Annotated in this window: 99 protein-coding genes and 3 pseudogenes (1 of these 102 running past the window's edge); 40 read left to right on the plus strand and 62 right to left on the minus strand. The window is 67.3% G+C overall.

Going from position 1 to position 115343, the window contains the following annotated elements; genetic code table 11:
* The 7 genes from DIE03_RS01555 to DIE03_RS01585 all read left to right on the plus strand — a co-directional run.
* Window positions 1-1500, plus strand: partial view of a thiamine pyrophosphate-binding protein gene (locus tag DIE03_RS01555; RefSeq protein ID WP_124446795.1) — the 3' portion only. The gene continues 168 nt to the left of window position 1, outside the view; 1500 of the gene's 1668 nt are visible here — the last part of the coding sequence; the start codon falls outside the window, past its left edge; its stop codon occupies window positions 1498-1500.
* On the plus strand, window positions 1493-2320 hold the full coding sequence (locus DIE03_RS01560) for an aspartate dehydrogenase (protein ID WP_124446797.1): 828 nt from the start codon (window positions 1493-1495) through the stop codon (window positions 2318-2320). Before DIE03_RS01555 ends, DIE03_RS01560 begins: the two co-directional genes overlap by 8 nt.
* Window positions 2321-2392: 72 nt before the next feature.
* On the plus strand, window positions 2393-3883 hold the full coding sequence (locus tag DIE03_RS01565) for an aldehyde dehydrogenase (RefSeq protein WP_124446799.1): 1491 nt from the start codon (window positions 2393-2395) through the stop codon (window positions 3881-3883).
* A gap of 18 nt (window positions 3884-3901) precedes the next feature.
* Window positions 3902-4864, plus strand: a complete 963-nt coding sequence (locus DIE03_RS01570) for a VOC family protein (RefSeq protein ID WP_124446801.1) — start codon at window positions 3902-3904, stop codon at window positions 4862-4864.
* The gene (locus DIE03_RS01575) at window positions 4861-6105 is read left to right on the plus strand and encodes an NAD(P)/FAD-dependent oxidoreductase (RefSeq protein ID WP_124446803.1); all 1245 of its coding nucleotides are present in this window, start codon (window positions 4861-4863) and stop codon (window positions 6103-6105) included. Before DIE03_RS01570 ends, DIE03_RS01575 begins: the two co-directional genes overlap by 4 nt.
* Before the next feature lie 27 nt (window positions 6106-6132).
* On the plus strand, window positions 6133-7533 hold the full coding sequence (locus DIE03_RS01580; protein ID WP_124446805.1) for an MFS transporter: 1401 nt from the start codon (window positions 6133-6135) through the stop codon (window positions 7531-7533).
* Between the two features lie 161 nt (window positions 7534-7694).
* Window positions 7695-8243 (plus strand): GNAT family N-acetyltransferase, encoded by a 549-nt coding sequence (locus DIE03_RS01585; protein ID WP_124447269.1) that lies wholly within the window; start codon window positions 7695-7697, stop codon window positions 8241-8243.
* A 126-nt stretch (window positions 8244-8369) separates the two neighbouring features.
* Here DIE03_RS01585 and DIE03_RS01590 read toward each other — a convergent pair whose 3' ends face one another.
* Together DIE03_RS01590 and DIE03_RS01595 are read right to left on the minus strand one after the other, a co-directional pair.
* Complete coding sequence (locus DIE03_RS01590) at window positions 8370-9296, minus strand: ADP-ribosylglycohydrolase family protein (protein WP_124446806.1); 927 nt, start codon at window positions 9294-9296, stop codon at window positions 8370-8372.
* Between the two features lie 168 nt (window positions 9297-9464).
* Window positions 9465-10292 (minus strand): hypothetical protein, encoded by an 828-nt coding sequence (locus tag DIE03_RS01595; RefSeq protein WP_260434771.1) that lies wholly within the window; start codon window positions 10290-10292, stop codon window positions 9465-9467.
* A 389-nt stretch (window positions 10293-10681) separates the two neighbouring features.
* On the opposite strand from DIE03_RS01595, the gene DIE03_RS01600 reads away from it, so the two are divergent.
* Both DIE03_RS01600 and DIE03_RS01605 read left to right on the plus strand, forming a co-directional pair.
* Window positions 10682-11095, plus strand: coding sequence for a PPC domain-containing DNA-binding protein (locus DIE03_RS01600; RefSeq protein WP_124446810.1), 414 nt, complete (start codon window positions 10682-10684; stop codon window positions 11093-11095).
* 75 nt (window positions 11096-11170) lie between these two features.
* Window positions 11171-11680, plus strand: coding sequence for a DUF4274 domain-containing protein (locus DIE03_RS01605; RefSeq protein ID WP_124446812.1), 510 nt, complete (start codon window positions 11171-11173; stop codon window positions 11678-11680).
* A 116-nt stretch (window positions 11681-11796) separates the two neighbouring features.
* On the opposite strand, the gene acnB is transcribed toward DIE03_RS01605, so the two are convergent.
* Complete coding sequence (gene acnB, locus DIE03_RS01610) at window positions 11797-14382, minus strand: bifunctional aconitate hydratase 2/2-methylisocitrate dehydratase (RefSeq protein WP_124446814.1); 2586 nt, start codon at window positions 14380-14382, stop codon at window positions 11797-11799.
* Window positions 14383-14790: 408 nt separating this feature from the next.
* On the opposite strand from acnB, the gene DIE03_RS01615 reads away from it, so the two are divergent.
* Window positions 14791-15555, plus strand: coding sequence for a BPL-N domain-containing protein (locus DIE03_RS01615; RefSeq protein WP_124446816.1), 765 nt, complete (start codon window positions 14791-14793; stop codon window positions 15553-15555).
* A 22-nt stretch (window positions 15556-15577) separates the two neighbouring features.
* On the opposite strand, the gene DIE03_RS01620 is transcribed toward DIE03_RS01615, so the two are convergent.
* Window positions 15578-16051, minus strand: a complete 474-nt coding sequence (locus DIE03_RS01620; RefSeq protein ID WP_124446818.1) for a nuclear transport factor 2 family protein — start codon at window positions 16049-16051, stop codon at window positions 15578-15580.
* A gap of 230 nt (window positions 16052-16281) precedes the next feature.
* Here DIE03_RS01620 and DIE03_RS01625 point away from each other — a divergent pair, with 230 nt between their 5' ends.
* Entirely contained in the window at window positions 16282-17664 is a 1383-nt protein-coding gene (locus tag DIE03_RS01625; RefSeq protein WP_124446820.1) for a lysozyme inhibitor LprI family protein, read from the plus strand.
* 65 nt (window positions 17665-17729) lie between these two features.
* On the opposite strand, the gene DIE03_RS01630 is transcribed toward DIE03_RS01625, so the two are convergent.
* Both DIE03_RS01630 and DIE03_RS01635 read right to left on the minus strand, forming a co-directional pair.
* The gene (locus DIE03_RS01630) at window positions 17730-17978 is read right to left on the minus strand and encodes an adhesin (RefSeq protein ID WP_124446822.1); all 249 of its coding nucleotides are present in this window, start codon (window positions 17976-17978) and stop codon (window positions 17730-17732) included.
* Between the two features lie 476 nt (window positions 17979-18454).
* Window positions 18455-18889: a universal stress protein gene (locus DIE03_RS01635; RefSeq protein WP_124446824.1), complete on the minus strand. Its 435-nt coding sequence runs from the start codon at window positions 18887-18889 to the stop codon at window positions 18455-18457.
* Between the two features lie 370 nt (window positions 18890-19259).
* On the opposite strand from DIE03_RS01635, the gene DIE03_RS01640 reads away from it, so the two are divergent.
* From DIE03_RS01640 to DIE03_RS01665, 6 genes are all read left to right on the plus strand, one after another.
* Window positions 19260-20744, plus strand: coding sequence for an amidase (locus tag DIE03_RS01640; protein WP_124446826.1), 1485 nt, complete (start codon window positions 19260-19262; stop codon window positions 20742-20744).
* Window positions 20745-21093: 349 nt separating this feature from the next.
* Entirely contained in the window at window positions 21094-21786 is a 693-nt protein-coding gene (locus DIE03_RS01645) for a hypothetical protein (RefSeq protein WP_124446828.1), read from the plus strand.
* Between the two features lie 123 nt (window positions 21787-21909).
* Window positions 21910-22746: an arylamine N-acetyltransferase gene (locus tag DIE03_RS01650; RefSeq protein ID WP_124446829.1), complete on the plus strand. Its 837-nt coding sequence runs from the start codon at window positions 21910-21912 to the stop codon at window positions 22744-22746.
* Between the two features lie 107 nt (window positions 22747-22853).
* Complete coding sequence (locus DIE03_RS01655; RefSeq protein WP_124446831.1) at window positions 22854-23030, plus strand: ribbon-helix-helix protein, CopG family; 177 nt, start codon at window positions 22854-22856, stop codon at window positions 23028-23030.
* A gap of 1 nt (window position 23031) precedes the next feature.
* Window positions 23032-23382, plus strand: a complete 351-nt coding sequence (locus DIE03_RS01660) for a glyoxalase/bleomycin resistance/extradiol dioxygenase family protein (protein ID WP_124446833.1) — start codon at window positions 23032-23034, stop codon at window positions 23380-23382.
* Window positions 23383-23389: 7 nt separating this feature from the next.
* Window positions 23390-24250 carry a class I SAM-dependent methyltransferase gene (locus tag DIE03_RS01665; RefSeq protein ID WP_124446835.1) on the plus strand — a complete coding sequence of 287 codons (861 nt, stop codon included), beginning with the start codon at window positions 23390-23392 and terminating at the stop codon, window positions 24248-24250.
* Window positions 24251-24272: 22 nt separating this feature from the next.
* Here DIE03_RS01665 and DIE03_RS01670 read toward each other — a convergent pair whose 3' ends face one another.
* The 4 genes from DIE03_RS01670 to DIE03_RS01685 all read right to left on the minus strand — a co-directional run bounded on the left by DIE03_RS01670 (window position 24273) and on the right by DIE03_RS01685 (window position 31196).
* A complete protein-coding gene (locus tag DIE03_RS01670) occupies window positions 24273-29114 on the minus strand; it encodes an NAD-glutamate dehydrogenase (RefSeq protein WP_124446837.1) in 4842 nt (1613 codons plus the stop codon).
* A gap of 191 nt (window positions 29115-29305) precedes the next feature.
* On the minus strand, window positions 29306-29494 hold the full coding sequence (locus DIE03_RS01675) for a 4-oxalocrotonate tautomerase (RefSeq protein WP_039344138.1): 189 nt from the start codon (window positions 29492-29494) through the stop codon (window positions 29306-29308).
* 57 nt (window positions 29495-29551) lie between these two features.
* Entirely contained in the window at window positions 29552-30328 is a 777-nt protein-coding gene (locus DIE03_RS01680) for a class II aldolase/adducin family protein (RefSeq protein WP_124446839.1), read from the minus strand.
* On the minus strand, window positions 30303-31196 hold the full coding sequence (locus tag DIE03_RS01685) for an urea transporter (protein ID WP_124446841.1): 894 nt from the start codon (window positions 31194-31196) through the stop codon (window positions 30303-30305). The genes DIE03_RS01680 and DIE03_RS01685 overlap by 26 nt, the downstream gene beginning before the upstream one ends.
* 123 nt (window positions 31197-31319) lie before the next feature.
* Here DIE03_RS01685 and DIE03_RS01690 point away from each other — a divergent pair, with 123 nt between their 5' ends.
* Entirely contained in the window at window positions 31320-31880 is a 561-nt protein-coding gene (locus DIE03_RS01690; protein ID WP_124446843.1) for a putative glycolipid-binding domain-containing protein, read from the plus strand.
* Here the strand turns inward: DIE03_RS01690 and DIE03_RS01695 are convergent.
* The 5 genes from DIE03_RS01695 to DIE03_RS01715 all read right to left on the minus strand — a co-directional run bounded on the left by DIE03_RS01695 (window position 31835) and on the right by DIE03_RS01715 (window position 37120).
* Window positions 31835-32746, minus strand: coding sequence for an alpha/beta fold hydrolase (locus DIE03_RS01695; RefSeq protein ID WP_124446845.1), 912 nt, complete (start codon window positions 32744-32746; stop codon window positions 31835-31837). The genes DIE03_RS01690 and DIE03_RS01695 overlap by 46 nt on opposite strands.
* Window positions 32747-32750: 4 nt before the next feature.
* Entirely contained in the window at window positions 32751-33656 is a 906-nt protein-coding gene (locus DIE03_RS01700; RefSeq protein ID WP_124446847.1) for a metal-dependent hydrolase, read from the minus strand.
* Complete coding sequence (locus DIE03_RS01705; RefSeq protein ID WP_124446849.1) at window positions 33653-34585, minus strand: SDR family oxidoreductase; 933 nt, start codon at window positions 34583-34585, stop codon at window positions 33653-33655. The genes DIE03_RS01700 and DIE03_RS01705 overlap by 4 nt, the downstream gene beginning before the upstream one ends.
* A gap of 21 nt (window positions 34586-34606) precedes the next feature.
* Window positions 34607-36202: an NAD(P)/FAD-dependent oxidoreductase gene (locus DIE03_RS01710; RefSeq protein ID WP_124446851.1), complete on the minus strand. Its 1596-nt coding sequence runs from the start codon at window positions 36200-36202 to the stop codon at window positions 34607-34609.
* A 246-nt stretch (window positions 36203-36448) separates the two neighbouring features.
* Complete coding sequence (locus tag DIE03_RS01715; RefSeq protein ID WP_124446853.1) at window positions 36449-37120, minus strand: lysoplasmalogenase; 672 nt, start codon at window positions 37118-37120, stop codon at window positions 36449-36451.
* 384 nt (window positions 37121-37504) lie between these two features.
* Here DIE03_RS01715 and speB point away from each other — a divergent pair, with 384 nt between their 5' ends.
* Entirely contained in the window at window positions 37505-38473 is a 969-nt protein-coding gene (gene speB, locus DIE03_RS01725) for an agmatinase (protein ID WP_124446855.1), read from the plus strand.
* A gap of 151 nt (window positions 38474-38624) precedes the next feature.
* Here the strand turns inward: speB and DIE03_RS01730 are convergent, their stop codons facing one another.
* The 5 genes from DIE03_RS01730 to DIE03_RS01750 all read right to left on the minus strand — a co-directional run bounded on the left by DIE03_RS01730 (window position 38625) and on the right by DIE03_RS01750 (window position 43509).
* Window positions 38625-39800 (minus strand): hypothetical protein, encoded by a 1176-nt coding sequence (locus DIE03_RS01730; protein WP_124446857.1) that lies wholly within the window; start codon window positions 39798-39800, stop codon window positions 38625-38627.
* 225 nt (window positions 39801-40025) lie between these two features.
* The gene (locus DIE03_RS01735; protein WP_124446859.1) at window positions 40026-41006 is read right to left on the minus strand and encodes a sulfonate ABC transporter substrate-binding protein; all 981 of its coding nucleotides are present in this window, start codon (window positions 41004-41006) and stop codon (window positions 40026-40028) included.
* A 123-nt stretch (window positions 41007-41129) separates the two neighbouring features.
* Window positions 41130-41978 (minus strand): MerR family transcriptional regulator, encoded by an 849-nt coding sequence (locus tag DIE03_RS01740; protein WP_124446861.1) that lies wholly within the window; start codon window positions 41976-41978, stop codon window positions 41130-41132.
* Between the two features lie 9 nt (window positions 41979-41987).
* Complete coding sequence (locus DIE03_RS01745) at window positions 41988-42548, minus strand: GNAT family N-acetyltransferase (RefSeq protein ID WP_124446863.1); 561 nt, start codon at window positions 42546-42548, stop codon at window positions 41988-41990.
* Window positions 42549-42636: 88 nt separating this feature from the next.
* On the minus strand, window positions 42637-43509 hold the full coding sequence (locus DIE03_RS01750; RefSeq protein ID WP_124447270.1) for a LysR family transcriptional regulator: 873 nt from the start codon (window positions 43507-43509) through the stop codon (window positions 42637-42639).
* Between the two features lie 131 nt (window positions 43510-43640).
* On the opposite strand from DIE03_RS01750, the gene DIE03_RS01755 reads away from it, so the two are divergent.
* Window positions 43641-44639, plus strand: a complete 999-nt coding sequence (locus DIE03_RS01755) for a quinone oxidoreductase (RefSeq protein WP_124446865.1) — start codon at window positions 43641-43643, stop codon at window positions 44637-44639.
* Window positions 44640-44681: 42 nt separating this feature from the next.
* Here the strand turns inward: DIE03_RS01755 and DIE03_RS01760 are convergent, their stop codons facing one another.
* Window positions 44682-46196 (minus strand): MDR family MFS transporter, encoded by a 1515-nt coding sequence (locus tag DIE03_RS01760; protein ID WP_124446867.1) that lies wholly within the window; start codon window positions 46194-46196, stop codon window positions 44682-44684.
* Window positions 46197-46427: 231 nt separating this feature from the next.
* Between DIE03_RS01760 and DIE03_RS01765 the strand changes: the two genes are divergently transcribed.
* The gene (locus DIE03_RS01765; protein WP_124446869.1) at window positions 46428-47987 is read left to right on the plus strand and encodes a methyl-accepting chemotaxis protein; all 1560 of its coding nucleotides are present in this window, start codon (window positions 46428-46430) and stop codon (window positions 47985-47987) included.
* Between the two features lie 125 nt (window positions 47988-48112).
* On the opposite strand, the gene DIE03_RS01770 is transcribed toward DIE03_RS01765, so the two are convergent.
* From DIE03_RS01770 to DIE03_RS01785, 4 genes are all read right to left on the minus strand, one after another.
* Window positions 48113-48571 carry a hypothetical protein gene (locus DIE03_RS01770; RefSeq protein ID WP_260434772.1) on the minus strand — a complete coding sequence of 153 codons (459 nt, stop codon included), beginning with the start codon at window positions 48569-48571 and terminating at the stop codon, window positions 48113-48115.
* Window positions 48572-49043: 472 nt separating this feature from the next.
* The gene (locus tag DIE03_RS01775) at window positions 49044-50300 is read right to left on the minus strand and encodes a DUF6402 family protein (RefSeq protein WP_260434773.1); all 1257 of its coding nucleotides are present in this window, start codon (window positions 50298-50300) and stop codon (window positions 49044-49046) included.
* 157 nt (window positions 50301-50457) lie between these two features.
* A complete protein-coding gene (locus tag DIE03_RS01780) occupies window positions 50458-52125 on the minus strand; it encodes an ATP-dependent helicase (protein WP_124446871.1) in 1668 nt (555 codons plus the stop codon).
* A gap of 123 nt (window positions 52126-52248) precedes the next feature.
* Window positions 52249-53103, minus strand: a complete 855-nt coding sequence (locus DIE03_RS01785; protein WP_124446873.1) for a helix-turn-helix domain-containing protein — start codon at window positions 53101-53103, stop codon at window positions 52249-52251.
* 224 nt (window positions 53104-53327) lie between these two features.
* Between DIE03_RS01785 and DIE03_RS01790 the strand changes: the two genes are divergently transcribed.
* Window positions 53328-54662 carry an FAD-binding oxidoreductase gene (locus DIE03_RS01790; RefSeq protein WP_124446875.1) on the plus strand — a complete coding sequence of 445 codons (1335 nt, stop codon included), beginning with the start codon at window positions 53328-53330 and terminating at the stop codon, window positions 54660-54662.
* Between the two features lie 60 nt (window positions 54663-54722).
* The gene (locus DIE03_RS01795; protein WP_124446877.1) at window positions 54723-55817 is read left to right on the plus strand and encodes a TrkA family potassium uptake protein; all 1095 of its coding nucleotides are present in this window, start codon (window positions 54723-54725) and stop codon (window positions 55815-55817) included.
* A 105-nt stretch (window positions 55818-55922) separates the two neighbouring features.
* On the opposite strand, the gene DIE03_RS01800 is transcribed toward DIE03_RS01795, so the two are convergent.
* Window positions 55923-56549, minus strand: a complete 627-nt coding sequence (locus tag DIE03_RS01800; RefSeq protein WP_124446879.1) for a TetR/AcrR family transcriptional regulator — start codon at window positions 56547-56549, stop codon at window positions 55923-55925.
* 446 nt (window positions 56550-56995) lie between these two features.
* On the opposite strand from DIE03_RS01800, the gene DIE03_RS01805 reads away from it, so the two are divergent.
* Complete coding sequence (locus DIE03_RS01805) at window positions 56996-57331, plus strand: H-NS histone family protein (RefSeq protein ID WP_260434775.1); 336 nt, start codon at window positions 56996-56998, stop codon at window positions 57329-57331.
* 143 nt (window positions 57332-57474) lie between these two features.
* Here the strand turns inward: DIE03_RS01805 and DIE03_RS01810 are convergent, their stop codons facing one another.
* The 4 genes and pseudogenes from DIE03_RS01810 to DIE03_RS01825 all read right to left on the minus strand — a co-directional run bounded on the left by DIE03_RS01810 (window position 57475) and on the right by DIE03_RS01825 (window position 60629).
* A complete protein-coding gene (locus tag DIE03_RS01810; RefSeq protein WP_124446883.1) occupies window positions 57475-58233 on the minus strand; it encodes an SDR family oxidoreductase in 759 nt (252 codons plus the stop codon).
* Between the two features lie 140 nt (window positions 58234-58373).
* Window positions 58374-58490: pseudogene (locus DIE03_RS38960) on the minus strand (LysR family transcriptional regulator); the annotation flags it as partial.
* 44 nt (window positions 58491-58534) lie between these two features.
* A complete protein-coding gene (locus DIE03_RS01820) occupies window positions 58535-59470 on the minus strand; it encodes an esterase family protein (protein WP_124446885.1) in 936 nt (311 codons plus the stop codon).
* Between the two features lie 61 nt (window positions 59471-59531).
* Window positions 59532-60629: an OpgC domain-containing protein gene (locus DIE03_RS01825; protein WP_124446887.1), complete on the minus strand. Its 1098-nt coding sequence runs from the start codon at window positions 60627-60629 to the stop codon at window positions 59532-59534.
* Window positions 60630-61011: 382 nt separating this feature from the next.
* Between DIE03_RS01825 and DIE03_RS01830 the strand changes: the two genes are divergently transcribed.
* A complete protein-coding gene (locus DIE03_RS01830; RefSeq protein ID WP_124446889.1) occupies window positions 61012-62166 on the plus strand; it encodes a porin in 1155 nt (384 codons plus the stop codon).
* 52 nt (window positions 62167-62218) lie between these two features.
* On the opposite strand, the gene DIE03_RS01835 is transcribed toward DIE03_RS01830, so the two are convergent.
* Window positions 62219-63130 carry a LysR family transcriptional regulator gene (locus tag DIE03_RS01835; protein ID WP_124446891.1) on the minus strand — a complete coding sequence of 304 codons (912 nt, stop codon included), beginning with the start codon at window positions 63128-63130 and terminating at the stop codon, window positions 62219-62221.
* A gap of 142 nt (window positions 63131-63272) precedes the next feature.
* On the opposite strand from DIE03_RS01835, the gene DIE03_RS01840 reads away from it, so the two are divergent.
* Window positions 63273-64274, plus strand: coding sequence for an aldo/keto reductase (locus DIE03_RS01840; protein ID WP_124446893.1), 1002 nt, complete (start codon window positions 63273-63275; stop codon window positions 64272-64274).
* 133 nt (window positions 64275-64407) lie between these two features.
* Window positions 64408-65148, plus strand: a complete 741-nt coding sequence (locus DIE03_RS01845; RefSeq protein WP_124446895.1) for a sulfite exporter TauE/SafE family protein — start codon at window positions 64408-64410, stop codon at window positions 65146-65148.
* 102 nt (window positions 65149-65250) lie between these two features.
* Here the strand turns inward: DIE03_RS01845 and DIE03_RS01850 are convergent, their stop codons facing one another.
* From DIE03_RS01850 to DIE03_RS01860, 3 genes are all read right to left on the minus strand, one after another.
* Window positions 65251-67416 carry a hypothetical protein gene (locus DIE03_RS01850; protein WP_124446897.1) on the minus strand — a complete coding sequence of 722 codons (2166 nt, stop codon included), beginning with the start codon at window positions 67414-67416 and terminating at the stop codon, window positions 65251-65253.
* A gap of 474 nt (window positions 67417-67890) precedes the next feature.
* Window positions 67891-68277, minus strand: a complete 387-nt coding sequence (locus DIE03_RS01855; protein WP_124446899.1) for an ester cyclase — start codon at window positions 68275-68277, stop codon at window positions 67891-67893.
* A gap of 35 nt (window positions 68278-68312) precedes the next feature.
* Entirely contained in the window at window positions 68313-69209 is an 897-nt protein-coding gene (locus DIE03_RS01860) for a LysR substrate-binding domain-containing protein (protein ID WP_124446901.1), read from the minus strand.
* A gap of 500 nt (window positions 69210-69709) precedes the next feature.
* On the opposite strand from DIE03_RS01860, the gene DIE03_RS01865 reads away from it, so the two are divergent.
* From DIE03_RS01865 to DIE03_RS01875, 3 genes are all read left to right on the plus strand, one after another.
* Entirely contained in the window at window positions 69710-70561 is an 852-nt protein-coding gene (locus DIE03_RS01865; protein WP_124446903.1) for a peptidoglycan DD-metalloendopeptidase family protein, read from the plus strand.
* A gap of 210 nt (window positions 70562-70771) precedes the next feature.
* Entirely contained in the window at window positions 70772-71671 is a 900-nt protein-coding gene (gene bla / locus DIE03_RS01870) for a class A beta-lactamase (protein WP_124446905.1), read from the plus strand.
* 107 nt (window positions 71672-71778) lie between these two features.
* Window positions 71779-72651: a LysR substrate-binding domain-containing protein gene (locus DIE03_RS01875; RefSeq protein ID WP_124446907.1), complete on the plus strand. Its 873-nt coding sequence runs from the start codon at window positions 71779-71781 to the stop codon at window positions 72649-72651.
* Window positions 72652-72677: 26 nt separating this feature from the next.
* Here DIE03_RS01875 and DIE03_RS01880 read toward each other — a convergent pair whose 3' ends face one another.
* The 9 genes from DIE03_RS01880 to sapR form a co-directional block, all read right to left on the minus strand.
* A complete protein-coding gene (locus DIE03_RS01880) occupies window positions 72678-73013 on the minus strand; it encodes a type 1 fimbrial protein (RefSeq protein ID WP_124446909.1) in 336 nt (111 codons plus the stop codon).
* Between the two features lie 363 nt (window positions 73014-73376).
* The gene (locus DIE03_RS01885; RefSeq protein WP_124446911.1) at window positions 73377-73631 is read right to left on the minus strand and encodes a GlsB/YeaQ/YmgE family stress response membrane protein; all 255 of its coding nucleotides are present in this window, start codon (window positions 73629-73631) and stop codon (window positions 73377-73379) included.
* A gap of 130 nt (window positions 73632-73761) precedes the next feature.
* The gene (locus DIE03_RS01890; protein ID WP_124446913.1) at window positions 73762-74538 is read right to left on the minus strand and encodes an ABC transporter ATP-binding protein; all 777 of its coding nucleotides are present in this window, start codon (window positions 74536-74538) and stop codon (window positions 73762-73764) included.
* Window positions 74535-75428, minus strand: coding sequence for an ABC transporter ATP-binding protein (locus DIE03_RS01895; protein ID WP_124446915.1), 894 nt, complete (start codon window positions 75426-75428; stop codon window positions 74535-74537). Before DIE03_RS01895 ends, DIE03_RS01890 begins: the two co-directional genes overlap by 4 nt.
* A 1-nt stretch (window position 75429) precedes the next feature.
* Window positions 75430-76344 carry a nickel transporter permease gene (nikC, locus tag DIE03_RS01900; protein ID WP_124446917.1) on the minus strand — a complete coding sequence of 305 codons (915 nt, stop codon included), beginning with the start codon at window positions 76342-76344 and terminating at the stop codon, window positions 75430-75432.
* A gap of 66 nt (window positions 76345-76410) precedes the next feature.
* A complete protein-coding gene (locus DIE03_RS01905; RefSeq protein WP_124446919.1) occupies window positions 76411-77481 on the minus strand; it encodes an ABC transporter permease in 1071 nt (356 codons plus the stop codon).
* 10 nt (window positions 77482-77491) lie between these two features.
* Window positions 77492-79093: an ABC transporter substrate-binding protein gene (locus DIE03_RS01910; protein WP_124446921.1), complete on the minus strand. Its 1602-nt coding sequence runs from the start codon at window positions 79091-79093 to the stop codon at window positions 77492-77494.
* Window positions 79094-79163: 70 nt separating this feature from the next.
* Window positions 79164-79727: a D-alanyl-D-alanine dipeptidase gene (ddpX, locus tag DIE03_RS01915; RefSeq protein WP_185658076.1), complete on the minus strand. Its 564-nt coding sequence runs from the start codon at window positions 79725-79727 to the stop codon at window positions 79164-79166.
* 17 nt (window positions 79728-79744) lie between these two features.
* Window positions 79745-80620, minus strand: a complete 876-nt coding sequence (gene sapR / locus DIE03_RS01920) for a sap1 transcriptional regulator SapR (RefSeq protein WP_124446923.1) — start codon at window positions 80618-80620, stop codon at window positions 79745-79747.
* Between the two features lie 482 nt (window positions 80621-81102).
* Between sapR and DIE03_RS01925 the strand changes: the two genes are divergently transcribed.
* Window positions 81103-82359, plus strand: a complete 1257-nt coding sequence (locus DIE03_RS01925) for an oxalate decarboxylase family bicupin (RefSeq protein WP_185658077.1) — start codon at window positions 81103-81105, stop codon at window positions 82357-82359.
* 95 nt (window positions 82360-82454) lie between these two features.
* The gene (locus DIE03_RS01930) at window positions 82455-83762 is read left to right on the plus strand and encodes an Nramp family divalent metal transporter (protein WP_124446926.1); all 1308 of its coding nucleotides are present in this window, start codon (window positions 82455-82457) and stop codon (window positions 83760-83762) included.
* 19 nt (window positions 83763-83781) lie between these two features.
* Here DIE03_RS01930 and DIE03_RS01935 read toward each other — a convergent pair whose 3' ends face one another.
* The 5 genes from DIE03_RS01935 to DIE03_RS01960 all read right to left on the minus strand — a co-directional run bounded on the left by DIE03_RS01935 (window position 83782) and on the right by DIE03_RS01960 (window position 89549).
* Complete coding sequence (locus DIE03_RS01935) at window positions 83782-85035, minus strand: hypothetical protein (RefSeq protein ID WP_124446928.1); 1254 nt, start codon at window positions 85033-85035, stop codon at window positions 83782-83784.
* 146 nt (window positions 85036-85181) lie between these two features.
* Window positions 85182-86771 carry an ABC transporter substrate-binding protein gene (locus DIE03_RS01940; RefSeq protein WP_124446930.1) on the minus strand — a complete coding sequence of 530 codons (1590 nt, stop codon included), beginning with the start codon at window positions 86769-86771 and terminating at the stop codon, window positions 85182-85184.
* Window positions 86772-86907: 136 nt separating this feature from the next.
* The gene (locus DIE03_RS01945) at window positions 86908-87240 is read right to left on the minus strand and encodes a sugar ABC transporter ATPase (RefSeq protein ID WP_124446932.1); all 333 of its coding nucleotides are present in this window, start codon (window positions 87238-87240) and stop codon (window positions 86908-86910) included.
* A 268-nt stretch (window positions 87241-87508) separates the two neighbouring features.
* Window positions 87509-87838 (minus strand): hypothetical protein, encoded by a 330-nt coding sequence (locus tag DIE03_RS01955; protein WP_124446934.1) that lies wholly within the window; start codon window positions 87836-87838, stop codon window positions 87509-87511.
* Between the two features lie 151 nt (window positions 87839-87989).
* Window positions 87990-89549, minus strand: a complete 1560-nt coding sequence (locus DIE03_RS01960) for a DHA2 family efflux MFS transporter permease subunit (protein WP_124446936.1) — start codon at window positions 89547-89549, stop codon at window positions 87990-87992.
* Here DIE03_RS01960 and DIE03_RS01965 point away from each other — a divergent pair.
* Entirely contained in the window at window positions 89548-89913 is a 366-nt protein-coding gene (locus DIE03_RS01965; protein WP_124446938.1) for a hypothetical protein, read from the plus strand. The genes DIE03_RS01960 and DIE03_RS01965 overlap by 2 nt on opposite strands.
* A 40-nt stretch (window positions 89914-89953) precedes the next feature.
* On the opposite strand, the gene DIE03_RS01970 is transcribed toward DIE03_RS01965, so the two are convergent.
* Complete coding sequence (locus tag DIE03_RS01970; RefSeq protein ID WP_124446940.1) at window positions 89954-90856, minus strand: LysR family transcriptional regulator; 903 nt, start codon at window positions 90854-90856, stop codon at window positions 89954-89956.
* Window positions 90857-91002: 146 nt separating this feature from the next.
* Here DIE03_RS01970 and DIE03_RS01975 point away from each other — a divergent pair, with 146 nt between their 5' ends.
* Window positions 91003-93033, plus strand: coding sequence for an FUSC family protein (locus DIE03_RS01975; protein ID WP_124446942.1), 2031 nt, complete (start codon window positions 91003-91005; stop codon window positions 93031-93033).
* 13 nt (window positions 93034-93046) lie between these two features.
* Here the strand turns inward: DIE03_RS01975 and DIE03_RS01980 are convergent.
* Both DIE03_RS01980 and DIE03_RS01985 read right to left on the minus strand, forming a co-directional pair.
* Window positions 93047-93966, minus strand: a pseudogene (locus tag DIE03_RS01980) (bestrophin family protein).
* 12 nt (window positions 93967-93978) lie between these two features.
* A complete protein-coding gene (locus tag DIE03_RS01985) occupies window positions 93979-96303 on the minus strand; it encodes an FdhF/YdeP family oxidoreductase (protein ID WP_124446944.1) in 2325 nt (774 codons plus the stop codon).
* A gap of 152 nt (window positions 96304-96455) precedes the next feature.
* On the opposite strand from DIE03_RS01985, the gene DIE03_RS01995 reads away from it, so the two are divergent.
* The gene (locus DIE03_RS01995) at window positions 96456-97877 is read left to right on the plus strand and encodes a PLP-dependent aminotransferase family protein (RefSeq protein WP_124446948.1); all 1422 of its coding nucleotides are present in this window, start codon (window positions 96456-96458) and stop codon (window positions 97875-97877) included.
* Window positions 97878-97895: 18 nt separating this feature from the next.
* Here DIE03_RS01995 and DIE03_RS02000 read toward each other — a convergent pair whose 3' ends face one another.
* On the minus strand, window positions 97896-99137 hold the full coding sequence (locus DIE03_RS02000) for a mechanosensitive ion channel family protein (protein ID WP_124446950.1): 1242 nt from the start codon (window positions 99135-99137) through the stop codon (window positions 97896-97898).
* A gap of 279 nt (window positions 99138-99416) precedes the next feature.
* On the opposite strand from DIE03_RS02000, the gene DIE03_RS02005 reads away from it, so the two are divergent.
* Window positions 99417-101135 carry a SulP family inorganic anion transporter gene (locus tag DIE03_RS02005; RefSeq protein WP_124446952.1) on the plus strand — a complete coding sequence of 573 codons (1719 nt, stop codon included), beginning with the start codon at window positions 99417-99419 and terminating at the stop codon, window positions 101133-101135.
* Window positions 101136-101147: 12 nt separating this feature from the next.
* Here DIE03_RS02005 and DIE03_RS02010 read toward each other — a convergent pair whose 3' ends face one another.
* Complete coding sequence (locus tag DIE03_RS02010) at window positions 101148-102023, minus strand: LysR substrate-binding domain-containing protein (protein ID WP_124446954.1); 876 nt, start codon at window positions 102021-102023, stop codon at window positions 101148-101150.
* A gap of 95 nt (window positions 102024-102118) precedes the next feature.
* Here DIE03_RS02010 and DIE03_RS02015 point away from each other — a divergent pair, with 95 nt between their 5' ends.
* On the plus strand, window positions 102119-102718 hold the full coding sequence (locus tag DIE03_RS02015) for a LysE family translocator (RefSeq protein WP_124446956.1): 600 nt from the start codon (window positions 102119-102121) through the stop codon (window positions 102716-102718).
* Between the two features lie 75 nt (window positions 102719-102793).
* On the opposite strand, the pseudogene DIE03_RS02020 reads toward DIE03_RS02015, so the two are convergent.
* The 6 genes and pseudogenes from DIE03_RS02020 to DIE03_RS02045 all read right to left on the minus strand — a co-directional run bounded on the left by DIE03_RS02020 (window position 102794) and on the right by DIE03_RS02045 (window position 107242).
* Window positions 102794-104248: pseudogene (locus tag DIE03_RS02020) on the minus strand (DHA2 family efflux MFS transporter permease subunit).
* Entirely contained in the window at window positions 104245-104808 is a 564-nt protein-coding gene (locus DIE03_RS02025) for a cysteine hydrolase family protein (protein WP_124446958.1), read from the minus strand. The pseudogene DIE03_RS02020 and the gene DIE03_RS02025 overlap by 4 nt, the downstream one beginning before the upstream one ends.
* 68 nt (window positions 104809-104876) lie before the next feature.
* Window positions 104877-105332, minus strand: a complete 456-nt coding sequence (locus tag DIE03_RS02030; RefSeq protein ID WP_124446960.1) for a MarR family winged helix-turn-helix transcriptional regulator — start codon at window positions 105330-105332, stop codon at window positions 104877-104879.
* A 73-nt stretch (window positions 105333-105405) separates the two neighbouring features.
* Window positions 105406-105639 (minus strand): hypothetical protein, encoded by a 234-nt coding sequence (locus DIE03_RS02035; RefSeq protein WP_124446962.1) that lies wholly within the window; start codon window positions 105637-105639, stop codon window positions 105406-105408.
* A 44-nt stretch (window positions 105640-105683) separates the two neighbouring features.
* Window positions 105684-106766, minus strand: coding sequence for a serine hydrolase (locus DIE03_RS02040; RefSeq protein WP_124446964.1), 1083 nt, complete (start codon window positions 106764-106766; stop codon window positions 105684-105686).
* A 197-nt stretch (window positions 106767-106963) separates the two neighbouring features.
* On the minus strand, window positions 106964-107242 hold the full coding sequence (locus DIE03_RS02045) for a hypothetical protein (protein ID WP_409364406.1): 279 nt from the start codon (window positions 107240-107242) through the stop codon (window positions 106964-106966).
* 51 nt (window positions 107243-107293) lie between these two features.
* Here DIE03_RS02045 and DIE03_RS02050 point away from each other — a divergent pair, with 51 nt between their 5' ends.
* Together DIE03_RS02050 and DIE03_RS02055 are read left to right on the plus strand one after the other, a co-directional pair.
* On the plus strand, window positions 107294-108169 hold the full coding sequence (locus DIE03_RS02050) for a LysR family transcriptional regulator (RefSeq protein WP_124446968.1): 876 nt from the start codon (window positions 107294-107296) through the stop codon (window positions 108167-108169).
* A gap of 73 nt (window positions 108170-108242) precedes the next feature.
* Complete coding sequence (locus DIE03_RS02055) at window positions 108243-108527, plus strand: transcriptional regulator (RefSeq protein WP_124446970.1); 285 nt, start codon at window positions 108243-108245, stop codon at window positions 108525-108527.
* Between the two features lie 82 nt (window positions 108528-108609).
* Here DIE03_RS02055 and mgtA read toward each other — a convergent pair whose 3' ends face one another.
* The 3 genes from mgtA to DIE03_RS02070 all read right to left on the minus strand — a co-directional run bounded on the left by mgtA (window position 108610) and on the right by DIE03_RS02070 (window position 113750).
* A complete protein-coding gene (gene mgtA / locus DIE03_RS02060; RefSeq protein WP_124446972.1) occupies window positions 108610-111375 on the minus strand; it encodes a magnesium-translocating P-type ATPase in 2766 nt (921 codons plus the stop codon).
* A 47-nt stretch (window positions 111376-111422) separates the two neighbouring features.
* A complete protein-coding gene (locus tag DIE03_RS38105; protein ID WP_185658078.1) occupies window positions 111423-111581 on the minus strand; it encodes a hypothetical protein in 159 nt (52 codons plus the stop codon).
* A gap of 510 nt (window positions 111582-112091) precedes the next feature.
* Window positions 112092-113750 (minus strand): S8 family peptidase, encoded by a 1659-nt coding sequence (locus DIE03_RS02070; protein WP_124446976.1) that lies wholly within the window; start codon window positions 113748-113750, stop codon window positions 112092-112094.
* Between the two features lie 423 nt (window positions 113751-114173).
* Here DIE03_RS02070 and DIE03_RS02075 point away from each other — a divergent pair, with 423 nt between their 5' ends.
* On the plus strand, window positions 114174-115070 hold the full coding sequence (locus tag DIE03_RS02075; RefSeq protein ID WP_124446978.1) for a glutamate/aspartate ABC transporter substrate-binding protein: 897 nt from the start codon (window positions 114174-114176) through the stop codon (window positions 115068-115070).
* Window positions 115071-115343 lie beyond the last annotated feature (273 nt).

The following is a 115343-nucleotide window of genomic DNA, read 5'->3' on the forward strand; positions in this document are numbered from 1 at the left end:
AACATGGCCGACGGCCTGGCCCGCGTGTCGGGCGGCCTCGGCGTCGCGTTCACGAGCACGGGCACGGCGGCCGGCAACGCGGCCGGCGCGATGGTCGAGGCACTGACGGCCGGCACCGCGCTGCTGCACGTGACGGGGCAGATCGAGACGCCTTACCTCGATCAGGATCTGGCGTACATCCACGAAGCCCCCGACCAGCTGTCGATGCTCGACTCGATCTCGAAGGCCGCGTTCCGCGTGCGGACGGTCGAAACCGTGCTGCCGACGATCCGCGAAGCCGTGCGCATCGCGCAAACCGCGCCGACGGGCCCCGTATCGGTCGAGATTCCGATCGACATCCAGGCGGCCGAAATCGAGTGGCCGGAGGACCTCGCGCCGGCACATGTCGCGGTGCACGAGCACGATTCCGCACGCGTCGCGAAGCTCGCCGACGCACTCGCGGCGAAGCGCCGCCCGCTGCTGTGGCTCGGCGGCGGCGCGCGCCATGCACGCGCGGAAGTCGAGCGTCTCGTGAAGCTCGGTTTCGGCGTCGTGACGAGCGTGCAGGGCCGCGGCGTGCTGCCCGAGGATCACCCGGCGACGCTCGGCGCGTTCAACGTGCATGCGGCCGTCGAAGCGTTCTACAAGACCTGCGACGCGCTCGTGGTCGTCGGTTCGCGCCTGCGCGGCAACGAGACGCTGAAATACAAGCTCGCGCTGCCGCAGCCGCTGTTCCGCGTCGATGCCGACGCGCTCGCCGACAACCGCGGCTATCGCAACGAACTGTTCGTGCATGGCGATTCGAAGCGCGTGCTGGCCGAGCTGGCCGATCGCCTCGAAGGCCGCCTGTCGGTCGATCCGCAATTCGCGGCCGATCTCGCGGCGGCGCGCGAGCAGGCCGTCGCCAGCGTGGCGGAGGGCCTCGGGCCCTACAAGAAGCTCGTCGACACGCTGCAGGGTGCGATCGGCCGCGACTACAACTGGGTGCGTGACGTGACGATCTCGAACAGCACGTGGGGCAATCGCCTGCTGAAGATCTTCGAGCCGCGCTCGGGCGTGCATGCGCTCGGCGGCGGCATCGGCCAGGGCATCCAGATGGGCATCGGCGCGGCGCTCGCGGGCGCGGCCGCGAAGACGGTCTGCCTGGTCGGCGACGGCGGCCTGATGGTCAACGTCGGCGAGCTCGTCACGGCCGTGCAGGAAAACGCGAACGTGATGATCGTGCTGATGAACGACCAGTGCTACGGCGTGATCCGCAACATCCAGGACGCGCACTACGGCGGCCGCCGCTGCTTCGTGCAGCTGCACCAGCCCGATTTCGCGCAGTTCTGCGCGAGCTTCGGCCTCGCGCACTACCGGATCACGTCGCTCGACGACGCAGAAGCGATCGTGCGCGAAGGAATGGCGCAGGAAGGGCCGGTGATGGTCGAAGTCGACATGCTGTCGGTCGGCTCGTTCGCATCGAACTTCGCGGGCCCGCCGGTGAAGAAGGAAGAACCGACGGAGCGCCAGTATGCGTAACGGGCAAAAGCGGGACCACGCACCCGTCGACGTCGCGATGATCGGTTTCGGTGCGATCGGCGCGGCCGTGTACCGCGCGGTCGAGCACGATGCGTCGCTGCGCGTCGCGCACGTGATCGTGCCGGAACACCAGCGCGCGGCGGTGCAGGGCGTGCTCGGCAGCGCGGTGGAGGTCGTGTCGTCGGTCGACGCATTGGCCCGCCGCCCCGAGTTCGCGCTCGAATGCGCCGGTCACGGCGCGCTCGTCGATCACGTCGTGCCGCTCCTGAAGGCCGGCACCGACTGCGCGGTCGCCTCGATCGGCGCGCTGTCCGATCTCGCGCTGCTCGACCTGCTGTCGCAGGCGGCCGAGGAAGGCGGCACGACGGTGACGCTGCTGTCGGGCGCGATCGGCGGCATCGACGCGCTGGCGTCCGCGAAGCAGGGCGGGCTCGACGAAGTGCTGTACGTCGGCCGCAAGCCGCCGCTCGGCTGGCTCGGTACGCCGGCCGAGGCATTGTGCGACCTGCATGCGATGACCGGGGAACAGGTGATCTTCGAAGGCACCGCGCGCGACGCCGCGCGGCTGTATCCGAAGAACGCGAACGTCGCGGCAACCGTCGCGCTGGCGGGCCTCGGCCTCGACGCGACGCGCGTGCGCCTGATTGCCGATCCGGCGGTCGAGCGCAACGTGCACCGCTTCACCGCGCGCGGCGCGTTCGGCGAGATGTCGCTGGAGATGAGCGGCAAGCCGCTGCCCGACAACCCGAAGACGTCCGCGCTGACGGCGTTCAGCGCGATCCGCGCGCTGCGCAACCGCGCGGCCCGCTGCGTGATCTGACCGGGCCTTGGACCGTCCGCCCGCGCCACGGCGAGGGCGGACGCGCAGAGACAGATTTGTGGGACTTGTGACATGACTCCTTTCGATACGAGCCTCGTACCCGACGGCAACATCCTGATCGGCGGCGAGTGGCGGCGCGGCCGTGGCGCGCCCTACGCGAGCATCTATCCGGCCGACCAGTCGCTGAACATGGAAGTGTCGACGGCGAACGCGGAAGACGCGGCCGAAGCCGTCGAGGCCGCCGACGCCGCGTGGCGCCGCGCCGACTGGGCCGGGCTGAAGCCGCACCAGCGCGCGCAGGTGCTGTACCGCATCGCCGACCTGATCATGCAGCGCCACGAGGCGCTCGCGAACCTGCAGCGTCGCGACAACGGCAAGCCGATCGGCGAGACGCGCGTGCTGGTGGCCAGCGCCGCGAACACGTTCCGCTATTTCGCGGCGTGCCTCGAAACGCTCGACGAGGAGCTGACGCCGTCGCGCGGCGACTACCTGACGATGAGCGTGTACGAGCCGATCGGCGTGATCGCGGCGATCACGCCGTGGAATTCGCCGATCGCATCCGATGCGCAGAAGCTCGCACCGGCGCTCGCCGGCGGCAATGCAGTCGTGCTCAAGCCGGCCGAGGTCACGCCGCTCGTGTCGCTCGCGCTGGCGCGCATCTGCGAGGAAGCCGGCGTACCGAAGGGCGTGCTGAGCGTGCTGCCGGGCAAGGGCTCCGTGATCGGCGACGTGCTCGTGCGTCATCCGCTCGTGAAGAAGGTGTCGTTCACTGGCGGTACCGAAGTGGGCCGCGGCATCGCGCGCATCGCGGCCGAGAAGCTGATGCCCGTGTCGCTCGAGCTCGGCGGCAAGTCGCCGACGATCGTGTGCGACGACGCCGATCTCGATCACGCGGTCAACGGCGTGCTGTACGGCATCTTCAGTTCGTCGGGCGAGGCGTGCATCGCAGGTTCGCGGCTGTTCGTGCAGCGCGCGGTATACGACGAATTCATGAAACGCCTGGTGGCCGGCGCCCGCAAGCTGCGCGTGGGCGACCCGACGCGGCCCGACACGCAGATGGGGCCGCTGATCACCGCGAAGCATCGCGAATCGGTCGAGCGCTACGTCGCGCTCGGCCTCGAGGAAGGCGGCCGCCTGCTGTGCGGCGGCGAGCGGCCGTCGGGCGACGGGCGCGAGCACGGTTTCTTCTATCAGCCGACCATTCTCGAAGGCTTGCCGAACAGCGCGCGCATCTGCCAGGAGGAAATCTTCGGGCCCGTGCTCGTCGCGATGCCGTTCGACGACGAAGCGTCGCTGATCGCGCAGGCGAACGACAGTGTGTTCGGCCTGGCGGCCGGCATCTGGACGCGCGACTACAAGCGGGCATGGCGCATCGCGCGCGCGCTGGAAACGGGCACCGTGTGGATCAACACGTACAAGCTGTTCTCGATCTCCACGCCGTTCTCGGGCTGGAAGGAGAGCGGGATGGGGCGCGAGAAAGGGCGCCTCGGCATCCGCGAGTACATGCAGCAGAAGAGCCTCTACTGGGGCTTGAACGACGCGCCGCTGCCGTGGGCGAACTGAGCGAAGGGGAATGACGCAATGAGCATTTTGGGAATCGAGCAGATCACGTACGGCGTCGACGACCTCGCGACCTGCCGGCGCTTTTTCGCCGACTGGGGGATGAAGGAAGTCGCGCACGACGATACGCGCGCGCGTTTCGAGACGCTGAACGGCTGCACCGTGCTCGCGGTCAAGGCCGACGATCCGGCGCTGCCGCCTGCTTTCGAGGCAGGCCCGACGCTGCGGGAAGTCACGTGGGGCGTCGCGACGCAGGGCGAACTCGACGCGCTGCGCACGAAGCTTGCCGGCCAGCCCGGCTACTACGCGCAGGACGATGCGGTCGGCTGCATCGACCCGAACGGGATGGCGATCCGCGTCGAGGTCACGCGCAAGCGCGAACTCGACATCACGGGCTCGCCGTCGAACGTGTGGGGCCGGACGCTGCGCGTCGACCAGCCGAGCCCGATCTATGCGCGCGCCGAGCCGGTCGAGGTCGGCCATGTCGTGTTCTTCACGAACTGCCTCGACGCGCAGGAGAAGTTCTATCACGAGCTGCTCGGCTTCGAGACGTCGGACCGTTATCCGGGCCGCGGCGCGTTCATGCGCTGCGCGCCGCACGGCGGCCACCACGACCTGTTCCTGCTCGCGCTGCCGAATGGCAAGCGCGGCCTGAACCACGTCGCGTTCACCGTGCGCGACATCCATGAAGTGTTCGGCGGCGGCATGCACATCGACCGCTGCGGCTGGGAAACGCAACTCGGCCCGGGCCGCCATCCCGTGTCGTCCGCGTACTTCTGGTACTTCCAGAATCCGGCCGGCGGCCTGATCGAGTACTACGCGGACGAAGACATGCTGACGCCCGAGTGGCAGCCGCGCGAATTCGAGCCGGGCCCGACCGTGTTCGCCGAATGGGCCGTCGACGGCGGCCTCGACGGCAATACGCGCCGGCAGAAGAACGCGCAGGCGCCGGAAGGCAAGTTCATGACGGAGCGCAAATCGTGAGCGAAACGAACTCGCAGGAATCGGCCGCGCCTGGCACGGTCGTCGTGATCGGCGGCGGCCAGGCCGCCGGCTGGGTGCTGAAGACGCTGCGCGCGGAAGGGTTCGCGGGCCGCCTCGTGATGATCGCCGACGAGCCGCATCTGCCGTACGAGCGCCCGCCGCTGTCGAAAGCGGTGCTGGCCGGCGACGCGGACATCGAAACCGTGCGTGTCGTGCGTCCCGACGAATTCGACGCGCTGAACGTCGAAGCCTGGCAGCCGGAACGCGCGGCCTCGATCGATCGCGCACGCCGCGTGGTGACGACCGCAAGCGGTCGCGCGATCGAATACGACCGGCTCGTGATCGCGACCGGCGGCACGTCGCGCCGCTTGCCCGATGCAATCGTCAGCACACCGAACCTGCATTACCTGCGCACACTCGACGAAGCGGCCGCGCTCGGCGAAAAGCTGCGTGCGAGCCGGCGCGTGCTCGTGATCGGCGGCGGCTGGATCGGCCTCGAAGTCGCGGCGACCGCGCGCAAGCTCGGCGTCGAAGCGGTCGTGGTCGAAGGCGCGCCGCGCCTGTGCGGCCGCTCGGTGCCGCAGATCGTGTCGGATTTCCTGCTTGACCTGCATCGTTCGAACGGCGTCGACGTGCGCACGGGCGCGGCGCTCGCGTCGCTCGACGCGCAGCCCGGCGATGCATCGAAGGTGCGCGCGACGCTCGCCGACGGCACGACGATCGACGCAGACTTCGCGGTGGCCGGCATCGGCCTCGCGCTGAACGCGTCGCTCGCGAGCGACGCGGGGCTGGCGGTCGACGACGGCATCGTTGTCGACGAATACGGCGCGACCAGCGACCCGGCGATCTTCGCGTGCGGCGACGTCGCGAACCATCACAACGGCTGGCTGAAGCGGCGCGTGCGGCTCGAATCGTGGGCCAACGCGCAGAACCAGGCGATCGCGGCGGCGAAGGCCGTGCTCGGCGTGCGCGCACCGTACGCGGAGATTCCGTGGTTCTGGTCCGATCAGTACGACGTGAACCTGCAGATCCTCGGCGATCTGCCGGCCGATGCGCAGCTCGTCGTGCGCGGCGATCTCGCCGCGCGCCGTGCGACGCTGTTTTTTGTGGGCGACGGGCATGTGAGAGGTGTCATCGCCGTCAACAACGCGCGCGAGCTGAAGCTCGCACGCAAGTGGATGAACCAGGGCCGGGCAGTGGATACGGAAGCCCTGGCAGACACGACCCAAGCGCTTGCCTGACCGGCGAAAGACCAGGAGACACCCCGCATGAGCACTTTCGACAATGTCGTGGCCGGTCGCGCCACGATGGAAGCTGCCGCCTCCACGCCCGGCGCGATCATCGCGCGGCTCGAGCGGCTTCCGGCCAACGCGATGCAGATCCGCGCGCGCGTGCTGATCGGCACCGCGACGTTCTTCGACGGCTTCGACGTGATCACGATCGCGGCGACGCTGCCGTTGCTGATCCACAAATGGGGGCTGTCGCCGACGCAGATCGGCATGCTGATCGCGTCCGGCGCGATCGGCCAGCTGATCGGCGCTTTCCTGTTTCCGGCGCTCGCGGAAAAGCACGGCCGCGTGAAGGCGATCGCGTGGAGCTCGGCCGTGATCGGCGTCACGAGCATCGCGTGCGGCTTCGCGCCGACCTTCGAGGTGTTCGTGCTGCTGCGGATCCTGCAGGGGCTCGGGCTCGGCGGCGAACTGCCGGTCGCCGCGACGTACATCAACGAGATCACGCGCGCACATGGCCGCGGCCGTTTCGTGCTGCTGTACGAGATCGTGTTCCCGATCGGCCTGCTCGTGTCGATGGCGCTCGGCGCGTGGCTCGTGCCGCGCTTCGGCTGGGAAATCATGTACTTCGTCGGCGGGCTGCCGCTGATCCTGTCGCTCGTGCTCACGCACCTCGTGCCGGAATCGCCGCGCTGGCTGGCGTCGCGCGGGCGGCTCCCGGAAGCCGGGCGCGCGGTGGGCGTGTTCGAAGCGTCGGTGCGCGGCGAACTGCCGCCCGTCACGCAGGTGGCCGCGTTCGACGAGATGGTGCGCCAGCATCCGAAGCGCAAGATGAGCGACCTGTTCAGCGCGGCCTATCGCAAGCGTACGCTCGCGGTGGCGACGTTGTGGGCGACCTGCGGGTTCATCCAGTACGGGCTGTCGACGTGGCTGCCGACGATCTACAAGAACTTCTATCACGCGCCGCTGCAGCTCGCGCTGAACCTCGCGGTGATCGGCTCGGTGATGGGCGTGCTCGGCTCGCTGGCGTCGGCGCTGCTGGTCGACAAGCTCGGCCGCAAGCCGGTGATCGTGTGGTCGTTCGTGCTGTGCGCGCTGTCGCTGGCGCTCGCGGGTGTCTATCACGCGTCGTCGGTGTATGTCGTCGCGATCTTCTGCTCGCTGTCGCTCGGGTTGATGGCGTCGGGGTTCATCACCGCGTACGTCTATACGCCGGAGCAGTATCCGACGAGCATTCGCGCATCGGGCTGCGGGCTCGGCAGCGCGTGGCTGAAGATCGCGTCGTTCGTCGCACCGATGGTCGTGCCGCACGCGATCATCGGCGGGAACCTCGCGCCGGCGTTCTACCTGATCGGCATCGTGCCGCTGATCGCGGCGGTGACCGTGCACTTCGTCGGGATCGAGACGAAGGGGAAGGTGCTGGAGGCGCTGGAGGCGTGAGTGTCTTCCGCTGCGGTGGATGGAGTGAACCGAAAGGCCCGGGCGATGCTCCCCGCGCTTGTTTTCGGGGCGCTCCCGCAGCGGCGCGCAGGGTGCGCGCGATTGTTGGGGCACGGCGGGCGTGTTCTAATGCACGGTCCCGATTTCGTCAGACCATGGCCATGCCCTTGTTCGAACCCGTCACGCTGCATACCTCGCGCCTCGTCCTGCGGCCGCTTCGCGACGCCGACGCACAGGCTTTCTTCGAGATCTGGTCCGATGCGGAAGCGATGCGCTACTTCTCGTTCTCGCCGATGACGCAGATCGAGCAGGCCGAGGCGCGCGTCGCGCGCAACCTGCAGACGTCGGCGACGGGGCAGGACCTGATTTGCGTGCTCGAATTGCGGGAAACCGGCGAAGCGCTCGGCGAATGCGTGCTGTTCCATGCGAACGAGCAATGCCGGCGCGCGGAGATCGGCTTCAGCCTGCGGCGCACGTTCTGGCGCGGCGGATACATGCGCGAAGCGGCGTCGGCCGTGATCGATCATGCGTTCGGCACGCTGCGGCTGAACCGGATCGAGGCCGATATCGATCCGCGCAACGTCGCGTCGGCACAGCTGCTCGAACGGCTCGGCTTCGTCCGGGAAGGGCTGCTGCGCGAACGCTGGATCGTCGGTGACGAAGTGTCGGACAGCGCGCTGTACGGGTTGCTGGCGAGCGATCGTCGCTGATGCGGCTGCGGCTGCTGCGAGCTATTTCGCGGCAGGGACGATCACGCACGTGTTGATGCAACTGCACGGGGCAATCGGGTTCGGCTCGAGAGGTTCGATTCAACTGACGGCCGGTGATGGGTGTGCTCACAGCTTCGCGAGCCAGCCCTCGACCTTGTCTTTCCCGCGCAGCGTTGCAACCCAACGTTCAGGTAGCGCATGTTCGCCGTACAGCACGCCGGCGAGGCTGCCTGCGATGGCCGCCGTCGTATCCGTATCGTTGCCGAGCGCGATCGCGCGTTTCACGCAATCCTCGTAGCTGCCCGTCGACAGCAGGCAATGGATCGCCGACCAGAAGCTGTCGACCACATAGCCCGATCCTTGCGGCGCGTCGAAGCGGCCGTCGAGCACGATCTTCAGTTCGATTTCGTCGGCCGTGCCTTCGTGGCGCGCGAGCAGTTCATCCTCGGCCGCGCGGACAGCATCGGGCGCTGGCTGGCCGTCGACGATTCCGAGGGCCGTCAGGCAATAGAGTGCGCAACACAGCTGCGAACGCACGTGGCCGTGCGTGACGATGCTTTGCTTGTGCGCGAGCCGGATCGCGTCGTCGCGCGACGCGGCGACCATCACGACGGGGAAGCAGCGCATCAGCGAGCCGTTGCCGTTGTCGCGCTCGTCGCCGGGCCCGGCCACTGCGGGCGCGGCGCCCGCCGCCAGCGCGTGGAACGCGCGCTGCGTCTGCAGGCCGACGTCGAATACGCGGCCGTCCGGCGTGAATGCGCCGCGATGAAACCAGTCCAGCAGGTTGCCGGCGAACGTATCGAGATTCAGGTCGCGCTCGCGCAGCAGCGCGTCGAGCAGCGCGAGCGCCTGCGCGCCGTCGTCGCTCCAGGTGCCGGGCGGCACGCCGTCGTGTGCGCGCGCGAAGCCCGGCGGCGGGGTCATGTCGATCGCGGCAGGCGGCGGAATCGACGCGGCGTCGTGGAATTCGTACGGCACGCCGAGCGCGTCGCCGATCAGCAGGCCAAGCAGGCCGCCGCGCAGGCGGGATCTTCGGTTCGGAGTCGGTGTCATCAAAGAGAGTTCGGGTTGCGGCGGCTTGCGTCGCGCAAGACCGTGCACAAGACCTTGAGTTGAACTCCGTCATTATGCCGTCGCCGCCAATTGGCGTACTTTCAGACTGTTCGCCGGGCGCCTTCGCGCGGTGGCGGCCGCAGTCGTCGTTGAAACGACCCGCGACGATTACGTCAACGCTCGCCCGGCCGCCACGTCGACAGGCACTTCGCGCTCCAGTGCCTTGGCGGCGAGTTCCCCGACCCAGTCTGCATCGGCGGGATCGACGACGCCATATTGGTCCGGCGGAAAAAAAGCATGGTGGTGGGCCGCCGCAGTCAGGCGCTCACATTCGGCGTGAGACAGCAGGTAGGACGTCACGGTCAATGGCGCCGCCGGTCCACTCCATCTCGATCCGATGCGGATATGGGTGCGTGGCGCAAACGCCATTGCCAATTCTCGCCGCGGGATCAATCGTTTCGTCTCCGAGGGGAACGTTGGCGGCGCGTACCAATTGTCTGCCGCAATTCGATGATCCAGCACCAGCCAATGACCGACGGACGTTCGGGCCAGGATCCACTGCCTGAGTCGGGTCTTGCTGGATTTGAGCTTGCCGTCGATCCATTCCTCGACGTAGAGGGGCTCCGGATCGTAGTCGTCCGACCACACGACGATTGCCGAACATAGCGTATGGCGCTCCAATTCGACATGCCCGTTGGACGGCATTTCGCGCCAGTACCGCTGTCGGGTACCGTACGTCGCGACGCACCAGTTCAGGCCGATCCACGCTGCGATGAAGAGCGCCGTGACCCATATGACGGTGACGGCTGTTTCGCCCACCGCTCGATCCATATCAAAGGCCGGATCCACCATTCCGTGGTAAGCAAGCATACCCAGCAAATACGCGAGCACCGGGATCACCGGTCCGACTACGACCGGCAGCATCAGAATGGCGAGCCAGTTCCGGACATGCACGGTCGCCGCCGACTTGGCGCGTGCACGCTCCTCATCGCTCATTGCCGCGACTTCCCGCGCGGCAATGTCGTCGCTCGGGGTGTGGAACCGCTCATACGTATTCTGGCATGTGGGCATTCGACGGGGCGTGCGGTGAAAGGGTGCGATAAAGCAGGGATTTCCTCGAGGAACTGATTCTTGCATACGTTAGGGTCGATTTTCAGACGCACGTGTGTGCGTTCCGTGCGTCAGCAAACCGATGCGCTGCGGCTGGTACGAAACCATGCCACAGGGGGCCGTATGCGCGGGTGACCCGGAGTGGAACGGCAGCGGATGGAGCGACGCCGCGAAGACACCGACGCGCGGGGATTATCGAGTGCGGCCGACTTGCCGGATTCACGGCGCGAACGTACGCTTGGTCGATACCGCGATCGACCCACAGGTTCTCGACCATGCAAGCCCATCCTTTGCGTCTTTCCCCCGGCGACGATCTGCGCGGCGCCATCGAGGCAGCGCTACACCAGCATGAAGCGCAGGCGGCCTTCGTGATCCAGGGCATCGGCAGCCTGAGCGTCGCGCAGTTGCGCTTCGCCGGCGTCGACCAGCCGACCGAGCTGCGCGGCGACCTCGAAATCCTGACGCTGGCCGGCTCGGTGTCGCCGGACGGCGCGCACCTGCACATGTCCGTCTCGGATGCGGACGGCCGCGTGACGGGCGGCCATGTCGCGAGCGGTTGCGTGGTGCGCACGACGGCCGAGATCCTGCTTGCGCTGCTGCCGGCGCATCGCTTTTCGCGCGAACTCGACGCGGGCACCGGCTTCAACGAACTGGTGATCCGCCCCGAGCCGGGCGGCGATGCCGCGTGAGTGTCGCGAAGCAGCGCTAGAATCGCGCGTTATTCGACGCTTTCCGCCATTCACTCTTCTGCAAGGCCGCCGTCCATGGACGATTCCGAAATCGAACCAAAAGTGTGGGAAATCGTGCGTACCTGGCTCGAGGGCGCGACGCCCGAGCAATGGCACCGGTTCGCCGCGCGCTCCAATTACGACGGCAACGGCCGCGCGTTGCGCTGGCTGCTCGACAACCGCAACATCGATCGTGCCACCGCGCTGCTGATCTACTGGAATCTCGGCGCCGCATGGTTCGTGCAGTACGCGAGCGAAAGCGACCTGGGCGACGCGTCATATCAACTGGACACGTTCCGGCTGGTGCGCGAAGTCGAGCAGCGTTACGCGGAAGGCTATTACGCCGATCACGGCATCTGGTTCGACCCGCATGACTTCGAAGGTGCGGGCCCGAACGACTATCCCGATGTACCGGTCGCGCGGCCGGTGCCGGCACTGATGCTACAGCCGACCAACGGCCGCGAGTATGTCGATCTCGACGAGGAAGGGTACGACGAGGGCTTGCCGTTCGAGGTGGCCGAGCGGATTTTCGCGCTTTACGACTGACTAGGCCGCGACGGCCAACCGGCGCCGGATAAAAAAATGGCGTCGCGGGCATTCAGCCTGCGACGCCATTGCGTGGCGCTGCGACGTCAACCACCCGCCGCAGCCCGACTGCGTGCTTACAGCTGCACGGTGTCGGCCACTTCCTTGAAGTCTTCGATCTGGTCGAAGTTCATGTACTGGTAGATCTTGTCGCCGTTCGCGGTGAGCACGCCCATGTCGGCCATGTACTCTTCCTTGGTCGGAATCTTGCCCAGACGCGAGCAGATTGCCGCCAGTTCCGCCGAGCCGAGATACACGTTCGTGTTCTTGCCGAGACGGTTCGGGAAGTTGCGGGTCGACGTCGACATGACCGTCGCGCCTTCGCGCACCTGAGCCTGGTTACCCATGCACAGCGAGCAGCCCGGCATTTCGGTACGCGCACCGGCCGTGCCGAACACGCCGTAGTGGCCTTCTTCCGTCAGCTGCTTCTGGTCCATCTTGGTCGGCGGCGCGACCCACAGCTTGACCGGAATGTCGCGCTTGCCTTCCAGCAGCTTCGACGCGGCACGGAAGTGACCGATGTTGGTCATGCACGAACCGATGAACACTTCGTCGATCTTCGCACCGGCGACGTCGGACAGCGTCTTCACGTCGTCCGGGTCGTTCGGGCACGCGACGATCGGCTCGTGGATGTCGGCGAGGTCGATCTCGATGACGGCCGCGTACTCGGCGTCGGCATCCGGCGACAGCAGTTGCGGGTCGGCCAGCCACTGTTCCATCGCCGCGATACGGCGTTGCAGGCTGCGCGGGTCCTGGTAGCCCTGCGCGATCATCCACTTGAGCAGCGTGATGTTGCTGTTCAGGTACTCGATGATCGGTTCCTTGTTCAGGTGCACCGAGCAACCGGCGGCTGAACGCTCGGCCGACGCATCCGACAGCTCGAACGCTTGCTCGACCTTCAGGTCGGGCAGGCCTTCGATTTCGAGGATGCGGCCCGAGAAGATGTTCTTCTTGCCTTGCTTGGCGACCGTCAGCATGCCTTGCTTGATCGCGTACAGCGGGATCGCGTTGACGAGGTCACGCAGCGTGACGCCCGGCTGCATCTTGCCCTTGAAGCGGACCAGCACCGATTCCGGCATGTCCAGCGGCATCGTGCCGGTGGCGGCCGCGAACGCGACCAGGCCCGAACCTGCCGGGAAGCTGATGCCGATCGGGAAGCGCGTGTGCGAATCGCCGCCGGTGCCGACGGTGTCGGGCAGCAGCATGCGGTTCAGCCACGAGTGGATCACGCCGTCGCCCGGGCGCAGCGCGATGCCGCCGCGCGTGCTGATGAAGTTCGGCAGCGTCTGGTGCGTCTTCACGTCGACCGGCTTCGGATACGCGGCGGTGTGGCAGAACGACTGCATCACGAGGTCGGCCGAGAAGCCGAGGCACGCGAGGTCCTTCAGTTCGTCGCGGGTCATCGGGCCCGTGGTGTCCTGCGAGCCGACCGAGGTCATCTTCGGTTCGCAGTACGTGCCCGGGCGCACGCCCTGGCCTTCCGGCAGACCGCACGCGCGGCCGACCATCTTCTGCGCGAGCGAGAAGCCCTTGCCGCTGTCGGCCGGCTGGTGCGGTAGGCGGAACAGCGTCGACGGCGCGAGGCCGAGCGCTTCACGTGCCTTCGCGGTCAGGCCGCGGCCGATGATCAACGGAATGCGGCCGCCGGCGCGCACTTCGTCGAACAGCACGTCGGACTTGACCTGGAATTCGGCGATGACCTTGCCGTCCTTCAGCGCCTTGCCTTCGTACGGGCGCAGTTCGACCACGTCGCCCATTTCCATCTGCGACACGTCGAGCTCGATCGGCAGCGCGCCGGCATCTTCCATCGTGTTGTAGAAGATCGGGGCGATCTTGCCGCCGAGGCACACGCCGCCGAAGCGCTTGTTCGGGACGAACGGGATGTCTTCGCCGGTGAACCACAGCACCGAGTTGGTGGCCGACTTGCGCGAGGAGCCGGTGCCGACCACGTCGCCCACGTACGCGACCAGGTGCCCCTTTTCCTTCAGCGATTCGATGAACTTGACCGGGCCGCGCTTGCCGTCTTCTTCCGGCGTGATGCCCGGGCGCGCGTTCTTCAGCATCGCCAGCGCGTGCATCGGGATGTCCGGGCGGGTGGTGGCGTCCGGCGCCGGCGACAGGTCGTCGGTGTTGGTCTCGCCCGTCACCTTGAACACGGTGATGGTCAGGCTTTGCGGCACTTCCGGGCGGCTCGTGAACCATTCGGCATCGGCCCAGCTCTGCAGCACGGCCCTCGCGTGCGCGTTGCCCTTGTCGGCGAGTTCCTTCACGTCATGGAACTGGTCGAACATCAGCAGGGTTTTCTTCAGCGCGTCGGCTGCGACAGCCGCGACGGCGTCGTCGGACAGCAGTTCGATCAGCGGCTGGATGTTGTAGCCGCCCAGCATCGTGCCGAGCAGTTCGGTCGCGCGTGCACGCGAGATCAGCGGGCAGGCGGTCTCGCCCTTGGCCACGGCGGCCAGGAAGCCGGCCTTCACGCGGGCGGCTTCGTCGACGCCTGCGGGTACGCGATGGGTGATCAGGTCGACGAGCGTCTGCTCTTCGCCGGCCGGCGGGTTCGTCAGCAATTCGACCAGTTCGGCGGTCTGCTGAGCCGTCAGCGGCAGGGGAGGAATACCGAGCGCGGCGCGGGCGGCCACGTGAGCACGAAAGTTTTCAAGCATGGGGAGACCTGCTGATATTGCGTTTGAGGGGAAGGCCTTGCCGGCACTCCGGGGCTATTCCAGGCACTGCTTTGAGCGGGATTCTAATCTCAATGGTCTGGAACGTCAAATGTCTTATGTCTTATATAAGAGTTGGCAGGCGAAGGACCGGGGGCCGTGGCCGCATGGCGGAAGCGGCCTTGTCTGGCGTGGCTCGATGGGCGGGTTGTCGGGGCGGGCTCAGGTTGCCGACGGCGCACATTTCTGCACATGCACGCAGGAAACGGTACACACGCGGCGCTTTCGCGCGTCTACGCTTCCTGCCACGCAGCTTGCGATCGGCGTTCGAAAACGCAGGGCGGGATTTGGCGCGTGCCCGTCGATTCGTCCCGTGCGGCTGCGGTCCTTCTTACTCGGGTGATCAGGAACATGCGATCCAGCGATTCGATTTTCGTGGTGATGGCGCTTGTCGCGTCGTCGGTCGTTCAGGCGGCGACCGCCGGCGACGAAGCGCGTCGCGAGGCCAGCCGGCCCGTCGCGCTGGTCTATCGCGGCCCCGCCGCGTGCGATGGCTGCCCCGAGGCGATCGCCGGCCGCCTGCGGGAATCGGACTACAAATTCCGGGTGATCTACGTCGGCCCCGCGGAAAAGCTCAGGATCACGCCCGCGGCGCTGGCCGGTGCCGCGCTCTATGTGCAGCCCGGCGGCGGCCAGGACATTGCTGGCGCGGCAGCCAGCATCGGCCGAAATGAAATCCGGGCCGTGCGGCGATACGTAGCGAACGGCGGTCGATACCTCGGGCTCTGCATGGGCGCCTACCTGGCCGGCGGACAGGGGTTCGGGCTGGTCGCCGGCGATATCGACTCCGAGGTCGACCGGCCGGGTTCGACGCTTCACGGCATCGCCGACACGGTGACGCCGGTCGTCTGGCGCGGGAAAAAACGCTGGATCTACTATCAGGACGGCGCGAGGCTCCCGGTCGCGCCGATCGGCTCCGGCGGGATCGTGCTGGCGATCTACCCGAACAAGGACATCGCGGCCGCCACCTACCGTTACGGCAAAGGGCGCGTCGGCCTTGCCGGCCCGCATCCGGAGGCCGACGAAAGCTGGTATCGCCAGAATGGTCTCGAGAATCCGGACGGCGTAGTGCCGGACATGGCCTACGACCTGATCAACGCGACGATGAAGCCGTAGCGAAGCGGCCGCTGCGTGCGGCTTATCGCCGTTTGGCGCGATACGCGTCGAGATTTTTCCGTGCCTGCGCGCGGATTGCGCGCTGCACGAAAGGCGTCCAGCCGAGCAGCGCGCCCTTCAGCCCGAGCGCCTGACGCGCCCAGCGCCACAGGTCGAAACTGTCGCGATGCTCGACGATGCGCCCGTCGCGAAACCGGAACCGCGCGTCGATCCGGTTGACCACCATGCGGCCTGTCGCGGTGAACCGGTAGTGCGCGATCCACTCCGCGCGGCCGGCCTGCTCGTCGGCGGCGACTTCGCCGAACGTCAACGAGAAATCCTGCGCTCGCGCGACGAGCATGCGCCACATGTCGCGAGCGAGGTCGCCGCGCAGTTCGCCGAACGCGGGATCGCTGAAGACGATGTCGTCGGCATAGCAGGCAAGCATCGCGTCGACGTCGCGCTGCTGGAAGGCCGTGTAGAAACGCTGGATCAGTTCGGTGTTCGGATGGCTCATCTGTTGATTGGCTGTCGTTGTAGATGATGCGGAGTCTCGGCGTTCGGCCGGAGGCCGAAGGACGGGCAAGCCACTGTAGCGGAAATTCGACGCGCCGTGGCCGACGGGCGCGGCTGCGTGCGCCGGACGCTTTCCGGCGGTTCCGCGAACCGGTAGATTGGCGGACAATCGCGCGCTGGAGGCCGGTCGAGCCACGATCCGGGCACGCGTTGACCGTCGAGAAGCCATTCATGAAATTCCACGTAGAAGCGTCACTGCGGCGCACGTTGTTGCCCGTGCTGCTGGCGCATGCATTCCCGGGCGTCGCGGCAGGGCTCGACTGCGCCCAGGCAACCAGCTCGACGGAACAGGCCGTCTGCGCGTCGAACGACCTGCATCTGGACGACGGCAGGCTGTCGGCCTTTTACCGGAAGCTGTCCGGTGCGTTGCCGCAGGATCAGCGCGCGGCGTTGCGCACCGCGCAGCTCGGCTGGCTGAAGACGCGCGATCTATGCGGCGCCGATCATGGCTGTCTCGAGCAGCGCTATCTCACGCGGATCGGCGACCTGCAATCGCAACTGGCCGCGGTGCTCGCCTATCGGCCCGACGCCGAAGACAAGGCTGCGCTCGCGGACTTGCGTTCGCTCGTCGATCAGGCTCGCCGAACGGATGCAGGCTCGCCGGTCGAGAGCGTGATCGAACGGCTGCGGATCAAGACGGCAGTCACGCGGTTTTCCAGCGCGTCCGACGATGGGCAGGGTGCCGCGTTTCCGACGGCCCGGCCCGATGGCGTGACGGTCGACGAATGGAACGCGTTGAAGGCGTCGCACGTCGACGGCGACGGTACGGAGACGAGTGCGTCCTACACGCTGATCGATCTCGATGGCAACGGGCAGCGCGATCTGGTGATCGAATCGGCGGCGAACGGAACGGGGTTGTGGTCGTCGGTCGACGTCCTGCGCCGCAACGGCGGCAAGTTCGAGACGCCCGGCGAGTCGAACGAGGCGATCGACCGCAGCGTGTACACGCTGAATGGCCGCGGCGCAAATCAGGCGGCCGACTGGATTCGGCTGCGCGGGCGTGTCTACGCGCTGTATCGCGACAGTCACTACGGTGTGGACGAGTTTTACCTGCTGCGGCCGTTTACCGTCGTCGACCAGGTGCCGATCCTGACCGTGCATTATCGCTACCGCCTGTCGGTGCCGATCGCGCAGCACAAGGAAGGCAAGGCTGCGCCGACGATGCTCGACGGCACACTGCATGCGGCGCTCGAACAGGCGCTGCACGACGTGAGCGACAGCGCCGCGCGCGATGCCGGCGCCGCCCGGCCGCTGTGTCCGATTCCGCCGTCGGTGCAGGGCGATGACCGCGACGCGTATTCGAACTGTGGCCCCGGTCACTATGCGTACGAGATCGTCGGCGACATGCCGGTTCATGTCGGCGGCACGTGCTACATCGGCCGGTTGATCGACTGGTTCGGCCAGTACGGCAAGGACGGCCTGGCGGCACGGCTGTCGATGCGTCTTCCCGCCAACGATACGGACCGCGAGCAGACGTTCAGCGTGACCGGCGTCCGGACCGTGACGTCCGTCGCGACGTCGATCGGGAAAATGACGGTCAACAGCGGGAATTGAAGCGCACGCATGCGGCTGCGCTCGGCCGCATCGACTTGAACGCGGCCGGCACGCCACCGGATGCGTCACCGGTTCGCCAGCGCGACGTCCTGGTTGCCGCGTCCGGTCACCAGGCAGCCCGACATGAAGGCCTCGCTCTGGCTACCGGCGGCCGCGTCGCCGAAGCCGCGGCCGAGCGCATCGGCCCTGACCTGCGCGGCGCCTTGCTCGCATGCGAGCGGGCTGGCGTCGCGACCCTGTGCATGCAGGATCGCGCGATCGCCGATGAGATAGGCCAGCAGCGCGAAAACAGCGATATGTACGGCTCGTCTCATGATTCGTCTCCTCGTCGCTCAAGCGTAACGCGGACACGTTCGACGAAGCACTTGGGGCTTCCCCCGGTAAACGTCTGCTGAAAGCGGTGGCGGGGCGCTGGAACCCGACCCGATTATTTGCCGGAACCCGGCACGACGGCGATGCGCGCGAGTTTGACGAATGTCAGGGTCCGGGCGGGAGCGAACGGTCGCGCGACCGCTCGAGGCGATAGCATGAATGCATGATTTGACGGAACGCGATGGCGGATGAACGCATCGGCTCCGGCAAGCAGGTCCGCGATGAATATCGCTGTCGAAATAGTGAGGAATCCAAATGTTGAACGTCTCTTCCGTGCTGATCAGTCTCGCTCCGCTGTGGGCCATCCTGCTGGTGGCGTCGTCGGCGGCCGCCTATTTCGTGTTCTGGCGCAAGGTCATCGACTGAGTGCAGCGCGCCACGCGTGCGCATCGTGCGCATGCACGGCGTGCGATGTCCGTCATTGCACCGCCGTCACCGGCACATTCGAAATCCGCACCAGCCGGCCCATCACGCTGCGGCGAAACACCGACATCAGCGCATGCAGCGGATCCTGGCGCGGCGCGACCACCACGATCTCGTCGCACCCGGTCTCGGCCGCGACGGATGCGATCGTATCGGCCACCGGCCCGACCTTCATCACGACGGTGTATTTCACGCCGGCCTCTCGCAAAATCCGCTCGGCCATGGCCAGATCGTCGGCCGCGAACTTCTCCTCGATCGAGCGCAGTCGCGACAGCGGGTGGTAGGCTTCGAGCCGCGTCGATTCGAGCGGCGCCTGGACGTTGATCAGCACCACCTCCGACGCGCAGCGCTCGCGATACAGGAATGTCGCGTGGCGAACGGCCTGAAGCGAGCGCGGCGAGTGGCCGACCGGAACCAGCAGCTTGAGCATGGACGATGTCCTGGGAACGAGATGCTTCCAGCGTAGCGCGCGGCCGGTGCGGGCAACCTAAAGAGATCGGGCGGTCGCGTAAAAATGTCGTTAACGTGCGCCGCCGCGTGACGCGCCTATTAGAAATATAAGAAATTTAAGTTTATGCGCATAAACGATTTCATCGGCCGGGACGGTGCGAGCGGCCCGGTACGCGTCGCCGCGATTCAGTCGGATCCGCAATGAATCGCGACGGAAAATATCGGAGGTCGCCGATCCGGCGTCGCGTAGAGTAGAGCATCGGCCGCGGCGCGGCCTCTTCCGGCGGGTTCGGGAGCGACTGCAGCCGCCACGCGGCCCGCCATTCCATTTCGAATCCAGGAGACCCCGCATGCCGCACGGCGCCCCGCAGCTTCTCGCTCCCGCTTCCATCTCCGTCGATCCGATCGTGCGCCTGTCGGCAGGCGAGCTTGCCGGCGCGATCCGCAGCAAGACGGTTTCGTGCGTCGAGACGATGCGTGCGTACCTCGATCACGTCGAGCGCGTGAACGGCGCAATCAACGCGATCGTCGCACTGCGCGACCGTGACGCGCTGCTGGCCGAAGCCGCGGAAAAGGACGCCGCACTGGCGCGTGGCGAGTATCACGGCTGGATGCACGGGATGCCGCAGGCGCCGAAGGATCTGGCGATGACGAAGGGGCTGCGGACGACCTACGGCTCGCCGATCTTCCGCGAGAACGTGCCGCAGGCCGATTCCGTCGGCGTCGCGCGGATGCGCGCGGCCGGCGCGATCTTCATCGGCAAGACCAATACGCCCGAATTCGGGCTCGGCTCGCACACGTTCAACGAGGTCCATGGCGCAACGCGCAACCCGTACGACCTGACGAAGAGTGCGGGCGGCAGCAGCGGCGGCACGGCGGCGGCGCTCGCCGCGCGGATGCTGCCGGTCGCGGATGGCAGCGATTTCGGCGGCTCGCTGCGCAACCCGGCCGCGTTCTGCAACATCTACGGCTTCCGTCCGTCGCAGGGCCGCGTGCCGCGCTGGCCGGGCGTCGACGTGTTCATGCAGCAGCTCGGCATCGAAGGGCCGATGGGCCGCACCGTCGGCGACGTCGCGCAGCTGCTCGCGATCCAGGCCGGCTACGACGCGAACGATCCGCTGTCGCTCGCGGAAGATCCGGCCGTGTTCGCGCAGCCGCTCGACGCGGACCTGCGCGGCAAGCGCATCGCGTGGGTCGGCGACTGGAACGGCTATCTCGCGACCGAGGCCGGCGTGCTTTCGCAGTGCGAGGCGGGGCTCGCGACGCTGCGCGAGATCGGCTGCGACGTCGATGCCGCGTTGCCGGCGTTCGCGCCCGACCGGATCTGGCGCCTGTGGCTCACGCACCGGCACCTGCTGTCGGGCGGCGGGCTGCTCGCGCACTATCGCGACCCGGCGCGGCGCGCGCTGCTGAAGCCCGAGGCGATCTACGAAGTCGAAGGGCTGCTCGCGATGCAGGGTGCGGCGGTGTTCGACGCGAGCGTCGAGCGAACCGCGTGGCATCAGGCCGTGCTGAGCTTCTTCGACCGCTACGACTTCATCGCGGCGCCGACCGCGCAGGTGTTCCCGTTCGACGTCGACCAGCGCTGGCCGAAGGAGATCGCGGGCCGCACGATGGACACTTACCACCGCTGGATGGAAACGGTCGTGCCGTGGACGCTGGCCGGCTGCCCGGTGATCAACGTGCCGGTCGGCTTCAACGATGCGGGGCTGCCGATGGGCATGCAGCTGATCGGGCGCCCGCGTGCCGATCTCGCGGTGCTGCAACTTGCGCGCGGCTACGAGCAGGCGGCCGACTGGGTCAACCAGCGGTTGCCGGCGTGGATGGCCGCATAACGTCGCGGCCAGGCTGGCCAACGAGCCGGTAGCAGGGCGATGAAACGGGCGGCGGCGAGTCGCCCGTTTTGTCTGGCGCGGCGAACGCGACGCGTGGCGGCGCTGCGTTTTGCTGCACTGCATGCAAAGGCCCCACTCAGCCTGCATTGACGCAACCGGAGAACGAATGCCGATACCCGCGTGACATCGCACGGCAAACGTGGACGAATCCACGTGACGACGCCTGCCGGTCGCGGAATTGCAAGCGGCCGCACGCCGTGATTTCGTTTCGATGTGTTTCAGTCGTTGCGGCATCGCGCGACGCGCTTCGACAATATCGGCCTCAATCATTCGGGCACGAGGAAAGCACATGAAGCACATTCGCGCGACGGGCCGTCACCTGGCCTCGGCAGGCATCGCGTTCGGCATCCTGATCAGTCACGCCGCGCACGCGCAGCTCGACTTGCAGTCGCTGGGCGCGTCGCTGCTCGGCGGCGGTCAGCAACAGCAGGCGGCGCCCGCGCAGGGCGGCGGTGTCGCGCAGTTGCTGCAGGCCTATGTCGGCGCGAACCGGCAGGTGCTGACCGGCCAGTCGTCGCTCGCGTCCGCGATGGGGCTGACCGGGGCGGCGGGGCAGGCGCAGCAGGCCGCGAGCCAGCTGTCCGGCGGCGATGCGCTGACGCCGGCCACGCTGTCGCAGATGGGCGGCGCGCAGCAGTCGGTGTCGCAGGCGCTCGGCCAGGCGTTCGCGAGCGGCGGTGCAACGCACGGTCCGATCGACAAGCAGGCGTTCAGCAACGGCCTCGCATCGCTCGGGCAAGGCCTCACGCAGTATTCGCAGCTGCAGTCGGGGCTCGGCAATCTCGGTTCGACGAGCGCGGCGTCGCTGCTGCAATCGGGCCTGAATCCGCAGAACATGCAGGCCGCTTCGTATATCGCGCAAAGCGCGCCGGGCCAGCTGCAGTCGCTCGCGGCGACGCTCAGCCAGGCCGTGCAGTTCGCGACGAGCCAGGGCATTTCGGTGCCGTCGGTCGCATCGTCCGCGCTGAAGCTGCTGCCGTAGCGTCGTGCGGGCGTACGCGCGATGCGGTGCCGGCATCGCGCGCGGCGATGGACAATCGCCCCGCGCAACATGGGGATTTCGCGTGATGCTATCGTGGCGAGTCCCTTTTATCGGTGCAGGTTCATGACTGACTCGTTCGACCTCTCGCGCTATTTCTCCCGCATCGGCTACGACGGCCCGGCCAAGCCGACGCTCGACGTGCTGCGCCGGTTGCATCTGCTGCATCCGCAGGCGATCCCGTTCGAAAACCTCAATCCGTTGACCGGCGCGCACGTCGCGCTCGACCTGCCGGCGCTTGTCGACAAGGTGATCGAGCGCCGCCGCGGCGGCTACTGCTTCGAACTCAACAAGCTGTTCTACACCGCGCTCACGACGATCGGCTTTCGCGTGACGCCGATGATCGCGCGCGTGCTCTGGATGCGGCCGCCGGAACTGCCGGCCGCGCCGCATACGCACATGCTGCTGCGCATCGATCTCGACGGCGTGGCGTGGCTCGCGGACATCGGTTTCGGCAGCGCGACGCTGACGGCGCCGCTGCGTTTCGTGCCGGACGAGCGGCAACTGACGCCGCACGGTGCATTCCGCGTCGTCGCCGCGCCGGTCGGCGGCGAATTCGACATGCAGTTCGAGACGCCGGACGGCTGGCAGACCACCTACCGCTTCCAGCCGAAGCAGGTCGAATGGATCGATTACGATGTCGCGAACTGGTTCACGTCGACCTATCCCGACTCGATCTTCCTGCATGACCTGATCGCGTGCCGCGTGCTGCCGGACGGCCGCGCCGCGCTGCGCAACACCACGCTGACGCTGCGCGACGCGGCGGGCGCGGGGCGCTCCGTCACGTTCGACAGCGCGGCCGAGTGGGGCGCGTGCCTGCGCGACACGATCGGCGTCAATACGGACGGTTTCGATCTCGACGCGCTGTTTGCGCGGCTCGCGGCGCGCGCCGCCGCGCAATAGCGCGAACGCGCGGCAGGCGGCCCGCACGCGGGCCGCACCCGTTTCCCGGCATTCATCCCGCCGCCCCCGCGATTGACTTTTGCTAGATTGCTAGCATACTAGCCATCATGACCGACGAAGAAGTGAAGCAATTCAACGTGTACCTGCCGCTCGGACTGATCCGGCAGGTCAAGCATCGCGCCATCGAGACGGAGCAATCGCTGTCCGCGCTGGTGGCCGATGCGCTACGCGCGTACCTGGCCGCGCCGTCGCCAGGTGCGGAACCGTCCACCAAGGAGAAATGACATGTCATCCGAGCGAATCGAAGCCGTGTACCTGACGACGCACAACTGGGGCAAGTCGGCGAAGTTCTTCCAGGCGCTGGGCTTCAAGCTGGAATTCGAAACCGATCACAACTCGGGCCAGCTGCGCAGCGGCGACGGTCCGTTCCTGTTCATCGCGGAAGTGCCGCCGGGCGAGACGCCGGATATGCAGGTCGTGCTCAAGGTGGCCGACGAGCAGGCGGTGCGGCCGCAGCCGATCGTCGATGTCGTCACGCCGTTCGTGGACACGCACTGGGGCACGCGGGACATGACCGTGCGCGATCCCGACGGCCGTGTGTGGCGCCTGCAGGCGCCGGGCAAGCAGGGCGCGTGAGGCCGGCATGACCGAGATCCGCGAAGACGCCCCCGACAGCACGGCCGCTCGCGTCGCGCTGTGGCGCGCGCTGCACGTCGAACTCGACGCGCCGCCGCACGTGTTTGCCGACGAAGTCGGGCTTCAGTTGCTCGCGCCGCCGCCGGGCTGGCAGCAGCGCGGCGACATGGATCCGCAGTTCACGCGGCCGTTTCGCGCGTCGATCGTCGCGCGGGCGCGTTTCATCGAGGATCTCGTGGCCGAGCAGGGCGCGCGCGGCGTGAGCCAGTATGTGATCCTCGGCGCGGGCCTCGACAGCTTCGTGCAGCGCCGTCCCGACATGGCGTCGCGCGTGACCGTGTTCGAAGTCGACCCGCCCGCGCCGCAGGCATGGAAGCAGCGCCGCCTGGTCGAACTCGGTTTCGGCGTGCCCGACTGGCTGCGTTTCGTACCGGTCGATTTCGAGGCGAAACAGTCGTGGCGCGCTGCGCTCGTCGGCGCGGGCTTCGATGCCGGCAGGCCGGCTGTCGTGGTGTCGACGGGCGTCAGCATGTACCTGACGCGCGAAGCGAACGCGGCCGCGTTGCGCGAAGTCGCGTCGCTCGCGCCGGGCTCGACGCTCGCGATGACATTCTTGCTGCCGTTGGAGAACGCGGACCTGGACGTGCGTCCGGCGCTCGACATGGCCGCGAAGGGCGCACGCGCGAGCGGCACGCCGTTCATCAGCTTCTTCATGCCGGCGCAGATCCGGGCGCTCGCGCTGGAGGCCGGTTTTGCGAAGGCCGAGCACGTGTCGGCCGCCGAACTGACGCGTCGTTATTTCGCCGATCGCACGGACGGCCTGCGGCCGCCGAACCACGCGGAAGAGCTGCTGGTCGCGACAGTCTGAATAACGGCGCGCGCGATCCCCGTCACGCGCGTTCGAGCACGGCCATTTCCCGCACGACCACGAGCAGCACCGCCAGGCTCGCGCCGCCCGACGCGCGCAAGTCCGCGAGCAGGTGCTCGTAGCGTGCGAGCGCGGCGTTGCGGCGCTCGCGCCACGCACCGACGATCGTCTCCGGCGTCGTCGAATCCGGCGACTCCGCGAGTGCGCTCGTCGTCAGCGTGCGCTTCAGGCGCGCGACTTCCGCGAGTGCGGCGGCGCGTGCCAGCATGTCCCAGTGCGTCGGCGTCGGCAGCGTCGCCGCGCGCTCGCTGATCCAGCCGTAATTGAGCAGCGTGCCGAGCGAGAAATACACACCCGCGACGAGTTCGAGACTGCGGTTGCAGGTCGCGGCCACTTCGGCGATGTCGAGCAGCGCGGCTGAAATGTCGCCGCTCGCGACGCGTACCGCGAGCGCACTGTCAACACCGGCTTCGACCAGCACGCGCTGCCGCTCGGACAGCGCATCGAGATCGTCGGCCGGCAGCAGCGACGGCAGTTGCGGGGCGAGCCGTTCCGCCGCGTCGCGGCAACGCGCGATCAGCTCGGCGACGCCGCCGTCCGCCACCGCACCGGATTGCAGGTGGCGCAGGAACCACAGCGCCGCACGCTCCAGCAGCCGCGCGACGTCGACGAACATGCGCGCCTGCACGTCGTCGGCCACGCGGTTGTCGAGCGCGTCGATGTCGCGCCATACCGCGTCGAGGTCGAACACGTCGCGCGCCATGATGCATGCGCGGACGATGTCGCCCGGCTTCGCGTCGGTTTCCTCCATCAGCCGGTGCACGAACGCGCAGCCGACGCGGTTCACGAGCGCGTTGGTCAGGTGCGTCGCGAGAATCTCGCGGCGCAGCGGATGGCGGCCCATCGGCTCGCTGAAGCGTTGCTGCAGCGGCTTCGGGAAGTAGTCGACGAGCATCGCGGCCACCAGCGGATCCTCGGGCACGTCGGATTCGAGCAGCGCGTCGTAGAGCCACATCTTGCTGTACGCGAGCAGCACCGCGCGCTCCGGCGACGTGAGGCCGGCCTTCGCGGCCTGCCGCTCGGCGACTTCGTCGTCGGTCGGCAGGAATTCGATCACGCGGTTCAGCCGGCCCGCGCGTTCGAGCCAGCGCATCAGGCGCGCTTCGGCGTCGAGCAGCTCGACCGCATAGCGGCCGGCGATCGACAGCGCCTGCGTCTGGTAGTAGTTGTCGCGCAGCACGAGCAGCCCGACTTCGTCGGTCATTTCCGCGAGCAGTGCGTTGCGCTGCTTCTCGGTCATTTCGCCGTCCGACACGACGAGCCCGAGCAGGATCTTGATGTTGACTTCGTGATCCGAACAATCGACACCGGCCGAGTTGTCGATCGCATCGGTGTTGATGCGGCCGCCGCGCTGCGCGAACTCGATGCGGCCGAACTGCGTGCAGCCGAGGTTGCCGCCTTCGCCGACCACCTTGCAGCGCAGGTCCGCGCCGTTCACGCGCACCGCGTCGTTCGCGCGGTCGCCGACCTGCAGGTGGGTTTCGCGCGCGGCCTTCACGTAGGTGCCGATGCCGCCGTTGTACAGCAGGTCGACCGGCGCCTGCAGGATCGCGCGGATCAGGTCGGTCGGCGGCAGTGCGTGGGCGTCGATGCCGAGCGCGGCCTGCACGGCCGGCGACAGCGGGATCGTCTTCGCGGTGCGCGGATACACGCCGCCGCCCGACGAAATCGCTGCCGGATCGTAGTCGGCCCAGCTCGAGCGTTCGAGCGCGAACATGCGCGCGCGCTCCGCGAAGCTCGTCGCGGGATCGGGGTTCGGGTCGAGAAACACGTGGCGGTGATCGAACGCGGCGACGAGCCGGATATGCGGCGACAGCAGCATCCCGTTGCCGAACACGTCGCCCGACATGTCGCCGACGCCGACCACGGTGAAGTCGGTGGTCTGCGTATCGATGCCCATCTCGCGGAAGTGCCGCTTCACCGATTCCCACGCGCCGCGCGCGGTGATCGCCATCTTCTTGTGGTCGTAGCCGACCGAGCCGCCGGACGCGAACGCGTCGTCGAGCCAGAAGCCGTATTCGTGCGAGATCGCGTTCGCGTAGTCGGAGAAGGTGGCCGTGCCCTTGTCGGCGGCGACGACCAGATACGGATCGTCGGCGTCATGGCGCACCACGTCGGGCGGCGGCACGATCGCGTTGCCGACGAGGTTGTCGGTCAGGTCGAGCAGCCCGCGCAGGAAGGTCTGGTAGCACGCGACGCCTTCGCGCATCCACGCTTCGCGATCGCTCGGCGGCGGCGGGTTCTTCACGACGAAGCCGCCTTTCGAGCCGACCGGCACGATCACGACGTTCTTCACCATCTGCGCCTTCATCAGCCCGAGCACCTCGGTGCGGAAATCCTCGCGTCGATCCGACCAGCGCAGGCCGCCGCGCGCGACGCGCCCGCCGCGCAGATGCACGCCCTCGACACGCGGTGAATATACCCAGATCTCGAACATCGGCTTCGGTTCGGGCAGGCCGGGCACCTTGGCCGGATCGAACTTGAACGACAGGTACGGTTTCGAGTCGCCGCTTGCGTCGACGAGGAAGTAGTTCGTGCGCTCGGTCGCGTTGATCACGCCGAGGAACTGGCGCAGGATGCGGTCCTCGTCGAGGTTCGGCACCTGGTCGAGCGCGCCTTCGATCGCCTTCAGCAGGCGTTCGGCCTGCACGCCGCGCGTGTCGCCGGTGGCCGGGTCGAAGCGCAGCAGGAACAGCTCGACGAGCTGTCGGGCGATCGCCGGATTGCCGGTCAGCGCGCGCTCGATATACGCGTCGCTGAACGTCGAGCCGACCTGCCGCAGGTATTTCGCATACGCGCGCAGGATCGTGACTTCGCGCGCGCTCAGGTGCGCACGCAGCACGAGGCGGTTGAAGTCGTCGTTCTCGATCCGGCCGCTCCAGATCCGGTCGAACGCATCCTCGAACAGGCCCTTCACGCGCTCGATGTCGAACTCGGTATCGTCCGCGAGCTCGAGGCCGAAATCGTGTACCCATGCGTGCGTCGCGTCCTGCGTCTGGATCCGGTACGGGCGCTCCTCGTCGACGCGCACGCCGAGATGCTCGAGCATCGGCAGGCTGCGCGACAGCGCGATCGGGTCGCCAGCGCGATAGACCTTGAAGCGGAACGCGCGCGGCTCGGCCTCGATCGGGCGGTACAGGTTCATCGCGAGCTGCCCCGTGTCCTTCACGCGCTCGATCAGCTCGATGTCGCGCACGGCCGTGCGGGCCGGGTAGTCGTCGCGATAGCCGGCCGGGAACGAATCGGCGTAGCGCTGCAGCAGTCGGTTGCCTTGCTCTTCGCCGAATGCGTCGAGCAGCGCGTCGGCGAGATCGTCCTGCCAGCGGCGCGTGACCTGCACGAGCCGCGTTTCGAGCTCGCGCGTGTCGACATCGGGCATCGTGCCCGGTTCCGCATGGACAACGAAATGAATGCGCGCGATCGCCGATTCCGACAGCAGCGGCGTGAATTCGACGTTCACGCCGTTGTACGCGTCGACGAGGAGTTTCGCGATGCGGCGGCGCAGGTCGGTGTTGTACTTGTCGCGCGGCACGAACACGAGGCACGACACGAAGCGGTCGAACCGGTCGCGCCGCACGAACAGCCGCGTGCGCTGGTGTTCCTGCAGCCGCAGGATGCCGAGCGCGATGTCGTAGAGCTGGTCTTCGTCGGCCTGGAACAGTTCGTCGCGCGGATAGGTTTCGAGCACCGTCACGAGCGACTTGCCGAGATGCCCCTTCGGCAGGAAGCCTGCGCGCCGCACGATGTTCGCGCACTTGCGGCGCACGATCGGGATCTCGGCGCTCGACACCATGTAGGCGGTCGACGTGTAGAGCCCGATGAAGCGGCGCTCGCCGGTGACCTTGCCGTCCGCGCCGACGAGTTTCACGCCCACATAGTCGAGATAGCCCGGCCGGTGCACGGTCGCACGCGAGTTCGCCTTCGTCAGGAAGATCGGCCACGCGCCGGTGATGATGTCGGCGGCGGCCTGCGGCAGCGGCGTCACGTCGGGCGCGCCCGACGTGCGCAGCGATTCGCGCAGGATGCCGTAGCCCGAGCCTTCGACGCCGCGCAGGCCGAAGCCCGTGCCGTGCGACACCAGCGCATAGTCGCGCTGGCCGAGGAACGTGAAATGGTCGGCGGCCATCCATTCGAGGAACGCGCGCGCCTCGATGTCTTCCGCGGTCGATTCGCGCGCCTTCATCTCCTTGATCGTCGCACGGGCGATGTCGACGATCTTCGGCCAGTCCTCGACCGACGCGCGCACGTCGCCGAGCACGCGTGCGATGTCCTCGCGCAGCGTGTCGAGCAGCGCGGCGTCGCCGCAGCGGTCGACCTCGAAATGGATGAACGACGCGAGCTGCGACTGGCCGTCGCCGGGCGTCGCACCGCCCGCGTCGACGCGCTCGATGCCGCCGCCCGCGCCGCGCCAGATGCGGAACACCGGGTGCAGCGCCGAATGCAGCGCGAGCCCGAGGCGGTTGACGGCCATCGACACCGAGTCGACGAGGAACGGCATGTCGTCGTTGACGATCTCGATCACCGTGTGATCGGAATGCCAGCCGTGCTGTTCGAGGATCGGGTTGTACACGCGCAGCCGCTCGCTGCCGGGCACGAATTTCTGGGCGGTCTGCCAGTGCGCCATCGCGGCGCCGTACAGGTCGGCGATGCTGCGGCTCTGCAGATCGTCGGCGTCGACGAAATCGTAGTAATGACGCAGGAAGGGTTCGACGATCCGGAAGGTGGCTTCGGGCAGGCGCCCGCGCGCGAATTCGACGACATCGGAGAGCAGGTGTGCGACGACTTCCTCGTTCTTCGCTTCCATGGCGGTCTCCTCGTCGGGTGGCCATTGGCTGCTGCGTCTGTCCGGCATTATGGCCCCGATCGCGTGACAAAGCGATGTGCGGGCGCACAACGCGGGCGGCCCGAGGCGGCCGCGTGCGGCGCCCGTCGCGGGCGGCGCGGCGTGTGTTCAGCGCGGGGCGGGCGGTGTCGAAGCATCGCCGCCCCTGACGCTCAGCGCTCGTCGCTCCACAGCTTCCCGGCCGTCGCCCAGTTCTCCTTTTTCACGTCGGTCAGGATGATGTCGACCGAGCCCGGCTCGCAGCCGAGCGTCTCGCACGTGACGCGCGTGATCGCTTCGACGAATGCGCGCTTCTGGTCGACGGTGCGGCCTTCGAACAGCTGGATATTGAAAGTCGGCATGGCAATGCTCCGGTTGAGGTTGAACGATTCGGCAGGATGAGGATGAGGACGACGGCGTCAGTCGCGATACGACGGATCGATCCGGTCGAGCCGACGCAGCAGCGCCGGCCATTCCAGTTCGCCTTCGATCGCGCCGCCGTCGCGCAGTTGTGCGGCCGTGCGGTCCGCGATGGCCGGGTCGGGCAGCACGAGCGGCCCGCCGCCTGCTTGCGCGCGCACCTGGATGTCGCAGGCCTTGATCAGCGTATCCATCAGCACATAGGCTTCGGCGACGGTGCGGCCGACCGTCAGCGTGCCGTGATTGCGCAGCAGCATCGCGGATTTCGCGCCGAGGCTCGCGGTCAGTCGCGCGCCTTCGGCCGGCGAGAACGCGAGCGCCTCGTAGTCGTGGTACGCGAGGTCGCCATGAAAGCGCAGCGCGTGCTGCGACGCGGGCAGCAGCCCGTCGCGCTGGATCGACACGGCGATGCCGGGTGTATTGTGCAGGTGCATCACGCAGACGGCATCGGCGCGCGCGGCGTGCACGGCCGCATGCAGCGCGAAGCCCGTCACGTTGACCGCATGCTCGCCGTCGCCGATCCGGTTGCCGGCCAGATCGATCTTCACGAGGTTCGATGCGCGGACCTCGTCGAACGTGAGGCCGAACGGGTTGATCAGGAAGTGGCCGGGCTCGCCGGGCACGGTCGCGGACAGGTGCGTGTAGATCAGGTCGTCCCAGCCGTTCAGCGCGACGAGCCGGTAGGCTGCGGCGAGATCGACGCGCATCCGGCGTTCGGCGTCCGAGATCGGGCCGCCGGGTTTCACGGCATCAGGACGGTGTGCGAATGACGACATCGGGTTCTCCGAGGGTGAAGCGGCGCGCGACGTAGACGGTCGCCCATGATGCGAGCGCGAACGGCGCCGTGAACACGGGGACGTCCGCGCGCATCGCGAGCCACTGGATCAGCGCGGCGAGGGCGGCGGCGGCAAGCGCCGCGCGCGGGCCGCGCGGCATCAACGCAAGTGCGGCGAGCGCGCCGTTGAAGCCGAGGAGGCCATCGGCGAGCCATGCGCCGTTTGCGCCGAGCGCGACCAGCAGCACGGTCGACACGATCGCACCGCCGAGCGCGAACGCGGCCGCGCGGCGCGACGCGACGGCGAGACCGGCGACGATCAGTATGCCGGCCCATGCGCCTTGCGCGAAGGTGGTCTGCGCGACGCCCGACAACAGGGCGTCGGCGGTGGAAGCAAGCGTCGGCGCCGCGCCGGCCGTCGCGCCGCTCGCATGCTGCGGCGCGACAAACGGCAGCCACAGCGTGGTGACGGCGAGGCACGGGCTCGAATACGGGCACTGCCGCCAGCGGGCGAGCGGCCCGCGCATCGCACGCTGCACGAGTGCGGCGCCGATCGAGACCAGCGGCACCAGCGCGACGGCTGCGAGTTGATGGGGCGCGAACAGCACGGCGATCAGTGCGGCGAGCGCACCATTGAAGCCGTGCAGCCCCTGTTCGACGTCGCGGCGCTCGGCGCCGGTCAGCACGGCGGTCATGCTGGCGGCGGCCGAGCCGACCAGCGCCGCGCTCGCGAGCCGCAGGTCGGTCAGTGCCAGCGCGGCGAGCAGCAGCGCGCCGGTGAATGCGTTCGCCTGCAGCACGATCTGCCCGATGCCGCGCAGCAGGATACGCAGGTCGATCGACGGCGGGACGGGGCGGACGGTAGGCATGATGGCTGCGGAACAGGACGAGCCGCGAGCATAGGACACAATCCCGTGCACCGTAATAGGGAATTCTGGATAGTCAGGATTTGTTCAACGATGCCCCGCATTGGGGCAAACGGAGGCGGAAAGATGCGCGAAGTGCGTTGGGCGTCGCTCGAGGGCGACGGAGTCGAACATCTGACGTTCGACCGGAGCGACGGCGCGATCGTCGTCGAAAGCGCGGTGGTCGGCCAGCGGTACGGCCGCGCATACGGGCTCGCGTATCGCGTCGAGTGCGATCCGCAATGGCGCGTGACCTACGCGGTGCTCAAGGTGATGGGCGGCGGCACGCTCGAGTTGCGCGGCGACGGCGCCGGCCACTGGCGCGATGGCTCGGGCCGAGCGCTGCCGGCGCTCGACGGCTGCATCGACATCGACATCGCGGCGACGCCGTTTACGAATGCGCTGCCGATCGGCCGCCTGGGGCTCGCGCGCGGCGAGCGGCGGCCGATCGACGTCGCGTACATCTCGACGCCGGACCTGAAGGTCACGCCGGTCAAGCAGGCTTATGCGTGCATCGAGCCGGGCCGGCGCTACCGCTACGAAGGGATCTTCCGGAATTTCACGGCCGAGATGGAGATCGACGACGACGGGCTCGTCGTCGACTACGAGACGCTGTTCAGGCGCCTGCCGGCGCCGACGGGGCGCTGAACCGCGGCGCTCGTGGCCGCCGGCCGCTCGTGCGCGGACGCGAAGCGGTCGATCCGCTGCGCGATCATGTCGGGGTGGCGCAGCACGATCCAGTGGCTGCCGTCGATTTCCTCGCGCACGTGGTCGCCGAGCCAGCGGTCGAGGTCGACCGACATCTCGGGCGTCACGTAGCGGTCGCGCACGGGCACGAGGATCTGCACCGGCGCCTGCGCGTACCGTTCGCGCGGCTTGCGGGCCCGCGCAATGAAGTTCGCGCGGTACAGCTGCAGCCCGTTCAGCGCGTTCTTCAACTGCACGGGATCGCGCTCGGCGCGCACGCGTTCGGTGATCTGCAGCCAGCGCGGCCACAGCGCCGCGCCGCCGAGCCGCCACACCAGCGACGGCACGACCGGCAGGTGGAAGAACGCGATGTACCACGATTTCAGGCTCTGCCTGAGCCGCATCTTCGCGCGGAACACGTGATCGAGGCACGGGCCCGAGATCGACGTGTACGACGCGATGCGGCCGCGGAACGCGGGATCGGTCACGGCCTCCCAGCACTGGATCGAGCCCCAGTCGTGGCCGACGAGATGGAACGGCCGGCCGCCGCAGGTCGCATCGGCCACCGCCTTCAGGTCGGCGGCGAGCCGCTCGAGCGTGTAGTCGGCGCGGCGGCGCGGCGCGTCGGACGCGCCGGCGCCGCGCACGTCGTACGCGATCACGCGGTAGCGCTTCGCGAGCCGCGCGCGGATCGGCGCCCACACGGCCGCCGAGTCAGGGTAGCCGTGCACGAGGATCAGCGGCGGCGCGCGCCGCGACCCGCTCACGTAGACGGCGAGCTTCACGTCGCCGGACTGGACGGTCAGCATCTCGTGGGCGCGCGCCATCGCGTCATGCCTGCGGGACCGGGTGCAGCGGCACGCGGCGCGGGGCGGCTTGCGCCGCGTAGCGCGCGTTGGTCGCGTCGATGTTCTCGAGCAGCGTGTCGAGCCCTTGCAGGTACTGGTGGTTGTCGTGATCCCACGGGTGGAAGCCCGGGCGGAAGTAGTCGAGCCATTCGCGTGCGATGCTCGGAAACACGCCGTGCTTCGGGCCGTACAGATACTTGACGAGGCGCCACATGCCGCCGAACCTGCCGTGTTTGCGACGGTGCGCGAGCATCAGGCGCACGTGGAAGTCGAACACGATCGTCCAGAAGAAGACGGTCGTCGTCAGCATCGTGCCGGTGCGCAGCAGGTAGCTGCCGAGGCCCGGTTTCATCACGGTGGTCCACACGTCGTAGGACACCGCCTTGTGCTCGGTTTCCTCCATCGCGTGCCACATCCACATCTGCTGGTAGCCTTCGACCGAGCCGTCGATCCGGTGCTCGTGGCCCGACAGCAGCTGGTTCGCGAGGATCGCCGTGTAGTGTTCGAGCGCGATCGTGATCGCGAGCTGCATCGAATGCGGCAGCGCCTTCTTGAACCAGCCGAGGATCGTCCACAGGCGCTTGTCGAGCTTGTGGGCGGGCAGGCCCGACGACTGCAGCAGGTCGTTGTATTCGATGTGCTCGCGCGTGTGCATCGCTTCCTGCCCGATGAAGCCGATCACCTGCTTCTTCAGCTCGGGATCCTCGATCCGGTCGCGGTAGTTGCGCACCGAATCCATGAAGAAGCGTTCGCCGGCCGGGAACAGCAGCGACAGTGCATTCATGAAGTGCGTGACCGGCACGCCCTGCACGTGCCAGTCCTTCGCGCGTTCGGGGGGCAGCGCGAAACGGATGTCGCGCCGCACGGGCATCATGTTCGGTGTCGTCATGATTGTTCTCCTCCCTGATTGCCTGCATTGTTGAAGGTGGCGAGCGGTGCGGGCGCCGGCGTGCCGCGTGCGGCATGGCGGCGGGCCTTCGCGGCCTCGCGGCGCGTCGCGAGCACGACGAGCGCCTGGTACGCGGCCGGCAGGATGCGCGCCATCCAGTCCGCACCTTTCGCGTCGCGGCCGATCAGCACGCGGCGCTTGTTCTTGCGCACGCCGGCGAGGATCGTGCGCGCGGCGTCGTCGGCGGTCGTGATGAAGAACTTCTCGAAGCTGTCCTTGCCTTGCTGTTCGCTCTCGACGATGAAGCCGACCATGTTCTTCGCGACGCGGCTCGACTGGGCGATGTTCGTGCGGATGCCGCCCGGATGCACGCAGGTCGCCGACACGCCGCACTTCATCATGTCGAGTTCCTGGCGCAGCGATTCGGTGAAGCCGCGCACCGCGAACTTCGTCGCGTTGTAGCCGCTCATGCCCGGCTGCGCGAAGATCCCGAAGATGCTCGACGTGTTGATCACGTGGCCGTCGCCCGATGCCTTCAGGTGCGGCAGGAACGCCTTCGTGCCGTGCACGACGCCCCAGAAGTTGATGTTCACGATCCACTCGAGATCGCTGTATTCCATCCCTTCGATCGTGCTCGACAGCGCGACGCCCGCGTTGTTGAAGATCAGGTTGACCTTGCCGTGTTCCTTCGCGGTGTCGTCGGCCCACGCGAACATCGCGTCGCGGTCGCCGACGTCGAGTATGCGCGTCGACACGCGCACGTTCGGCGCGATCGCGCTGACGATCCGCTCGGTTTCGGCGAGGCCGACGCCGTTCTTGTCGGCGAGCGACACGTGGCAGCCGGCCTGCGCGAGCTGGATCGCGAGCGCGCGGCCCATGCCCGAGCCGGCACCCGTGATCGCGGCGACCTTGTTGGCGAAATCTCTCATGTCGATGGCTCCTTGTCTGGCTCAGGCCGCTTCGGCGGACGTGGATGCGGAAGCGGAAGCGGAAGCGGCGGGCGCGGCGACGGGCCGCGCGGTCGTGTCGTGTTGCGGCGCGCGATACGCGTGGTAGTCGGCGATCGAGAAGCGCGCGGTGGCCTGGCGGAAGCGCCACGTGAAACCTGGCCACAGCGTCGTGTTCTTGCCGGTGCGCGGGTCGAGATACCAGCTCTTGCAGCCGCCCGTCGACCAGATCGCCTTCTTCAACTTGCCTTGCAGGTCGCTGTTGAACTGCGCCTCGACGAGCGGGCGTACCTCGATCGCATCCGCGCGCTCGCGGTGCATCGCCTGCAGCGCGCCGAGGATGTATTCGATCTGCGACTCGATCATGAACACCATCGAGTTGTGGCCGAGGCCCGTGTTCGGGCCGATGATCATGAAGAAGTTCGGGTAGCCGGGCAGCGTCGAGCCGAGATACGCATGCGCGCCGTCGCGCCATGCGTCGACGATGTCGAGGCCGCCGCGGCCGATGATCGCGCCGCGCGGATACGGGTCGGCCACCTGGAAGCCGGTGCCGTAGATCAGGCAGTCGACTTCATGGCGCTTGCCGTCGGTGGTCACGACCGCGTCGGCTTCGATGTGGTCGATGCCGGTCGTGATCACGTCGACGTTCTTGCGCGACAGCGCCGGGTAGTAGTCGTTCGAGATCAGCACGCGCTTGCAACCGAGCGTGTAGTTCGGCGTGACGGCCTTGCGCAGCTCCGGGTCGGGAATCTGCTTGCGGATGTGGCGCAGTGCGAGCTTCTGCACGTTCTTCATCAGCGACGGATGGATCGCGAAGCCGAGCACGCGCGATTCGAGCATCCAGTAGATGCCGCTGCGCACGGCCTTCTGCGTGAACGGCAGCGTGCGGAACAGCCATTTCTCGAGCGCGGTCAGGTTGCGGTCGGGCTTCGGCATGATCCACGGCGGCGTGCGCTGGAACAGCGCGAGTGCCTTCACGCGCGGCGCGATCTGCGGTACGAACTGGATCGCGCTCGCGCCGGTGCCGATCACCGCGACGCGCTTGCCTTCGAGCGCGTAGTCGTGATCCCACTGCTGCGAATGGAACGCGCGGCCCCGGAAGTTCTCGACGCCGGGAATCGACGGCAGCGCGGCGCGCGACAGCCCGCCCATCCCCGACACCAGCACGCGCGCGGACAGCCGCTTGCCGTTCGCGAAGGTGAGGCGCCAGCGTTGCGCGGCCTCGTCGTACTCGGCGCGCTGCAGCTCGTGGTTCATGCGCAGGTGCGGGCCGATGCCGAAGCGCTGCACGCAGTCTTCCAGATACGCGCGGATCTCCGGCTGCGGCGCGAACATGCGCGTCCAGCGCGGGTTCGGCGCGAACGAGAACGAGTAGACGTGCGATTGCACGTCGCACGCACACCCTGGGTAATGATTGTCGCGCCACGTGCCGCCGACCGACGCGGCCTTCTCGAGGACCACGAAGTCGGTCACGCCTGTTTGCCGCAGGCGGATCGCCATCCCGAGACCGGCGAAGCCGGTGCCGATGATGGCGATGTCGATGGTTTCGTCCTGGCCGTCGTGGCCGGGCGGACCGAAAGGCAACGTACGAGCATTCATCCGGGTGTCTCCGATTTGGCTCATTTTTGAATGTTACATTGTTTGATGTAACGATAGAGGGTGAGCCTGGAAACCGCAAGGGGCTAGAAGCGGCGCTCTAAGGGCCGGAAGCCAGACGGGAAAAGGCTGAGCGGGGTTTGGAACGGTCCGTTTTCCGCGATGCGGGATGGGCGGGAAGGGCCGTCGGCAGGACGAGACAGGCGATGGACGAGACCGCCGGCATGCGGCGGTCTGTTTGAAACAGTATCAGGGCCGGATCGATCGGGCGGCCGTCTCATGGAAAACCCCGGCCACGATCGTGACCTGCGCGAGCGCGTAGAGGCCCCAGATCAGATAGTCGATGCCCGGAAAACCGCCGAGGAAGCGGCCGACGCCGATCAGCGTGTCCGAGCCGACGAAGATCAGGCTGCCGATCGCGACCAGCGGGCCGTGCGTGCGGGCCGCGAGCGCGAAGCTCGCCATCACGCACAGCACGAGCATGTAGACGGCGACGGGCACCAGCAACTCGCCGAGATGCGGGAAGAACGCCGCGTAGAACGACGGTGCGGCGATCCACAGCCCGATCAGCGCGACGCTGCGCCAGCCGTGCGGCCGCGCGCGCCAGCGCATGAAGATCGCGCAGTAGCACACGTGCGTGAGCAGGAACGCACCGAGGCCGAGGACGAACGACAGCGGCCAGTCGGGTAGCGCGAGCAGCACGTCGCCGAGCACGGCGGTGGCGAGCGCCGCGCACAGCCACGCGCGTTCGCGCGGCGCGCCGCAGGTGCTGCCGGCCGCGAGCAGCAGGATGCCCATCGCGGCTTTCGCGACGGCCTGGCCCGGATAGGGTGCGGCAGCGAGCGACAGCCCGTACAGCAGCGCGGCGGCGATGGCGAGCGGCCAGAGCCGGCGGTAGGTGGCGGGAAGCGTGGCGATCAAGGCGGGTGTCTCCGGTTTGTTGTTGTCTGCGGCGGGCGGCCGGCATCGGACGGCGCGCCGTCGAGGGCGCGGCTGCCGGCCATTATCCGGAAGAACGGGCGTGCAAAAACCGGCGAATCCTTCTAGGAATCGATGGCGGCGGAGAGCGGCGGCGCCGGCGGATTTCTCCGCGCGTTGCCCCGGTTGAACCGGGGCAACGACTTCAATTCGGCTTGCTATGATCGCCGCGGTATTGCCGTTGTCGCCGTTGTTGTCATTGTCCCGCCCGGCCGCGCGACTGGATGCGCAAGCCGGTGCGTGCCCCATGTATCCATGCCGTGCCCGGCCCGCGCGCTCGTAGAAGGCGGGGGCGGCGCCGGCTCTCCACGAACACAGGCTCGACCCATGACCGAACTTCTCCACGGCGACGGCGCGATCCGTCGCACGACGCCGTACGGCTCGTCGATCGAAAACACCTATGCGGGCGTGCTGTCGTTCATGCGTCGCAATTACTCGCGCACGCTCGACGGCGTCGACGTCGCGATTTCCGGCGTGCCGCTCGACCTCGCGACGACCTATCGCTCGGGCGCACGGCTCGGGCCGGCCGCGATCCGCGCGGCGAGCGTGCAGCTCGCCGAGCTCAATCCGTATCCGTGGGGCTTCGATCCGTTCGACGATCTCGCGGCCGTCGACTACGGCGACTGCTGGTTCGACGCGCACAACCCGCTGTCGATCAAGCCGGCGATCATCGAGCACGCACGCACGATCCTGCGCTCGGGCGCGAAGATGCTGACGTTCGGCGGCGACCACTACATCACGTATCCGCTGCTGGTCGCGCACGCGGAGCGCTACGGCAAGCCGCTGTCGCTGATCCATTTCGACGCGCACTGCGATACGTGGGCCGACGACGAGCCGGACAGCCTCAATCACGGGACGATGTTCTACAAGGCCGTGAAGGAAGGGCTGATCGATCCGGCGACGTCGGTGCAGGTCGGCATCCGCACGTGGAACGACGACTTTCTCGGGATCGAGCGGCTCGATGCCGCGTGGGTGCATGACCATGGTTCGCGCGCGGCGGTCGAGCGGATCGTCGAGATCGTCGGCGCGCGGCCCGCGTATCTGACGTTCGACATCGACTGCCTCGATCCGGCGTTCGCGCCGGGAACGGGGACGCCGGTCGCGGGCGGGTTGTCGTCCGCGCAGGCGCTGGCGATCGTGCGCGGGCTCGGGGCGGTGAACCTGGTCGGGGCCGATGTGGTCGAGGTGGCGCCGGCTTACGATCATGCGGACATTACGGCGATCGCGGCCGCGCATGTCGCCTGCGATCTGCTGTGCCTGTGGCGGCAGAAGAAGGTGGCGGCGTCGGGGAAGTAGGCGAGCGGGTGCGCCGACAGGCCGCGCACCCTGGCGAAAGCCCATCCGGCCGGCTGCAGATTGACGTGGGCGCACACGCGAATCCGACGCCGTCGAGGCGTCGGGGTTCCGGCCGGCCGCGACGTCGATTCACTGCGAAAAAATCTTCGACTCAGCCCGGCATCGAATAGCGAGCGTTCAGATCGGCAAGCAGGTTTTCCCTGGTTGCGTCGTCCGGCTTCATCCAATCGCGCTCGAGCCCGGTCACCACGCTCTCGATGCTGGCGCGCCGCCTCTCCGGGTCGGTCTCCGTGTCGATGTTCTTCAGCTTGGGATGACCCGCGATAGCACCCGTGATCCACGCGTGCAGTGCCGGTGAAACGCCGTTTGCGTTTGGCGCCGCGGGTTTGGCGAACATGCTTGCGCGCTCCGCCAGCGCTGCCGACGACATCGAAGGTGGAATGCGGGCGATGGGAACGAGCCCGACCTGCCCGATTGCGCCCGGCAGGATCTTGAGTTCGCCTTGCATGCTCTCCATGTAGTGGCCGGTATCGGTACTCGCGTGATGTTGCGCCGACGCCCACGCTTTGGACGGACTCGCGTTGCTCTTGTGGAATCCGGTACCGGGCACCACTACCGCAAACATCGTGTCGTGCCCGTCTGCTCTGGCGTAGTCGCTGGTCGGGCGTTCGGAAATATAAAGGCCCGGGCCGTGGATGTTGGTGCCGGCGACCCCGCCTGCTTGCCCTTGATGCTTGTCGGCGGAAAAACCCTCTGCCCGAAGCGATGCCACGTTGTGATCGGGTGTCACGTGATAGCCGAGCACCTTGACCGGATGGTTATGTTGCTCCGTGAGTCTGGTTTCTATGTCGTGCTTCACCCGCTGGACTTGCCTGGGATCCCATCGTTCCGGCTGGCCTTGCAGCGTCGGCAGATCAGGCACGTCGATGACCTTGCCCCCCATTTTTGCGGCACTGCCGTGTGACGACGCGACCGCCTGGACGCCTTGCGTGCGAGACGGCCCTGGGCTGTCCGAACCGGAACCGAAGAGTCGATCGGGGCCGTGACTGTCGCTGACATCGGTGGGGGATTGCGCATCGGCGTCGAGCCTGGACTTCTTCGCAGACGCCTGTGGCGTGCTGAACGCGCTCGGCGAAATCGGGCGCTTTTCCACACCCGTGGTGCCCGGTGCACGCGCGCGGCTGCTTGATAGATCCTGAAGTCCGGACAACGCGTGCCCCGGTTGCTGCGGCGATGGCGTGCGCTCCGGCGCCGGCGGCGGGGTGTGCTGTTCGGTGGACTGGACGGCAGTGTCTTTGGGCGAAGCGAGTGGGTTGGTGCGTAGCATCAGCGCTTTCCTGATCGGCGAACGGGTTCCGCCTAATCTTGATGCGCGTGTTCGTGCAGCAGGGCCATGCATGCGAACGCGGGTACGCTCAGCCGAAGCGTTCGGCACCGCGCGAGCCAGCCGGCGCCGGATGCGACGACAGGATGCCGGTCCGGAACGGCTGACGGCCGACGGGCTGGGCACCCGTCGGCCTGTCGCTAAAAATATGCATGTGACGGCCGCGCGTTACTTCGCCGCGAGCGCACCCGCCACGCTTTTATCGATCCACGCATTCTCCGCCACACTCAGCTTCTGCGGAATCAGCTTCGCCGCGTAAAACGCATCCGCAACGCCTTGCTGACCGGCGACGATCTTCTCGTCGATCGGCACCGCACCGAACGGCACGCGCTTGATCCACGTCTCGACGAGCGCCTGCGGCAACCCGACCTTCGGCGCCAGCAGCGCGGCCGTGTCGGCCGGATGCCCGTTGACCCACTGGCCCGTTTCGCGCGCCTGTTTCAGGATCGCGCCGACCACGTCGGGATGCTGTTGCGCGAAACTCCGCGTCGCCTCGTAGAAATTGTTGGTCGCCGCGAGCCCCGTGTAGTCGGACAGCGTACGCACCTTCAACGCGTTCTGCGCAGCTGCATAGTACGGATCCCACACGGCCCACGCATCGACATTGCCGCTTTCGAACGCGGCGCGCGCGTCGGCCGGCGCGAGATAGACCGGCTGGATTTCGTCATAGCGCACGCCGGCCTTCTGCAGCGCCTCGAGCAGCAGGTAGTTCGCGCTCGAACCTTTCTGCAGCGCGACCTTCTTGCCGCGCAGGCCGGCTACCGTCCGGATCGGCGAATCGCCCTTCACGAACACGGCCTCGTTGTGCGGCGCCGGCGGTTCCGCGCCGACATAGACGAACTGCACGCCTGCGGCTTGCGCGAACACGGGCGGCGGCGCGTCCGTGTAGCCGAAGTCGATGCTGTTCGCGTTCAGCGCTTCGAGCAGTTGCGGGCCGGCCGGGAATTCGAACCATTGAACGCCATAGCCGAGCGGCTTGAGCCGCGCTTCGAGCGAGCCCTGCGCCTTGACGATCGACAGCAGGCCGGCTTTTTGATAACCGATGCGCACGATCTTGTCGGCGCTGCCTTGCGCGAAGGCCGACGCGGCAGACAGGGCAACGAGCGAGACGGCGGCGGTGCGGGTGATCCAGCGGGTGAAACGAATCATCGAACGAACTCCATGCGAGACATCTTCGGGGAGCGGCCGGTGCCGCTCGGTTGGAAGAATCGTCGCATGGGCGATCGCGCCGGCAAACGAAGCATTGCCGATATGAATATGACGGCGGCGGCCCTATGCTTTGTCGCCGTCGTCTGCCGGACCGGACGTATCCGGCGTTCCGGACTGGCGCGCCGCTTCGTCGCTGAGCTTCTTGTCGAGGATCGTCGCGACGCGGCCGCCGAGATACGCGCTCGCCGCGGTTTCGAGCGCGCGATTCGTCTCGCCCTCGACGAACACGGCCGCGAGCGGGCGCAGGCGCCAGATCGCGTCGACCAGTTCGGGCACGTCGGTGGCCGGCGGCAGCGTGCCGGCGTCGTAGCGGTCGAGCCGCTTCACGACGAGGTCGACGAGCAGCCGCGCGATCGCGTCGAAATGCGGCCGCGCGAGGCTGATCACGTCGAGCAGCTCGCGCGGCGGGATCCCTTCCTTCGTCATCGCGGCCGCCGCCTCGAGCAGTGCGGGGCTCTTCGCGACGAACGACAGGCCGCGCCGTTCGAGCAGCCCGAGCTCGGTCACGCGCGACAGCTGTGTGGTCGCCTGCGGGCCGAACATCTGCGCGAGCGCGGCGAGCGAATAGGTTTTCGGCAGTTCGTGCGACCAGCGGCCGCCGATCGCGTTTTCGAGACCGAGGATCGAGCGCAGGTCGTGGCCTTCGTCGATCGCCTTGATCAGGTCCTGGATGTTCGACAGCGTGTAGCCGCGCGCAAGCAGGTGGTTGATCAGCTTCAGGCGGGCGACGTGCGTGTCGTCGTAGATGCCGACGCGCCCGCGTTTCTCCGGCGGCGCGAGCAACCCGCGATCCTGGTACGCGCGGACGTTGCGCACGGTGGTGTCGGATACGCGCGCGAGTTCGTCGACCGTGTACTCGTTGCGGGAATCCGGCACAGCCTCGTCGGGCGTGGAATGAGTCTGTTTTGACATGCGGCCATTCTAGCGCGACGCGGCGGGCTGGCGCGACGCGGGGAGCATGTGCGCGCCGTCGCCGAGCGGCCGTTGCAGCAGCGCCGTGTCGATCCAGCGGCCGTGCTTGAAGCCGACCGCTTTCAGCACGCCGGCCGGCTCGAAGCCGAATGCGCGGTGCAGCGACGTCGAGCCGCCGGTACCGCCGTCGGCGATGACCGCGATCATCTGCCGCCACGGGCCCGCTTCGCAGCGTTCGATCAGCGCGGCGAGCAGCGCGCGGCCGATCCCGCGCCCGCGCTGCGCATCGTCGATGTAGATCGAATCCTCGATCGCGAAGCGGTACGCGCTGCGCGCACGGTACGGCGTCGCGTACGCGTAGCCGGCCACGCGGCCGTCGCATTCGGCGACGAGATACGGCAGCCCGTGGTGCAGCACCGCGTCGCGGCGTGCGCGCAGCTCGGCGACATCGGGCGGCGTTTCCTCGAAGGACGCGACGCTGTGGTGAACGTGATGCGCGTAAATCGCGTGAATCGCATCGAGGTCGGCGTCGGTTGCGTCGCGAACGACGCAGGCGGGAGCGGTAGGCATGGCGGCGGCGGGAGCGAAATCAAATGGATACTATGCCGTCCGCCGGCGCGCGTGGCAAATCCGTCCGGCGAATGGCGCCGCCGGGTGCCTACAGCCGGCCGTCCGCCGCATGAACCGCCTCGGCGATCGCATCGGCGACGCGCTGCACGCGCGGCGACCGGCGCACGTCCGGGTGCACGACTAGCCAGATCTCGCGCTCGATGTCGCAACGTGGCGCGTCGGTCAGCTCGACGAGCGGTGCGCCGGCGTGCGCGGCCGGATCGTCGACGAGAAACCGCGGCAGCAGCGCGACGCCCGCTCCGGCGGCGCAGGCGCGATGCTGCGCGGCGAGGTCGTTGGCGACGAACGCGAAACGGCGCCCGGCCGCGAAGCGTTCGAGCCACTGCTGTTGCGGCGTTTGCGCGAGCGCGTCGTCGTAGCCGACGAACGGCCAGGTGTCGGGCGGCGCGTCGGCCCATTCCGGTGCCGCGCACAGCGCGAAGCGCATCGTGCCGAGCCGGCGCGCGGCGAGGCCCGGCTCGCTCGGCCGCGACAGCCGCACCGCGAGGTCGGCTTCGCGTGCATACAGGTTCGCCGCATGCATCTCGCCCATCAGGTCGATCCGCAATGCCGGCCACGCGCGCTGCGCACGGGCCAGGCGAGGCGCAAGGAAATGGCTGGCGAACACCGGCGACGCCGACACGCGCACCGCGCCGTCGAGTGCGGCCGCGCCCTGCGCGGCGCGCGCGAACGCATGCGCATCGGCTTCGAGGCGCGCCGCGTGCTCGGCGAGATGCAGTCCTTCGTCGGTCGGCGGCCAGCCACGCGGCAGCCGGTCGAACAGCCGGATCCCGAGCGCGGATTCCAGCGCGTCGATTCGCCGCGCGACCGTCGAATGCTGGACCTGCAGCGCGCGAGCAGCGGCCGACAGGCTGCCGCCGCGCATCACCGCGAGGAAGTAGCGGATGTCGTCCCAGCTCATCGGCAGCGCGGACGCGGGAACGGGATCCTGATCGGTCGAATTTTGCACAGTAACTGGGCGATTAACGTGAATTCCGCTCGATTATGCACGATGAGATGATCGTGTCACTTCATTCGAGAGCGAGGAACGTCATGACCCAGACTGCCAATGCCATCCGGATCGGGATCGACCGTTACGGCGACGCCGGCGTGCTGCGCCGCGTCGATGCGCCCGTTGCGCCGCCCGGCGCAGGCGAAGTGCGGATTCGCCAGACCGCCGTCGGCGTGAACTTCGTCGACATCTATTTCAGGACGGGCGCACACGCGTTGCCCGCGCTGCCGGACGCGCTCGGCGTCGAAGCGGCCGGTGTGATCGACGCGGTCGGGGCCGGCGTGACGGATCTCGTGCCCGGGCAGCGCGTCGCGTACGCGGGCATGCCGACCGGCAGCTATGCGAGCCTGCGCACGATGCCGGCAACGCGCGTGCTGCCGATTCCCGACGGCCTGAGCGACGAAGCCGCCGCGGCCGGGCTGCTGAAGGGGATCACCGTCTACATGCTGATGCATCGCGTCCGGCAGGTCGGCGCCGGCGACACGGTGCTCGTGCATGCGGCGGCCGGCGGCGTCGGGCTGCTGGCGACGCAGTGGGCACGCGCGCTCGGTGCGCGGGTGATCGGCACGGTCGGATCGGCCGCGAAAGCCGCGCTCGTCCGCACGCACGGCGCCGAGGCGGTCGTCGATTACCGCGAGGAGGATTTTGTCGCGGCGGCGCGTGCGTTCGGCGGCGGCGCGGGCGTCGATTACGCGATCGACGGCATCGGCGGCGACGTGCTGACGCGCACGCTCGGCGCGGTGCGTCCGTTCGGGATGGTCGCGAGCATCGGACAGGTGGCCGCGATCGGTGCGCGGCAGACGTTCGATCTCGACGAACTGGGCCCGGCACGCTCGATCGCGCTCGCGCGGCCGAGCGTGCTCGGCTTCATTGCACGCGACGTCGACGGCTATCGCGACGCCGCGCGCGCGACGCTCGAACGGCTGGCGGGCGGGATGCATGTCGAAATCGGCGCGCGACTGCCGCTCGAACAGGCGGCCGACGCGCACCGCTTGCTGGAGTCGCGCTCGACGACGGGCGCGGTCGTGCTGCTGCCGTAACGGGGCGGGCGGTTGCGGATCGCGACGCGGCCCGACGGCCGATCAGTTGTGCGTGCGCAGCGGTGCGTCCTCGACGAACCACGCGAGCACGAACGCGATCGCGATCACCGTCGCAGCCGACAGATACACGACATGTAGCGAGCCGGCGAACGCCTGCAGATACGCATCGCGTACCGCATCGGGCAACTGGTGCACGGCGGCCGGGCCCAGCGCGGGCGGCAGCTCGGTACCGGCCGGCAGCGCGTGCATCATCCGCGACTGCAGCCCGTGCGAGAACAGCGCGCCGAACGCGGCGACGCCGAGCGAGCCGCCGATCGAGCGGAACAGCGTCGCGCCGGACGTCGCGACGCCCATGTGCCGGAATTCGACCGTGTTCTGCACGGCGAGCGTGAGCACGGGCATCACCATGCCGAGCCCGATCCCGAGCAGCGCCATGTAGGCGTACATCGTGTACAGCGGCGTATCGAGCGTCAGCGTCGACAGCAGCGCCATCGCGACGCCGCCGATCAGCGTCCCCGCGATCGGGAACATCCGGTACGAGCCGAGCCGCGAGATCAGCCGGCCGCTGACGATCGACGTCACGAGCATCCCGCCCATCATCGGCAGCAGCTGCATGCCGGCCTGCGACGGCGTCGAGCCCTTCACGACCTGCAGGTAGAGCGGGATGAACGTGACCGAACCGAACAGTGCGACGCCGACCACGAAGCCGATCAGGCTGACCAGCACGAAGGTGCGATGGCGGAACAGTTCGAGCGGCATGATTGGCTCGGCCGCGAGGCGCTCCTCGTAAATGAAGCCGCCGATCGCGACGAGCCCGAGCACGAGCGTCATCCACAGTTGCGGCGACGTCCACGGCAGCAGCGAGCCGCCTTCGCTCGTGAACAGGATCACGCAGGTGAGGGCGGTCGCGAGGAACGCGGCGCCCATGTAGTCGATCCGGTGCTTCACGTGCGTGGTATGCGGCCGGAACGCCATGCCGATCACCGCGAGCGCGAGAAAGCCGAGCGGCAGGTTGATCGTGAAGATCCAGCGCCACGACAGGTGCTCGACCAGGAAGCCGCCGAGCAGCGGGCCGACGATCGTCGCGAGGCCGTACACGCCGCCGAACATCCCCTGGTAGCGCGCGCGGCGATCGGGCGGGACCAGATCGCCGATCGCGGCCATCGTGACGACCATCAGGCCGCCGCCGCCGAGCCCCTGCAGTGCGCGCAGCACGATCAGCTGCGTCATGTCCTGCGCGACGCCGCACAGCGCGGAGCCCGCGAGGAACAGCGCGATCGCGGCCTGCAGCACGATCTTGCGGCCATACAGGTCGCCGAGCTTGCCGTACAGCGGCAGCACGACGGTCGACGACAGCAGGTACGCGGTGACGACCCACGACAACTGGTCGAGCCCGCCGAGCTCGCCGACGATCGTCGGCAGCGCGGTCGACACGATCGTCTGGTCGAGCGCGGACAGCAGCATGACGAGCAGCAGCGCGGCGACGATCAGCCCGGTCGGCGCGTCGCGGCGAGCCGTTTCGGCGGGTGGTGGAGTAAGGAGGGTATCGGTTGTCATCGAGTTGTCTGCCATGGCAGGGAATCGTGTCGAAATATAGTCGCGGATGATTGACTAGTCAATTTCTGCCCAGACTCGATATGTTTCAGCGGTAACAGGAGATTGCCGGCATGAAAAATTGACCGCGATCAGGCGAACAGCGGGGACAGGCTCAAGTTTTTTGCAGGCAAACCGTAATACAGAGTGCCGCGGACCGATTGCCGCGGCATTTTTCACCGCTCACGTGCCGTCATGAACCTGAACGCCCTGTTTTCCCGTTTCTCGATCCGTACGCGGATCTTCTCCACGCTCGGTCTCGTCGCCGTGCTGCTCGTCGTGTCGGGGCTGATCGGCCTCGCCGGCATGCAGAGCTCGAACCGCGCGCTCGACGAGGCTTACACGCAGCAACTGGCTGCGAAGACCGCGCTGTCCGCGGCGAGCCTGAACCTGACGATCGTGCGCACGACGCTCGATCGCGCACTGCTGCATCCGGAAGCGCCGGAAGTGCCGGAACTCGTCAAGAAGGCCGAGAACTATCTCGCGAAGGCCGACGCGGCCTGGCGCAACTATGCGGCGATGCCGCACGACGGCGACGAAGGCCCGCTTGCGAGCCGCCTCGATGCCGCACGCCAGGCGCTGATCGGGCAGGCGCTGAAGCCGATGATCGATGCGATCCGAGAAGGCCGGCGCGACGAAGCCGACCGGCTGCTGATGACGGTCGCGCCGCCGCTGTCGGTTGCGCTCACGCAAGCGACCGATGCGCTCGACGCGTACCAGGTCGCGCGCGGCAAGGATGTCTACGACACCGCGCAGACCTATTACGGCTGGATGCGCATGGGCGCGATCGCGGGCATCGCGTTCGGCCTGGCCGCGTGCCTGGGTTGCGCGATCGGCCTGCATTTCGCGATCACGCAGCCGGTGAACCGGCTGCTGTCGCATTTCCGCCGCCTGTCGGACGGCGACCTGACGTCGGAAGTGCGCTGGTCGTCACGCGACGAGATGGCCGAGCTGGTGAAGGGCGTGACGGGCATGCAGCGCAGTCTCGCGGATACGGTGCGCCAGGTCAGCCAGGGTTCTGAAGCGATCTCGACGGCGACGCACCAGATCGCGGCCGGCAATACCGACCTGTCGCAGCGCACCGAGGAGCAGGCATCGGCGCTGCAGGAGACGGCTGCGAGCATGGAGCAGCTGACGGCGACCGTGAAGCAGAACGCCGACAACGCGCTCGAGGCGCAGGCTTGCGCGGACAGCGCGAGCGAGATCGCGACGCGCGGCGCGACGGTGGTCGGCGAGGTGATCGGCACGATGAACGAGATCGACCAGAGTTCGCAGAAGGTTGCCGACATCATCGGCACGATCGAGGGCATCGCGTTCCAGACCAACATCCTCGCGCTGAATGCGGCGGTCGAAGCCGCGCGCGCAGGCGAGCAGGGCCGCGGCTTCGCGGTGGTCGCCGGCGAGGTGCGCACGCTCGCGCAGCGCTCGGCATCGGCCGCGAAGGAAATCCGCACGCTGATCGGCGAATCGGTCGAACGTGTCGCGACGGGCTCGCGGCTCGTCAGTACGGCCGGCGCGACGATGCAGGACATCCAGCAGGCGATCGGGCGCGTGACGGGCATCATGACCGAGATCGCCGCCGCATCGAGCGAGCAGCGCGACGGGATCGAACAGGTGAACCGCGCGGTGTCGCAGATGGATCAGGTGTCGCAGCAGAACGCGGCGCTGGTCGAGCAGGCGGCGGCCGCGGCTGCGTCGCTCGAGGAGCAGGCGGATGGGTTGCGTCGCGCGGTGGGGGCGTTTCGGGTGGCTTGAGCGGGCTCGAGGTGAGTCGCCGGGGATTTGTCGGCTGAGGCGACCTGTTTTTGCGGGCTGGTCGAACTCGTGTCGTTGATCCGATCGAGCAGTCTGTTGATAAATAAAGCCCCGGTAGCGGGGCTTTATTTATTGCAAATCAAAGTCTTATAGTGCAGCCTCGAAAACAAAGGCAATCTGGCGCGAAGCCAGTCCCACTTGGATGGTGGGATTTTCAGATGTTTCGTGTAATTCGATTCATCGGTCAAGTCGATGTAGCGAACCAGGTTGCCCTCGTAACTCAGGGGCGGGTGGAGGTGCTTTCCATGATGCCAGTTGACCGAGAAGTATCGTCTCGCGAGAAGCTCCCCTTTTTCACTGAAAACCCGTAGCTCTATATTATCGTTCGTCGCGTCTTGGTCATTCCCACCGGTGCCGCACATCTTGAACCGGTACGGAACGCCATTCATGTTTTTTACGCCGCCGTCCATGGTTTCTGGACGATCATAGAAATCGCATCGCCCATAGTCGGGGCGATTGAAATTAATGGCCAGGCCTAAGCTTATAAAAATAATAATAGCTGGGCCGATGTATCCGATGACCATGCATTTCATATATTTAAGAATTTAAGGTGATTTGGTTGGTTAAATTTCCCTGAATACTGGTTGATGCCGCCGGCTATTTTCGATGTCATTGGATTGTGCGTTTAAAATAGGGGGATTCTGGCGCGAAGCCAGTCCCATTTCGTTGGGGGAATCGAGATCGACATCATTGGCTCACTGCTCGAATTGTCGTAATAAATGATTGAATCCATGGTGTCGGCCAAATCTCGCTCGGATGCTGAGTTTATGTAGTAAGAAAAATACCGCCGGGCGAGTAATTTTCCTGCAGAATCAAAAACCTGAATTTCGATTTCGGTTCCTTTTGTGATGTCTGCTCCGCACAACTTAAAAAAATATGTCGTGTCACGTATGTTTTTACTCCCTCCATTTAATTTTTTAGTGTAAAAATCACAGCGACCATAGCTTGGTCGGTTTAGATGGAATAATAATCCGGCTCCAAGGTACACGACAAAGGCTAGGCTAATGTATCTGATGATTCGAGTCTGCATATCTCGCCAAGTTTGAATTCGATTGGTTTTTCTAGCTTCAGATAGACTGGCTTGGAATATACCATGAGGTCTCTACCCCGATGATGTTTTTCGCGCCAGCGACTGTAGTCTGCGTTATAAATTGGAAAATAAACATCTGATTTATTGAATTTTCCAAACAGACTTCTTCGTGTGTCAACTGGCTTGTTGATGCTCTTGACGAAAATATCTATATCCGAGCTGCTCTTTGGGGTGCTGGATCTTGAAAGCAGCGAGCCCGGAGCAACAATAACGCCGTGCTTGTTCCAGTGCCCCAGATATTGTTCTTCATTGAATGAGTAATTGTCTTTTACGTAGGCGTAGATGTGTGTAACTTTTGCGATTGTATCGATGCAGTAGAAATTGCTTGTTTTATCGTATCTAAAATATTTTTCGCCAGATATTTCGACATTTCCTATGGCAACGTAAATGTTGAAATTTGCTAACGCTCCTGTAAGATCAGTGGGGGTTAAGTTTTCCAGGGTGTCCCAGTCGCTTATTGGGATGTATTGAAACTGCCAGTTTATATGAAATTGGAGGATGTTGTTTTCAAGTTGGCTGGTATTGAAATTAAGATTTGCTCCTCTTTTTTCCAGAAATTGGTTTCTGATTCGATTAAGAATCTTCTTTTTTGCCAGATCAGTCGCGGCTTCCCGGTAGATGTCACGGGTGATAAGTTTTTCGAATTTTCTTTTTACGCTTCCGAACTGCAATGCCCAGTCCAGAGTGACGTCGTTAAGACTGATCGGTTGAACCGATATCGGATCATTGTTGTAGGTATGCGCAGAGCCCGCAAACCAGATTCGCGCAAGTTTGGCTGAAACCTTCCAGCCTAAATTGTCCATCGCAATGGGTACGTCCTGAAGATCGAAAGGTGGCGGGTTTTCGCAAACCTCCGATTCCGCTTGCCTTGGCGATTCTTTGGTTACTGCAAGGTCGGCCTGCGGCAGCGGTTGAGGTGCTGAACGGATGGTTTCCGGAGCAGACGGCGGCTTGGAAATCGGTTTGGGCGGCGGTGGCGGCGGCTTTTCCCCTGGTGCAAGCCTGTCGATCGATACGCTTCTTTGAGTATCAAGCGGGATGCATCCTTGGGAGCCCTTGTATTCCTTCAACTCCGATGCGAACACCCCTTTCTTCGGCTTGTAGTAAGGCACCTTTTTTACGTCGACCATCGGCTGTCCCGTTTGCTGCGAATAGCCAGGCATCGTAAAAGCCGGCTGCAAGCGGACAAACCATCAGGTGTTGCCGAAATTCGGCGAAGCGTGAGCGGACAAGGGCCCGGGGCAGATCGAAATGTTCCCGATTGTGTCGACGATCATGATGTCGCAGATCGTCCCGGCCCGGGCGGGCCGTTCCGCCGCGTCAAACCGCCGCGAGTTGCCCGGCCGCGCGCGACGACGCGACGATCAGCAGCTTCATCGTCGCGCGCGTCGCGCCGACGAACAGCTTGCGTGCCGCGCGCGCATCGAGCGTGTCGAAATCGACCTCGGTGAGAATCACGCACGGCGCCGACTGGCCCTTGAAGCGGTAGATCGAATCGAGCAGCACGTCGCCTTCGCGGTATTCGGGGTTGCCGAACAGGTCGTACTTGCCGGTGAAACTCTTGATCCGGTGCGGGCCGAGCTGGTCGAGCGGCGCTAGCACCGAACCTTCGCGGCCGCGATACGACAGCACCGCGATGTCCTGCTTGCGGAAGCCGAGCGACAGCGCCTGCGTGACCGCGCGCTTGGTCGCGTCGATACAGGCTTCCGACAATGCATCCGCCGACGCGCCTTCCTCCCCGTATGCCGATACCGACGGCTCCGAACCGTCGAACGGGCTGCCCGAGCGCAGTTCGGCCGCAAGCGGCTCGACCCGGCCGACGACGTCGCGCACGAATTCGAGCAGGTCGCGCGGGCTGCGGTAGTTCGTCAGCGCCTTCAGCGTGACCCAGCCTGGCAGGGCGACGGGTTCGCGCATGTACAGGTTCTGCAGCGGATCTTCCAGCCACCACCATGCGCCGTCCGGCGCCAGCAAACGCTCCAGCGCGGCCGCCCACGGTGCGTGGAAATCCTGTCCTTCATCGACGACCAGCACGTCGAAGCGCCAGCGCTCGGGAATCGGCGCTTGCGCGAAACGCGCCTCGAGCCGCTCGAATTCGCCGGGCACCTGGAAGTCGGGCGTATAGCCGCCGTCGCGCGCGACCCAGTCGCACAGCTGGTGGTAGTTCGCGATCTTCGCGCCGGGCGGCGCGATGCGCGCGATGTAGTCGGCGAGCGGCCGGTTGAAGCACACGTACAGTACGCGCTTGCCGGCCGCGACGGCGTCGCGCATCGCCTGCACCGCGAGCTGCGTCTTGCCCGAGCCGGCCGTGCCGGTGACACGCAGCCGGAACGGTGCGAATTCGAGCTGGCGCGCCCACGCGGCGAGCCCGCCCGACAGCCGCGTGACGAGCGTGCCCGCTTGCCCGACGAGCGCGCTCGTGTCGGGCGTGAGCGCGAGCTCGTCCGCAAGGAAGTGGTGGAGCTTCGGCGCGTTCGGCAGGTGTTCGTCGTCTTCGGGCAGGATCTGCCGGATCACCTGGGCGAGCTGCGCCTTGCGCGACGCGTCGACGATGTGGTCGGCCGCGACACCCGCGATCGACGCGTCGCGGATCGAGTAGTCGGGGCAGTACAGCAGCGCCTCGACGCCGTAGACGCCCGCGCCGAGCGCGGCCGTCAGGCGCCGGTGCAGCGTTTCCTGCGTACGCGCGAGCTGGATCGGGACATTGCGCTCCTTCTGCAGGTAGACCTTCACGAGCCCCTTCGGCGTTTCGCGCAGGAAGCCGGCTTTCTGCTCGATCAGCAGCACGCGGCCGGCCGGGCTCACGACGACGAACGCCGCTTCGCCGAATACCGAAAACGCCTGGTCGGCGCGTGTCCAGTGGACGCCGTGATACACGGTGTAGCTGTCGGGCAGCGCGTGTTCGAGCGCGGCAAGCGTTTCGCGCTCGCGTTCGGCTGCGCCGGTCGCGGCGAGGCTTTTCCAGTCGTCGGGGATGAGGCGGGCCATGGAGTCGGGCGGCAAGTGCCGGCGTGGGCGTGAACAGGTGCGGCTATTGTACTGAGGAACCTGTTCGTGCCCGCGGCGCCGCGCGTGCATCGGCCGCTCGACGGGCGGCCGGCCCGGCGGACGTTATCCGCGTGCGAGCCGTTTCGCGAGATCGGCGCTGAGGATCGCCATGCGCGCGGGTTTTTCGTAGCAGACGACGTCGAACGCGCGGATCACCTCGCTGATGTCGGCCTCGCTCGCGCGGCCGGTGAGCAGGTCGCCCGTCAGCACGAAGATCGGCGCGCCCGGGTTGTCGGACGTGCGCACGGCCTTGATCGCGGTGGCGGCCGTGCTGTCGTCGAACAGCCATTCGGTCAGCACGGCGTCGAAGGCCTGGCCCTGCAGCGCGTCGACGAACGGCGCGAGGCCGTCGAACGCGGCCGTCGCGAAACCCTGCCGTTCGAGGTAGCGGCACAGCTCGGTTGCGCTCACGCGATCGGGGTCGATCACCGCGACGACGAGCTTGTCGCTCTCGGCGCGGCGCGGATAGATTTCGATCTTGTGTACGTCGTACGCATTCTGATACAGCACGCCGGTGTGGCGCAGCACGCGCCAGCGGCCGTTCTGTTCGTACGCGACGAACTCGGGGCGGGCGCCGGCCTCGAGCGGCGCGCCGATCCATGCGGTGCACGGAATCTCGGCGACGCCCGCATAAAGTACGGCCTCCTGCGAACAGGCACCGACCATGCCGGGGTCGAGCGTTTGCGCGCCGAACAGCTGTGCGGCGGGTTCGCCGTACGCTTCGGCGACTTTCTTGATCTGCGCGAGCGTCCAGGGACTGCTGCCGCGCAGCTTGCGATGGCCTTGCGAGAAACTCAGGTCGAGGATGCGGCACAGCTCGGTAGTCTGCTGGCGCTTGCCGATACCATTGCGGGTCATCAGCTCGCGCACGCGCTCGGCGACCGCGAGGGAATCCGTGGTGATTGCTTCAGTGGTCATGCTACGGGAACGGATCGTGACGTTCAGAACGATGCCTTGCGGCAATCTCGACGGACAGTCTTCATGACGTCCAGGGGCGAGCCGACCGGCCACGCGCGGAAAAGATAACTTTACCGCAAAATGGTCGTCATTCAGTGTCGCGTAAGGTGCGTTTGTGTGAAAGGTGTGTCACGACGTTACCGCCGCGTACGCATCTCGTAGGGATTAACGCCTGACAGGAAACAATGACGACAACCTATCCGCTGCACGATACCCTGACCCGCGCCGAAACGGCGTTTCCGGCCGAAGCCGATGTCGTGATCGCCGGCGCCGGCATCATGGGCTGCGCGGCCGCCTACTACCTGGGCCTGCGCGGGCTGAAGGCCGTCGTGCTCGACAAGTCGCGCATCGCCGGACAGCAGTCGACACGCGCGTGGGGCTTCGTGCGGCAGCAGGGCCGCGAGTCGGCCGAGGTGCCGCTGATGATGGCCGGCATGCGGATCTGGGAGGGGTTAGAGGAAACCCTCGGTTTCGATCTCGAATGGCGGCAGGGCGGCTGTCTCTATATTGCGGACAACGAAGCGGACTGGTCGTCGTTCAATGCGTGGCTCGCCGTTGCGCGCGAGCACGGGCTCGACACGCGCACGCTGACACGCGCGCAGATCGACGAACGCGTCGGCGGCCTTTCGCCGCAGGCGCGCACGCTCGGCGGGTTGTTCACCGCGACCGACGGGCAGGCCGAGCCGCGTCGGGTGGCCGCCGCGTTCGCGGCACGCGCCGCCGAGGGCGGTGCGCGTTTCTTCGAAGGCTGCGGCGTGACGGCGATCGAAACGGCCGGCGGCGCGGTCGTCGGCGTCGCGACCGAGCGCGGCACGATCCGCACGCGGCGCGTGATCTGTGCGGCCGGTGCGACCAGTTTCCGGCTGCTCGACGGTGTTGGCATCCGGCTGCCGCAACAGGCCGTGCGCGGCACCTGCATGCGCACCAATGTGGTGCCGCTGATGTCGGCGTCGACGGTGTGGGGGCATGGCCTCGGCATCCGGCAGCGCAAGAACGGCGCGATCAATCTCGCCGACGACATGCAGGTTGACGTCGACCTGACGCTCGGCCATCTGCGTGGGTTGAGTCTCTTCTGGCCGGAGTTCTGGTCGCAGCGCGACAAATTCCGGCTGCACGTGAATGCGGCGGCGTGGCGCGATGTGCTCGCACGCATCAACGGCGCGGCGGGCCCGATCGAGCCGCGCGATCCTCAGCCGCAGCCGAATCGCGCGCACGCGCCGCGTGCGCTCGCGAAGCTCAAGGCGATCTTCCCGGCGTTGAAGGACGCGCAGATCGTCGAGGCGTGGGCCGGCCTGATCGATGTGCTGCCCGACGGCATTCCGGTGATCGATGCGCCGGGCACGCCTTCGGGCCTCGCGATCGCGACGGGGTTCTGCGGCCACGGTTTCGCGATGGGGCCGATCGTCGGCCGGCTGCTCGCCGAATGGATCGACACGGGCGCGCCGTCGCTCGACCTGTCGGCGTTTCGTGCGCAGCGCTTCGCCGACGGGACGATGGTGCGGCCGCGCAGCATGCTGTGACGGCCGGGCGCGCGCGTTCCCGTCGTAGAATCGAGCCCGCATTCCTCAGGAGACTTCCCGTTGGCTTCGCCATCCGACCAGCGCCGCTCGTTGCGCTTGCGCCTGCGTCGCGCCCGCAATCCGTGGCAGGCGCCGCGTGCGCGCACGCTGTTCACGCGTCCCGCGACGTCGCCGCGGCGCACGCTGCTGTTCCGCATCGGCGCGGTCGTGCTGCTGTGCACGCTCGCGTTCGTCGTGCTGTATCTCGATCGCGACGGCCTGCGCGATTCGACCAAGAGCACGCCGATGACCGTCGCCGATCTCGTGTATTTCACGATGGTCACGGTCGCGACGGTCGGCTATGGCGACATCGTGCCCGTCACCGCACGGGCGCGCCTGCTCGATGCGTTCTTCATCGTGCCGATCCGCATCGGCATCTGGTTCATTTTCCTGGGCACGGCGTATCAGTTCGTGATCCAGCGCGTCATCGAGGAATTCCGCATGAAACGCCTGCAGAAGCAATTGTCCGATCACATCGTCGTCTGCGGCTATGGCCTGTCGGGCTCGATCGCGGTGCGCGAACTGCTCGAGAGCGGCGTCGATCCGGCGACGCTCATCGTGATCGATTCGCAGCAGCAGGCGATCGAGGCCGCGACATCGCTCGGCGTGGCGGGATTGCTCGGCGATCCCGCGCACGAGGATCTGCTGCAGCAGGCACAGGTGCGTGAAGCGAAGGCCGTGATCATTTCGGTGACCGACGATCCGACCGCGATCCTGCTGACGCTGTCGGTGCGCAGCATCGCACCCGACACGAAGATCGTCGTGCGGATCCAGGAGAACCTGTATCAGCGGCAACTGCGGCAGGCCGGCGCGGACGTGATCGTGTCGTCGACGAAAATCGGTGCGCTGCTGCTCGCGGACGCGGTGCACAGCCGCTACATCGTGCCGTTCGTGAACGACATGCTGTCGACGCGCGGGCGGGCGACGCTGCTGGAGCGCGAGGCGATGCCGCAAGAGGTCGGTTGCATGACGAACGTCGTGCCGGGCGCGATCGTCGTCGGGCTCGATCGCTGCGGGAAGATCTTTTCGTTCTACGAGGATCCGCCGTGCAGGATCGAGGCGGGGGACACGCTGGTGGTGATCCAGTCGGCGCGGATTCCGGACCCGGATGTTTGATATGCCGGGCGGGCTGCCGTTTTCCCGCTTCATGCGCTGGTCCGCTAGTCCGGTCCGGCTCCATCGCGGAGCCGCTCGATCCCGTCGAGCCCGCGACCTCACAGGTCAGCGCACGGGCTTTGCCGACGCGAGCAGGCTGCGCAGGAACACCATGATCATGTGCCCGATCGGCACCTCGGACAGGATCGACTGCTGCAGCGACAGCCCTTGCGAAAGCCCCATGAACGACATGGCCAGGACGGTCGGCGATTCGGGCGGCACCTTCTTCATCCTCGCAAAAATCTGTTCGATGCAATAGGCGAGCCCGTCGCGGTGCGTGTCCAGCAATGCCTGCGACGCCTTCGCAAAAGCGGGGTTGCGGCGCCCGTGAAGCTTGAACTCGACGCCCAGCACCGACCACTCGGGTTCCGCGTCGACGGTCTTCGACCATATGTCCAGCGCATGCAGTATGTCCTCGCCGGACGCGGCCGGGTCGCTCAGCACCCGCACGATGTCGGCCACTTGCGTCTGCGAGCGCTCGCGCATCAGTTCGACGAACAACGCCTCCTTGCTCTCGAAATTCGAATAGAACGCGCCTTGCGTGTAGCCGGCCTCGGCCGCGATGTCCCTGAGCGACGTTGCGCCGAAACCGCGATCGACGAAGAGCCGCTTCGCAGCGGCAAGCAAGTGCGCGCGGGTCTGCAGTCGGCTTTCTTCGCGGGTCAGCCGCGGGGGATGAGGCACCGTTGTCATGGCCGGAAGGATATCAGTTGATATTTGAGATAGATACCATTACGATCGCATTTCGGATATCACTTGATATGTGAATTGCGAGGCGCGGCGTCGAGGCAAGCAGATGCGCGCGGATTGGCCAGGGGAGCGGTAGCCGTGACCACGGCTGGAAGAATATCAATTGATATTTGAGATAGACGCCAGTGCGATTGCATCTGCAATTATGTGTTGATCGCTGAGACGGCAGGCGCGAATGTGCGCCGGAATGTCCGCACCGGGCTTGGGACCGTTGCGGATGATCGTTTCGGTATGAGGGCGTCGATGCGCCGCCAGGGTGCCAGGGACTGCCGCTTTTGCGCGTCGCCTGCCGCTCCGGTGAATGCCGCCCGTGCGGCGTGTGGTGTAACCATCTGTTAGTCATGCGAATCATATCGATCCGCGTGCGGATGCGTGGCAGGAAGCAGAAGATGAGCGTGAGCAAGACCTATGCGCAGCTCGTTGCGGAGCTGGCCGAACTGGATGAGGAGATCGAACGCGCGCGTGCACGCGAACGTGTCGACGCGATCGAGAAGGTTCACGCGTTGATGGACACGTATGCGATCAAGCATCGCGACCTGGTCGGCCGCAACGGCAGTCGCGGCCCGTACATGGTGACAGTATTGCCGGCGCGCTACCGCGACCCCGCGAGCGGGAAGGAGTGGAGCGGGCGCGGTAACGCGCCGCTCTGGATTCGCGGCAAGGACCGCCGCCAGTTCGCCATTTGCAAGCCTCCGTCTGCCGGCAAGAAGGCCAAGCGGGGTTGATGGAACATGAAGGACGGCATGGCCGGCGTGCCGAACCACGGCAACGCCGCCTTCGGCTGCGCGTGACCCGGCGGGCGAGGTCCGGCAGCGTACGCCGGCACCGGCCCGGGCGACGCGCCCCGGCGCAGGGCCGCAGCGCGTGCTTATCCGCGCCCCACGAACGGCATCGTGGTCGCCATGATCGTCATGTTCAGGACGTTCGTGTCCAGCGGAAGATTCGCCATCTGAACGACTGCATTCGCGACATGCGTGACGTCCATGCGCGCCTCGGGCGCGAGGCTGCCGTCCGCTTGCGGGACGCCTTGCGTCATCCGTTCCGTGAGCGACGTCGCGGCGTTGCCGATGTCGATCTGGCCGCAAGCGATGTTGTAGCGGCGGCCGTCGAGCGCCAACGACTTGGTGATGCCGGTCACCGCATGCTTGGTAGCCGTGTACGCGATCGTATCGGGGCGCGGCGCGTGCGCGGAGATCGAGCCGTTGTTGATGATGCGGCCGCCCTGCGGCGTCTGCGCTTTCATCAGGCGCCACGCGGCGCGCGCACACAGGAAGACGCCGGTCAGGTTCGTCGCGACGACGCTGTTCCACACGTCGAGGTCGTATTCGTCGAGGGACACGACAGGCGCATTGCGGCCGGCATTGTTGAACAGGACATCGAGCCGCCCGAACTGCTGCGCGATCTGCGCGAACGCGTGGTCGACCGATGCTTCGTCGGTGACGTCGGCGGGAAACACCTGCGCGTCGCCGCCGGCGGTGCGGATTGCGTCCTGCGTATCACGCAACGATGCTTCGTTGCGTCCGAGCAGCGCGACGGCAAATCCCGCCTGGGCGAGCGCGATGGCTGCTGCGCGACCGATGCCGGAGCCGGCGCCCGTGACGGCAGCGAATTTCTTCGAGACAGACATGGCTTGATTTCCTGCGGGTTGAATGAGGCGCGAGGCGACAGCGGTTCGATGTCGTCGTCACTTCGGCAATGTAGTCGAAATGCTCGGCACGCGGAGTCGGGCGATGTCGCGATTCGCGTGCGACCGCGTAGTGACGGCGACTATTTCTTTCGTCCAGGCACGGCCCTGCGTGCCCGTGTGCCCGTCTCCGCGAACAGGTCGACCACGATGTCGCGCAGCCACCGGTTCCCTTCGTCCTGATCGACGCGCGTATGCCAGCCCGATGCCGGCCGAAAACGGGCGGGGCGATGCCCGCCCGCCGTCACTTCACGCATTCGAGCGCGTACTTCAACCCTTGCCCGAGCAACCCGCGCCACACGTCCCACGTATGCCCGCCGTCGACGATGCGCAGCTCCGCCGGGTTCTGCGCGCGGCGCAGTTGCGTGTACAGCACGCTCGATTCCGCCTGGATCGTCAGGTCGTCGTCGCCGGCCGCGATGAACATCGGCACGCGCCAGGTGCGCGCGAAATAACCGCGCAGCAGCGCCGGGTAGTTGAGCTCGTGCCACACGCGCGCGTCGAACTGCCGTTCGCCGAACACGCCGACATAGCGCGCGGCGGAATTGAGCGGCGGCTCGTTCGCATAGATCGCGGGGCTCAGCAGCATCGCGCCGCAGAACAGCCCCGGTTCGAGCAGCGAGAAGCGCAGCGCGCCGAACCCGCCCATCGACACGCCGCCGATCGCGCGGCCCGCGCGCTGGTTCGACACCGCGAAGTGCGCTTCGACCTCGGGCAGCAGGTCGTTGAGGAACGCGCTCTGCATCTTCTCCTTGCGATCGACGTACCAGTCGGTGCCGCCCTGCGGCATCACGATCACGACGGGCGGAATCTCGCGGCGCTCGATCAGCGTGTCGGCGGTGGCCTGCAGCCGGCCCAGCGTGACCCAGTCGTTCGCGTTGCCGGCGTTGCCGTGCAGTAGGTACATCACCGGATAGCGCGCACCTTCCGGGTTGTAGCCGGGCGGCAGGTAGACCGTGTACGACCAGTCGCGCTTCAGCGACGCCGACCGGAACGTGCGCAGCACGACGCTGCTGCCCGGGTTGACCGGCGGCTCCTGGGCGGTCGACGGTGTCGTCGCGGTCTGGACGGCCGGTGGCGGCGGCACGGGCGAGACCGGCGGCGCGGCCGGCGTGGCGCGGGCGGCGGCGATGGAGCCGGCGATCAGGGCGAGGGCGAACGGAAGGGCGAGTCGGCGCATGGCGAAGCGTTTCAGGAGAGGCGCCGGCTATCGTAGCAGCGGCACATGACGGCGCGGCGCGTCATCGCCGCGAACGGAACGGCAGCCGCGCGACGAGCGGCCCGTAGAGTTTGGCCACGAGATACAGCAGTCCCATCGCGACGGCGTCGGCGGTCAGGCCGAGCGGCACGTCGAGATAGCCTTCGGTCGCCTGGTACAGCAGCGAATCGACCGCGAGCGAGATGCCGGTGCCCGCGACGAAGCACAGCAGCCCCTGCCGGCCGATCGTGCCGATCCACGGCATCGCGTGCGCGACCTTCTTCATCCAGCCGAGGTGCACGAGCTTCGCGGCCAGCCACGCGATCGCGAGGAAGTTCACGAGGCGCAGCGTGCCGAGGTTCTGCTTGATCGACGGATCGGTCGGGAACGGCTCGATGCGCAGCCGGTAGTACGCGCCGGCCGCGACGATCGCGAGCGACACGGCCGTCAGCAGCCAGCCCTGCGGCTTGGGCGCGAGCGTCTGGTACACGGGCTGGCAGCGGGCGATCACGCCGAGCACGAACAGGAACTGCCACGCGAACGGATTGAAGTCCCACGGCGCGCCTTCGACGGTCGGCAAGAAGCGCGCGACGTGCGGCGCCGCATACCAGAGCGACCCGCTGAACGCGAGCATCAGCCACGGCTGCGTGCGCGCGAGCGGCAGCGCGAGCGGGACGAGCAGCGCGAAGAACGCATACATCGGCAGCACCGACGCGAGGTACGGCTGGCGGCGGAACAGCAGGATGTCGCGCAGCGCGGCGAGCGGCTTGTGCAGCAGGCCGTCGAGGTCGTTGGTCGGCATGTTCGGGCCGTCGATCGCGAACGCGTTCAGCGCTGCCGTGATCAGCAGCATCAGCCCGGCCGTCACGAGGAACGCGCGGTAGATCTCGAACGCGCGCCGGATGAAGCGCTGGCGCGCGGCGGCCTCGTCGTGCCGCTCGGCGAGCGAGTTGTACGCAATGGCGGTCGCGAAGCCGCCGAGGAACACGAACACCTCGGCCGCGTCGCACAGCGCGTACGCGTGCAGCGTCACGCGCGACAGGATGCTGCCGCCGATATGGTCGACGACGATGACGAGCAGCACGAGGCCGCGGAAGAAATCGAGTTCGGCGTAGCGGCCGGCCCGGGCCGGCGCGGTCATCGGACCGCCTCCCGGCGCGGGCCGCGGGCGCAGCCGGCACGTGCCGCGCAGGAATCGGGGTGAAGCATGACTTCTTGAAGAAAAGGCGAACGGATGCGCATTGTGCCATCGATGCGACGCGCATCGGGTTTACGCGGATGGCAGGTCGGCCTGCCGCTGCCGATAAGCCCGGTCAGGCCATCTGCGCAACGGGGCAGTTGGACGAGCGCAACGCTTTGCGCGCGACGACTCGCACCCGATGGACGGACGGTTTGCGTCGTGACACCATTTTGTCCTCACGCGGCCGCACACCGCGTCGTCCGCCCTGCGGGCCACACATACAACAGATCGAACAATTCGCCGGGCGCACGGCCTGCCCGGCCCTCGGCTCCGGAGATCCGTCATGAAGAAGCACGTCATTTTTGCCGCCGCGCTCGCTGCATTCGCCGCGCCGGCCTTTGCCCAGAACAGCGTGACGCTGTACGGCCTGATCGACGAAGGCTTCAATTACACGAACAACGTCAACGTCAATGGGGTCGGAAAGACGAATTACCAGCTCGCGAGCGGCTACGCGCAGGGCAGCCGCTGGGGCCTGAAGGGCAGCGAGGATCTCGGCGGCGGGCTGAAGGCGGTCTTCACGCTGGAAAACGGTTTTGACGTGAACAACGGCCGGCTCGGCCAGGGCGGCCGCATGTTCGGCCGCCAGGCGTTCGTCGGGCTGAGCCAGTCGCGCTTCGGCACGCTGACCTTCGGTCGCCAGTACGACTCCGTCGTCGACTATCTCGCGCCGCTGACCGCGAACGGCAACTGGGGCGGCACGCTGTTCTCGCACCCGTTCGACAACGACAACACGGACAACTCGTTCCGCGTCAACAACACGGTCAAGTACGCGAGCCCCGACTGGAACGGCCTGACGTTCGGCGGCACCTACAGCTTCAGCAACAGCACGGGCTTCTCGAACAACCGCCAGTACAGCATCGGCGCGCAGTATTCGCTGGCCGGGCTGCAGGTCGCGGCCGCGTACCTGCAGGCCAACAACCCGGGTATCGGCAATGCGGGCGCGATCGCGGCCGACGACGCGAACTTCGTCGCCGACCGCCTGCGCATCTTCGGCGGCGGCGTGAACTACACGTTCGGCCCGGCGACGGTCGGCCTCGTCTACACGAAGACGGACGTGAAGAACCCGGTGTCGACCGTCTACCTGCCGGCCTCGACGTTCGCCGGCCTCGGGCTGACGGCGACCAAGTTCCAGAACATCGAGATCAACGGCAAGTACCAGCTCACGCCCGATTTCTATCTCGGCGCGCAGTACGTGTACACGGACGGCAAGTTCGACGCGGCCGCCGGCTCGTTCAAGCCGAAGTACCACACGGTCGGCCTGATGGCCGACTACAGCCTGTCGAAGCGCACCGACGTGTACCTGCAGGGCGCATGGCAGAAGGTGGCCGGCGACAAGACCGGCACGGCGGTCGACGGCGGCTACGTGGTCGGGACCGACGGCCCGTCGGCGTCGTCGAACCAGTTCGCGGTGCGCGCCGCGATCCGCCACAAGTTCTGATTGTTTCGACCGGCCGGCGTCCCGGCGGCCGGCGCCCCGGCGTCGGCCGGTGTCAGTCCGCCCGGTGCATGCCGCCGAGCGTCTCCGCGAGCCAGTCCACGAAGATCCGCACACGCGGCGCCAGATGCCGGCCGGTCGGGAACACCACCGACACGGGCAGCGGCGTCGCATTCCATTCCGGCAGCACCTCGACCAGCGAGCCGTCGGCGAGCAGCGGCGCGAGCCCGTCACGCGGCGCCTGGATCAGCCCGAGGCCCGCGACGCAGCACGCGAGATACGCCTGCGAGCTGTTGACCGACACGACGCTGTGCATCTTCACCGTGTGCACGTCGCCTGAATCCATGTCCGCATATTCCCAGTCCAGCTCGCGGCCCGTGCGGCTCGAGAAATAGCCGACCGCGACGTGGTCGGGCAACTCGTCCGGCGAACGCGGCGTGCCGTGGCGCGCCAGATACGCGGGCGACGCGCAGTTAATCTGCGCCATCTCGCCCACGCGCCGTGCGACGAGCGACGTGTCGGACAGCACGCCGACGCGTACCGCGCAGTCGATGCCGTCGGCGACGAGATCGACGAAGCGGTCGGTCGTGCTGATCACGACGCGCAGGTCGGGGTAGCGCGCGTGGAAATCCGGCAGCGCCGGGATCACCTGGTTCAGCGCGAAACGTTCGGGCAGGTCGACGCGGATCACGCCGCGCGGCGACTTGCCGGCATCCTCGAACAGCGTTTCCGCATCGTCGAGATCGGCGAGCAGCTGCACGCAGCGCTCGTAGTAGGTCGCGCCTTCGGCGGTCAGCGCGACGCGCCGCGTCGTGCGTTGCAGCAGGCGGATCTTCAGGTGCTTTTCCAGATACTGGACCGCGTTGCTGACGGTCGGGCGCGGCAGTTGCAACTGCTCGGCCGCTTTCGTGAAGCTGCCGAGATGGGCGACGCGCGCGAAGATGCGCATTGCTTGCAGATGGTCCATGCGGGCGGAAGCCTTGGCGGGGAAGGGAACAGGCTCCATTGTTAATCAGCGTCGAATGGTTTGGTGGAGCGTTTCGCGTTTATCGTGCGCGGCAAAGCGCCCAGAATTCGGTCCATCCACTCACCACTTGAAGGAAACGGACATGGACACGCGTCAACTGGGCCGCACGGGCCCGCAGGTTTCGGCGATCGCGCTCGGCTGCATGGGGATGTCGGACTTCTACGGGCCGGCCGACCGCGACGAAAGCATCGCCACGCTGCACGCGGCGCTCGACAACGGCATCACGATGCTCGATACCGGCGACTTCTACGGGATGGGCGACAACGAGATGCTGATCCGTGACGCGCTGCGCGGCCGCGCGCGCGACCAGGTGCTGATCAGCGTGAAATTCGGCGCGCTGCGCGATCCGGCCGGCGGGTTTGCCGGCTACGACGCACGGCCCGACGCGATCCGGAACTTCGTCGCGTATTCGCTGAAGCGGCTCGGCACCGACTACATCGACATCTACCGTCCGGCTCGCGTCGATCCGACGGTGCCGATCGAGGAGACGGTCGGCGCGATCGCCGATCTCGTGCAGGCGGGGTATGTGCGCCATATCGGGCTGTCGGAAGTCGGCGCGGACACGATTCGCCGCGCGGCCGCCGTCGCGCCGATCGCCGATCTGCAGATCGAATACTCGTTGCTGTCGCGCGGGATCGAGGCCGAGATCCTGCCCGTCTGCCGTGAACTCGGCATTGGCGTGACGGCCTACGGCGTGCTGTCGCGCGGGCTGCTCGGCGGCCGCTGGACGGCGGCGCGGCAGGGGGAGCGCGATTTCCGCGCGGCGAGCCCGCGCTTCCAGGGCGAGAACCTCGCGCACAACCTCGCGCTCGTCGACGCGCTGCGCGCGATCGCCGACGAGAAGGGCAGCAATCCGGCGCAGGTCGCGATCGCGTGGGTGCTGTCGCGCGGCGCCGATATCGTGCCGCTGGTCGGCGCGCGCAAGCGCACGCAACTGCAGGACGGTTTGCTGGCGACTAAATTGCAACTAACGGTCAATGATCTCGCTCGCATCGAGGCGGCGGTGCCCGCCGGGGCGGCTGCTGGCGACCGTTATCCCGCCGCACAGATGGCGCACCTCGACAGCGAGCAGGGCCGGGGGTGATACACGGGGCCGGATCGCCGGGCGCCACAGGTCCGTCCGGCGGGCCCTAGCCAGCCTCAGGCAAAACCAGATGGCCGGCAGCATGGCGGGGCGGCACCATCGGCGCCGTACTCAACCGAATGGAACCGCCTCCATGCAAATTCATACGCTGACGATCATCGTGCTGGTGTTCCTGCTGGCCGGCGCGGTCAAGGGAATGATCGGGCTCGGGCTGCCGACGATCGCGATGGGGCTCCTGACGCTCGCGATGCCGCCTTCGGCCGCGGCCAGCTCGCTGCTCGTGCCGTCGTTCATCACCAACGTGTGGCAGTTGTGGCTCGGCCCGTCGTTCGGGCCGTTGCTGCGCCGGCTGTGGCCGCTGCTCGCCGGCCTGGCGATCGGCACGCTCACGGGCGGGCTGCCCGCGCTCGCGGCCGGCAGCACCTGGACGCACGCGGCGCTCGGCGTGGTGCTGATCGTGTACGGGCTGTGGGGGCTGGCCGCCGCACGATTGCCCGCGCCGGGTCGTCACGAGAAAGGGCTGTCGGCCGTGGTCGGCTACCTGACGGGCGTCGTGACGGCGGCGACCGGCGTGTTCGTCGTGCCGGCCGTGCCTTACCTGCAGGCGCTGCGGTTGTCGAAGGACGACCTGATCCAGGCGCTCGGACTGTCGTTTACCGCATCGACGATCGCGCTCGGCCTGCAATTGCACGTGTCGGGCGCGCTGCAGACGGTGGATCTCGGCGTGTCGGCGCTCGCGCTCGTGCCGGCGCTGGCGGGGATGGCCGGCGGCCAGTATGCGCGGCGCGTGATGAGCGAAAAGGCGTTCAAGCGCTGCTTCTTCATCGGGCTGATCGCGCTCGGCGCGTACATGGCGGCGTCGGGGTGGCTGTGAGCGGGTATTGCGGGCGAGGGTGATGCCTGCGTCGTTCAGAAGCGCCCGAAGCCGGTTTCAGTGGCCGGCTTCGGGCGTGTCACACGGCGTGGATCACGCGGCTCAGGCCGGATCGGCGTACTTCAGCGACCACCCGAACGTGCGCGTCGTGCCCGCGCCGAGTGCAAACGGCTTCGTCGTGCACGCGAAGTTCGAATGCAGCTGGCCGATCGGCGTCGTCGACAGCGGGTTCGTCGCGCCGTTCGCCGTATCGAAGGCGGACAGTGCGCAGGTATCGAACCCGGAGGCCGCATAGCCGGTCGCGACGCTGTTCGCGTACATCACCGACATGCCGTCGCCATTGGCCTGCGTGGACGCGAAATCCGCGAACGACGTGAAGTCCGTCTCGACCGCGAGGTTGCCCGTGAGCGTGCCCGAACTCAGCGTGTCGCTGCGCGACACGGTGCCGTGCGCGAACGTCAGCACCGTATGCACCTGCAGGTCGAGATCCGTCGTGTAGGCGGCGTTCTTCGACGCGAGACGGAACTTCGTCGTATCGAACGACACGATCACCTGGCCGTTGCCTTGCTGCACGTTCAGGTTCCTGTAGTACGTGACGGGAATGTAGGTTTTTGCGTTGTACGTCACCTGCGGCACCAGCAGCGCGTAGCCGAGATCGGTCGTGCCGTAGATCAGCTTGTCCGAGAACGGCACCGGGTAGTACGGCGTGTACGAGTTGTAGTCGGGCGCCTGGCTCAGGTTCAGGTTGATCACGCGCCGGCCGTCGCGCACGGTGAGCAGCGCCGCGCTGTACGGGTGCGCGGCATCGGTCGGCTGGTTGTACCAGGTGAGCGTGTAGCGCGGCAGCGCGTCGAGCCATGCGCCGTAGTCGGCATCGGCCATCGGCGCCTTGCCGCCGAAGCCGAGCTTGTTCCACCACGCGTTCACGTACAGGTACTGGTGCAGCAGGCTGAAGTTCTCGCCCATCACGCGCGGCTTGCCGCGATACGTGTCGGTGCCGCGGCCCTTGACCCACATGTTCACCGACGGCGTCGGCAGCGACGGGTCGTACCAGTACGTGTCGAAACGATGCGCAGCCCGGTAGATGAATGCGTACGCAACCTGCTTTTCCTGGTCGGTCAGCACGCCGGCGTTGGCGGCGGCCGTCAGCACTTCCATGAACGCGGAATCGCCGTACGGGCCGATCGAGCGGCCGTAGTTGAAGCCCTGGCCGCTGGCATTCAGCTGCGGCAGGATCAGGTCGACCGACTTGCGCAGATAGCCCTTCAGTTCGGGCGTGAGATTCGCCACGTTGTCCATCTCGAACGTACGCTCGACCACTTCGCCGATCAGCAGCGTGCTGTAGCGGTCGAAGCGCGCCTGGTCGTAGTAAGTCGTATGCGTGTTCGACGCTTCGTCGGAGAAGCCGCCGGAAGAATCGTTGCGGATGTGGTTCGTCAGCGTGTACAGCAGCGCGTCGCGCGCGCCCATCGTCGCGACGGACGGATCGGTCTTCGACGCGAACGACGGGCTGCTCCAGCCGAGTTTCTGGCGCAGCCCGGCAATTCCGTAGGACACCGCATAGTAATTCTGCGCGGTATTGAGCGACGCGATGTCGATCGGCGTGCCGGCGGCCGGGCACGTACTGGTCTTGCCGCTCGCATCGGGGCCGAACATGTCGCAGAAGGTGAGGCGCTGCTGCAGCGTCGCGAGCATCGCGTCGCTGAAGACCTCGTTGAGCATGCCGTGCGCCTTCAGGTTGTTCAGCGCGACGAGGTAGTAGTACTCGCCCCACGACGTGTTCGCATACGCGTAGTTGCTGCCCGACTGCGCCATCATCGCGGTCGTGATCGTCTGGTACGTCGCGAGGTAGCTCGCGTATTGCGGGTCGTTCTTCGACTTCATGTCGATCAGGATGTACGACAGGCCGAGCGCGAGCTTGCCGGGCAGGAATTTGTCGCCGGTATTCGTGTCGAGCACGTGGACCGGCGTGCCGTCGCCGAGATCCATCACGACCTGCGTGAAGTCGGGCGACTTCCGGATCAGGTCGAACAGCGCGCGCATCTGGCCCATCATCGTGACCGGAATGTTCGTGCCGGCCGGCACGCTCGTGTCGGGCGCACCGTAGACGAGCGCCTGCAGCGAGTTCGACGCGAGCGTGGGTGTCGTGGACGGGGGCGGCGATGACGGCGGCGTATCGGTCACGTCGTTGCCGCCGCACGCGCTGACGAATACGACGGAAAGGGCGCTGAGCGCGGCGCCGAGCGCGAATCTGCTGCGCGGATGCATTGTGTCTCCAGTTTCGAATAGTGATGAAGGACGGGCAGGTGTGGCCGTTGCCGCGCTCGACGCCCGTACCCGGCCGCCGCCCAGCAACCCTGATCCCTGCGGGCGGACAGCCTGAATCACAACTCGAGCGGGCAAGCGTTCCCCCTGCGCGGGCCGTGGCCGGCGTCGCGCTGATGCATTGGAAAACGTTTTCCAAATTTAGGCATCGGGCGGCGCGATGTCAATGAACTTTCACGCCGGATGCGCCGGTGAAAACCCGGATGGTGGGAATGGCGAGATGGGGCGGGAGATCAGGATGGCGCGGAAATTACCCGGTATTTTGTCGTTGATCGAGCAGGTATCGTGCCGGGAAAGAGTGCTGGAGCGACAGGCAACGAGATTGAATGTCGACGTGCTTTAGATGGATGACGAGAGAAAACGTTATCCATAAGGATCGAGGCGCATCACCGCCGATATCGGGCCGCCGCGACGGGCCTAAAGCTGCGCCTCGATCGCAGCCTTGTCGATTACCGACCAGACCTGACGGATCTTGCCGTCATGAAACTCGTAGAACACGTTCTCGGCGAACGTGACCTTCCGGCCGTCGACGGCGAGCCCCATGAACGTCCCCTTCGGCGAACAGGCGAAGCGCAGCCGACATGCGACGCGCGGCGGCTCGCACGCGAGCAGCCGGATGTCGAAACGGAGATCGGGAATGTCGCGATAGTCCTGTTCGAGCATCGCGCGGTAGCCGGCGAGGCCGAGCGGCCGGTCGTTGTGGATCACGTCGTCGGACACATACTCGCCGAGCGCCGCCCAGTCCTGCCGGTTCAGGCAATCGATATAGGCGCGATAGCGGGTGGCGAGATCGGTTTCGGTCATGGTCATGTCTCCGTGTATCGACGATGTGGCGCGCGTTACGGCGACGTTGCCGCGCCGGACAGGAACGCGACGAACTCGCGCGTGTACTTCGGCAGCGCGTCGAACGACCGCGCGCAGAGCGTCAGCTTCCGGTGGCTCCACGGATCGGACAGCTCGACGAGCCGCACGTCCATCGTCTGCATCGCGCGCTCGGCCGCATGGCGCGACACGATGCCGATGCCCACGCCGCTCGCGATCACGCGGCAGATCGCATCGAAGCTCTTCAACTGCACGCGATAACGGATCCGCTTGCCGAGCGCGCGCGCCTGGTCGGCGAGATGCACCTGCAGCGCGCTGCCGTCGGTGAGGCCGATGAAATCTTCGCCGGCGATCGCGTCGAACGCGACTGCCCCGTGCGACGCGAGCGGATGCGCGGCCGGCACGACGACGATCAGCCAGTCCTCGCGGAACGGCTTCTGTTCGAGCCCGCCGAGCCCGACCGAATCGGCGACGATGCCGACCTCGGCCGTCTTGTTGCGGATCGCGTGCACGATCTCCTGGCTCGAGCGTTCCTCGACGCTGATCGACAGCTTCGGATGGTGCGGCAGGTAATCGGCCAGCGCGTCGGGCAGGTATTCGCTCAGCGACGCCGTGTTGCACAGCAGCCGGATATGGCCGCGCAGCCCCTGGCCGAATTGCTGCAATTCTCCGCGCATGTGGTCGATCTGCTGCAGCACGGTGCGTGCGTGGTGTTCGAGCGCGCGGCCCGCGTCGGTCGCCTGCGCGCCCGACTTGGTCCGGTGCAGCAGCGGCACGCCGAGTTCGTCCTCCATGCCGCGGATGCGCTCGCTCGCGGCCTGCAGCGTGATGTGCGTGCGCTCGGCGCCGCTTGTGATCGTGCCGGCTTCGCAGATGTTCAGGAAGAGCCGCAGGTCGGTCAGGTCGAAACGCATGATGGGCGGGGAGTGAAGGCGTTGAATGGCCGATAAGTTAGCAGGAACCGCCGCGCCGGTCTCAGGCGCAGCCTGAGGCCCGATTCGCCGGTTCCGCATTTTCGGGGCGCGATCGATGGCCGAACATGGCTGCACATCAACCGAGGGAGCCTGTCATGCGGATCGATTCGTCGTGGGGCGTGTCGTTCAAGATCGCGCTGCATTTGCTGTTCCTGTGCATCGGCATCGCGTGGGCCTGTTCCGAATTTGTCCGATGGTTGCATTGAGTGCTGCTGCGCGCCTATTGAAACAAATCTGTCATAGTTTTTGACGACGAAAATTCTTCCGCTTTTCCACAAATAGACCATCAAGTTTTTCTGAATCGGACCGTATTACCGGTAGCGAATGCCGGCCGGCATCCGGTTCGTGATCGTTTGTCATCATTGTTTGCATCCGGTTACACGTCGGCCGTTCCGTTTTTGAGATGCTTGAAAGATTGTCAAACCGGAGTCGGATCGTCCATGAAAACGCGCGAGATTCACCGCAACGCGGCGTGGTTGCCAGGCTTGGCAGCTGTGCTCGTCATGGCCGGTTGTGCAAGCACGCAGTCCGTCCCGCCGAGCGATACGCTGGCGGGCTCGTCGTCGAGCCAGCCGGCTTCCGCGCCGTCGGCGGCCCCGTCCGCCACAATGCCGCCCGCACCGATTCTCGTTGCGCAGAAGTACGTCGTGAAGCGCGGCGACACGCTGACGGGCATCGCGTCCGCGAACGACTGCAGCGTGGCCGACCTGCGCACCTGGAACAAGCTGCCCGGGAACGGCAGGCTGCGGATGGGGCAGGTGCTGCGCATCGTCAAGCAGCAGCCGCTGCCGCCGGCGGGCGCGGCCGGGACGCAAACGGCCGCGGGCAATGGGGCCGCTGGTGGTCAGGCAACTTCACAGGCGAGCACGTCGAATGCGAGCGACCGCCAGGTCGTCAAGGAAACGAAACGGCATGCGGGCGGTGTCGCGCTCAAGTGGCCGGCGAGCGGCAAGATCGTCGACGGGTTCCGGCCGGGGCAGAACCGCGGCATCCAGATCGCCGGCCGGCCGGGCGACCCGGTGCGCGCCGCGGCCGACGGCCGCGTGATGTACGCGGGCACCGGCCTGAACGATTACGGCAGCCTGATCATCGTCCAGCACAACGCCGATTTCCTGACCGCGTATGCGCACAACCGCAAGCTGCTCGTGAAAACGGGCGACATCGTGCGCCAGGGAGACGAGATCGCCGAGATGGGCGACCTCGACAACTCGCGCGTCGCGCTGCTGTTCGAGGTCCGGCGCGACGGCAAGCCGGTGAATCCGATGCCGTACCTGCCTTCGTCGCAAGGGTGACGCAGGGCCGTTTTGCTGGAACGTGGCGGCGGTCGCTGCTACGCTAGGGTCTGTTCATGCACGTCCCGCGCACTGCGGGGCCGACGGGCGTCTTTCGGGGATGCGCGGCGAATGCCGTTGCGGGCCGGCCGTCGGCGTGAACGGGCGCGCTTCGCCGAGGCGTGCCCGCGTTGCTTCGTGCCACCGTTTCCGACAGAACGCACTTCATACATGGAACACTCTCCGACACGCCGCTCGCTGTTGCTTGCCGCCGTTGCCGCGCCGTTCGTCGCCGCGTGCACCTCCGCGCCGGTCGCCGACCAGGGGCGCGCCCACACTGCCCAGGCCGAACTGGCCGCACTCGAAAAAGCATCGAACGGCCGCCTCGGCGTCGCCGCGCTCGACACGTCGAACGGCGTGCGCATCGCCCACCACGCGCGCGAGCGCTTCCCGCTGTGCGGCACGTATGCGGTCATGGCCGCCGCCGCGATGCTCGCGCGCGGTTCGCTCGATGCCTCGCTGCTGCCGCGCCGCATCCTGTATCGCCGCTATGAAGTCGTGTCGGGCTCGCCGATCACCGAAAGCCACGTCGACACGGGCATGACGATCGCGCAGCTGTGCGAGGCGATGCTGCAGGCGGGCGACAAGGGCGCGGGCAACCTGTTGATGGGCGTGCTCGGCGGCCCGCAGGCCGTCACGTCGTTCGCGCGCGAGAGCGGCGACACGACGTTCCGCCTCGACCACTGGGAGCCGGAACTGAACAAGGCCGCGCCCGACGACGAACGCGACACGTCGACGCCCGTCGCGATGGTCGACACGCTGCAGCGGCTGCTGCTCGGCAATGCGCTGCAAGCGCCGCAGCGCACGCAACTGACGGAATGGATGGCCGGCGGCGCGCGCGGCGCGACCGGCATCGCGGCGAGCGTGCCGCCGGGCTGGCGCGTCGCGGAAAAAGCCGGCACGGGCGGCTACGGCACGACGACCGACGTCGCGGTGCTGTGGCCGCCGTCGCGTGCGCCGATCGTGATGGCCGTGTCGTTCACGCAGCAGCAGGCCGATGCCGCGGCGCGCGCGGACGTCGTCGCGTCGGCGGCGCGCATCGCGGCGGGCGCGCTGACTGCGACGGCCTGACGGGCCGGCGTCTCGCGCAACGCGGGCGTTTGGCTTATCGTGTCGGTCTGCGCGCGCCGGCGTCGGCGCGCGGTTCTTCCGCGCCGTTTTTCCGTTTCCCGTTCGCCATGCACCGACTTCCGCCCCTGCACGCGCTGCAGATCTTCTCGACGGTGGCCCGCCACCGCAGCTTCACGCGCGCGGCCGAGCAGCTGTGCATCACGCAGGGCGCGGTGAGCCGGCAGATCCAGACGCTCGAGGCGCACTATGGCTTTCCGCTGTTCAAGCGGCATGCGAAGGGGCTCACGCTGACGGCGGAGGGCGAGCAGTTGCTGCCGGTCGTCAACGAGAGCTTCGCGCGGATCGAGGACATCTCGATGAAGCTCACGCGGCAGCGCACCGATCTCGCGCTGAAGGTGCCCACCTGCGTGATGCGCTGGATGCTGCCGCGCATCATGCGCTTCCAGGGCGAGCATCCCGATCTCCATGTGCAGATCACGACCGCGTGGCAGCACGTCGTCGATTTCTCGACCGAGCCGTTCGATGCGGCGGTCGTCTACGGCACGTCGCCGGGCCCCGGCGTGTTCGCACTGCCGCTGTTCGACGAGCGGCTGACGCCCGTATGCGCGCCCGAGCTGCGACAGGCGTCGCCGCTCGATGCGGTCGGCGATCTCGCGCGCCATACGCTGCTGCATCCGACCCGCGACCATCGCGACTGGCGCGCGTGGCTCGACCATGCGGGCGAGCGCAGCGTCGATCCCGCACGCGGGCCGACGTTCGACACGCTCGATCTCGCGACGAACGCGGCGATGCAGGGTTTCGGCGTCGCGATCGGCGATGTGACGCTCGTCGACGACGACGTCAGCGCACACCGGCTCGAACGGCCGTTCGACATCGTGCTCGAAACCGGCGCGCGCTACTTCTTCGTGTATCCCGAGACCATCGGCAGCCAGCAGAAGATCCGCGCGTTCAGCGACTGGATCGCGCGCCATCGCGACTGACGCGCGGCGGCTCCGGCAGCGGGTTTCTACTGGTAGGTCACGACGGCGATCATCGGCGCGTGCGCGTTGCCCGGACGGTCAGGTAAAACGATTGCGCGCGAGGCCTGCGTAAAGGTCGTGGTCTTGATCGTGCGCTGGCTTGCCGCGTCGACGAACGCGACTTGTCCGCTGGCAGGCCGCGGGCAGTCGGGGCGCACGTGCGCGTGGGCGGCATCGGCCGTATCGAGCGCGAACGAGCAGGGCGGCTCGACGATCATGCCGGTGAAGTGGATGATGCCGGACGCGCCGGCGGCGAATGAAGAGGACGAGGCCAGAAGCGAGGCAGCCAGGGCAAACGAGGCGGCAAACGAACGATGCTTCATGACAGGCTCCAGAGAGGAAGCGCGTCGCAGCGAGGCCGCTCGAATGGCAGTCCGTCAACGCTGCGGTGCTGTATGCGTAAACGGCAAGTTCATCGAACCTCTTGAGTGAGAAACCGGAAATAACGACGCTGAGCAAACGACGCCGTGTTCCTTCAATCAATTTATCTCAAAATTGTGCGGCCGCAAGTCGGGGTATTGCCGGTGACGTAAACTCGAGGGAAGCGCGTCAATGGACGCGGGATTCGCAGGTAAATCGTTGAGGGCTCAACGAATCGACCATCCGGTGAATGACGATGCGCCAAAAGAAAACGGCCGCTCGTGTGTAACGAGCGGCCGTTTGCGTCGGAGCGCGGTCTGCGGTGTTCAGCCCGCGCGCTTGCGGATCGCACCCACGACGACGAGCAGCACGATCGCGCCGATGATCGACGCGATCCACCCCGCGCCCTGGCCCGGCGCATACCAGCCGGCCGCGCGGCCGACGTAGCCGGCGACCAGCGAGCCGACGACGCCGAGCACGATGGTCATCAGGATGCCCATCTTGTCGTCGCCGGGCTTGAGCGCGCGGGCGAGGAGGCCGACGATGAGCCCGACGACCAGGGTTTCGATGAATTGCAGCATTAACGCCTCCCTATGGCTGTTGTGCTGTTGACGAAAGGAAGTTGACCCGTGCGACGCACAAGGGTTCCATGCGGCGGCACAGCCGGCGCATGGCGTGCCGAGTATCGCATGCCGGCGCGTCGCGCAGATGTCAGGCGGCCGGCACACCGGCCACCGGATCGAGACGGCGATAGCCCTCGGTCGCATTCAGCAGCGTGCGCGTGTAGTCGCGTGCAACCAGCCCGGCACGTACGTCCTCGATCCGCAACTGCTCGACGATCTCGCCGTGCTGCATCACGGCGACGCGCTGGCACAGGAAGCCGATCACCGCGAGGTTGTGGCTCACGAGGATCATCGTCAGCTTGTGTTCGTGATGCAGGCGGCGCAGCAGGTTCAGGATTTCGGCCTGCACCGACACGTCGAGCGCGGACGTCGGCTCGTCGAGCAGCAGCACGCACGGCTCGACGATCAACGCACGTGCGATCGCCACGCGCTGCCGCTGGCCGCCCGACAACTGGTGCGGATAGCGGAAGCGGAACGCGGGGCCGAGGCCGACCTCGGACAGCGCGCGGGCGATGCGTGCATCGGCGTCGCCGATCGCATGGATCGACAGCGGCTCGCGCAGCGTCTGGTCGACCGTGAAGCGCGGATGCAGCGATGCGTACGGATCCTGGAACACCATCTGCACGTGGCGGCGGAACGCGCGATCGGGCGTGCCGCCGACCGGCCGGCCGTCGATCGACAGGCTGCCGGACGCGAGCGGCACGAGGCCCGTCAGCGCGCGCAGCAGCGTCGACTTGCCGGAACCCGATTCGCCGACGAGCCCGAACACTTCGCCGTCGCGCACCGCGAAGCTCGCGTCGCGCACGGCGTCGACGTGACCCGTGCGGGTCGGGAATCGGATCGATGCATGATCGACGTCGATCATCGTGCGGCCTCCTGTCGGTCGGCGGGCTCGAGCCACGCCGGATCGCGGCGCAGCACCGGCAGTTCGTCGGGCGGGTTCGCGAGCGGCGGGTTCGCCGCGAGCAGCCCGCGCGTATAGGGGTGAGAAGCGTTGCGCAGGTCGCGCGCGGCGCAGGTTTCGACCACGCGGCCCGCATACATCACCGCGACGCGGTCGCAGAACGACATCACGAGCGGCAGGTCGTGGCTGATGAACATCAGGCCCGTGCCATGCCGCGCGATCATCGCGTCGAGCACCGCGAGCACCTGCATCGACACGGCGACGTCGAGCGCGGACGTCGGTTCGTCGGCGATCAAGAGGCGCGGGCCGGTCGACACCATCATCGCGATCATCACGCGCTGGCCCATGCCGCCCGACAGTTCGTGCGGATACGCATCGGCGACGCGCGCCGGGTCGCGGATCTGCACGGCCGCGAGCGCATCGACGATCCGTTCGCGCAGCGCGCGGCCGCGCAGGCCGGGCTCGTGCAAGCGGAACGCTTCGCCCATCTGCTTCGCGACCGTCATCACCGGGTTCAGCGAATACTTCGGATCCTGCAGGATCATGCCCATCTGGCTGCCGCACAGCCGCCGGCGCTCGCGCGACGACATCGCGAGCAGGTCGTGGCCCGCGAAGCGCATCGTGCGCGCCGACCAGCGTGCGGCGTCGGGCAGCAGGCCGAGCAGCGCGCGGCCCGTCAGCGACTTGCCGGAGCCCGATTCGCCGACGATGCCGAGCCGTTCGCCCGGCGCGAGCGTCAGCGACAGGTCGCGCACGGCGTCGGTGACGACGCCGTCATGGCCGCGAAAGCCGATCTTCAGCCCGTCGATCTCGCAGAGCGGCGCGGGCGCGGTGGCGGAATGCGTCGGCATGTCACGCTCCATGACGGGGATCGAAGACGTCGCGCAACCCGTCGCCGAGCAGGTTGAACGCGAGGCTCACGAGCAGGATCGCGATGCCGGGCAGCGTCGCGACCCACCATGCGTCGAGCAGCACGTTGCGGCCCGATGCGACCATGAAGCCCCATTCGGGGCTCGGCGGTTGCGCGCCGAGGCCGAGAAAGCCGAGGCCCGCGACGGTCAGGATGATGCCGGCCATGTCGAGCGTCGCGCGCACGATCACCGACGACATGCACAGCGGCATGATGTAGCGCAGCAGGATGCGCGGGCCCGACGCGCCCTGCAGCCGCGCGGCGTGGATGTAGTCGGCCTGCGCGATGCGGATCGTCTCCGCGCGCGCGAGCCGCGCATACGCGGGCCACGCGGTGATCGAGATCGCGACGACCGCGTTGATCACGCCGGGCCCGAGCGCGGCCGCGAACGCGAGCGCGAGCACGATCTTCGGGAACGCAAGCGCGATGTCGGTGATGCGCATCAGCACGCTGTCGACGAAGCCGCCGCAATAGCCGGCCGTCGTGCCGATCAGGAGGCCGATCGGCACGACGATCACGACGACGAGCAGCGCGATGCCGAGCGTCAGGCGCGACCCGTCGATCAGCCGCGAAAGGATGTCGCGGCCGAGCTGGTCGGTGCCGAACCAGTGCGACGGCGAGCCGGGCGGCAGCAGCCGGTCGGACAGCACCTGGCGCAGCGGGTCGTGCGGCATGATCAGCGGGCCGACGATCGCGACGACGATCAGCGCGACGAGGATCGCGAGCCCGAACAGGTTGAGCGGATTCGTGGCGAACCGGCGCCAGCGCCGGTACGCGAGGCCGAATGCGGCCTGCGAGCGCGACGCGGGCGCATCGGACAGCAGCCACGCGCGCAGCGTGAGGCGCTCGGCATTCATGATTGGACGACCTTCGGCATGGACGATGAAAGAAGCGGGGTGGAAGCGGTCATGTCCGGGCGGCCCTCAGCGCGCACGCGGATCGAACACGCGATACAGCGCGTCGGTCAGCAGGTTGACGGTGATGAACATCGCGCCGATCACGAGCGTCGCGCCGAGCACCGCGTTCATGTCGGCGTTCAGCAGCGCGCCGGTCAGGTACGAGCCGAGCCCCGGCCACGCGAACACGATCTCGGTCAGCACCGAGCCTTCGAGCAGGTTGCTGTAGGTGAGCGCGATCACGGTCAGCAGCGGCACCGCGATGTTGCCGAACGCATGCCGCCAGATCACGCGCCGCTCGGACAAGCCCTTCGCGCGTGCGGTGACGATGTATTCCTGGCTCAGCTGGTCGAGCATGAACGAGCGCGTCATGCGGCTCAGGTAGGCCACGGAGTAGTAGCCGAGGATCGCGGCCGGCAGCGCGATGTGCGACACCGCGTTGCGGAACACGTCCCACTCGCCGGCGAGCGCTGCGTCGATCAGCAGGCTGCCCGTGCGCGGGTCGACCATCCCGTCGTACACGGGATCGAGCCGGCCGGGGCCGCCGACCCAGTGCAGCCGCGCGTAGAACAGCAGCAGCCCCATCAGCCCGAGCCAGAACACGGGCACCGAATTGCCGATCAGACCGACGAAGCGCGCGATGTGGTCGATCGGGCGGTTGTGCTTCACCGCGGCCGCGACCCCGAGCGGCACGCCGATCGCGATGCCGATCAGCGTCGCGATCGTCGCGAGTTCGAGCGTCGCCGGGAACACGCGCCTGATGTCGTCGAGTACCGGGTTCGCGGTCAGCAGCGACACGCCGAGATTGCCGTGCAGCACGTCGCGCACATAGATCGCGAATTGCGTGACGAGCGGCTTGTCGAGCCCGAGCGCGAGGCGTTCGGCCGCGTACGCGTCGGCCGACGCGCGATCGCCGAGGATCGCGAGCACGGGATCGATCGGCACCTTGCGGCCGATCACGAACGTCAGCGCGAGCAGCCCCGCGAACGTGACGGCGAGCGTGAGCGCCCAGCGCAGCACGCGCAGTGCCCAGCGCACGGCCGGGCGCCGCGCAGGCAGCGTGCGCAGTGCTTCGAGGGAGGAGGCGGGAGTCGACATGCGGTGAATCTTATTGCTTCTTCAGGTTGCGGTACGACACGAGATCGTTGATCGGCCCGACTTCGAGCCCGCTCACGCCGGGCCGCGTCGCGACCTGCGCGACTTTCTCGAACATGATCACGAACGGCGAGCGCGCGAGCACTTCCTTCTGCATCGCCTGGTACAGCTGCGCGCGTTTCGCGGCGGTCGGCTCCGCGAGCGCGGTGTCGGTTTCCTTCGTCAGTTGCGGGATGTCCCAGCTGTTGCGCCAGGCCAGCATTTTATAGCTCGACTTGTCGGAGTTGTCGGGATTCCATGCGAAACCCTGCGCGTTGCTGTGCGGATCGATGTAGTCGGCCGACCATTCGCCGATGTAGATATCGTGCTGGCGCGCGCGGTATTTCGCGAGCGTCTGCTTGTTGTCGCCGGGGATCAGCTGCACCTTGATGCCGGCCTGCGCGAAGTTGGCCTGCACGGCCTGTGCGATTTCCGTGTACGGATAGTCGTTGCGCACGTCCATCGTCACCGCAAAGCCGTTCGGCACGCCGGCCTTCGCGAGCAGCGCCTTCGCTTTCGCGACGTCGAGCTTGTACGGGTTCGTGTTCAGCGTGCCGAGGAAGCCTTCGGGCAGGAAGGTCTGGTGCACCTTGTAGGTCGTCTTCACGACGTTGCCCTGGATGCCCGCATAGTCGACGAGCCATTTCAGCGCTTCCTGCACGTCGGGTTTCGCGAGCGTCGGGTTCTTCGTGTTCAGGCCGAGATACAGCAGCGTCGCTTGCGGCGAAGCCGATACCTTCGCCTTGCCGGATTTCACGACCGACGCCAGATCGTCGGGGCTCAGGTCGCGTGCCGCGTCGACGTCGCCGTTTTCCAGCAGCAGGCGCTGGCTCGCGGCCTCGGGCACGTGGCGCAGCACGATGCGCTTCATCGCGAGCGGCAGCCGGTAGCCGTCGAAGCGCTGCAGCACGATGCTGTCGCCGGCCGCCCACTTGACCAGCTTGTACGCGCCGGAGCCGGCTTCGTTGGTTTTCAGCCACGCATTGCCGAAGTCGCTGCCTTGCTGATGCGACAGCAGCAGCTTCTTGTCCAGCACCGACGCGGGCCACGAGCCGAGCACGTTCAGCACGAAGGTCGGCGCGTACTTGCGGTCGGTCGTGACCGACACCGTCTGGTCGTCGAGTTTCTTCACGTTCGCCGCGACGTTCGCCTTGGTGAGGCCGATGCCCGTCAGCACGGCGGCCGGCCCCTTGTCGAGCAGCACCGCGCGCTGGATCGACCACGCGACGTCGTCGGCCGTCAGCGGATTACCCGAGTGGAACTTGAGGCCGGCGCGCAGCTTGAACGTATAGGTCAGGCCGTCGGCGCTCACCATCCACGACTGCGCGACGTCGCCGTTGAATTTCGACGGATCGCGCAGGTCGACGCGCACGAGCCGGTCGTACGTGTTCGCGGTGTATTCCTCCGGCACCAGCTCGTAGATCTCGCCCGGGTCGAGCGTCGTGAATTCGTCGAGCAGCGTCGCCATCACGAACATGTCCTTCGGCGTTTCCGCATGGGCGACGGAAAGCGGGGCGACGGCGAGAACGGACGCCGCGGCCAGTGCCGCGACGAGCCGGGAGGTCGGGGATTTCATGGGCGCTTCTCCATCTGTCGTTTGAGTCGTTGAACGTGAACGTGCATGAAAAAGAGGGCGTGCGGCGTCGTCACATCAGCCGCCACGGGCCGCTCGCCGCATTGTCGATCTGCGGCAACGCGTGCGAGCCGGGCAGTTCGTAGTGCCACCATTCGCTGTCGATGTGCGCGAAGCCGGCCGCATGCATCACGCCGAGCAGCAGCAGCCGGTTGCGTTGCACGGTTTCGGGCAGCCCCGCATGGAAGTGGCCCGACGCGGCGACCATCTCGTCGAAGCCCGTGCCCATGTCGAGCGGTGCGCCGTCCGCGCCGACGAGCGTCAGGTCGAGCGCGGTGCCGCGGCTGTGATTCGAGCCGCGGCCGAGATCGGCGATGAAGTTCGGGTCGGGCAGGAAATCCCACAGCGCCTGCTGCGCCTGCGGCGGCCGGTATGCGTCGTAGATGCGCAGCGTGAATCCGGCTTGCGCCGCGATGCCGACCGCGCGGCGCAATGCGGCTTCGGCCGGCGCCAGCAGCAGGCAGTGCGCGCGGCGATAGATCGGCTTGCCGGTCAGGTTGCGGTCGGTCGCATAGACGAGATCGATGTCGACGCGATGCGTGGCGGGCGTGATTTCGACGAGGCGGTGATCGTTCATCGGCAGGGCGGGCTCGCTCAGGATTCGAATTGGTCGAACGTGCGCTGCAGTTCGCGGTTGCGTGCGACACGCCGGTCGATCGCGGGGCCGAGGCGGTCGACCACGGCCGTGATCAGCAGGTTGAACAGGCAGGTGAGCGGCGCGAGCGAATCCCAGAACTGGCCGACGTCGGTCTTCACCTGCAGCAGGTCGGCCGGCCAGTCGCGCGCCCACGGGCACGACAGATCGGTGACCAGCGCGAACGGCTGGCCGCGCTCGGCGGCCGCCTGGCAATAGCGGCGTGCGCTGCGCGAATACGCACGCGTATCGGTGACGATGCAATACGGCCGCTCGAATTCGGAGTTCAGCGAATCGACGTACGAGCCCGACTGGCCGTCGGAATAGAACACGCGCGGGCGCAGGTATTCGAGGTAGCTGCTGAATGCGTTGCTGATCCCGCGCGTCGACTGGATGCCGAGGATGAATACCGCGTCGGCCTGCGCGATCCGGTCGGCGACCTGCGCGAACACGGGGCCTTCGGCGAGGCGGTACACGTGCCGGATCGCGTCGAGCTCGCGTTCGAGCGACGACGCGAGCGTGCCGTCGCTGCCGCTGCCGTCGGCCGGTGGTGTGCCGGCGACGCGGCGGTATTCGTCGAGCCGGTCGGTGATCATCCACGGACGATCGCCGCCGCCGCGCAGCTCCCGTTTCAGGTCGTCGAGATTGCGATAGCCGACGCTGCGCAGGAAGCGCCCGACCGAGATGCCGCTGGTGCCGGCCTGCTGCGCGATCTGGTCGGCCGTCTCGAGCCCGAGCCGGTCGAGGTTCGCGAGCATGTAGCTCGCGATGCGCTTGGCGGTCGGCGTCAGCTCGGCATAGCGGGATTCGACGGTGCGGGCGAATGCGCAGGTCATCGGCTGTTAGATATTTGTCGTCTGGTGATTCGATGTCATCCATCTAACAAAGCCAAAATCAATCGCGCCAGCGGATAAAAACTATGATGAGGGGATAGGTGATAGGGTCGAGCGCGCGCTGGGTGACATGAGCAGGGGTGCGAGCCGGGCGGCGGATTATTCCTGACAGACATATTTTGCGTTTATGCCTGTCAGGAATATTTGACCTGGCAGCAGGTGGATGGCATGACCACCACGCCCGGTTGCATTTCCACCTTCACTTGACTCGCCGATTCACCTGCATCCAGCACCACACAGCGTCTCGATAATTACAAAATTAAAGCCGATCAGTTTAAATCATTAATTCAGGTTAATAATTCATTTAATTTTTATCTGAATTTGTATTTAACTTGCGTCACGGGATGTTCGATTTTCGATAATCGGAAAAGCGGCATATGTTCCGTAATGGAAATTCTCTCAATTGCAGAAATGAAGAGGAAATCGTGACGAATCTTTCTCGACGCAAAATGCTGGCGGGTACGGCCGGCGCCATTGCTGCCGCGGGTATCGCGGTATCGGCCAAGGCCGCCTCGTTCGGCAATCCGGATCGGCCGCCGGAAGGCGCGGTGAATGCGCTCAACCGCCAGAGCCTGACCGACCCGGGCCCGAAAAACCCGGCCATTGCAAACCAGTTTCCATCCTTTCAGGATCCGCCGGCCACCGATATCAACGGGATGCCGTTATTCTGGGCTTCATTCAATAATGCCCATAAGCGCATTCAAAATGGCGGATGGGCGCGCGAAGTCACGCAGGACGATTTTGCGATTTCCGAAACCATTTCCGGCGTCAACATGCGCCTGACGCGCGGCGGCATTCGCGAAATGCACTGGCACCAGCAGGCCGAATGGGCAATCATGCTCGACGGCCGCTGCCGGATCACGGTGCTCGACGAACTCGGGCGGCCGTCGGTGCAGGACGTCAAGACCGGCGATCTCTGGTATTTCCCGCCCGGCCTGCCGCATTCGCTGCAGGGCCTCGGCACCGACGGCGCCGAATTCCTGCTCGCGTTCGATAACGGCCGCGCATCGGAATTCAACACGTTGCTGTTGACCGACTGGATCGCGCATACGCCGCCCGACGTGCTTGCGCTGAACTTCGGCGTGCCGGCCGATGCGTTCAGGAATGTTCCGCTCGACAACCTGTGGATCTTCCAGGGCGACGAACCGGGGCCGCTCGCGGACGCGCAGCGGGCGTCGGCTTCGTCGACCGGGGCGCCGCCGCATCCGTTCATTTTTTCGCTCGGCGACATGAAGCCGGCCAGGAAGACGCGCGGCGGCGAAGTGCGGATCGCGGACAGCACCAACTTCAACGTGTCGACGACCGTCGCGGCCGCGCTCGTCACCGTGCACCCGGGCGGCATGCGCGAGCTGCACTGGCACCCGAACGCGGACGAGTGTCAATACTACCTGCAGGGCGAAGCGCGGATGACCGTGTTCGACACGGGCCCGAAGGCGCAGACGGCCGACTTCCGCGCGGGCGACGTCGGCTACGTGAAGAAGAGCCTCGGGCACTACGTGCAGAACACCGGCAAGACCGACCTCGTGTTCCTCGAGATCTTCAAGACCGACCGCTATGCGGAGGTGTCGCTGTCCGACTGGCTCGCGCATACGCCGCCGAAGCTCGTCGAAGCGCATCTGAACGTCGCGCCCGACATGATCGCGCAGTTTCCGCGCAATCGTCCCGACGTCGTGCCGCTGTAACGCGGTCTTCGCTCCAGGCCGAAGCCGGCAGGCGGCATGCCGGCCTCGGCGCGCGCTCCCGAATCGGTCTTCCTCATTCGAACGGAAACTTCACCATGCTTCCCGTCCCGAGCAAACCTGCCGGCGGCCTTGTGCTGCCGGGCCTGTCCCCCGAGCGCATCGACGGCGCGACGCGTGGCGCGCTGGAAGGGCGCCGCACCGGCGCCGCCGCGCTGCTGCCGTTCGTCGGCCCCGCCGTGATCGCGTCGATCGGCTACATGGATCCCGGCAACTTCGCGACCAACATCCAGGCCGGTGCCGCATACGGCTACCGGCTGCTGTGGGTCGTGCTGGCCGCGAACGCGATCGCGATGCTGTTCCAGGCGATGTCCGCGAAGCTCGGCATCGTCACCGGCCGCAACCTCGCCGAGCTGTGCCGCGAGCGTTTTCCCGCAACGGTCGTGTGGGCCATGTGGGCGGCATCGGAGATCGCCGCGATGGCGACCGATCTCGCCGAATTCCTTGGCGGCGCGCTCGCGTTCGGCTTGTTGTGCCACCTGTCGCTGTTCGCCGGGATGATCGCGACGGGGCTGGCGACCTGCGCGATCCTCGCGCTGGAGAAGCGCGGCTTCCGGCCGCTGGAGGCCGCGATCGCGGCGCTGGTCGGCGTGATCGGCGCGTGCTATCTCGGCGAACTGCTGATCGCGCCGCAGGACTGGCACGCGGCCGCGTTCCATCTGGTCGTCCCGCAGATCCCGGATCACGCGGCGCTGACGATTGCGGTCGGGATCATCGGCGCGACGATCATGCCGCACACGCTGTACCTGCATTCGGGCCTGACACAGGATCGCACCGCGCCGCGCGACGACTCGGAGCGGCGGCGGCTCGTGCGGTTCTCGAACCGCGAGGTTGTCGTCGCGCTCGGGCTGGCCGGGTTCGTGAATCTCGCGATGGTGATGATGGCGTCGTCGGCGTTCCACGTGAGCGCGCCGGGCATGACCGACATCGGCGACGCGTACCACACGCTGATCCCGGTGCTCGGGCCGGCGGCCGGCGCGCTGTTCCTCGTCGCGCTGCTGACGTCGGGCGTGTCGAGCTCGGTGGTCGGCACGATGGCCGGGCAGGTCGTGATGCAGGGCTTCATCCGTCGCCGCATGTCGGTCTGGGTGCGGCGCGCGGTGACGATCGTGCCCGCGTTCGCGGTGGTCGCGCTCGGCTGCGACGTCACGCGCGCGATGGTCGCGAGCCAGGTCGTGCTGAGTTTCGTGCTGCCGATGCCGATGATCGCGCTGCTGATGCTGTCGGCGCGCGCGGACGTGATGGGCGCTTACGCGATGCGGATGCCGCTGCGGATCGTCGCCGGGGCCGCGACGGTCGTGATCGTCGGATTGAATGCGTACCTGGTGTGGGCGGCGCTCGCCTGACCGGCGGCGGGCAGGCCGCCTACTGCTGCATGTCCGGCGCTTCGCGCAGCCGCCAGATCGCGTTGCACTGCTGGCCGCCGAGGCTCGTCGCGCGCAGCGTGATGACGGCGCCGGCCGCGACCTGGTGCCAGAAATGCGCCATCAGCTCGGTGCCCTTGCGCTGCACGTGCCCGTCGACCAGCACTTCGCACAGCAACGGCGACGGCGAACCGGACGGATGCGTGACGTAGACGTTCAGCCGCGCGATGTCGCGCGTCGCGGTGAACACGACTTCGTGGTTGCCGCTGCCGACGAGCATCGTGCCGCCCGGTTCGTCGAGCGCCTGCAGGTACGCGCCTGCGCTGCCCTCGATCGCGGCGGACGAAACGGTCAGCCCGGCCGATTGCACGTAGTCCGCCGCGGCGATGCGCGCGGCGACCACATCGGCCGGCACCGGCGTGCCGTCCGACAGCGCGAACGGCGAGCCGTCGCGCAGCGCGGCGTCGGTGTGGTTCGCGTAGTAGCGCCAGCGGTCGAGGAAGCGGATGTCGCCGGTCATGTGCAGCGCGCGGATCGGCTCGCCCTGATACCGGAGCGTCGTCGTGCCGCTGCTGGCGTCGAACGATTCGTGGATGCCGTACTTGCTGACGAAGTTCTGGACCGGATCGAGCAGCGCCGTTTCGCCCTGTGCGCTCCACAGATGCAGGAACGTCGTATCGATGCCGAAGCATTCCTGGAAATCGGTGCCGACACGCGCGATGCAGTCGCGCAGGTGGTCCGCGTAGCGTGCCCAGGCGTTAGCGGTCCCGGCCACGAGCCCGGCCTGCAGCGCACCGCCGTGGCGTGCGGTGACATCGTCGACGACGAGCCGCCAGTGATGGTCGCGCCGCTCGCCGATCAGCGGTGTGACGACGAACGTGCAGAACAGCGGGTCGGGGCACACGTGGATCCGGTCGTCGCCGATCTGCGAGAACAGGTCGAACTGCGGCGCGCAGAACCAGATGTCGGCGTCGTACAGCGCGAGCTTGCGAATCTGCGGGTGGCGTGCGCAATACGCGGCCGCCTCGATGAAGCGGCCGACCGGCAGCGCATACGCGCCCGACGCGTCGATCACGTCGACCGACTGGCTCGCGAGGATCTGCCGCTTGCGTTCGGACAGCCCGTAGCCGATCACCGCGATCCGGCCGTCGTAGCCGGTCTGCCGCAGCGACAGCAGGAACGGCACGAGCATTTCGTACCATGCGCGGTTGTTGTCGTTGATCGCCACGCAGACCGCGTGCTCGCTCGGATGCATGTTGTTTCCCCGTTACGTGTGCCCGGCGCGGTATCCGCGCGGCGCCGGCCATTGTAGATCGCGGCCGCCGCACGGCACAGCGTCGGCGCGGCGGCACGTGGCGATTACCCGCGCGCCGGCATGGCAGGGCGCGCGGGGCGGCGCGATTACTTCGCGAGCGTGCGGTATGACACGAGGTCGTTGATCGGCCCGATTTCCGGCCCGGTCGCGCCGGGGCGCGTCGCGACCTGCACGACCTTCTCGAACATGATGATGAACGGCGAATTCGCGAGCACGGCCTTCTGCAGCGCTTCGTAACGCTGCGCGCGCTTGGCGGGCGACGGCTCGACGAGCGCGGCCTCGGTGTCCTTCGTCAGTTGCGGAATGTCCCAGCTGTTGCGCCACGCGAGCATCTTCGTCGGCGACTGATCCGAGTTGTCCGGATTCCATGCGAAGCCGCGCGCGTTGCTGTTCGGGTCCATGTAGTCGGGCGACCATTCGCCGATGAAGATGTCGTGCTGGCGCGCGCGGTACTTGCCGATCGCCTGCTTCGCATCGCCGGGGATCAGCTTCACGCGGATGCCGCCCTGCGCGAAGTTAGCCTGCAGCGCCTGCGCGATCTCGAGGTACGGATAGTCGTTCGGCATGTCCATCGTCACGTCGAAGCCGTTCGGCAAGCCGGCCTTCGCGAGCAGCGCCTTCGCCTTCGCGACGTCCTGCTTGTACGGCCGTGCGTTCGACGTGCCGAGAAAGCCTTCGGGCAGGAAGGTCTGGTGCACCTTGTAGGTCGTGCTGACGATGTTGCGCTGGATGCCGTCGTAGTCGACCAGCCATTTCATCGCCTGCTGCACCTCGGGCTTCGCGAGGTTCGGGTTCTTCGTGTTCAGGCTCAGGTACAGCAGCGCGGACACCGGCCACGACGCGACCTTGATCTTGCCGGCCTTCGTCAGCGCGGCGAGGCTGTCGGGGCTCAGGTTGCGAGCGGCATCGGCGTCGCCGTTCTCCAGCAGCAACCGCTGCGCGGACGCTTCGGGCACGTGGCGCAGCACGACGCGCTTCATCGGGTACGGTGCGCGGTATTTCTCGAAGCGCTGCAGCACGATGGTCTCGTTCGGCGTCCACTTGACGAGCTGGTACGGGCCCGAGCCCGCGTCGTTGGTCCGCAGCCAGCCGCTGCCGAAATCGTTGCCTTGCTGATGCGACAGCAGCAGCTTCCTGTCGAACACCGACGCCGGGCAGGCGCTCAGCACGTTGAGCACGAAGCTCGGCGCGTACTTGCGGTCGGTTTCGAGCACGATGGTCTGCGGATCGACCACGCGCACCTTCTGCATCACGTTCGCCTTCGTAAGGCCGAGATCGGCGAGCACGCCGGCCGGCCCCTTGTCGAGCAGGATGGTGCGCTGCAGCGACCACGCGACGTCGTCGGCGGTTACCGGGTTGCCGGAATGGAACGTGAGACCGGGGCGCAGCTTGAACGTGTAGGTCGTGCCGTCGGCGCCGACCGTCCACGATTGCGCGATCTGCCCGTCGAAGCGCGTCGGGTCCTTCAGGTCGACGCGCACCAGCCGCTCGTAGGTGTTCGCGACATATTCGGACGGCACCAGCTCGTAGATCCCGCTCGGGTCGAGGGTCGTGAATTCGCCGAGTTGCGTGGCGACGACGAAGATGCCGGGCGGCGTGGCAGCCTGCGCCGGCAGCGCCGGAACAAGCGCGACGAGCGCGGCGCTGACGAACAGCCGGGACAGCAGGTGCTTCATGCGGGCTCCGTTGAAAGGGAATCGTGGGTGCGATTCTCTCATCGACGGCCGCCCCGATGAAAATATTCGGCGTACGCGCCGGCGGGGTGGCGCGTAGCCGCGAGCCGGGCGGGCGCCCGGCATCGGCAGGTTCGGATCAGATCGCGCAGCGCGCGACCGCGAAGCGCATCGCTTCCTCGGCCGGTTCGTTGCCGGAGCCGCGCACGACCTTGATGACCGAGCCGTTGCCCGATGGCGTCAGCGTGACGAAGTACGAATTCGAGCCGACGGAGATGTCGGTCACGCCGTTGCGCTGCGATTGCTCGGTGCCCGACAGGCGGCTGTCGAGGCAGTTCGCGATCGCGTAGGCCGGACGTTGCGACGACACGTAGATCATCGGTGCGGCACCCGACGAGGCCGAGTCGGACGAGGGAGCGGAACCGCAGGCGGCGAGCAGGGCGGCGGGAAGGAGCAGCAGGAATCGTTTCATGGTCGGTCGTCGAGTGTCTCGTATCGAGGCTGGGGCGCGGGGTAGGCGAAACGCGAAGCTTCGCGACGAAACCGCCCGGAATCGGGCCGTTTTTGACGGACGACGATGCGACAGGCGGCTGACGACGGAGTATACCCGCAGCATTTGACGCCGTCGGCGCGTTGAAACGATTCGATACAACAAGCCGACACAACAAGCACCCGCTGCCGCATCGCGGCAGCGGGCGTTTCAGGTAATGGCGAATGGACGCTTGCCGGTGTTGTCGGTGTTATTGGCCGATCTTGTGGCTGACCGCATTTTCCTGCTGGTTCAGCACGTGCTTTTCGCTCTTCGTGATGTGGCCGTGATCCTGCGCGGCCATGTCCCGCTCTTCCTGGCGGATCTTCCGGTCGTCGCGGTGCAGGCGCGCGGCCTGGGCGTGCGACATTTCGCCTTCCTTCACTTCGTGATGGATGCGGCGATTCTGGTTCGCGAGGCGCTGGTTGACCTCTTCGCGGCGCGGATGCGCGTTTTGCCACGGCGTGTCGGCGAACGCGGTGCCGGTCAGCACCGACATCAGGGTGGCGGCAATCGCGATTTGGCGGGTGAGGGCTCGCATGGTGTTTTCTCCTGTCGTTGCGCTCCGGAATCGTGGGCGCATGACGAAAAAACGCGATACGGGCACCGGCTGTTGACGTTTCGGCCTGTATCGATTGCAAGTGTTTATTACGTCTGCCGCGGCGCGGGGCGCGCGCCGCAGCGGGTACGGATCAATGCGCGCCGGCCGCCGCCGCGTCGGCATCGCTGCCCCCCGAGCGAACCGGCTTCGTGATCCAGATGAGCGGGATGATCGCGATGAAGATGATCGCCGACACGTAGAAGATGTCGTTCAACCCCATCACGGCCGCCTGCGAGTCGACCGATGCGTTGAAGAACGCGAGCGCCGAATCGGGGCTCAGGTGCAACAGCGAACGCGTCGCGTCGACCTGCTGCGTGAAGACCGGATTGGTGACGCTCGCCTGTTCGGTGAGCCGCACGTGATGCAGGATCGTGCGGTCGTTCCACGCGTTGCTGATCAGCGACGTGCCCACCGCGCCGCAGAATGTCCGACCGAAATTCGACAGGCCGGCCGCGGCCGGGATCTTCTCGGGCGGCAGGCCGGACAGGATGATCGACGTCAGCGGCACGAAGAACATCGCCATCGGAATGCCCTGCAGCAGCGTCGGCAGCACGAGGTCCCAGCGCGACACGTCGGTATAGAACGTCGTGCGCATCATGAACACGACCGCGAAGCCGACGAACGCGAGCGTCGCGATATAGCGCGGGTCGGTGCGCGGCAGCAGGCGCCCCATGACCGGCGTGAGCAGGATCGCGAACACCCCGAGCGGCGCGGTGGCGAGCCCCGAATCGACCGCGCGGTAGCCGAGATAGCCCTGCATCCATTGCGGCAGCAGCACGAGCGTGCCGAAGAACATCCCGTACGCGACCGAGATCGCGATCGTGCCGCCCGCGAAATTGCGCTGCGTGAAGAGCCGCAAGTCGACGATCGGGTTGGCTTCATGCAGCTCCCACACGAGGAAGAATGCGAAGCCGATCAGCGCGACGATGCCGAGCGCGACGACGACGGGCGAGTTGAACCAGTCGAGATCCTTGCCCTTGTCGAGCATGATCTGCAGCGACGCGACCCACAGCACGAGCAGCAGCAGGCCGACGGTATCGATCGGCATGCGTTTCGTGGCCGATTCGCGGTCGCGGAACACGATCCACGTGACGGCTGCCGCGAAGAAGCCCACCGGGATGTTGATGTAGAAGATCCACGACCAGTTGTAGTCGTAGGTGATCCAGCCGCCGAGCGAGGGCCCCGCGATCGGGCCGACGAGCGCCGTCATCGACCACAGCGCGAGCGCGCTCGACGATTTCTGCCGCGGCCATGCGCCGAGCAGCAGCGCCTGCGACAGCGGCGCGAGCGGCCCCGCGACGGCGCCCTGCAGGATCCGCGCGGCGAGCAGCGTCGGCAGGTTCGGCGCGATCCCGCACAGCCACGACGCGAACACGAACAGCAGGATCGACGTGACGAACAGGCGCACCTGGCCGAAGCGCTGCGTGAGCCAGCCGGTCAGCGGAATCGACACCGCGTTCGCGGCCGCGAAGATCGTGATCACCCACGTGCCTTCGTCGACCGACACGCCGAGGTCGCCCGAGATCGTCGGGATCGCGACGTTTGCGATCGACGAGTCGAGCACGTTCATGAACATGGCGAGCGATACCGCGATCGTGCCGATCGCGAGCTTGCCGCCCGACAGCGGCGCCTGGGGGGACGGAGATGACATGGTGTTCCTGCGTGATGAAAGGGGCCGGGCGGCGCGCGCCGGCAGTCGCGCACGCACGCGCGCGACGCCTGCGCGGACGGGCCGCGAAGCGGACGAACACGCCCTGCGCGCGGGCGGCCCGGAAAACGGGGCCGTCCGCGCGCAGCATGCGGTTCAGGCGTTCGATCGGATCGGCGAAGCCGTGGCGGGCTTCGGGACGCGGGCAGGCCGGTCAGGAGGGCGCGACGCGCGTGACGCGTCGGCGGGCAGCGGGCACGTGGCTGCCGTAGCGTGTGTGGTGATTTGGCATGGGCACAGGCTAACGATGCGGCGCACGGCGATCAACGCTCGCGCGCTCATTAATTCCTTTCGTGCGCCGCAATAATGCCGCCGATGGGCATCGATGGCCGGTCACACGGTGCCGGTTACGGTGCGGTCCGCCACGCGGTGAAGACTTCCGTCAGGAACTCGACGAACGCGCGCACCTTGCTGTCGAGCGTCGCGCGCTTCGGGTAGAGCGCGTGCAGCTCGACGTCGTCGGTGCGGTGCCAGTCGGGCAGCACGATTTCGAGTTCGTTGCTGGCGAGCCGCTGCGTCGTGAAGTGCGTGGAGATCAGCGCGATGCCGCCGCCGCTCGCGGCCTGGCGCAGCACCGTGACCGATTCGTTCGAGATCAGCACGGGCCGCACCGGCACGTCGGCCACGTCGCCGGCCGCGTTGGTGAGCCGCAGCGTCAGGCCGGGCGTGTCGCGGCCGACGAACAGGATGTCGTGACCGGCGAGATCCTGCGGCGTCTGCGGCCGGCCGGCGCGGTCGAGATAGTGCGGGCTGGCCGCGAACTTTGCGTGCGACCAGCCGAGCGAGCGCGCGACATAGCCGGAATCGGTCAGCACGCCCGTGCGCAGCGCGACGTCGAAGCCGTGCTCGACGAGGTCGAGCGGGCTGTTGTCGTAGATCAGCACGAGCTGCACCAGCGGGTATCGCCGGCGAAACTCGGCGAGCGCCGGCTCCAGTTCGATCAGGCCGATCGCGTAGGGCACCAGCACGCGCAGCGTGCCTTCGGGTTCGGTGCGCAGCGCACGGGCCTGGCGGTCGGCGTCGAGCAGGATTTCCTCGGCGCGCAGGCAGCGTTCGTAATAGTCGCGCCCGGCTTCGGTGACGGACACGCGGCGCGTCGTGCGGTACAGCAGCTGGACGCCGAGGTCGTCTTCGAGCTGCCTGACCTTGCGGCTCACGCGGCTGAGCGGCATGTCGAGTTGCGTGGCGGCGGCGGTGAAGCTGCCGCGTTCCACCACGCGCAAGAATATCCGGATGCTTTCGAGGTCCATACGGGGCGTTTCGAGGTTCGTTCTGCGCGCATCTTACCGTCGTGCGCCGGATCGCAGCGGGTCGCGCCGATTATCCTGCCCGGTGCAATAACGCATCCCGCCGCCGCCCCGTAGTGGCGGCCGGCGCGCGATCGTATGCTCGCCGGATGAAATTCGCTCTCCCCAGCGTGCCGCCGCTCGCGGCCGTCCGGGCCGCGCTGCGCGATGCGCGCCCGACGTTGCCGCCCGGCGCGCTCGCGTTCGCGCTGCGCAATACGGCCGCGTCGCTGCTCGCGCTCTATATCGCGTTCCGGATGAATCTCGACGATCCGAAATGGGCCGCGTCGACCGTGTGGATCGTCGCGCAGGGCAGCCGCGGAATGGGGTTGTCGAAGAGCCAGTACCGGATTCTCGGCACCGCGATCGGCGCGGCCGTCGCGCTCGTGCTGACCGGTGCATTCGCGCAGACGCGCGAGCTGTTCCTGCTGGCGCTCGCCGCGTGGATCGGGCTGTGCGCGGGCGTCGCGACGTTCCAGCGGAATTTCCGCGCGTATGCGGCGGTGCTCGCCGGCTATACGGCCGCGATCATCGCGATGGATGCGGTATCGGCGCCGCTGCATGCATTCGACATCGCGGTCGCGCGGTTCCTGTATGTGGTGGTCGGCATCCTGTGCGGCGCGCTGTTCGAAACGGTCTTTGCGCCGGGTGCGCCGCTGAAGGACGTCCGGACCCGGCTCGCGCGCTATCTCGACCGCGCGGTGGCGGTCGGCGCGGGCGCGCTGCGCCGCGAGCCGAATGACGCGGCCGTGCACCGCCTGTTTGCGGATGCGTTCGAACTCGACACGGCGGCCGAGTATGCGGCGGCAGGCGCGCCGCCGGTGCGCAACGCGATCGGCCATCTGCGCGCGGCGGCGCTCGGTGTGCTCACCGCGCAGGCCGCAGGGCAGGCGATTCGCGAGCATGCGGCGCGTGCCGGCGATGCGACGGATCCGCTGGTCGACGAGGCTGCGCGCGTGCTCGACGGTGTCGCCGCTTCGGGCGATGCGGGGCACGAGATCGCGGCACTGCGTGCGCGTGTGGACGACGCCCTGCACGCGGAGGCCGCCGCGCAGATCGGCCCGGACACGTCGCGCCTGCTCACGCTCGACCGGCTGGCGGCGCTGCTCGCCGGGTTCGACCGTGCGTTCGCGAGCAAGGCGCTGCTCGATCGGCCCGAGCCGCCGCCTGCGCGCGTGCGCTACGCGTTCCACCACGATCCGGTGCTCGCGTGGCACAACGGCATCCGCGCGTTCATCGCGGTGCTGGCCGCGTCGGCGATCTGGATCGTCACCGCATGGCCGTCGGGCGCGGGCTTCGTCGCGATCACGGGCGTGGTCTGCGCGCTGTTCTCGACGCGCCCGAACTCGGTCGGCGCCACGGTCGGCTTCCTGAAAGGGGCGGCCTGCGCGGCGGTCGCGGGCGCCCTCTGCAATTTCGTGCTGCTGCCGGCGGTGTCGGGCTTCGAGATGCTCGCGTATATCCTCGGCGTGTTCATGATCGGCACGGGCATCGCGATGCGCAATCCGCGCACGGCCGGCATCGGCAGCGGCTTCTCGATCTTCTTCTGGAATTTCACGTCGCCGGACAACACGGTGCGCATCGGCGATGCCGCATTCCTGAACAGCGCACTCGCGACGATGCTCGGCATCGCGTTCGGCGCGCTGATCTTCGCGCTGGTGTTTCCCGGCGATCCCGGCACGAGCAGGCGGCGGCTGCATCGTGCGGTGCGCCGCGACCTGGCCGGCATCGCGCGCGACCCGCGCGCGTGGCCGGAGAGCGTGTGGCTGAGCCGGACGGCCGATCGTCTCGCGCGCGAACTCGGCTTCGCGGGCAGCCTGCCGCAGACGCTGATCGAGCGCGACATGCGCGACCTGCTCGCGATCTGGGGAATCGGCGACAGCCTGCTGTCGCTCGGCGAACTGGCATCGCGCGAGCCCGCCGCGCGCCGTGCGGTGGCCGTGGTGCGCGGGCGCGTCGTGCGGGCGGATTTCGCGCAACTCGACCGGGCCTGCGACGCGGCGGCGCGCGTGCTGCGGCGCCGCGCGGCCGTGCGCGACGGCGACGACGCGCACGCGTTGCTGCGAGGCGTCGTGCTGTTGCGGCGGATCGCCGACGCAGCCGCCGAGCACGGCCGCTTCCTGCGCGGGCGCGGCGACTGAACGGGGCGGCCGATCAGGTGAGGCGGTACGCGCGGCCGGGCGTCACTTCCGCCGGCAGCGGTTCGCGGTTCAGTTCGAGCAGCGTGCGCTCGATCTGTCGCGTCATCGCATCGAGCGCGAGATGGTTCGGCCCGTCGCCGAACGGCTCGGCGATCGCATGCGCGATCGCGTCGAGCGCGATCAGCGTATAGGCGACGAATACGGTGACGAACGGTGTCGCCGCGCCGATCGAGTCGACGAGGCCGAACGGCAGCAGCACGCAGTACGCGTAGATGGTCCGGTGCAGCAGCACGTCGTATGAAAACGGGATCGGCGTCGACGCGATCCGCTCGCAGCCGCTCACCATCGACACGAGATCGCGAGGCGCGCATCCAGCATCCACAGTCGCGTATCGGCGAGTCGGCCCGCGTCGGCGCGTGCGGCGAACGTTTCGCGCAGCGCGTGCACGATGACGACCGGGCGGAATCGCGAACCGGCGATGCGCGCATAGGTGGTCTCGTCGAGCAGGCCGCGCAGGTCCGTGGCCGGATCGGTGCCGCGAAGCTGATGCTTGAGCGCATAGACGAACGCGACGACCGTCCGCACGAACGCGCGCCGCGACGCATCGTCACGATCGACTGCGCCGTAGCAGAGCGCCTGCGAGACCAGCGTGCGCGTGGCGGTCAGGACGCCGCCCCACAGTTGCCGGCCCTCGCGGTAGCGTTCGTAGCTCGCGTTGTTGCGAAACCCCGCGAAGATCGCCAGCGTGAGGCCGATCAACGTGAACGGCGTCGGATTCAGCGGCACCTTCTCGCCGAGCACGCGGCCGCCGCCCCACACCGCGACGAGGCTGATCGCGAGCGTCAGCACGAGCTGCGGCAGGATGGTCGGCAGCACCGAGCCGTTCCAGACGAGCAGCATCCGCAGCCAGTGCTCGCGCGGACGAACGATCATCGTCGTGCTCCGTCAGGCGGCGATCGACGCCGGCGCGGCCGCGCGATGCAGCAGCACGGGCACCGACTTCGACGTCGGCGTGTTGCACACGTCGCCGACGCTGTCGAGCGGCACGAGCGGGTTGGTTTCCGGGTAGTACGCGCCGATGCAGCCGCGCGGAATGTCGTACTCGACGAGCAGGAAGCCGTCCGCGCGCCGCTCGATGCCGTCGTGCCACACGGTTTCCATGTCGACCCATTCGCCGGCCGCAAGGCCGAGCATCGCCAGATCGTCGCGGTTGACGAACACCACGCGGCGCTGGCCGAACACGCCGCGATAGCGGTCGTCGAGCCCGTAGACGGTCGTGTTGTACTGGTCGTGCGAGCGCGTCGTCATCAGCGTCATCAGCCGTTCGCCGTGCAGCGCGCGGGCGCGCTGGATCGGCGTGTCGGTCGGCAATGCGTGCGCGATGAAGTTCGCCTTGCCCGTCGGCGTGAGCCATTCGCGGTCGCGCGACGCGACGCGCAGGTGGAAGCCGCCCGGCCGTGCGATGCGCGTGTTGTAGTCGTAGAAGCCGTCGAGCGTCGCTTCGATCGCGTCGCGGATCTTCGCGTAGTCGTCCTTGTAAGCGAGCCAGTCGATCTTGCCGCTGCCGAACAGCGCATGACCCATGTGCGCGACGATCGCGGGCTCCGACATCAGGTTCGGCGACGCCGGCTTGTTCATCCCGTACGACACGTGGACCATGCTCATCGAATCCTCGACCGTCACGCCTTGCGCGACGTTGTCCTGCAGGTCGATCTCGGTGCGGCCGAGCGTCGGCAGGATCAGCGCTTCGCGGCCATGGATCAGGTGGCTGCGGTTCAGCTTGGTCGTGATGTGCACCGACAGGTCGCAGCGGCGCATGCCTTCCCACGTGCGCGGCGTGTCGGGCGTCGCCATCGCGAAGTTGCCGCCGAGGCCGATCAGCACCTTCACGTGGCCTTCGAGCATGCCTTCGATCGTCTCGACGACGTCGTAGCCGTGGTGGCGCGGCGGTTCGAAGTCGAACACGTGGCCGAGCCGGTCGAGGAACGCCTGCGACGGCTTTTCCTCGATGCCGACCGTGCGGTTGCCCTGCACGTTCGAATGGCCGCGCACCGGGCACAGGCCGGCGCCAGGGCGGCCGATATTGCCGCGCATCAGCATCAGGTTGGTCAGCATCTGCACGGTCGCGACCGAATGCTTGTGCTGCGTGATGCCCATGCCCCACGTCGCGATCACGCGTTCGCTGCGCGCATAGAGTTGCGCAAGGCCGTCGATCTGCTCGTACGGCACGCCGCTTTCGGCCGTCAGCGCGGACCAGTTTTCATTGCGCAGGTCGTCGGCGAACGCGTCGAAACCTGCCGTGTGCTCATCGATGAACGCGGTGTCGAGCACACGCGGCGCACCGGCGGCGCGCGCGGCATCGTCGAGTTCGAGCACGCGCTTCGCCATCCCCTTGATCAGCGCGAAATCGCCGCCGATCGTCGGCTGGATGAACGTCGATGCGATCTTCGTGCCCGACATCGTCAGCATCTCGATCGGGCTTTGCGGATCGGCGAAGCGTTCGAGGCCGCGCTCCTTCAGCGGGTTGATCGACACGATCGTCGCGCCGCGCTTCGCGCATTCGCGCAGCTCGCCCATCATCCGCGGGTGGTTGGTCGCCGGGTTCTGGCCGAAGATCAGCAGCGTGTCCGCATGCTCGAAATCGTCGAGCGTGACGGTGCCCTTGCCGACGCCGACCGACGCTGGCAGCCCGCGGCTCGTCGCCTCGTGGCACATGTTCGAGCAGTCGGGGAAGTTGTTCGTGCCGTACAGGCGCACCAGCAACTGGTACAGGAACGCCGCTTCGTTGCTCGCGCGGCCGGACGTGTAGAACGCGGCCTGGTTCGGGTCGGGCAGTGCGCGCAGGTGACGCGCGATCAGCTCGAACGCGTCGTCCCACGCGATCGGCACGTAGCGGTCGGTCCGCGCGTCGTACACCATCGGGTCGGTGAGGCGGCCGTGCTGTTCGAGTTCGAAATCCGACTGGTCGAGCAGCTCGGTGACCGTGTGCGCGGCGAAGAACTCGGGCGTCACGCGCTTGCTCGTCGCTTCGGCGGCCACCGCCTTCACGCCGTTCTCGCAGAATTCGAACGTCGACGCGTGCTGCCGGTCGGGCCACGCGCAGCCCGGGCAGTCGAAGCCGTCCGGCTGGTTCTGGCGCAGCAGCGTCCGGTAGTTGCCGCCGGCGACCTTTTCCTTGATCAGGTTGATCGTGACGGCTTTCAGCGCACCCCAGCCGGCGGCCGGGTGGGTGTACGGTTCGATGCGCGCGGTGGCGGATTTCTTTTTCATGATGCGGGTGTCGGGGTCGATGGCTGCAGAGTACGCGCGGCACCCGTCCGGCTGTGTGTACACCTGTTCACTTCAAAAAAGAGTACAGTTTCGGCCATTCATACAGTGCGGATCGCAACTGTGTTGTTGAAGGGAAGCTGAAAGGGAGGCGCGTGAAGCGTTACGAACAACTGGCCGACGATCTCCAGGCGCAGATCGAGCGTGGCGTGTACCGGCCGGGCGAGCGGATTCCGTCGGTGCGACAGGCGAGCCGGCAGCAGCAGCTGAGCGTCACGACCGTGCTGCGCGCGTACCTCGTGCTGGAAAGCCGCGGGCTGATCGAGAGCCGGCCGCAATCGGGCTATTTCGTCCGGGCGCGCGCGTCGGCGCCGGCCGGGGCCGAGCTGCACACGTCGGCGCCGACGGCCGAGCCTTCGGCGGTGGATGTGAGCCGGCTCGTGCTGTCGACGCTGCGCTCGATCGCGCGCGACGACGCGGTGCCGCTCGGCTCGCCGTACCCCGACGCGTCGCAGTTCCCGGTGCAGCGCCTCGCGCGCTATGCGCAGGCGATCGGGCGGCGCCGCACGCGCTGGGGCGTGATCGACGACCTGCCGCCCGGCAACCAGGAACTGATCCGCCAGATCGCGCAGCGCTATGCGGAGCGCGGGATCTCGGTCGAGCCGGGCGAGATCGTGATGACGATCGGCGCGACCGAGGCGATCAACCTGTGCCTGCAGGCCGTCGCGAAGCCGGGCGACACGATCGCCGTCGAGTCGCCGACGTTCTACGCGATGCTGCACGCGATCGAGCGGATGGGCATGCGCGCGCTCGAAGTTGCGACGCACCCGGGCGAAGGCATCGATCTCGACGCGCTCGAACGGGTCCTCGAACGCGAGCGCATCGCGGCGTGCATGGTGATGCCGAACTTCCAGAATCCGCTCGGTTTCCAGATGTCCGATGCGCGCAAGCGCGCGCTCGTCGAGCTGCTGGCGAAGCACGGCGTGCCGGCGATCGAGAGCGACGTCTATCACGAACTGCACTTCGGCGACACGACGCCAGGTGCGCTGAAGTCGTTCGACCGCGACGGGCTCGTGCTGCATTGCGCGTCGTTCACGAAGAGCCTGTCGCCGCGCTACCGGATCGGCTGGGCGATGCCGGGCCGCTACCGCGACCAGGTCGAGAAGCTGAAATTCCTGAACACGCTCGCGACGCCCGCGATCGAGCAACTGGCGATCGCCGAGTACCTGAAACACGACGGCTACGATTTCCACCTGCGGCGCATGCGCAAGCAGTACGCGCAGCAGGCGAGCCTGATGAGCGCGATGGTGCGGCGCTTCTTCCCGGAAGGCACGCGGCTGTCGCAGCCGCAGGGCGGGTATGTGCTGTGGGTCGAGCTGCCGCCGCAGGTCGATGCGATGAAGCTGTACACGCTCGCACTCGCGCAGCGGATCACGGTCGGGCCCGGCCACATGTTCTCGGCGGGCACCGACTACCGGCATTTCATCCGGCTCAACTACAGCTATCCGTGGTCGCGGCAGATCGAGGACGCACTGAAGGTGCTCGGGCGGCTCGCGTCGGAGTGCGCGGCGCGGTGAGCGTGGCCGTGCAGTGCCTCAACCCGCGTGCGGCGCCTGCAACCCGGCCTGTGCGGCGACGGCCATCTGCCGCATGTCGAAGCCCGACGGGTGCTGGTACACGCGCAGCCCGAACTCCGGCAGCACCGCGATCAGGTGGTCGAACAGGTCGGCCTGGATGGCTTCGTAGTCGACCCACGTCGTCGTGTCGGTGAAGCAGTACAGTTCGAGCGGAATGCCTTCGGCCGTGAGCGGCAGTTGCCGAGCCATGCAGGTCATGTCGCGACGGATGCGCGGATGGCCCTTCAGGTAGTTCGCGACATACGCGCGGAACGTGCCGAGATTCGTCAGCTGGCGGCGATTCGCCGGGCAGTCGCCGGCCGCGCCGAGCGTGCCGTTCCATTGCTCGATCGCGTCGACCTTGTCCTCCAGATAGTCCTTCAGCAGCGTCAGGCGCTCGAGCCGTTCGATCTCGTCGTTCGACAGAAAGCGCACGCTCGTCGCGTCGACGAACAGCGCGCGCTTGATGCGGCGGCCGCCCGCTTCGGTCATCCCGCGCCAGTTCTGGTAGCTCTCGGTGATCAGCTTCCACGTCGGCACCGTGATGATCGTGTGATCGAAGTTCGCGACCTTGACCGTGTTCAGCGTGATGTCGATGACGGTACCGTCCGCGCCGGCCGACGGCATCGTGATCCAGTCGCCGATCCGCAGCATGTCGTTCGACGACAGCTGCACGCCGGCGACGAGGCCGAGCAGCGTGTCCTTGAAGATCAGCATCAGCACCGCCGACATCGCGCCGATGCCGGACAGCAGCAGGCCGATCTGCTTGCCGGTCGCATCGCCGATCACGACCAGTGCCGCCGTGATGAACATCACGAGCTTGACGAGCTGCATCGCGCCTTTCAGCGACAGGCGCGGCTGGTCGCGCTGGTGCGTGCGGTGCGTGTGCTCGAGCGCGGACAGCGTCGCGCTGATCGTCATCGTGACGAGGAACACGATCAGCGCGAACAGCACCTTGTCGGTGACCTGTGCGACGCGCTCCGGAATGCCGGGCACCGCGCCGAGCCCGAGCTTGATCACGACGAACGGGACGATGCGGTTCAGCCATTTGAATGCGCCGAACTCGAACAGCGCGTCGTCGACGCGCGTGGCGGACAGCCGCGCGAGGCGCGCGACCACGCGAAACAGCAGGAAATGGACGGCGGCGGTGATGGCGCCGGCGGCGGCGAGCAGAATGAGGATGCCGACGAGCGGCGTCAACCAGGATTCGTTCAGGGTCATAGCGGCAAACAGGGGCCTTCTCGTGCGTTGAATCGGCGCCGCGACGCGGCGCGCGCCCCGGTGAAGGGCATATGAAAGGGACCGTGATTGTGCCATCGGGTTCCGGGCGCGTGTCGTGGATGCCGCGTCAACCGGCTCCCGAATACGCTCACCATTGTGCAGGTATCATCTGCATCGAGGTGAGGGTGAAAGGCCGCACTTGCCATGCGAGCCTCGCCCGGGGCACGATGCGCGAAAGCCTTCGCGATCCTCGTCACTTCGACCTCACGCACTTCACGCATGCAAGATTCCAACGAAAGCCGCCCGTCGGGCGCGCGGCTGCTGAAAGGCATTCTCCCGATCCGCCGGGCAGGCGCCATCCGCGACGTGTTCGCGGGCATCTCGCTCGCATCGATGGATATCCCGCAGGTGCTCGGCTATGCGCGCATCGCCGGGATGCCGGCCGTCACGGGCCTCTACACGGTGTTCCTGCCGCTCATCGCGTTCGCGTGTTTCGGCGCATCGCGCCATCTCGTGGTCGCCGCCGATTCCGCGACCGCGACGATCTTCGCGAGTCGGTTGTCGTCGATGGCACCGGCCGGCAGCGCGGAATATGCGGCGTTGGCCGGCATGGTCGCGCTGCTGACCGGTGCGATGCTGCTGCTCGCGCGCGTCTTCAAGCTCGGTTTTCTCGCCGATTTCCTGTCGCGCACGGTGCTGGTCGGCTTTCTCGCGGGCGTCGGCGTGCAGGTGTCGATCGCGATGCTCGGCGACATGCTCGGGCTGGCGGTGCCGTACCCGGCGTCGCGCAGCCTCGCGCAACTCGACTACGTCGTCACGCATCTCGTCCACACGAACCGGCCGACGCTCGCGCTCGCGGCGCTCGTGGTGGTCGCGATTCTCGCGTGCAAGCGGTTCCTGCCGCGCGTGCCGATGCCGATGATCGTCGTCGCGGGCAGCATCGCGGCGAGCTACGGGTTCGGGTTCCCAGCGCATGGCATCGCGGTGCTCGGGCCGGTTGCGGGCGGCTTGCCGCCGCTGCGCTGGCCGTCCGTCACGTGGCAGCAGTTCCTCGATCTCGTGCCGGTCGCCGCCTCGTGTTTCGTGATGATCATCGCGCAGAGCGCGGCGGCCGCACGCGTGTTCGCGCAGCAATACGGCGAAGACGTCGACACCAACGCCGACATCCTCGGCCTCGCGGCCGCGAACGCGGCGGCGGCGGTCGGCGGTGCGTTCGTCGTCAACGGTAGCCCGACACAAACAGCGATGGCCGACGGCGCGGGCGTGCGCAGCCAGATCGGGCATCTCGCGTTCGCCGCCGTCGTGGCCGTCGTGCTGCTGTTCTTCAGCACCTACCTGCAGTATCTGCCGCATGCGGTGCTGGCCGGCATCGTGTTCACGATCGCGCTCGGGCTGATCAACGTGCGCAGCCTCGCTGCGATCCGCAAGGAAAGCCCTGGCGAATTCACGCTCGCGCTCGTGACGGCCACGGCCGTCGTGACCGTCGGCGTCGAACACGGCATCCTGCTGGCCGTGGCGCTGTCGCTGATGCGGCACGTGCGCCACAGTTACCAGCCGCACACGATGGTGCTCGAACCCGTCGCGGGCGATGGGCGGTGGCAGCCGGTGCCCACGCGGCGCGGTGCGATGACGGCGCCGGGGCTGATCGTCTACCGGTTCGGCTCCGACCTGTTCTTCGCGAACGACCATCTGTTCGCCGGCGAAATCACCGAGCTCGTCGACGCGGCGCCGGTGCCGCCGCGCTGGTTCGTCGTCGATGCGGGTGCGATCACCGACGTCGATTATTCGGCCGCGCGGACGCTGACCGATCTCGTCAGGACGTTGCATGCACGCGGGATCGGCGTGCTGTTCGGGCGCGTGAATCGTTATCTGCGTGCGGACATGGATCGTCACGGGATCACCGAGGTCGTCGGCGCGTCGTGCATCTTCGCGACGCTGCATCAGGCACTGGAGGCGGCCGGCACGACGCCCGCGCCGCAGGAGCCGGGCACCGTGTAGCGCGCCCGGGCGCTACGCGGCCGTGCGCAGGCGCGCGAAACCGTTGCGCAGGTAGCGCGCCAGTTCCGTCGCGGCCGGCGTGCGCTGGCCGCGCGGCACGTGCAGGTTGATCGAGAAATTCGGCAGCGCGGGCAGGCCGCTGCCGGCCGGCAGGATGTCGAGGTCGGCCGGCACGGTGGACGCGAGCCAGACGGTCACCGCGAGATCGGAGCGCACGGTCGCGGCCGTTGCGTCGAAGCTGCCGTTCTCGAACACGGTGCGCCACGTGCGATCGCAGCCGCGCAGCGCGTCGAGCACGGAAGGGCGGAACGCGCAGGTCTGCGCGACCATCGACACCGGCAGCGGCGTGGTGCGGTGCGCGGTGCCGCCTTTCGCGCCGACCCAGACCAGCCGGTCGATGGCGATGCACTCACCGCGCGACGACCCGACCGGCGCCTCGATCAGCGCGACGTCGAGGTCACCCTGCGTGAGCCCGCGCCGCAGTTCCGGCGACGCCGCGCACACGAGCGTGAGCGCAACCTGCGGATGCGCCTGCGCATAGCTTTTCAGGATCGGCGCGAGACAGGTGCCGACCAGATCCTGCGGCGCACCGAGGCGTACCGCGCCTTCCACCGCACCGGCCGTCAGGTCGGTGAGCAGCGCATCGTGTACGGCGAGCAGCCGGCGCGCCTGTTCGAGCAGCCGCTCGCCGGCCGCCGTGAGCAGCAGGTTGCGATGCTCGCGGACGAACAGCGGGCCGGACAGCGTTTCGAGTCGCGCGACCTGCTGGCTGATCGCGCCTTGCGTCAGGTGCAGCGCGTGGCCGGCCGCCGTCATGCTGCGATGATCGGCGACCGAGACGAATGCGCGCAGCAGCGCGATGTCGAGATTGCGAGCCATGCGTCGCATTATGAACGCTAATGGCAGGCATAAGAAGCTTTCGCTGTCGTAATGGAGGAATCGCGGGTAAAACGGGGCTTCGACGACGACAACCGGGAGCCGCCGTGCCGCTTCACGACTACCTGCTGCTGATGCTGTTCGTGATCGTATCCACCGTGACGCCGGGCGGTGCGACGACGCTCGCGACCGCGTCGGGTGCGCATTTCGGCTACCGGCGTTCGCTGCCGCTGATGGCGGGCATCGCGGCCGGCCTGGCGTCGATGGCGGCTGCCGCGGCGGCCGGGCTCGGCAGTGTGTTGCTCGCCCTGCCGGCGTTGCAGCTCGCGATGAAGGCGGTCGGGTCGCTGTACCTCGTGTGGCTGGCCGTGCGTATCGGGCGCGGCGGCAAGCCGCGGCTCGATGCCGCCGTGCAGCGGCCGCAAGGATTCGTCAGCGGCGTGTGGATGCTCTGGCACAACCCGAAGGGCTGGGCGATGACGCTCGGCGCGGCCGCGTCGTTCGCGGCGCTCGCGTCCGGGCCGGCGCGGCTCGGCGTGCTGCTCGGGCTCGCGTTCGGTGTGGCCGCGATGGCGTCGCTGTCGTTGTGGTGTTTCGCGGGGCTGCTGTTCGCACGCGTGTTGCGCACGGAGCGGCAGTGGCGCTGCCTGAATGCCGGGCTCGGCTTGCTGCTCGTGGTGTCGATCGTGCCGATGTGGCTGCCGTAGGGCCAGCGCAAGCCCGCTATTAGCGTGAACAGGCCCTGACAGGAGGCCGCGCACACTGCGCGGCGCTCTCCCTGTTCAGTGCGAACCGGCTCGCACGGCGCCGGCAGGCCGGCCACCGGCGCCGCTCGACCACAACGGCAGCCACAGCGTCGTGATGAAGCTCGCCGCATGCAGCGCGCACAGCAGGCCGAATGCCCACGCGAACGCTGCGGCCTGCGAGCCGCCGGCCGACGCCGATTCGACGTGCAGCCGCCACGCGAGGAACAGCGTGCACATCGTCGTGAACGTCGGGCCGCCGAGGCGCTGCACGATATTGAGCGACGTCGTCGCCATCGGCAGGTTGCGGCGTTCGACCGACGCATACGCGGCGGAGATGGACGGCGCGCCGATCGCGCTCTGGCCCATGCCGCGCACAAACAGCGCCGGTACGAGCACGACCGGGTCGTAGCCGGCCAGCGCGAGGACCACGAACGGCAGCGTCGCGACGAGCGCGAGCAAGGCGCCGGCCGCGGCCAGCCGGCGCACGCCGAACCGGCTCGTCAGCGCGCCCATCGACGGATAGGTGACGAGCATGCCGAGCCCGAGCGGCGCGAGCAGCCAGCCCATCTCGCCCGGCGAACGCCCGCACGCCTGGATCAGGAACACGGGGATCAGCATCTGGCCCGCGTACATCGCGCCGTTCGACAGGAACTGCGTGCCGGCCGCCGCGCCGAACACGCGCGAGCGGAACAGCGCGAGATCGATCAGCGCCTGTTCACCCTTGCGCCGCTCGAAGCGCAGGAACGCCGCGAGCAGCAGCGCCGAGCAGCCGACCGCGGCGACGCCGAGCGCCGAGCCGATCCGTTCGGCGCCGTACAGGAACAGCACGAGGGCGGGCGACAGCAGCGCGAGGCCGACCCAGTCGAGTTCGCGCCGTTGCGCATCGTCGTGGTCAGGGGGCAGGAAACGCGCGGCCAGCGCAAGCGCGAGCGCGCCGACGGGCAGGTTCACGAGAAACAGCCAGCGCCATGACGCATGCTGCAGGATCGCGCCGGCGACCACGGGCCCGAGGATCGGCGCAAGCAGCACGGGTACCGCCGCGTAGCCGATCACGCGCGCCATCTGCTGGCCCGCGACGCGCGCGATCATCATCTGCGCCATCGGCGCGAGCAACCCGCCGCTGACGCCTTGCAGCACGCGGAACGCGATCAGCGACGGTGCGGACCACGCGAGCCCGCACAGCGCCGACGTGAGCGTGAACGCCGAGAAACATCACAGGTACAGCGCCTTCGCGCCGATGCGGTCGACCAGCCAGCCGTTCAGCGGCAGCACCAGCGTCAGCGCGAGCAGGTAGCCGCTCGTCACCCACTGGATCGTCGACAGGCTCGCATGCAGGTCGGCCGCGAGGCTCGACAGCGACACGTTGACGATCGTCGCGTCGAGCTGCGACAGCAGCGAGCCGAGCGTCGCGACCGCGCTGACCTTCCAGATCGACGGATCGAGCCGGCCGGCCGCATGGCCCGGCGCCGGCTTCGCGTGCTGGTCGCTCACGCGCCGCGCCGGTCGAGCAGCGCGACGATGTCCTGCGTCGTGCCGGTCTCGCCGAGGCGCGGGAACAGGCGCTCGATGCTGTTCACGTGTGCGTCCGCGTTGAGGTCGGTCATCGCGTCGACGGCGAGCGTCACGTTGTAGCCGAGTTCGTGGGCCTGCCGGGCGGTCGATTCGACGCCGATGCTCGTCGCGACGCCGGTCAGCACGATCTGCGTGACGCCGGCCGCCTTCAGGTGAGCGTCGAGATCCGTGCCGGTAAATGCGCCCCAGGTCTTTTTGGTCACGACGTGGTCGTTCGGCCGGCGGTCCAGTTCGGGGATGAGCTCGGCCCAGTCGGCGGGGAGTTGCGCCGTGCGCGGCGCTTGCTCGGTGCGGCCCGGCGCACCGCCGGCGACGTTGACGAGCACGACCGGCAGGCCGCGGCTGCGGAATGCGTCGAGCAGCGTGCGGGCGTGCGCGATCACCGGTGCGACCGGGTGGGCGGTGGGGAGGGCGACGATGTCTTTCTGCAGGTCGATGACGACCAGTGCCGTGTTCGTGTCGAGACGGGTTGCGCTCATGACGGGGCTCCGTGAAAAAGGGCGGGGAAAGCCGGGCGCGCGAATGCCGCGCGGCGCGCCGGCCGGATTCATTGGTCGCCGATGCGGCGGATCAGCGGGATCGCCGCGGCGAGCGTCGCGATGTCTTCGGGATCGAGCTTGTCGATCGCGGCGCCGAGCCACTTGTGCTTCGCGGCGTTGCGCTTGCGCCGTGCGTCGAGGCCGGCCTGGGTCAGCTTGAACAGGATCTGGCGGCCGTCGGTCGGGTGCGGTTCGCGCTCGACGAGCGCATCTTCCTCGAGGCTTGCGAGAATCGCCTTCATCGATTGCGGCTTCATCGCTTCGGCGCGCGCGAGGTCGGCGGTCGTCATCGGCCCGTGCCGTTCGAGCCGCGCGAGCGCGCTGGTCTGGGACATGCCGAGCCCTTCGGATTCGATCTCGGAGCGCAGCCGGCGGATCAGCTGGCCGACCGCGAGGGTCAGCTCGGCGGCGACGGTGTCGGCGGAAACGCCGGGTTTGCGTGGCGGGTTCATGCGGCGGATCATAGAACACGACAGTTAAACTTGCAAGTTTAACTGTTGAATTTCCCGCCGGGCGACGGCGCGGTCCGGCGCGCGATCACGCGCGGCGCGGGTCGACCGGGACGACTTCGTTGTATTTCGGCGTCGCGCTCTCGTGCAGCAGGTCGCCGAGGTATTGCGCGAGTTCGTCCGCGGCGAGCGCCGACGGAATCTGCAGGTTGGCCGGGCGCCGCTTGCCTTCGGTGCCGAGGTCGAACACGGCCCATCGGCCGTTCGCGCGCACGACGGCGAGCAGCCGTCCGAATGCGTTGAAGCGGTATTCATCCTGCATGGCATCGCTCCCGTCGGGTGGACGCACCGGCTGCCTGCGCGTGCTTACTGGATCGAGCAGGACAGCCAGCGGTGGATCTTGAGCGCGTCGCTCGATACGCCGGCACGCGTCGGCGCGCCGAGCAGCACGACCGTTTCGCGGCGGCCCTTCACGCGCATCCGCATCACGACGCCGTGCCCCGACTCGTTGATGAAGCCGGTTTTCTGCAGCCGGATCGGCAGGCGGCGGTAGCGGACGAGCGGGTCGGAATTCACGTACACGAGTTCGCCGTCGCCGGGGCGCACGGTGGTCGACGTGTCCGTCGAGAAATAGCGGATCAGCGGATCCTGCGCGGCCGCGCCGACGAGTCGCGCGAGATCTTCCGCCGTCGACACGTTGTGCGGCGACAAGCCGGTCGGCTCGCGGAAGTGCGTATGACGCATGCCGAGCCGGCGCGCTTCGCGGTTCATCGCCTTGACGAACGCGGCGCGCCCGCCCGGATAGTCGCAGCTCAGCGCGGCGGCCGCGCGATTCTCCGACGACATCAGCGCGATATGGAACATGTCGCGGCGCGACAGCTCCGAGCCGACCTGCAGGCGCGAACCGGTGAACTTGATGGTGTCGCGATCGTGCGCTGTGACGCGCAGCACGCCGTTCAGCGGACGATCGGCATCGCGCGCGACGACGGCCGTCATCAGTTTCGAGATCGACGCGATCGGCCGCACGGTGCGCGCGTTGCGGGCCAGCAGCGGTGTGCCGGAGTCGACGTCGAGCACGTAGGCCGCACGTGAATGCAGCGATCCGACCGCGCGCGGCGTGAAGCCGCAACTGGCGAGCAGCTTCGGTTTCGCGGGCGGGCGCGGCCGTACGGCCGTCGTGCGTTTCGCGCGCCGCGGTTGCGGTGCGGGTGCGGCGTGACGTTTGGCGGCCTGATGCGTGACGCGCGGGCGGCGCTGCTTGACGGCCTTTTTCTTGCGGTGGGGTTTCTTCTTGACGGCCTTCGTGTGGGCATGCGCGTGGGCGTGTGCGGTGCGATGCGGCTGCACGCGTTGCGCGGACGTGTTCGTGGCAAACGCGAGCAGCAGGAACGAGAGGGCGAGGATCAGGGTGGTCCGGGCGCGAGGCAGGCGCGCGATGAGGCCGGTCAAGCGAAAGTCTCCTTTTCACGCGCGCTGCGGCTGCGCGGAATGCATGGGCGGTCAGCGGGTGCGGGAAATTATACGGTCGATCGCGTGGCGATGACGATGGGATGAGTCGCAATGACGCGTGATGCGGGCGGATTCGGCGTGTTTTCGATCTGCCTGTTGAGGTGGTGCGTGTGGTGACAGCCGTGCAGGCCGGCCGTTCAGCGCGGCCAGTTCCGCCGCGACACGACCGCAAAGCTGATCGCGATCGAACCCGTCACGGCGCGCGGCGTCGGGTCTTCGATCGCATCGCCGAAGCGGAAACGGCGGCTGCGTCCGTCGACGCGTCCAGCGCGACGTTTCGGTGCGTGCGCATCGGTTGCGGCAGCGGGTTCGTTTGCGTCCACGCCATCGCATGACGGCTGGGCCACGCATTCAACGGCTTGATCGAAAGACATGACGGTGAATTCCGGGAAGGGCATGTCCGTATTGGACGCTATCGCATTCGATCAGTAAAATGAATATTTCTATCGATACGATTCTTTTTAAGAATGGAACTGAAACTGCTCCGCACGTTCCTGACGGTCACCGAGCTGTGCCATTTCAGCCGCGCCGCGGATGCGCTGCACATGAGCCAGCCGGCGCTGAGCAAGCAGATCGGCGCGCTCGAGGCGAGCCTCGGCGGCAAGCTGTTCGAGCGCGGCCGGCACGGCGCGGAGCTGACGTCGTTCGGCGAACGCTTCCTGCCCGATGCGCAGGCGCTCGTGCGCGACGCCGACGAGATCCTCGCGCGTGCGCGTGAGACGGCCGGCGGGCAGCGCGGCCATTTGCGGCTCGGCATCTGCCTGTCCGTGCTGACGCTCGTGCCGAAGCTGATCGCCGAGTTTCGGCGTCGCAATCCGGGCATTGCGGTCACGCTGAGCGACCTGTCGTCGTCCGAGCAGACGCGCCGGTTGCGCGCGGGCAAGCTCGATGCCGGGTTCCTGCGTCTGCCGTCCGACGACGGGGTGTCGTCGTTCAAGGTGATCGACGAATCGCTCGCGCTCGCGGTGCCGCCGCACCTCGGCTTCAAGCGCGTGCCGGCCGACCTCGACGAGCTCAACGAGATCGGCTTCATCGCGCTGCAGCGTGCGCGCGGCCCGGGGCTGGCCGCGCAGATCGACCGGTGGTGCGTCGAGCGCCGCTTCGTGCCGCACGTGACGCAGCAGGCGGAGGACGTGCAGTCGGTGCTGACGTCCGTCGCGGCCGGCGTGGGCGTCGCGTTCATCCCGTCGAGCGCGCAGTATCTGCTGCGCGATGCGACGGTGATACCGCTCGACGGTCGCGACGCGAAGTGGCGCGTGGGGCTCGCGTGGCTGTCGGATCGTGACGATCCCGTCACCACGCGTTTCGTGTCGTTCATGCGCACCGCACTCAAGGGCGTGTGACGCGGCGTATAGTGTCCGCGACGACCTTTCCTGACCGAACGCCGGCCCGCTGCCGGCGGATGAACCCGAACCGATGACTTCAGAATCCGACGAATCCCCGCTCGATCCCGCACTCGTCGCGACGCTCGCGACGCTGAACGAGGCCGCGAACGATCCGGCCGGCAAGGCGTGGTCGCTGCCGAAGATCGCGAAGCGCACGCAACTGCCGATGAGTACGCTGCGCCGCGTGTTGACGCAGCTCGACGCCGCGGGCCTGAGTGCGACGACGCTGAACGAAGACGGCACCGGCAGCGCTGCGCTGACCGACGAAGGGCGCGCGGTGTGTGCGCAACTGTTCGGCGCGAACGACGCTCGATGAATGAAAAACGGGCCGCTGATGCGGCCCGTCGTGTAGTGGCTCGGCGCATGCATCGCGCCGGCACGTTGTTATCCGGACGGAATCAGAACCACTGCTTGTAGCGGCGCACGTAGATCGTCTTGACGATCTGCGCGAGCACGATATAGCCGACCATCGTCGCGGCAAGCCACAGCCAGTAGGTGCCCGGCAGGTGCATGAAGCCGATCGCTTCCGCGAACGGCGAGAACGGCAGCCAGCAGCCGATCGCGATCGCGGTGAAGGTCGACAGCAGCACCGGCAGCGACGCCGTGCTCTGCAGGAACGGGATTTTCTGCGTGCGCAGCAGGTGCACGACGAGCGTCTGCGACACGAGGCTTTCGATGAACCAGCCCGAGTTCATCACGATCTGGCCGCCGGTCCCGCCGTTCAGGTGATACAGCGCGCCCGCGCCGAACACGGTCCACATCAGGATGTAGGTCGTGATGTCGAACACCGACGACGTCGGCCCGACCCACAGCATGAAGCGGCTGATGTTGCCGGCTTCCCACTTGCGCGGCTTCTTCAGGAACTCGGGATCCATCTTGTCCCACGGCAGCAGCATCTGCGACGTGTCGTAGATCAGGTTCAGCACGAGCAGCTGCGTCGCGAGCATCGGCTCCCACGGCAGGAACGCGCTGGCGACGAGCACCGAGAACACGTTGCCGAAGTTGGAGCTGGCCGTCATGTTCAGGTACTTCAGGATGTTGCCGAACGTCTCGCGGCCCTTGATCACGCCTTCCTCGAGCACCATCAGGCTCTTTTCGAGCAGGATGATGTCGGCGGTTTCCTTCGCGATGTCGGCGCCGCTGTCAACCGAGATGCCGACGTCGGCGTCGCGCAGCGCGGGTGCATCGTTGATGCCGTCGCCGAGGAAGCCGACCGTGTGGCCGTTTGCCTGCAATGCCTTGACGATGCGCGCCTTCTGCAGCGGCGTGAGCTTCGCGAACACCGTCGTGCGTTCGACGACCCTGGCGAGCGTGTCGTCGTCGAGCGCTTCGATTTCGGTGCCGAGCATCGGCTTGCCCGGTTCGAGGCCGACCTGGCGGCACACCTTCATCGTGACGGTCGGATTGTCGCCCGTCAGCACCTTCACCGCGACGCCGTTCTCGCGCAGCGCGGCGAGCGCCGGTGCGGCCGATTCCTTCGGCGGATCGAGGAAGGTCAGGAAGCCGCGCACGACGAGATCGTGTTCGTCGGCGGTGCGGTACTGTGCGCGCTCGTCGCCGCGTGCGATCGTGCGCGTCGCGAGCACGAGCACGCGGAAGCCGTCCTCGTTGTAGGCGGTCGCCTGTTCGAGCAGCCGCTTGCGCGCGACGAAGTCGAGCGGGCGTACGCCGTCTTCGTCCTGCACGTGGGTCGACACGGCGAGCATTTCCTCAACTGCGCCCTTGCAGATCAGCAGGTGCGTGCCGTGCCTGTCCTCTACGACGACCGACAGGCGGCGCCGCACGAAGTCGAACGGCAGCTCGTCGATCTTCTTGTAGCCCTGCGGCTTCACGCGTTCGCCGATCTCGTCGGCACGCGCGACGACCGCGATGTCGATCAGGTTCTTCTGGCCGCTCTGGTGGAAGCTGTTCAGCCAGCCGAGCCGCAGGATTTCCTCGTTCTTGTGACCGGACAGGTCGAGGTGGTGTTCGAGGATGATCTTGTCCTGCGTGAGCGTGCCGGTCTTGTCGGTACACAGCACGTCCATCGCACCGAAGTTCTGCACCGAGTTCAGCCGCTTGACCACGACCTTGCGGCGCGCCATCGCGACCGCGCCGCGCGCGAGGTTCGCGCTGACGATCATCGGCAGCATCTCGGGCGTCAGGCCGACGGCCACCGCGAGCGCGAACGTGAGCGCGCTCAGCCAGTCGCCCTTGGTCAGCCCGTTGATCATGAACACGATCGGCACCATCACGAACATGAACTTGATCAGCAGCCAGCTCACGCTCGCGACGCCGCGGTCGAAGCTCGTCTCGATGCGCTTGTGGCTCACGACGTTGCGCGCGAGCGAACCGAAGTACGTGTCCTCGCCGGTCGCGACGACGACGGCCGTTGCCGTGCCGCTGACGACGTTGGTCCCCATGAAGCAGACGTTCTCGAGATCGAGCAGCGACGCCGACGCATCGCTTGCCGGGCCGGCCGCGGTCGTGCTCGCGGTTTTGCCGGCCACCGCGCCGAGCGTGTCGTACTTCTCGACGGGCAGCGCCTCGCCGGTCAGCACGGCCTGGCTGATGAACAGGTCGCGCGACGCGAGCAGGCGCACGTCGGCGGGGATCATGTCGCCGGCCGACAGGTGCACGATGTCGCCGGCCACGACTTCGCGCATCGGCACCTCGCGGCGTGTCGGCTCGGACGTGGCGGTCACGGAACGCTGCACGGTGGCCGTCGTGCGGACCATCGCCTTGAGCTTCTCGGCCGCGCGCAGCGAGCGGAATTCCTGCACGAAGCGCAGCAGCGCGCTGATCGTGACCATCGTCAACAGGATCGTCATGCCGACATAGTCGCGATCGTCGGGCGCCGCGAAGTAGACGTCGGTGCAGAAGCTGATGGCGGCCAGCACCAGCAGCACGTAGACGAACGGGTTGTGGAACGAGAGCAGCAGCTGGCGGGTCCAGTGCGGCGGCTTGTCGTGCGCGATCTCGTTCGGGCCGTAGTGCTGCAGGCAGTCGGCGGCCTGGTCGTAGGTGAGGCCGCGCGTGCTGGTGTGCAGCGCCTTCAGCGTGTCTTCGAGCGGGCGGGCCGCTTCCTGCGCGGCGCGCATGATGCGCGGCTCGTTTTGCCGGCCGGCGCCGGCCTTGATGAAGCCGCGCTGTTTCTTTTGAGAGGTGTTGTGTCGTGTTGTCATGAGTCGCTCCTTGCGCACGAGGCGGCGGGCGGGGAGCGGCCGTGACGTTATCGACGCACGAGCGCTCCCCGCCGCGTCGCGTCAGGCGCGATCGGCTGTGGATCGGTAAAGGCGGGAACGCTCGCCGGCGCGCGTGATGCGGTCGGCATGTCGATGCGCAGCGTCGCACCGGCGAGCGGTAATCGACTACTGTCGTCTGAGTTCATCTGCACTCCTGTCGGTTGCGGATAGTCGGCACGGGCGATCGACGGCGATGCGCGCAACGCGGCGCGCGGCCGGACGGCACGCGAACGGAGAGCGCACGCGGCTGGCGCCGCGCGCGACACGAACGCACACGCGCGACGGCGCGTCGCGTGCATTCGACAACTTCGAAAAATTCGGCGGGAGATCGGGCCAGTACTCAGGCCGGAAGGACGCCGCATCCTGCTTCCCGGGATGCGGCAGAAGACGAGGCTCTGCGCGTTTTCCTCAGGCAGCAGTCGAGTTGGTCAAGCACCAACTACAACTCGCATCGGTGTTCACAGAACACTCCATGTAACTAGACGGGGGCGATGGTAATGGCTCGCCGTGCGAAGCGTCAACCCTTTTGTCAGGCGTTATTTCGAGATACGTGACCGGGTCGATGCGGGCTCGCGGAAGCGCCGGCGGGCCGGCAATGAAGCGGCCGCGCGCATGCCATGCTTGCATGCGTGCGGCCGCTTCGGGCAGGGCGCCGGTTACTGGTTCGCCGACGCGATGGCGGCCCCTGCATCGAGGATGCCCGAGCCTGCAGGCATCGCGGTGCACGACGTGCCGGCTGCCAGCTTCGCCGCGCGCGTGCCGCCTTGCAGCTTCTGCTGGATCTGCGTGGGCGTGAGGTTGCCGTTCACCGACAGCATCAGCGCCGCGACGCCCGACACTTGCGGCGTCGCGAGGCTGGTGCCGTTCGCGAGGCCGTAGGTGTCCGTGCCCGGCGTCGTCGTGCCGGTGTTCGACGTCGACAGGATGTTGACGCCGGGCGCGCTCAGCGACACGTCGGCGCCGAAGTTGCTGAACGATGCACGGCGGCCCGTCGCATCGGTCGCGGCGACGGTGATCACGCCGCGGCAGTTCGCGGGCTGGTCGAGCCCGGTCGACAGGCCGTCGTTGCCGGCCGCGACGATGACGGTCACACCCTTCGCGGTCACGTCGTCGATCGCCTGCTGGAACGTCGTGCTGCATGCGCCGACGCCGCCGAGGCTCAGGTTGATGACCTTCGCGGGCCGCGGGTTCATCGGGACGCCGTTCACGGCGATGCCGGCTGCCCAGCGCATCCCGTCCGCGATGTCGCTCGTCACGCCGCCGCACTTGCCGAGTACGCGCACCGGCAGGATCTGGCCGAGCCACGACACGCCGGCGATGCCGGTGCCGTTGTTCGCGGTCGCGCCGATCACGCCCATCACGCGCGTGCCGTGCCAGCTGCTGTCGCTCGGCTGGCTCGCGCAGTGATAGTACGGACCGTTGGCGTTGTCGAGTTCCTGCTGCGTGACCCAGTCGCCCGGATCGGTTGCATCGGGGCCGCGCGTCAGGCCGTTGTTGCTGGTGTTGACGTTGCTGATGAAGCTGTAGCCGGACAGCAGGTTGCCGACGAGGTCGCCGTGCGGCCGGTAGCCGGTGTCGAGCACGGCGGTGACGACGGTCGGCGAACCCTTGGTCACGCTCCACGCGGGCGGCAGGTCGATCCCGGCCGTCGGATCGGACAAGTTCCACTGCTGGCTGTAGAGCGGGTCGCTCGGCGTGTCGCGAACCTGCATCGGGTGATCCGGTTCCGCGTAGTCGACGTCGCTGTCAGCCGCGAATGCCTGGGCCAGGGCGGCTGCGTCGGCGGCCGCCATGCGCTGGCCGAGCGACAGCACGGCTGCGCCGTTCGAGATCGTCCGCTCGACCTGCACGTTGACCGGCGTTTGCGCGACCGTGCTCGCATAGGCGCGCGCGCTGCCGGCCACCGGCGCCGTCCAGCGCGTCATCGAGCGCTGGATGACCGCATCGAGGCGCGTCCCGTTGTCGACGGCCGCCATCGCACGCGTGGCCGTCAGCGTCTTCAGCTTGACGATCAGGTGATCGACCGGCGGCTCGACCGGTGCCGCCTGCGCAGCCATCTGCACGGCGGCCTGCTGCGTGGCGCATGCATTGCTGCCGGACGAGGCGGGCGGGGTCGTGGGGTTGGTGGGCGCGGGGGCGGGGGCAGGCGTCGGGGCGGGTGCGGGTGAGGCGTTGGACGAAGAGGGATTGCTGCCGTCGCCGCCGCCTCCGCCGCAACCGGCGAGAGGCAGGAGGGCGGCGGCGGACAGCATGCCGGCGAGCATGCGCGCGTGTGCGGAGCGCGCCAGCGCAAAATTGAAACGTTTGGCTCTCATGTTGAAACTCGATCCTCGTAGATAACCGTCGTGCCGGCGGTGGCGCTGGTCCGGCTGACCCGGACCTAGTCTTTTTTGTCTGACGGTTGCAGCCAGGTTGCTGCGACGCGCCATGCTCTGGGTAACGGCTTGCGCGGCGGCTTCTTGAGTACGTTTCACGAGAAAAACAGGGGTGGCCGCAAACGATTATGTTGGTGCGTTGCGGCATGAACGCGCGTTTGGAACGCGTGGCACAGAGGATGGCGGCGCGGCCGCGCGCGGCCGGTCGGGTCGAATGCGCCGCCTCGACGCGATTGGCGCGGCACGGAAAACGTCTTTCACGGCGCGGCCGGGGCGGAAGGTCGCTTACGCTTTCCCTGATGCGACGCGAATATTGACGGAGGTAGGATCGCGATTCGATCAACGTTTCATCAGGAGAAAAGCATGGATCGCCGCTTCCGTTTGCTGGCTGTCGCGCTGTCCTGTGCACTGGCGGGTGCCGCGCACGCGCAGGCCCTCACCGGTACGCTGAAGAAGATCAAGGACACGGGCATCGTGTCGCTCGGCATTCGCGAATCGTCGGTGCCGTTCTCGTATTCGGACAACCAGCAGAAGAACATCGGCTACTCGCGGGACATCGCGTCGCGCATCATCGACCAGCTGAAGACGGAACTGAACGTGCCGAACCTCGCGGTAAAGGAAATTCCGATCACGTCGCAGAACCGGATTCCGCTGTTGCAGAACGGGACGATCGATTTCGAATGCGGATCGACGACCAACACGCTCGAGCGGCAGAAGCAGGCCGCGTTCTCGAACAGCATCTTTCTCTACGGCATCCGTTTCAGCACGCGCAAGGATTCGGGCGTGAAGGACTTCACGGACCTGGCCGGCAAGACGGTCGCGACCACGGCCGGCACGTCGGACGAGCGTCTGCTGCGCAAGCTCAACGAGGAGAAGGCGATGAACATGACGATCATCAGCGCGAAGGATCACGCCGAAGCGTTCATGAACGTCACGACCGGGCGGGCGGTGGCGTTCGTGATGGACGAGCCGTTGCTGTACGGCGAGATCGCGAAGGATCGCAATCCGGGCGCGTATACGGTGACGGGCACGCCGCTCGTCCACGAGAACTACGCGTGCATGATGCGCAAGGACGATCCGGCGTTCAAGCATGTCGTCGACGGCGTGATCGCGAAAATGCAGACGTCGGGCGCGGCCGAGAAGCTCTACAACCAGTGGTTCACGCAACCGATTCCGCCGAAGGGCGTGAGTCTCGACTATCCGCTGTCGGCGGAGATGAAGCAGCTGTTCAGGAATCCGACGGACCAGGCGCAGTATTGATCCGGTCGTCGCAATGAAATGCCGCCGGCGCGTGCCGGCGGTTCGGGAGCGGGGCGAAACGCGCCGGGTGTCGAGTTGACGATCGGCTCGTGCGGAGGCGGGCCGTTGCGATGACGGATTCATCCCGGCCAGCGCCTTCCGGGATGTGCCGCAATCGGCATTCAACCTCGCGCGCGCCATGGGAATCCTGTCGCCCGATGCAACAACGGGCACAATACGGGATTCGCCACGACCGCACGCATGTTCGTTATTCGAACATTGGCGGCGCGTCAT

Source organism: Burkholderia sp. Bp8992, from assembly GCF_003853705.1.
In the GTDB taxonomy this organism is placed as follows: domain Bacteria; phylum Pseudomonadota; class Gammaproteobacteria; order Burkholderiales; family Burkholderiaceae; genus Burkholderia.

Coding starts and splice junctions, on each gene's coding strand:
- DIE03_RS01780 (WP_124446871.1), bottom strand. CDS start 52,125: ATGGCCCGCCTCATCCCCGACGACTGGAAAAGCCTCGCCGCGACCGGC.
- DIE03_RS01740 (WP_124446861.1), bottom strand. CDS start 41,978: ATGTCAAAACAGACTCATTCCACGCCCGACGAGGCTGTGCCGGATTCC.
- DIE03_RS01935 (WP_124446928.1), bottom strand. CDS start 85,035: ATGCATCCGAGCGAGCACGCGGTCTGCGTGGCGATCAACGACAACAAC.
- speB (WP_124446855.1), top strand. CDS start 37,505: ATGACCGAACTTCTCCACGGCGACGGCGCGATCCGTCGCACGACGCCG.
- DIE03_RS01670 (WP_124446837.1), bottom strand. CDS start 29,114: ATGGAAGCGAAGAACGAGGAAGTCGTCGCACACCTGCTCTCCGATGTC.
- DIE03_RS01865 (WP_124446903.1), top strand. CDS start 69,710: ATGAAAACGCGCGAGATTCACCGCAACGCGGCGTGGTTGCCAGGCTTG.
- DIE03_RS01895 (WP_124446915.1), bottom strand. CDS start 75,428: ATGCCGACGCATTCCGCCACCGCGCCCGCGCCGCTCTGCGAGATCGAC.
- DIE03_RS01940 (WP_124446930.1), bottom strand. CDS start 86,771: ATGAAGCACCTGCTGTCCCGGCTGTTCGTCAGCGCCGCGCTCGTCGCG.
- DIE03_RS02070 (WP_124446976.1), bottom strand. CDS start 113,750: ATGAGAGCCAAACGTTTCAATTTTGCGCTGGCGCGCTCCGCACACGCG.
- DIE03_RS02075 (WP_124446978.1), top strand. CDS start 114,174: ATGGATCGCCGCTTCCGTTTGCTGGCTGTCGCGCTGTCCTGTGCACTG.
- DIE03_RS01785 (WP_124446873.1), bottom strand. CDS start 53,103: ATGACCACTGAAGCAATCACCACGGATTCCCTCGCGGTCGCCGAGCGC.
- DIE03_RS01635 (WP_124446824.1), bottom strand. CDS start 18,889: ATGCTCAAGCTGCTGGTTCCGGTCGGCCACTCGCCGCGCTCGCTTCAG.
- DIE03_RS01855 (WP_124446899.1), bottom strand. CDS start 68,277: ATGACCGAAACCGATCTCGCCACCCGCTATCGCGCCTATATCGATTGC.
- DIE03_RS01560 (WP_124446797.1), top strand. CDS start 1,493: ATGCGTAACGGGCAAAAGCGGGACCACGCACCCGTCGACGTCGCGATG.
- DIE03_RS01595 (WP_260434771.1), bottom strand. CDS start 10,292: ATGAGCGATGAGGAGCGTGCACGCGCCAAGTCGGCGGCGACCGTGCAT.
- DIE03_RS01850 (WP_124446897.1), bottom strand. CDS start 67,416: ATGCATCCGCGCAGCAGATTCGCGCTCGGCGCCGCGCTCAGCGCCCTT.
- DIE03_RS01630 (WP_124446822.1), bottom strand. CDS start 17,978: ATGAGACGAGCCGTACATATCGCTGTTTTCGCGCTGCTGGCCTATCTC.
- DIE03_RS02010 (WP_124446954.1), bottom strand. CDS start 102,023: ATGCGACGCATGGCTCGCAATCTCGACATCGCGCTGCTGCGCGCATTC.
- DIE03_RS01745 (WP_124446863.1), bottom strand. CDS start 42,548: ATGCCTACCGCTCCCGCCTGCGTCGTTCGCGACGCAACCGACGCCGAC.
- DIE03_RS01835 (WP_124446891.1), bottom strand. CDS start 63,130: ATGGACCATCTGCAAGCAATGCGCATCTTCGCGCGCGTCGCCCATCTC.
- DIE03_RS01790 (WP_124446875.1), top strand. CDS start 53,328: ATGACGACAACCTATCCGCTGCACGATACCCTGACCCGCGCCGAAACG.
- bla (WP_124446905.1), top strand. CDS start 70,772: ATGGAACACTCTCCGACACGCCGCTCGCTGTTGCTTGCCGCCGTTGCC.
- DIE03_RS01880 (WP_124446909.1), bottom strand. CDS start 73,013: ATGAAGCATCGTTCGTTTGCCGCCTCGTTTGCCCTGGCTGCCTCGCTT.
- DIE03_RS01590 (WP_124446806.1), bottom strand. CDS start 9,296: ATGACACCGACTCCGAACCGAAGATCCCGCCTGCGCGGCGGCCTGCTT.
- DIE03_RS38105 (WP_185658078.1), bottom strand. CDS start 111,581: ATGAACTCAGACGACAGTAGTCGATTACCGCTCGCCGGTGCGACGCTG.
- mgtA (WP_124446972.1), bottom strand. CDS start 111,375: ATGACAACACGACACAACACCTCTCAAAAGAAACAGCGCGGCTTCATC.
- DIE03_RS01645 (WP_124446828.1), top strand. CDS start 21,094: ATGAAGCACATTCGCGCGACGGGCCGTCACCTGGCCTCGGCAGGCATC.
- DIE03_RS02000 (WP_124446950.1), bottom strand. CDS start 99,137: ATGACCCTGAACGAATCCTGGTTGACGCCGCTCGTCGGCATCCTCATT.
- DIE03_RS01775 (WP_260434773.1), bottom strand. CDS start 50,300: ATGCCTGGCTATTCGCAGCAAACGGGACAGCCGATGGTCGACGTAAAA.
- DIE03_RS01810 (WP_124446883.1), bottom strand. CDS start 58,233: ATGTCTGTCTCGAAGAAATTCGCTGCCGTCACGGGCGCCGGCTCCGGC.
- DIE03_RS01580 (WP_124446805.1), top strand. CDS start 6,133: ATGAGCACTTTCGACAATGTCGTGGCCGGTCGCGCCACGATGGAAGCT.
- DIE03_RS01710 (WP_124446851.1), bottom strand. CDS start 36,202: ATGAATGCTCGTACGTTGCCTTTCGGTCCGCCCGGCCACGACGGCCAG.
- DIE03_RS01640 (WP_124446826.1), top strand. CDS start 19,260: ATGCCGCACGGCGCCCCGCAGCTTCTCGCTCCCGCTTCCATCTCCGTC.
- DIE03_RS01830 (WP_124446889.1), top strand. CDS start 61,012: ATGAAGAAGCACGTCATTTTTGCCGCCGCGCTCGCTGCATTCGCCGCG.
- sapR (WP_124446923.1), bottom strand. CDS start 80,620: ATGACCTGCGCATTCGCCCGCACCGTCGAATCCCGCTATGCCGAGCTG.
- DIE03_RS01885 (WP_124446911.1), bottom strand. CDS start 73,631: ATGCTGCAATTCATCGAAACCCTGGTCGTCGGGCTCATCGTCGGCCTC.
- DIE03_RS01675 (WP_039344138.1), bottom strand. CDS start 29,494: ATGCCGACTTTCAATATCCAGCTGTTCGAAGGCCGCACCGTCGACCAG.
- DIE03_RS02035 (WP_124446962.1), bottom strand. CDS start 105,639: ATGCAGGATGAATACCGCTTCAACGCATTCGGACGGCTGCTCGCCGTC.
- DIE03_RS01890 (WP_124446913.1), bottom strand. CDS start 74,538: ATGATCGACGTCGATCATGCATCGATCCGATTCCCGACCCGCACGGGT.
- DIE03_RS01705 (WP_124446849.1), bottom strand. CDS start 34,585: ATGAGAGATTTCGCCAACAAGGTCGCCGCGATCACGGGTGCCGGCTCG.
- DIE03_RS01660 (WP_124446833.1), top strand. CDS start 23,032: ATGTCATCCGAGCGAATCGAAGCCGTGTACCTGACGACGCACAACTGG.
- DIE03_RS01760 (WP_124446867.1), bottom strand. CDS start 46,196: ATGACAACCGATACCCTCCTTACTCCACCACCCGCCGAAACGGCTCGC.
- DIE03_RS01910 (WP_124446921.1), bottom strand. CDS start 79,093: ATGAAATCCCCGACCTCCCGGCTCGTCGCGGCACTGGCCGCGGCGTCC.
- DIE03_RS01975 (WP_124446942.1), top strand. CDS start 91,003: ATGAAATTCGCTCTCCCCAGCGTGCCGCCGCTCGCGGCCGTCCGGGCC.
- DIE03_RS01565 (WP_124446799.1), top strand. CDS start 2,393: ATGACTCCTTTCGATACGAGCCTCGTACCCGACGGCAACATCCTGATC.
- DIE03_RS01960 (WP_124446936.1), bottom strand. CDS start 89,549: ATGTCATCTCCGTCCCCCCAGGCGCCGCTGTCGGGCGGCAAGCTCGCG.
- DIE03_RS01930 (WP_124446926.1), top strand. CDS start 82,455: ATGCTTCCCGTCCCGAGCAAACCTGCCGGCGGCCTTGTGCTGCCGGGC.
- DIE03_RS01765 (WP_124446869.1), top strand. CDS start 46,428: ATGAACCTGAACGCCCTGTTTTCCCGTTTCTCGATCCGTACGCGGATC.
- DIE03_RS02005 (WP_124446952.1), top strand. CDS start 99,417: ATGCAAGATTCCAACGAAAGCCGCCCGTCGGGCGCGCGGCTGCTGAAA.
- DIE03_RS02025 (WP_124446958.1), bottom strand. CDS start 104,808: ATGAGCGCAACCCGTCTCGACACGAACACGGCACTGGTCGTCATCGAC.
- DIE03_RS01695 (WP_124446845.1), bottom strand. CDS start 32,746: ATGGCGCGCGCCCACGAGATGCTGACCGTCCAGTCCGGCGACGTGAAG.
- DIE03_RS01805 (WP_260434775.1), top strand. CDS start 56,996: ATGAGCGTGAGCAAGACCTATGCGCAGCTCGTTGCGGAGCTGGCCGAA.
- DIE03_RS01860 (WP_124446901.1), bottom strand. CDS start 69,209: ATGCGTTTCGACCTGACCGACCTGCGGCTCTTCCTGAACATCTGCGAA.
- DIE03_RS01840 (WP_124446893.1), top strand. CDS start 63,273: ATGGACACGCGTCAACTGGGCCGCACGGGCCCGCAGGTTTCGGCGATC.
- DIE03_RS01875 (WP_124446907.1), top strand. CDS start 71,779: ATGCACCGACTTCCGCCCCTGCACGCGCTGCAGATCTTCTCGACGGTG.
- DIE03_RS01570 (WP_124446801.1), top strand. CDS start 3,902: ATGAGCATTTTGGGAATCGAGCAGATCACGTACGGCGTCGACGACCTC.
- DIE03_RS01625 (WP_124446820.1), top strand. CDS start 16,282: ATGAAATTCCACGTAGAAGCGTCACTGCGGCGCACGTTGTTGCCCGTG.
- DIE03_RS01770 (WP_260434772.1), bottom strand. CDS start 48,571: ATGGTCATCGGATACATCGGCCCAGCTATTATTATTTTTATAAGCTTA.
- DIE03_RS01690 (WP_124446843.1), top strand. CDS start 31,320: ATGCGCGAAGTGCGTTGGGCGTCGCTCGAGGGCGACGGAGTCGAACAT.
- DIE03_RS01905 (WP_124446919.1), bottom strand. CDS start 77,481: ATGTCGACTCCCGCCTCCTCCCTCGAAGCACTGCGCACGCTGCCTGCG.
- DIE03_RS01650 (WP_124446829.1), top strand. CDS start 21,910: ATGACTGACTCGTTCGACCTCTCGCGCTATTTCTCCCGCATCGGCTAC.
- DIE03_RS01700 (WP_124446847.1), bottom strand. CDS start 33,656: ATGACGACACCGAACATGATGCCCGTGCGGCGCGACATCCGTTTCGCG.
- DIE03_RS01970 (WP_124446940.1), bottom strand. CDS start 90,856: ATGGACCTCGAAAGCATCCGGATATTCTTGCGCGTGGTGGAACGCGGC.
- DIE03_RS01820 (WP_124446885.1), bottom strand. CDS start 59,470: ATGCGCCGACTCGCCCTTCCGTTCGCCCTCGCCCTGATCGCCGGCTCC.
- DIE03_RS01735 (WP_124446859.1), bottom strand. CDS start 41,006: ATGATTCGTTTCACCCGCTGGATCACCCGCACCGCCGCCGTCTCGCTC.
- DIE03_RS01655 (WP_124446831.1), top strand. CDS start 22,854: ATGACCGACGAAGAAGTGAAGCAATTCAACGTGTACCTGCCGCTCGGA.
- nikC (WP_124446917.1), bottom strand. CDS start 76,344: ATGAATGCCGAGCGCCTCACGCTGCGCGCGTGGCTGCTGTCCGATGCG.
- DIE03_RS02055 (WP_124446970.1), top strand. CDS start 108,243: ATGACTTCAGAATCCGACGAATCCCCGCTCGATCCCGCACTCGTCGCG.
- DIE03_RS01985 (WP_124446944.1), bottom strand. CDS start 96,303: ATGAAAAAGAAATCCGCCACCGCGCGCATCGAACCGTACACCCACCCG.
- DIE03_RS01680 (WP_124446839.1), bottom strand. CDS start 30,328: ATGTCGTCATTCGCACACCGTCCTGATGCCGTGAAACCCGGCGGCCCG.
- DIE03_RS02030 (WP_124446960.1), bottom strand. CDS start 105,332: ATGATCCGCCGCATGAACCCGCCACGCAAACCCGGCGTTTCCGCCGAC.
- DIE03_RS01605 (WP_124446812.1), top strand. CDS start 11,171: ATGGACGATTCCGAAATCGAACCAAAAGTGTGGGAAATCGTGCGTACC.
- DIE03_RS01825 (WP_124446887.1), bottom strand. CDS start 60,629: ATGACCGCGCCGGCCCGGGCCGGCCGCTACGCCGAACTCGATTTCTTC.
- DIE03_RS01955 (WP_124446934.1), bottom strand. CDS start 87,838: ATGCGAGCCCTCACCCGCCAAATCGCGATTGCCGCCACCCTGATGTCG.
- DIE03_RS01615 (WP_124446816.1), top strand. CDS start 14,791: ATGCGATCCAGCGATTCGATTTTCGTGGTGATGGCGCTTGTCGCGTCG.
- acnB (WP_124446814.1), bottom strand. CDS start 14,382: ATGCTTGAAAACTTTCGTGCTCACGTGGCCGCCCGCGCCGCGCTCGGT.
- DIE03_RS01585 (WP_124447269.1), top strand. CDS start 7,695: ATGCCCTTGTTCGAACCCGTCACGCTGCATACCTCGCGCCTCGTCCTG.
- DIE03_RS01845 (WP_124446895.1), top strand. CDS start 64,408: ATGCAAATTCATACGCTGACGATCATCGTGCTGGTGTTCCTGCTGGCC.
- DIE03_RS01685 (WP_124446841.1), bottom strand. CDS start 31,196: ATGCCTACCGTCCGCCCCGTCCCGCCGTCGATCGACCTGCGTATCCTG.
- DIE03_RS01965 (WP_124446938.1), top strand. CDS start 89,548: ATGGTGTTCCTGCGTGATGAAAGGGGCCGGGCGGCGCGCGCCGGCAGT.
- DIE03_RS02050 (WP_124446968.1), top strand. CDS start 107,294: ATGGAACTGAAACTGCTCCGCACGTTCCTGACGGTCACCGAGCTGTGC.
- DIE03_RS01620 (WP_124446818.1), bottom strand. CDS start 16,051: ATGAGCCATCCGAACACCGAACTGATCCAGCGTTTCTACACGGCCTTC.
- DIE03_RS01665 (WP_124446835.1), top strand. CDS start 23,390: ATGACCGAGATCCGCGAAGACGCCCCCGACAGCACGGCCGCTCGCGTC.
- DIE03_RS01755 (WP_124446865.1), top strand. CDS start 43,641: ATGACCCAGACTGCCAATGCCATCCGGATCGGGATCGACCGTTACGGC.
- ddpX (WP_185658076.1), bottom strand. CDS start 79,727: ATGAACGATCACCGCCTCGTCGAAATCACGCCCGCCACGCATCGCGTC.
- DIE03_RS01600 (WP_124446810.1), top strand. CDS start 10,682: ATGCAAGCCCATCCTTTGCGTCTTTCCCCCGGCGACGATCTGCGCGGC.
- DIE03_RS01730 (WP_124446857.1), bottom strand. CDS start 39,800: ATGCTACGCACCAACCCACTCGCTTCGCCCAAAGACACTGCCGTCCAG.
- DIE03_RS01945 (WP_124446932.1), bottom strand. CDS start 87,240: ATGAAACGATTCCTGCTGCTCCTTCCCGCCGCCCTGCTCGCCGCCTGC.
- DIE03_RS01750 (WP_124447270.1), bottom strand. CDS start 43,509: ATGAGCTGGGACGACATCCGCTACTTCCTCGCGGTGATGCGCGGCGGC.
- DIE03_RS01800 (WP_124446879.1), bottom strand. CDS start 56,549: ATGACAACGGTGCCTCATCCCCCGCGGCTGACCCGCGAAGAAAGCCGA.